The following is an 86,738-nucleotide window of genomic DNA, read 5'->3' on the forward strand; positions in this document are numbered from 1 at the left end:
TAATTTTCAAAGACCAATTTTACGCTACACTGTAGCGTTGTCACCATCTGGCGACTTATATATCTTATCATCATTTAAAACCTTTGTCAACACTTTTTTATTTTTAATATTTCTATCAATAATTTAAAAGTTATTATAAGTTTTAAGTGTTTTTCGTCCGTTCTTAAGGACAAGACATATCTTATCATAATTAATACCCTAAGTGCTGGTATAATGTTTCTTGTAGCTTAAATACCATTATAATATCTATAAATTTCTTTAAAATCCTCTTTATTTCAACTATTGATACACTTGGAAGTGTTTAGCTTGATATTTTTGTGTTTATATAAAAATAGAGACTAAAATAGATCTTATTCTATCTTAGTCTCTTGAATTTATAAGCTGTTATTCATTTTAAATATTATACTTTGTACTATATTTCATCTTCTAAATCTTTTACTTCTTCTTCAATATCATCTAGATCCTCTGCTAAATAATCCTCTGTAACATCTTCACCTTCAAATTCTTCACCATTATCTAGTTCTAATGCCACATCTGATTTATCTTCTAAATTATTTTTAGATTCTTCTAGTTCTATTTCTTCATCTTTTGCATCAGTATAATTAATCTTAGCTATAGCAACTATATTTACATCCTCACCAGTTTTCATTAGAGTAACTCCCATAGCATTTCTACTAGTTGTAGATATGTCACTTACATTAATTCTAATAATTATTCCATCACTGTTTATAAGCATCATTTCATCTAAGTCTCTAACTACTCTGGCTCCAACAAGTCTACCAGTTTTTTCAGTAACTTTATAAGTTTTAAGTCCCTTTCCACCTCTTCTTTGTAGAGTGTACTCAGAAATATCAGTTCTCTTTCCAAAACCTTTTTCACTAATTACTAATAGTTCTTCATTAGGTTTTGCAATAATCATAGAAACTGCAATATCATCTTCTCTTAAGGTAATGGCTTTAACGCCTGTTGCCGTCCTGCCCATTTCCCTAACATCTTTTTCGTTAAAGCGTATAGAATATCCACATTTAGTTACGAATACTATTTCACTATTTCCTGTAGTAATTCTTACACCAATAAGCTCGTCATTTTCCCTAAGGTTTATCGCATTTAATCCATTTTTTCTTATATGTTCATACTTATCAAGAGAAGTCTTTTTAACAACCCCCTCTTTAGTACCCATTACAAGATAATTATCTTTATCAAAGGTTCTTAAAGATATAACTGCTTGAATAGATTCTCCTGCTTCTAAAGGAAGTATATTAACTATATTAGTTCCCTTAGATGTTCTACTACCCTCTGGAATTTCATAAGCTTTAAGCTTATAAGATTTACCTCTATTAGTGAAGAATAGAATACTATTTAAAGTCGGAGTTATTAATACATGTTCAACAAAGTCATTTTCCTTTGCATTAATACCTTGTATTCCTCTTCCTCCTCTTTTTTGTGCATTATAAGTATCTGCTGGTAATCTCTTGATATATCCAGTGTGAGTTAATGTAATAACTACATCTTCCTCATCTATTAGGTCTTCATCTTCTAAGCTATTTAAGCTTTTCTCAATAACTGTTCTTCTTTCATCACCATACCTAGTTTTTACTTCTATTAATTCATCTTTGATGATTCCTAAAAGAATTTCCTCATTTTCAAGAATTGATCTTAGATACTTTATAGTCTCTAAAATATCTGCATATTCTTGCTCTATTTTATCTCTCTCTAAACCAGTTAATCTTTGAAGTCTCATTTCAAGGATTGCTTGAGATTGTCTTTCAGAAAGGTTGAACTTACTCATTAATCCTTCCTTAGCTTCTTGAGTTGTTTTTGAGCCTCTAATTAAAGCTATAACTTCATCGATATGATCTAGTGCTATTTTCAAACCTTCTAAGATATGAGCTCTTGCCTCTGCTTTATCTAATTCAAATATAGTCCTTCTTCTTACAACATCTTTCTGATGATTTAAGTAATGAACTAGCATTTGTTTTAAGTTTAAAACTTGAGGTTCATTATCCACTAATGCAAGCATAATAACACCAAAAGTATCCTGCATTTTTGTATGCTTATACAATCTATTTAGGGTTATATTTGCATTGGCATCTCTCTTAAGCTCTATGACAATTCTCATACCTTCTCTATCAGATTCATCTCTAAGGTCTGAGATTCCATCAATTTTCTTATCTTTAACTAATTCTGCAATGTGCTCTATTAGATTTGCCTTATTAACTTGATAAGGAATTTCAGAAACTATTATTCTGTTTCTTCCGTTATGTTCTTCAATTTCACACTTAGATCTTACAAGGATTTTTCCTCTCCCTGTTTCATAAGCACTTTTTATTCCTCCCCTACCTAGGATTATACCTGCTGTAGGAAAATCTGGTCCCTTTATTTTAGTCATTAAATCACTTACTGTTACATCACTGTTTTCTATAAGCATTATTACTCCATCTATAACTTCACCTAAGTTATGTGGAGGAATATTTGTTGCCATACCAACAGCTATTCCTGATGAACCATTAACTAAAAGGTTTGGAAATCTTGATGGTAGCACTAACGGCTCTTTTTCCTCTCCATCAAAGTTTGGCCCGAAATCTACAGTCTCTTTATTGATGTCACGAAGCATTTGAGTTGTGATTTTACTCATTTTTGCCTCTGTGTATCTCATAGCTGCTGCAGAGTCTCCATCAACAGAACCAAAGTTACCATGGCCATCTACTAGTGTATATCTTATAGAGAAATCCTGTGCCATTCTAACAAGAGCATCGTATACTGAACTATCACCATGTGGGTGATACTTACCTAAAACGTCTCCGACGATTCTGGCACATTTTCTATAGCTTTTTTCTGGTGTTATTCCAAGTTCATGCATGGAAAACAATATTCTTCTATGAACAGGTTTTAAACCATCTCTAACGTCTGGTAAAGCACGACCTACTATAACACTCATAGCATAGTCTATATAAGATTTTTTCATTTCATGTCTTATATCAACGGGTAATACCCTATGTTCATTATTCATGTACTACACCCTCACTTTATTTCCTAAAGGTTAAATATCTAAATTCACAACCTTTTTAGCATTTTCTTGTATAAATTCTCTACGGGGTTCAACTTTATCTCCCATTAGTATCGTAAATATCTCATCTGCAGCCATAGCATCTTCTACAGTAACTTGAAGCAATGTTCTAACCTCTGGATTCATTGTAGTATCCCAAAGCTGAGTTGCATTCATTTCTCCAAGACCTTTATATCTTTGAATATCAGTATTACTATCCTTACCACCTAGTTCAATAAGTAACTTATCTAATTCTGAGTCACTATAGGTATAATAGTCCTTTTTCGCCTTTGTTACTTTATATAACGGTGGCTGTGCAATAAACACATGACCTTGTTCTACTAGCTCCCTCATATAACGATAAAAGAAAGTTAGTAGTAGGGTCCTAATATGAGCTCCATCTACATCCGCGTCTGTCATTATAATAATTCTGTTATATCTTAGTTTTGATACATCAAATTCTTTACCTATTCCCGCTCCAAAAGCTGTAATCATAGACCTTATAGTCTCTGAATTTAAAATTTTATCCAGCCTTTGCTTTTCAATATTCATGATTTTTCCTCTTAAAGGAAGTATAGCTTGAAACTTTCTATCCCTTCCTTGCTTTGCAGAACCTCCCGCAGAGTCTCCCTCAACAATGTAAATTTCACATTCCTCTGGATCCTTTGATGAGCAATCTGCAAGTTTACCTGGAAGTGTAGTGCTTTCAAGAACTGACTTTCTTCTTGTAAGCTCACGAGCTTTCTTAGCAGCTTCTCTTGCTCTTGCTGCATTTAATCCCTTTTCAATAATACTTTTACCTACAGCTGGGTTTTCTTCCAAGAATGCGCTTACAGTGTCTGCAACTATAGTCTCTACTATACCCCTAACTTCACTATTTCCTAGTTTAGTCTTTGTCTGTCCTTCAAATTGTGGTTCCGTTAATTTTACTGAAATTACAGCTGTCAATCCTTCTCTAACATCTTCACCAGATAGATTCTTATCGCTTTCTTTTAAGAATCCAAACTTTTTAGCATAGTCATTTAGAACTCTAGTTAAAGCCGTTTTAAATCCAACTAGGTGAGTTCCACCTTCTACTGTGTCTATATTGTTTGCAAAGGAAAATAAATTTTCAATGTAAGTATCATTGTACTGTAGAGCAATTTCTACTGAAGTAGAATCTTTTATTCCTTCTACGTACACTGGTTCACTATGAACTTTTCCTTTGTTCCTGTTTAGGTACTCAACAAAAGATTTTATTCCACCCTCATAATGAAAGTTTTGTTTTTTATCATTTCGTTCATCACTTATATTGATTTTAATTCCCTTATTTAAAAAAGCAAGTTCTCTTAATCTTTGAGATAAAGTATCATAGTCATATTCTATTTCCTCAAAAATTTCTGGATCTGGTTTGAAATGTGTGGTTGTTCCATGTTCTTCAGTATCTCCAAGGCATTCAAAAGGAGAAATAGTTTTTCCCCTTGAAAAGGCCTGTTTCCAAATATGACCTTCCCTTTTAACAATAACCTCACATAAATCAGATAGTGCATTTACAACAGATGCACCTACTCCATGAAGTCCCCCAGATACCTTGTATCCTCCACCACCAAATTTTCCTCCAGCATGAAGAACTGTCATTATAACTTCGATAGTAGGAATATTCATTTTAGGATGTATTCCTACTGGCATTCCTCTTCCATTATCGCTTACTGTAATTGAGTTATCTTCATGTATTACAACATCTATTTGGTCACAGAACCCTTGTAAGGCTTCATCTATACTATTATCAACTATTTCATATACTAGGTGATGAAGTCCTCTTAGGCTGGTGCTACCAATATACATCCCTGGCCTTTTTCTTACCGCCTCAAGACCTTCAAGCACCTGTATCTGACTCTCATCATAAACTTCTTTATTACTCATTGCTATCCTCCTAACTTAAACTAAGGTACCTAAAATAACACCTGAAGTATTCAATAGATATTTTGCATTAACAAAATTAATTGTTCTGTAAGTAAATAATCCTATTTAGTAGTTGTACTACTAGTTAGTCCTGTTAACCTAGTTTAATGCCAAAATACTCTATAATCTTACTAGTTATTTTAAAGATACCTAAAGCTCACAATATGCAATATCTGTTCTTTTGCTTAAAGTAGTTGAAGAGATTGGTGAAAGATATATTTTACTCTTTTTATCAACCTCTGCTATTACGAAGGATTTAGGTTTATCCTTTGTGATTCTCTCCACAAACCCATCTTCTTCTGCCATTCTTAAAAACTGACTTGTATCTGGACTATACATAGTGGCTTCTATATCAAAAATTCCTATAACATCTTTAACAGGAACCACTACATTTTCACCTAAATGCAGAAACATTGTAACCCTCCTTAGTTTATCCTTCTTCTATGGTACCATTATTAACTTTAAATATCTTAAATACTTCACTCTTTAAATTTCCCTTAATATCATTAAAGCCCGTACAGGTAATTAAAGTCTGTACATTTTTAATTGAACTTAATATATATTCTTGCCTTTTTGTATCAAGTTCAGACAATACATCATCTAAAAGAAGAAGAGGATATTCACCAGTGAGCTCCTTAATAATATAAAGTGACGCAAACTTAATTGAAAGCACAGAGGTTCTTTGCTGTCCCTGAGAACCAAATATCTTTACATCCATTCCATTTATAAAAATAGATAAATCGTCTCTATGTGGACCCACAGAAGTAACTTTTCTTTCAATATCTCTTTTTCTATTATTAACTAATGAGCTATAAATTTCACCTTTAACATCTTCCACTAACTTTAAAGCTGTTATATATTTAAATTCTATACTCTCTTTATTTTGAGTAATCTCCTTATGTATGCCACTTCCATGGTGATTTAGCATTTTAATATAGCTTAATCGCTCTCTAACTATATAAGCACCTAACTCAGAAAGTTGAACATCATATATGTCTAGCATGTCTGGATTGCTATTATACCTTTTAAGTACCATATTTCTCTCATTAAGAACTTTTTTATACATAGATAAACTATAATAATACCTTGAATTTAACTTACAGAGCTCTATATCCAAAAATTTTCTTCTATGGGAAGGTGAATCTTTTATTATACTTAAATCCTCTGGGGAGAACATAACCACATTTAACACTCCAACTAGTTCTTGAAGCTTAGTTATTTTAATTGAATTTATATTAATCCCCTTTTTTCCCTCTTTGAAAATTTTAATTTGAATTTTTTTATCTAGTCTCTCTTTGGCTATATATGTTTTAATATACGCCTCTTCTTCATTCCATTTTATAAGCTCTTTATCTTTATTTGTTCTATGAGACTTTCCAATACTTGTGTAATAAAGTGCTTCTAAGATATTTGTTTTTCCTTGAGCATTATCTCCTACAAATACATTTGTTCCATTACAAAATTCAAGATTTAATTCTTTATAATTTCTAAAATTTATCAAATTCAAATATTTAACATACATAAAAACACCTATTAAAATTATATCATAATATATTAGTCAAGTGTGCAAATTTGTGGAAAATAACTATATTTAGCTACATGTACTATTTTACTACAACAAATTTAAGTTTCAAATTATTTATATTATATTCATTTAATTTCTTAAAAATCCTAAAGTACAATGAAATTTAAAAGAGGCTGTTACCTTGCAGCCCCTTTAATTCTTATTTTACTTTATAGGTTTCACCTTGAAATTCTATTTCATCACCTTTATATAACTTTTTTCCCCTTTGAGTCTCAGTGTTACCATTTACTTTAACATCACCATTTTGTATATAAAATTTAGCTTCCGATCCTAAAGTGGCAGCTCCTGTAAACTTCAAAAAAGAATCTAGTTTTATAAATTCAGTTTTTATTTCAACCTCTACCATGTAATCACATCCTAATTATTATTTAAAAGCCTTACTGGTAACAATAAATAAGTGCTATTATCTTCATTTTTATTTTTAACAACGCAAGGAGTTACGGGAGATGTAAGTTCCATTATAATCTCGTCTTCTTCCATAATTTTAAATACATCAATAAGGTATTTCGAGTTAAATGCAATTTTTATTCCCTCACCTTGCAAGTTTATACTTACCTCTTCTCTTGCTTTTCCCAATTGAGAATTAGAAGTAACAACCATTACATCATCTTCAATATCTAACTTTACAAGATTTGTGTTTCCATCCTTAGCCATTAGGGATGCTCTTTCAACACAGCTTAGTATATCTTCTCTTCTCACTGCTAATCTGAGTTTATACTCTTGAGGAATAATTGAGCTATATTTAATGAATTCTCCTTCTAAAAGTCTAGAAATAACTTTAGTATTCCCAAAGTTGAATAAGATTTGATTACTAGTAAAGGTAATTTGAACCTCATCATCACTATCATTTAGTATTTTAGAGATTTCATTTAAGGTTTTTCCTGGAATAACAGCCTCTCTATTGTTATCACAATCTATGCTTTCGCTTCTAAAAGCTACTCTATATCCATCAAGAGCAACTAAATTTAATCTCTTTTCTTTTATTTCAAACAAGACTCCTGTAAGTATCGGCCTAGTATCATCCTGAGAAATAGCAAAAATAGTTGATTTTATCATATTCTTTAGGTTTCTTTGAGATATTGATAACACTACATCCTCATCAACTACTGGTAAATTTGGATATTCATCTGCATTCATATGTATTAGTTGAACAGTAGATTTTTGGCAAATAATTTCAATATTATTATTTTCTATTGAAGTAACTTCTATTGGAGCATTAGGTAGTTTTCTAACTATTTCTCCAAAAAGTCTAGAATCTAGGACAATTTCTCCTTCTTCTATAATATTTGCCTCTATTTTCGTTTCAATACTCACATCTATATCTGAACCTATTAGTGTAAGTGTATTATTTTTTGCTGAAATGTAAATACCTTGAAGTATAGGCATTGTAGACTTTCCAGTAATTGATTTTTGTACAGTGGATATTGCATCTTGTAATAAACTCTTTTCAGTAATAAATTTCATAAAAAAGATCCTCCTTTATACACATGAAAAAATTCTTAAAGATAGACTAGATAATAATAAAAAAATAGTAGTAATAGTAGTAGGGGCTGTGGGTTTGTGGATAAGTGCCTCAACCCAATACAAACACACAAAATTAGTATAAAAATAATTGTGGATAAATTCCTATGCAAAATTTACATTTATCCACAATGCTAACAAGACATATATATTAACTTTTTTATTAACAGTGCTAATTTATAAATGTATCAACAGTTGTTAATTAAAGCATTTTTATTTTTGACTAATTTTTTTAGTAAGCTCTGCTACAGTAGCTTGAAGGCTGTCGTCCTTCTTTAGGCTTTGAGAGATTTTCTCATAAGCGTGGATTACTGTAGTGTGATCTCTTCCACCAAATTCTTCACCAATCTTAGGCAAAGAGGTATCTGTAAGCTTTCTTGATAAGTACATGGCAATTTGCCTTGGAAAAGCTACATTTCTAGTTCTTCTTGAAGATTTAAAGTCATCTATTTTTAGTCCATAATAAGATGAAACTATATCTTGAATTAGTTCTATTGTAATTTGTTTTGCGTTTTTATTGGAAATAATATCTTTAAGTGCTTCAGAGGCTAACTCTACACTTATTTCCTTATTAGTTAGTGAAGAATAAGCAACTATTCTTATTAATGCACCTTCTAATTCTCTAATATTAGACTTTATATGAGTTGCAATATAAACCATTACTTCATTTGGTACATTAAGATTTTCTACATCGGCTTTTTTCTTTAGTATTGCAATTCTAGTCTCAAAATCTGGTGCTTGTATATCAGCAATAAGTCCCCATTCAAATCTTGAACGCAGCCTGTCCTCTAATGTATGAATTTCTTTTGGGGGTCTGTCACTTGATAGAATTATTTGCTTACTTGCCTCATGTAAAGTATTAAAAGTATGGAAAAACTCCTCTTGAGTACGCTCTTTCCCAGCAATAAATTGAACATCATCTATTAATAGTACATCTACATTTCTGTACTTACTTCTAAACTCTTCATTTTTATCGTCTTTTATAGAGTTAATAAGCTCATTTGTAAATTTTTCTGAGGATACGTAAACAACTTTAGATTTTGGATTTATGTTCTGAATATAATGTCCTATGGCATGCATTAAGTGAGTCTTTCCAAGTCCAACTCCCCCATAAATAAATAAAGGATTATAGGCCTTGGCTGGAGATTCAGCAACGGCAAGGGATGCAGCATGAGCAAATCGATTGCTATTACCGATGACGAAGGAATCAAAAGTATACTTTGGATTTAGTGTAGCAGACATTTCATCATTAACTACTAATGTAGGTTTTGATTCATGTGGCTTTTTATTAGGCTCCAATTCAACAGCTTCTTCTGATAAAATGAAAAACTCAATATTGTAAGATTTATTGAATACTGCTTGTATAGAATTCTTTATTAAGTCTTTATATCTATTTTCAAGTATATCTTTTGTAAAGTTGTTAGGAACACCTAATTTTATAGTAGTATCACTTATTGCTACTGGCTCGATGCTTTTTATCCAAGTATTAAAACTTACTTCGGTAAGCTCGCCCTTAAGTGTATTTAAGGTTTTGTCCCATATTTCTCTTACCTGGGTGTTCATTTCACATCCTCCCGTTCTATGAAAAAAATTATTTAAATAAGTAGAAAAAAATATTAACATAAAACTAACAACAAATAAACAATAATATCAACAAATTTATGACACATTTAGAGTTGTTGACAAATGGCAAAAAAATTATTCACATGTTTATAATTTTATGGATAACTATAATTGCAAAAAGTTATTAACATATGTACTAATAATTATTACTAACATTATTAAGTTGCATAAAATCAAGGATTTTAGTCCATAATATCTTAATGAAAATGAGTAATATACAACAAAGAAACAAGTTATACACAGAATTATCAACAAGCTGTGCATAACTTTTTATAGTATAAGTTATTAACAGTTATGATTACATGATATCAAAACTTAAAAAGCTATTCAAGAAGTTATCCACAAAAAATCATATAACTTATATATTTTATCAACAAATTTATGTAAAAACTAACAATTATTTGTCACAACAGGTGTCTTGACATTAACAAACCTTGACTATATAATCTAATAGTAAAACGATAAAATAGTAATAACAAATTGCTATAAATATAGGAAAAAACAGAAGGGGGTGGAGCACATGTTTATGACATACCAACCTAAAAAGAAACAAAGAAAAAAAGAACATGGATTTAGAAAGAGAATGAGCACTAAGTCTGGAAGAAACGTTCTTAAAAGAAGAAGACTTAAAGGAAGAAAAAGATTGACAGCATAAGGGCCGCAGATGTGGCCTTTTTCTGCAACTTAAAAAGTTACCTTAAGAAAGTAGGACGCAACTTAAAATGAAAGAAGATAGATTAAGAAAAAATCCTGAATTTAGATTAGTATATAGACGAGGTAAGTCTTTTTCAAATGCTCTATTAGTACTATACATTTTTAGAAATAACAAGAATATAAATAGAGTAGGAATTTCCGTAAGTAAAAAAGTAGGTAAAAGTGTAGTAAGAAGCAGAGTGAAAAGGTTAATAAGTGAAAGTTTCAGATTAAATAAACAAGGATTGAGACAAGGATATGATCTAGTTTTTGTTGCAAGAACTGCTTCTAATAGTAAAGGTTATAAAGAAATAGAAAGTTCAGTAAGGGACTTATTGAGGAAATCAGGTCTTAATAATGTTGAAAAAAATATTACTAAAAGTAATTAAAATTTATAGAAAGTACATATCGCCACTGAAAGCACCTTGTTGCATTTATGTGCCTACTTGTTCTGAGTATGCAGTAGAAGCAATAGAAAAATATGGAGCTATAAAAGGTGGTTTTATGGCAATGAAAAGAATTTTAAGATGCCATCCATATCACAAGGGTGGTTATGACCCAGTAAAATAAAATATTAGGAGGGTTTTAATTTTGACAAATTTCTTATCTGGTATTTTCATACAATTTTTTAATGCCATTCATAAATTAATTGAAGGCATTATAGCAAATCCAGACATTTCCTTTGGTGTGACTATAATAGTGTTTACTATTATCATAAGAGTATTATTATTACCATTAAGTTTAAAACAAACTAAATCCACAGTAAAGATGAGTGCTATTCAGCCAGAAGTAAAGAAAATTCAAGAAAAATATAAGAAGGATCCTCAAAAAGCACAACAAGAGGTTATGAAAATTTATAAAGAAAATGATGTAAGTCCAATGGGTGGATGTCTACCTATGCTTATTCAATTTCCAATATTAATTGCCCTTTTTTATGTATTTCAACATATCGACTATCAAGGAGCAGGATTTTTATGGCTTACTGATTTAACAAAATCAGATCCGTTATATATATTACCAATACTTTCAGGGATAACTACCTATTTTTCTACAAGATCAATGCAGGGTAGTGCAGATGAGGCTGCTGCTAAGCAAGCTTCAACAATGAATATAGGTATGTCTATATTCTTCACATTTATGTCCTTTAAGTTTGCTGGAGCATTAGTACTTTATTGGGTTGTTAATAATGGAATTCAATTACTACAAAATTTATTGTTAAAAAAAGAATATAAAAAACCAGAAGTATTATAATTTATAGCCTATTTAAATAGTGGAAAGGCGGTGCCTAGGGTATGAAAACTATAGAAAGCATGGGGAAAACTACTGAAGATGCTATTAAAAATGCATTATCAGAGTTAAAGGTTACTGAAGATAAAGTTACTATTGAGATTTTAGAAGAAGGTAGCAAAGGATTTTTAAATATAATTGGTGTTAAACCAGCTAAAGTTAGAGTCACTGTTAAGAGAGATTATATTTCTGAAGCTCATAATTTTTTAAGAGAAGTTTTAAATTCTATGAAGATTAAGGCCGAAATAAAGGTCAAAGAAGAAAACAATGATATAAAAATTAACTTAGTTGGTCCTAATATGGGGATTTTAATAGGCTATAGAGGAGAAACACTAGATTCTCTTCAATATTTAGTAAGTTTGGTTGTAAATAAAGACCATAACATTGAATATAAGAGAGTAATTCTAGATACAGAGAATTATAGATTCAATAGACAAGAAACTTTAAAGAAACTTGCATCTAAAATGGCATATAAGGTTAGAGTTGGAGGAAAAACTTTAAAATTAGAGCCTATGAATCCATATGAAAGAAGAGTAATACATTCTACATTGCAGAATGACCCTTATGTTAAAACATATAGTGAGGGTGACGAACCTTATAGAAGAGTTGTTATTGAATTAAAGAAAGCCTAAAGGCTTTCTTTTTATTATGTTTGGATAATAAAAGTAATAAGTTAAGAAAATTTGGGTTAATTATGGGTTATTACCTATGAAAGAATGCAATAAATTAATGACATAGTTAAAAGGATAATTTATAATAAGTTTTGTATAAAGCAAACTAGCAATGAATATGCATATTGCTAGTTTAATTTATATTTTTATAAGGAACTTATAGGATATAAGTGGAAATAAGGGACAAAATATGAATAGCTAGTATTTAAGTGTGTAGTAGGTTTTAAATATAGATAAAATGAAAGATAAATAGTAGCTATGTAGTTCACTTAGATGTAAAAAATATAAGGATATATTTATATAAATATATAAATAAACAAAGATATAAAAATATCAATATATCTTTATAAGAATATATAGTGTTTATGCACATTATAGCCTATTGATAAGATGTCCGTATATGAAAATAAGGGAGTGATTAATGCTTAAATTAATTAGCATAATTATTTTAACTTAATCTTATGGACTTAAGCAATAAAGAGATATAACTACAGTATAGATATTTTCACAAATAGGAGTGATAACAATGAAGGATTTTGATACTATTGCGGCTATAGCAACTAGCTTAGGAGAAGGTGGCATTGCTATTATTAGGGTATCAGGAGATAAGGCATTATCAATTGTTTCAAAGATTTTTAGAGGAAAAAATAATAAAAGTATTGAACATATTAAAACTTATACAATGAGATATGGATATATTGTCGATGAAAACAATGAACATATCGATGAGGTTATAGTATCCTTTATGAAAGGTCCAAGAAGTTTTACAGCAGAGGATACAATTGAAATTAACTGCCATGGTGGAGTAGTAGCTACAAATAAGATTTTAGAACAAGTAATTAAAAATGGAGCTAGATTAGCAGAGCCAGGAGAATTTACTAAGAGAGCATTTTTAAATGGAAGAATAGATTTATCTCAAGCAGAGGCTGTTATTGATATTATCAGAGCTAAAACAGATCTTAGTATGAAATCAGCACTTATACAAAGTGAGGGTGGAGTATCCAAGGAAATTAGAAGGCTTAGGGAAACGTTACTTTCCACCATAGCTCATATTGAAGCTACTGTAGACTACCCAGAGGATGACTTAGAAGAAGTTACTGCAGAAATGGCTGCTAATCAATTATCAGAAATTAAGAGTGAAATAGAAGAGCTTATTCACACCTCAGAAGAAGGTAAGATACTAAGAGAAGGATTAAGTACAGTAATAGTTGGAAAGCCTAATGTAGGTAAATCTTCCTTATTAAATGCTCTAACAAAAGAGAATAGAGCTATAGTAACAGATGTTCCAGGTACTACAAGAGATGTAATCGAAGAATACATAAACATTTCTGGAGTTCCAATAAAAATAATTGATACTGCAGGTATTAGGGAAACAGAAGATGTAGTAGAAAAAATTGGGGTTGAAAAATCAAAAGAAAAAATAGATGAAGCTGATTTAATACTTCTAATATTAGATACTAGTAGGCAGTTAGATGAAGAAGATAAGGAAATAATGGGATATATTAAAGATAAAAAATATATAGTGTTATTAAATAAATCTGATTTGGATGGTAAAATAAATAAAGAAGAGTTAAGTGTTCTTAACCCTAAATATATGATTAATATTTCAGCTAAAACTGGAGAAGGAATTAAGGAAGTAAAAGCTGCAATTAAAGAATTATTTTTTAAAGGTGAAATAAACGCAAACAATATTATTATAACTAATACCCGTCATAAAGAAGCTTTATTTAGAGCTAATGAAAGTATAGCTAGTGCTATAGAGGTTTTAAATAATACTTTTGCCATAGACTTAGCTTCTATAGATATTAGAAATGCTTGGTCTTATTTGGGTGAAATAACTGGAGATTCTCTTGAGGAGAATATAATAGATAAAATATTTAAAGAATTTTGTTTAGGAAAGTAGGTGACTCTATGAAGTATTTTGCTGGAGATTACGATGTAGTTGTAATTGGAGCAGGTCATGCAGGATGTGAAGCTGCTCTGGCTACTGCTAGAATGAACTGTAAAACTCTAATGTGTACTTTAAATTTAGATAGTGTAGCGTTTATGCCATGTAACCCTAATATCGGGGGAACAGCTAAGGGCCATTTAGTTAGGGAAATAGATGCATTAGGTGGGGAGATGGGCATTAATATTGACCAAACTTACATTCAATCGAGAATGCTAAACACCTCAAAGGGACCAGCAGTACATTCTTTAAGAGCTCAAGCTGATAAAAAGAGGTATTCTGAAAGAATGAAGCATGTGATTGAAAAAGAGCCTAATTTATATTTAAAACAGCTTGAAGTTGTAAGCATAGATGTAGAAGACAATAAAGTTAAAGGTGTTCTCACTAGGCATGGAGCTTATTTTAATTGTAAGGCAGTAATTTTAACCAGTGGTACATATTTAAAGTCTCAGGTTATTATTGGAGAAATAACTTTAAATGAAGGACCTAGCGGATTATTTCCTGCAAATGAGCTTTCAAGTTCCTTAGAGGACTTAGGAATTTCTTTAAGAAGATTTAAAACAGGAACACCAGCTAGGATTAATAGAAGATCAGTGGATTTTTCAAAGATGGAGGAGCAAAGAGGTGATGAAAAAGTAGTACCTTTTTCCTTTATTAGTGAGAATATTGATAGACCTCAAGTATCATGTTATTTAACTTACACTAATGAAAATACTCATGAGGTTATAATGAAAAATATCCATCGATCTCCTTTATATAATGGTTCTATAAAAAGTACAGGACCAAGATATTGTCCTTCCATAGAGGATAAAGTAATGAGATTTAGGGATAAGGAAAGACATCAGTTATTTGTTGAGCCAGAAGGAGAGTATACTGAAGAATTATATCTTCAGGGAATGAGTAGTTCTCTTCCAGAAGATGTTCAAATTGAGATGCTTAAAACAATTCCTGGCCTTGAAAATGTAGAGATGATGAGAACAGCTTATGCTATAGAGTACGACTGTATTGATCCAACTCAATTAAAACTATCCTTAGAATTTAAACATATTGAAGGTTTCTTTTCAGCAGGTCAGGTAAATGGAAGTTCAGGATATGAAGAAGCTGCTGGACAAGGAATATTAGCTGGAATAAATGCGGCTCTTAAACTTCAGAATAAAGAACCTTTAATTTTAAGTAGATCTGATGCATATATTGGTGTTTTAGTTGATGATTTGGTTACTAAAGGCACTAATGAGCCTTATAGAATGATGACCTCCCGATCAGAGTATAGATTGCTTTTAAGACAGGATAATGCTGATTTAAGATTAACTGAGGTTGGATATGAGGTTGGACTTGTTACAGAGGAAAGATATAAGAGATTTATAGAGAAGAAGGAAGCAATAGATAAAGAACTTAGCAGAATAAAAGCTCTACAAATAACAAACAAAAAAGAAGTAAATGAATTTTTAGAAAGCAAGGGTTCTGTGGCACTAAGAAAACCAATAAGCCTATATGAACTTATTAAGCGTTCAGAGTTAGATTATTATAGTGTAGCAGATTTAGACCCAGAGAGAAGAGAACTTAATGATTCAGTAAAAGAGCAAGTTAATATAACATCAAAATACGAGGGTTATATAACAAAACAGCTTGAACAAATTAATCAATTTAAAAAGTATGAGGAAAAAATCATACCTGAAGACTTAGACTATAATCAGATTAAAGGTTTAAGAATAGAAGCAATCCAAAAACTACATAATATTAGACCAATTAGTATAGGGCAAGCATCTAGAATTTCAGGGGTTTCTCCTGCAGATATTTCGGTTCTTCTTATATACTTAGAGCAAAGAAATAGAATTATTAATGAGAATAATAAAGAGAAGAGTGAGTAGGCCGCTTTGGAGGTATTTATGAAGTATTATGATATTTTAAATGAAGCTAGTAATAATGAGGGATTAGAGCTTAATGAAGATAAATACAATAAGTTTATCAAATATAAAGAGCTTATTAAAGAATGGAACGAGAAAATTAATTTAACAGCTATTACAGAAGATGATGAAATAATTCAAAAACATTTTATTGACTCAATTAAGGTTTTTAAGTGTGAAGAGCTTAAGAATGCAAAGAAAATTATCGATATAGGAACTGGAGGGGGATTTCCGGGAATACCTATGAAGATAATTAATCCAGCTTCTAAAATTGTACTTTTGGATTCATTAAATAAAAGAATAAACTTCTTAAATGAAGTTATTAGAGAATTAGGTCTAGAAAATATAGATACCATACATGGCAGAGCAGAAGACTTTGCACAAGAAATAAAATATAGAGAAAAATTTGATGCGGCAGTTTCTCGTGCGGTAGCAAATTTAGCAGTACTTAGTGAATTCTGCTTACCTTATGTAAAGGTTGGAGGATATTTTGTGGCCTTGAAGGGTCCAGCTATAGATGAAGAGATGAAGGACGCGAAAAATGCTATAAAGTTACTAGGTGGAGAAGTAGAAAGAATTCTAAAAGTGGATATTGAAGGAAGTGACTTAAATCACAATTTAGTCGTAATTAAGAAGATTAAGGATACTCCTAAGAAATATCCGCGAAAAGCTGGAATGGTAACTAAAAATCCTCTAAAATAATGTAAAATAATATTTGTTAAATTATAAGAAAAAAGAAGGGATTTTGAAGTTTATATAGAATTGTAAATATAAGGAAATATACAGAGGGATGGTACATTATGGAAAAAAATGTTAATTTTATATCTACAGAGTTAATAGCTCCAAATACTTATCAACCTAGAAAAGTATTTAATGACAACACTATAGAGGAACTTGCTCAATCCATTAAGGTTTATGGTATAATTCAACCACTTACAGTTAGAAAACTTGATGAGAATAATTATGAGCTTGTAGCAGGAGAAAGGAGACTTAGAGCGGCAAAACTTGCTGGTTTATCTGAAGTTCCTGCAATAATTGTAGATATAAGTGATAAGGATTCAGCTGCCATTGCACTTTTAGAAAATTTACAAAGAGAAGATTTAAATTTTTATGAGGAAGCCTTAGCTTATTATAATTTAATTCAAGATCATTCTTATACTCAAGAGCAATTAGCTCAAACTATTGGAAAAAAGCAATCTACTATTGCTAATAAGTTAAGAATTTTAAAATTACAACCCGATATAACAAATACAATAATTGAAAATAAACTAACTGAGCGTCATGCAAGAGCATTATTAAAGTTACCTACAGTAGAACTACAAAAAGAGGTACTAGAAAAGGTAATTGAAAGGTCTTTAAATGTAAAAAACACTGAAGACTTAATTGAAAAAGAACTTTTAAAGCTAGCTAATGGAGAAGTGGCTGCAGATGGAAAAAAAAGAATAAAAGGAATTTTCAATGCAGCAATATATGTAAATACTGTAAAACAAGTGTTCGATAAATATGGAATTGATGCTAAATATAGATCAAAAGAATTAGAAGATAGTATTGAAGTTACTATTACAATTCAAAAAAAATAAGGAAAAGACATATGTTTCATGTGAAACATATGTCTTTTATTATCTTTTAAAATAAATTTTTGTAATATTATATAATAAGTACTTTAATAAATTTTATTAAAAAGATATAATAATTAATATAAACTATAATTATATTAATTTTAGTAGTAAAAGAGGGCATCCATTAACCCTTTTTATATTTTAGATACTAACTTAAGGATGAACAGTTTATACAATTCAAATTAATATAAACTATATATGAAAGTTGCAGTAGTAGTTTTATATAATAATATCTAAAGCAACTTATATTAAGTAGAATGTAAAAAGCTATATACTTAGCATAATACTAAGCATTCTATAAAAGTTTAAAATATGATTGGGGGTTAGGGTTGTGAAGGTAATATGCGTTTTTAATCAAAAAGGAGGAGTAGGTAAAACTACTACCAATATTAATTTATGTTCATATCTTGCTATGAATGGATATAGGGTTTTGGCTATTGACATTGACCCTCAAGGGAACACTACTAGTGGGTTAGGATTCGATAAAAGAACCTTAGATTCATCTATGTATGATGTGCTCACATCGGATACACCGCTAAAGGAAGTCATAAGAAAATGCGAGGTTGTAGAGAACTTTTATATAGCACCCTCAACCATGCAACTTGCAGCGGCAGAAGTAGAATTAATAAATACTAAAAACAGAGAAACAATTTTTAAAAGAAAGTTAGAAGAGCTTGGTGAGGAATATGATTATATATTTATAGATTGCCCTCCATCATTAGGTATACTAACTATTAATGCATTAACAGCGGCTCATTCTGTTCTTATACCAATTCAGTGTGAATTTTATGCACTTGAAGGAGTAAGTCAGTTAGTTAATACCGTACAGCTTATTAAGAAGTCTTTAAACAAATCCTTGGAAATTGAAGGAGTTGTAATGAGCATGTACGATGCAAGAACAAAGCTTTCTAATGAAGTGGTAAATGAAGTGAAAAAGTACTTTAAAGAAAAGGTATATGATACTACTATCCCTAGAAATATTAGGTTAGCAGAGTCTCCAAGTTTCGGGCTTCCAATAATGCTTTATGATGATAAGTGTAAAGGCGCTGAAGCTTTTGAGGAACTTGCAAATGAATTTTTGAAAAGACAAGGGGGAAAGTAATATGATGAAGAAGTCTGCTTTAGGCAAAGGATTAGCATCTTTAATACCTGAAGACAACCTTGATAATGAAAATAGTAATGCAGTGCTAAACATTTCAATTAACTCAATAAGACCAAATGAAAACCAGCCAAGAAAGTACTTTGATCCAGAAAAAATAATGGAGCTTGCGGAATCAATCAAGGAACACGGAATAATTCAGCCGATTGTTCTAAAGAAGGATGGAGATATATATACTATTATTGCAGGTGAGAGAAGATGGAGAGCTGCAAAGTCTATTGGGCTAAAGGAAGTTCCCGTTGTTATTATGGATTTATCTGACAAGCAAGTGCTGGAAGTTTCTCTTATTGAAAATATAATTAGGGAAGATTTAAATCCTATTGAAGAAGCATTAGCCTACAAAAAATTAATTAAGGACTTTGATTTAACTCAAGAGGAAATTAGTAAAAAGGTTTCGAAATCCCGAAGTGCTATAGCAAACTGTATGAGATTGCTAAATTTAGATAAGAGAGTTCAAGATTACTTAATTGATGGAGTAATATCTGAGGGACATGGCAGAGCTATACTTGGTGTGGAAGATAACAATACTCAGTATGAAATTGCTCAAAAAGTAATTGATGAAGATCTAAATGTTAGGCAAACTGAAAGATTAATAAAAGTTTATGGGAATAATAAAACGAAAAATGAAAAGAAAACCACATTAAATCCCTATCACAAAGATATTACAAGTAAATTAGAAGGATATTTTAACACTAAAGTTGTATTAAATGAAAAGAATAATAATAAAGGTAAAATTGAGATAGAATATTATTCTGAAGATGATTTGCAAAGAATATTAGAATTACTAAAGCTGTAATGTTTCACATGAAACAAAAGATAGGAAGGATGAGAAATAAATAATGGACAATATATTAACCTTTATTAATGAGTTTCAAATATACATAACAATTGCATTATGTGCATTGGTTTTTGTTTTAATTATAATAGTAATTATATGTTTAACAGCCTTAAATAAGGTAGAGCGAAAATATAAAAAGCTTATGAGGGGAACTAATAGCAAGAACTTAGAGGAATTATTAATTAACTATTTAGACAAAGTTGATGAAGTAAAGACTGTTTCAGATCAGGTAAAGGCTGTTTGTGATGAAACTGCAAGGGTAACAACAAATTGTATTCAAAAAGTTTCTATGATAAGATATAAGGCTTTTGAGGATATTGGAAGTGATTTAAGCTATTCTATAGCTTTGCTTGATGGAAACAACAATGGTGTTCTTATAACAAGTATTTATGGAAGAAATGAAAGCACCACTTATGCTAAGCCGGTAGATAAAGGAATTTCTAGATATGATTTGTCTGAAGAAGAGGAAAAAGTTTTACATCAGGCAATTAATACAAGGTAGAAATTGAATTATGAAATTATTTACTATTCATTTAAGTAAATTCATTGGTAAGTCATAATAAAGATATTATAAAATATTAATAAGAGTTTATAAGATAAAACTCCTATCAGTTTAAATGATAGGAGTTTTGCTTTAGAATTTTGCAGTATAAAGAGAGTAATTTCAATAGAATTAATAAAATACCTATTACTATATGCTAAATAAATAGTTGATTAGTTAGTATTATATAGACACTGCATGAAAAGTTAAAATATTTTTACTCTCAAACATTGCAAATACTGAACTTCATCAAGAACTATGTTATGGACTATCTATAGGTAGAAAAGTTTAAAGCTTATATAACTTTAAGTATAGAAAGCTCTTGAAATTAAGAGCAACTTAGATGTTTATAGTACATTCAGGTTAAAAGGAATTAAATGTTCCTTATGGTTATATTTTTGGAGAAGCCACTTGTTATAAGATAGATTAAAAGTTAAGATAGTTTCTCTATAGATTTATAAGGTAAAAGTGTGGTTTTTACTACTTAAAAGCCTTTAAGTAGCTAAAGCGAGTAATTTATGAGTTAAGTGTTGAATTTGGCTTTTTATAAATCAAAAGGAAGTATATAAGGGATTAAATAACTATATTTATGTTAATACTGAGTATTAAGGAGGTCATAAATATGAAAATTGCGGTTTCACGAGAATATAATAATATTGCAAATGAGTTATCTAAAAGAGGATATGATGTACATTTGGAAAGTGAAGAGTGTGGGAACTACGATGTTATTATCTGCGATTTAAAGAATGATGACTTAATTAAGTATAACTTTGGAAGTACATATAAAAAGGATGGTACTTTAATTATTGATAAAGGCAGTAAATCAACTAATGAAATAGAAAATATAATTAAGATGAGAGAGTATAATTTTAAAGATGTAAGTGTTCAAGAAGAAAATGCAATATATACATCACGAGAGCTATAGTGTTTCATGTGAAACATTTAAGAATTTTGTAGTATTTTAAAAAATAATATATTATTTATTGTTAAAAGAATTAATGTCATAGATTTAATATGAAAGCTTAATAATTAGTAATAGCCCTCTTCTAAAGTTAAACTTTAGAAGAGGGCTATTTTAAGTTTAAAAGTCATTCTATAAATATTTTTAAGGTATTATTGTTACCAGAAGTGAGATCTTTAATATATAAATTGTAATATTATTTCTACATCATAAAATAATTATAGGTAACTTATATTAAAGAAATGCAAAATACAATTAGATATATATAAAATAAATTTATTGTATTCTAAATATAAGATTTCTCTTCTAATTTAAGAAGAGAAAAAATATAGAAATATTGTCATTTCAGTGACTTACCTAAGCTATGGCAAAGTTACTACACTTGATATGTTGTTATTAAATAAACAATTGCATTGAAAAGTATCTTATTTAGAAAAATACATAGGTTTCATATAATAAATTTATAATTTTATAATATACACTGATATAATAGTTAAATAAATTTAGTTTTTATAAAACTAAGTAAAAGTAGAAGGCATAATAACCTAGCTTTCTAAGTTACTAACTAAATCAGTAACTACATCTTTAGATAAATGGACGGAAGATTTCTTTCCACCGATAGTTTTTAATATAGTATGATAAATTCCAGTTGATATAGCTTCAGCAAGCTTCATAACAACGTAAAGTCTAGTATTTTGAAGTACCATGAATTCTAGTGACCCAGATATGTTAACAATTCCAGTTATACTTAAGTCACCTACCTTAGGTAGATCCTTATTTAAAGCAGCGCCAGGACTTAATGGTTTTGATTCTATAACAACTTTTCCTACATTTTGCAGAGCACCTAGGGAAGCATCAATTGCAATTACAAAGGGATCTGTATGTTTTTTATAAATATTATCTATTATATCTATTATATTTTTAGCATGAACAGGATTTTCTAAATTTCCATAAATGTGAATTTTATCTCTTACTAAGAATTTCAATTTATCACCTACTAGGGGACCTAAACTATCACCAGTGGATCTATCAGTTCCTATACATAAGATTACTATGTCTTTATTTAATTTAATTATAGGTAGTAACTCTTTGGATAAAGCTTCTCTAATGTTATAAGCACAATCATGAGATAAAGAATCAAAAGTTAGTTTATTAATCATAAATGAACCCCTCCTATATGAAATTATTGACACAGAAGAGGGGTTGTATACTTTTTAATATAAAATTTTTAAAAACACTTAAATTAACTTAGATATAATTTAAAAGTTATAGAGTATTAATTATCTTGTTAATAGAAGAAAGAGCATACTCTACATCCTTTAAATCATTAAAGTAACCAAAACTAAAACGTAGAGCTCCATTTGGATAGGTACCGATGGCTTTATGAGCTAAAGGGGCACAGTGGAGGCCAGTTCTTGTAGTTATGCCATACTGTGAATCCAAATAAAATCCAAGTTCGCTATTATCAATTTTACTTGAGTTTATAGATATAGTAGAAGTCCTATGAGAGATTCCTTCAGAATTATAAATATCTTTATGGCCATAAACATGGATTGTAGGGATACTTAAAGCACCTTGTATAAACTGCTTAGTTAGGTAATCTTCATGTTCTTTTATTGTAGTTAGGCCTTCAGAATTAATAAACTTAATTCCTTCTAATAATCCTGCAATTGCAGGCCCATTCATTGTACCACTTTCAAACTTATCTGGTAAGAAATTTGGCTGAAATATATCTGAGGAAACACTTCCAGTACCACCTTCGATAAGTGAAGTACAAATCTCATTAAACTCATCACTTATTAAAAAACCACCTATACCCTGTGGCCCAAACATACTTTTATGACCAGTAAATGCAAGTGCACTACAATTAAGTTCATGGAAATCTAAATCTAGAACTCCAGCAGTTTGAGCACTATCGATAATTAAATGAATTCCTCTTTCTTTGCATATTTTTCCTATTTCTTTTAAAGGTTGTATAGTACCAGTAACATTAGAGCCATGAGATAGTATTACTAGTTTTGAGTTTGATTTAATTTTTTCCTTAAACTCATCGATGCTAATTTCGCCGAGATTATTAGAATTTAAAATATCTAGCTCAATAGTTCCAGAGTTAGCTAGGTTATGTAGAGTTCTTAAAGTACTATTATGATCCATAACGGAAGTAATAACGTGCCAGCCAGGCTTAACAGATCCCTTTATAAGCATATTTAAGGAATAAGTTATGTTAGGCGTGAAAATTAAGTTTTCAACTTTTTCAAAGTGAAAAAAGTTTGCTAAAGTATTTCTAGCTTCAAAAATTACTTTATTACCCTTAAGGGATGAACTAGAGGCTCCTCTACCAGGATTTGAACCTATATTTGTCATATAGTTCATCATAGCATTATATACAGAAGTTGGTTTAGGAAAGGTTGTAGCAGCATTATCTAAATATATTTGCATAAAAGTAAGTCCTCCTTATTATGTTTAATCAAGTTAATAGATTAAATAAATAGATATAAATTATCTATTTATAATCCAAATAGTTATTATTGAATACCTTTGATATAATTAAATAATACACTAATAGAAATAAAATATATATGTATTAGTATAAGTATTAAAAAATAAAATTTCGCTTTTTAAATTTAATACGTTAACAATTTAAAGTGGTGATTTAAGTAATTCAAAAGTATTAGTTTAACATAAGTTTTTTAGTTAATGGTTAGAGAATTTATCTGTTTTGTATATAAGTTATTTATAAAAGATTATAGTCTAATAAGGTTATAGCTTATATAGTTAGTTATGTGCAAAAATTACTAATATATATAATAGAATAATAACATAATATTAAGGTTAATAAAAATATTTAAAATTCATAAAAACAAAGGGGGAAGACGTTAAGTCGATATTATGAGTAATATAATAAATTGTAAGGGAATGAATTGTCCACTTCCAGTAGTAAATACAAAAAAATATTTTGATACTATAGAAAGTGGAGCTAGCACTACTATAGTAGATAACGAGGTAGCTAAAAATAATATAGTTAAGTTTGCAGAAAATAGTGGATTTAAATATGAGATTGAGGAAAAAGATGGACTTTATCACATAATAATAACAAAAGGTCAGATACAAGAAGAAGAAAAAGCTATAATTAATGAAAACTTAAGTAATGAAAAGTTTACAATTGTGATTGGTTCAGATAAATTAGGAAATGGTGATGATGACCTAGGAATAGCCCTTATGAAAAGTTATTTATTTGCTCTTTCAGAAGCAGATAAAATTCCAAGTAATTTAGTTTTACTAAATAGTGGGGTAAAGCTTGTTGTAGAAGGTTCTCTAGTGCTAGAAAGTCTTGAAAAATTACAAGAAAGAGGCGTAAAAATCGAGAGTTGCGGATTATGTCTTGATTTTTACAAGATTAAGGATACACTAAAAGTTGGTGAAGTTACAAACATGTATGCTATAATAGAGCTTATGAATAGTTCAAGGACAATAAAACTATAGATACATAGCAGGAGAGATGAGAATGAACAATTTTTATATTTTAACTTTTAATAATACTCATGAAGCAATGAAGGCGGAAAGCGCTTGTTTAAGTTCTCAAATTAAAGTTGTTATGATGCCAACACCTACTTATATAACAAAGAGCTGTGGAATAAGTCTTAGGATTGGTCAAAGTGATATCCAAGGTTTAAAAGAATTAGTAAATGATAACAAGCTAACCTATAAAGGTGCATTTCAGTTGAATGACAATGTACTTAAACAGATTGAGTTATAAAATATAAGTGATTAAAATAAGTAATATCTTTTGTAGGTATTACTTATTTTTATATATTTAAGTTATAATATTATAAATGTTATAACTTAGTTTTGATTGTTCATAGTGGAATAGCTATAAATATAGCTAGATAATTATAGTTTAATCACTGCAGCTTATATTAGAGTAAACATTTTAAAGTATAAGTCTTATAGTTAACTACAAACTGAATTTATAACTTATGATAATGCACTTTCCTTTAGGAAACTGATATAATATAATGGAATAAAATAATTTAGCAAAGACCAATTTCAGATATTTACTACATAATTAAGGCATCTGAAAATAAATAACAAGTCAAAGATGTGAAGGATATTTTGAGTTAGACACGGAAGCAGGTTCCTTAGATAGTGGAGCTATCTAAGGGTTCTGTTGACACAGTATAACACAAAATAGACGAGCATACTGACTTATTTATTTTTGAAGATGCCTAAAGCTACTATATAAAGTACTTAATTATGTAATTCATAAATAGAGGGGAGAATAATTAAATGAAAGAGTTTGACTTACATGATGTCGTTGAAACAAAGAAAACTCATCCCTGTGGAAGTAAGCAATGGGAAGTTATAAGAGTTGGAGCAGATGTTAAGATAAGGTGCTTAGGTTGTGATAGGATAGTTATGCTGCCTAGAAATAAGTTTGAAAATAGTATTAAAAAGATAATAAAAAAGAGTGAAGAAACTAAGGAAGTTAACTAGGCAAGCAGAGCAGTTTAGCTCTGCTTATTTTGTTATGAATAAGAGGAAATACCTGATTATTAAGGAAAATCAACTTTTTTTACAAAAAATTTCTAAAATATTTAATAAATTAGAAAAATAATGAAGATAAAGAGATTAATTATATTCCAATTATAGGATAATACAAATATAGAATTCAAATTATAATATATAATATATCTTAATTTATAAGTATATGTAATAATGTAAATATATAGTATAATAGAATATATCCATTTATTGTAAAAATGTTAACCAGTTGATTTTTCTAATATTGCATAAATATATAAAAATAACTAAAATAGATTTATAGCCTCTGAGAAAGGGTGGTTTAGGTGAGAAAAGAAGATTTTAATATTATGTCCAATGTTAAAGTGGTAGAAGGTTTAAAAGCTGAGCTTCTATGTGCTATAGGAGACATTTTTAAACTTTTAAGTAAGGGCAGCAATATAGCACATGATGCACTACTAGATTGCATATCCGGTGCAATAATAATGTTATATATATTAGCAGAAAAACTAGGATATTCCCATCTAGCCGTTGATGAAAGTATGAAACGTAAGTTGAAAATTGGTATGGTTGAAGATGATCCAATGGAAAGAGAGGGAAAAAGTTTAAGTAAGCTTTACAATCACATAAGAGAAAGAAGTTAAAGGAGGGAATTATGGAAAAATCAAAATATAATACAAATGCCATGGTAGAAGCAGCATTTATGGCAGTATTTATTATTGTTATTATAATTATAACAGGATATGTGCCAGTATTATCTTACTTTGGAACATTGATTTTGCCTATACCCATTGCTGTATTATTTTTAAGACAAAATTTTAAAATTACCATAAGTTGCATAGTAGTCAGCACTATAATCACAGCACTTATGTTTAATCCAATAGTATCAATAAGTTCAGCCATAAGTTATTCTTTAGTTGGGTTAACACTAGGGTACTGTATTAAAAATAAGAAAAGTTCCTATTTTACTATAATGCTATTAACTTTAGCTTGCATTTTAACAACTATTATAACTGCGTCACTATTTCTTATATTTGTAGAGAAGACCAGCTTAGTATCATCATTAAAAGAATCAATGGATATGATTATAGGTAGTTTTCAAGCTTCAGCAGAGGAAATAAAAGGTTATTATGCGAATATGGGAATTAGTAGTAAACAACTAGAACAGATGGATAAGAGTTTAGCACTAATAAATATAGAAAATATGTTAATTTTTTTACCTTCAAGTATTTTGGCTTATAGCTTTATATCAGCTTATGTAAATTATGTAGTTTCAATGATGATTTTAAAAAGGTTGAAATATGAGGTAAAGGAAGTTTTACATTTTAGTGAGTTTTATGTTTCTAACTTAATAGGAGCATTTTTAATAGGGCTTACTTGTATTGGTATAATACTAAGTGGAAAGAATGTTCATGGAGCACAATTTTTTTATAAGGCAGTTTTTGCAGTAATGGGAGTTGTTTTTCTTTTAAATGGAATTGCAGCAACAGTATATTATTTAAGAAGAAAGAGACTATTATCTAAGAGAGTTACTTTTTTATTAATATTCTTTTCTTTTATCTTAGGATTAGGATATGTATATTTTACCATTGGTTTTGCAGAAATGATATTAGACTTTAGAAGACTAGACCCTTATAGAATGAGAAAGGTGTAGTTTATGGATAATAAAGAATTGAAATATAGCTTTTTTAACCTAGGTAGCAGTAAAGTTTATATGATGTTAATTGCTATATTAATAGGAATAATTTTTTACTTTAAACATTTTATAGTTGGTATTATGGCTTTAGTTTTTTATATTGTCCTTGTAGTTTATAATGTAATAACTATAAAGAATAAGAAATCCGAATTAAAAAAGTTTATTGAATCAGTATCTTCTAAAATGGATATAGCAACAACAAGTACTTTTGTTAAATTACCTTTTCCTTTAATAATGGTTGGTAATAAAGGAAATATACTTTGGTATAATCCTAACTTATCTTCAAAGCTTGAGGGAGAGCAAATATTAGGAAAAAACATCAAGGAAGTAATAAAGGAATTTAATATAAAGCAGGTAATTGAAGGCAAAAAGGAAGTATATAATAATATCCAAATAAGAGATAGTTTTTATGATATATACATCAATATTATAGATATTGAAATTTCAAGTGATGAAAACGATAAGATAATATTATTATATTTTTATGATGTTACAGAAAAAGTAAAGCTATTAAAAAATATTAATGAAAATAAAGAAAGTATAATGCTCATTGAAGTGGACAATTTAGATGATGTTATAAAAAGTTCTACAGAGGGTACAGCTCCACAGTTAGTAGCAGATATTGAAAGAACTATAAACAGTTATGCTCAAAGCCTAGATGCAATGATTAGAAAATATGCATCTAACAAATATGTACTAACCACTAAAGATAAGCACATTGAGAAAGAAATGGAGAAAAAGTTTGAAATTTTAGACACCATTAGAGAGATTAATGTGGGAAATAAGTTAGCTGTAACATTAAGTATGGGTATTGGTCGTGGGGGAGAAACTCCTGCACAAAATCATGACTTTGCAGTAATTGCTAAAGACTTAGCTTTAGGCCGTGGAGGAGATCAGGTAGTAGTAAAAAGTTTTGAAAAATTGTCCTTCTATGGTGGCAAAACTAAGGAAGTAGAAAAGAGAACTAAGGTTAGAGCAAGAGTTATAGGTCATGTATTACTTGACCTTATAAATGAAAGTAGTAATATATTTATAATGGGACATAAAAATCCTGACATAGATTGTCTTGGTTCTGCTATTGGAATGTATAGCATAATTAAATCCTTAAATAAGGAATGTTATGTAGTTTTAGATGGTCCTAACAATGCAGTTAAGCAGATGCTGGATATACTTGATGAAGATGAGGATTATGTTGATACCTTTATTAATATTGAAAAAACTAAATTATATAAAAATGAAAAGAGTCTTCTAATATTAGTGGATGTTCATAATGAGGGGTATGTGCTTTCTATGGATGTGGTTAATTCCTTTGATAAGGTAGTAGTAATAGACCACCATAGAAAAGCTAAAGATTTTATTCAAGGAACTTTACTTAGCTATATAGAGCCTTATGCATCCTCTACAGCAGAGCTAGTAACTGAAATGATTCAATATATGGTAGAAAAGCCAAAACTAAGAAAAATTGAAGCTATTGGATTACTGGCTGGTATTTGCGTTGATACTAAGGATTTTTACTTTAAAACTGGTGTAAGAACTTTTGAAGCAGCAGCATTTTTAAGAAGACTTGGTGCAGATACCATAGATGTGAAAAGAATTTTCACAGATGATTTAAAAGTTTACTTAATGCGTGCTGAAATAATTAAGGCAGCACAGGTGAAAAATGGAATAGCAGTGGCAAAATGTCCTCCAAATATAGAAGATACTGTATTAACTGCCCAAGCAGCGGATGAATTGCTAAATATTACAGGTATCCAAGCATCCTTCGTTATTGTTAAAATGGAAGGAGACGCTTATATTAGCGGAAGATCACTTGGTGATATTAATGTGCAGGTAATACTAGAATCCTTAGGTGGGGGTGGGCATATGACCATGGCTGGTGCAAAGCTTAAATCTATGAGTTTAGATGAAGCTACAGACAGGTTAAATGATGCCATAGATAAATACTTAAGGGAAGGTGAAAAGTAATGAAAGTTATATTATTACAAGATGTTAAGGGAGTAGGAAAAAAAGGAGAGGTGATTAATGCTTCAGATGGATATGCAAGAAACTTTTTATTTCCTAAGAAATTAGCTCAAGAAGCCAATGATGTTAATATGCACATTTTAAATAAAAAGAATGAAGCAGATAGAAAGAAAAAGCTTGCTGAAATTGAAGCAGCTCAAAAATTAGCTGGAGAACTTAGGGATAAAATTGTTAAGCTTACGGCTAAAGCAGGAGAGAATGGAAGGCTATTTGGAGCCATAACAAGCAAGGATATTGCTCAGGAACTTAACAAACAACATAATGTAGATATCGATAAAAAGAAAATTGTAATGGACACTATAAAGACTATGGGAACTTTCGATGTAGAGGTTAAACTATATCCAGAAGTATCTACAAAAATAAAGGTTGTTGTTTCAGAGTAATAGTTGCTAATTTTAAGAGCCGAAGGGAGGAAATGCATTAGGGGGCTTACGGTGCCTTCTAATGCGACTTAATTTTGAGATTACAATCTATTAATGAATTTAATACCTTTGATTTTGATAAAACAATATCTGTAGACATGCAAGTAGAAGTAATGTTTGAACTTATGCATAAGGTACTAGACGAAGGAACAATAAAGGCTAGGGTGGTTAAGTATAAGCTACAAAAGTATATTAATAGCAAAGATATTTATAAAAAACTATATGCCTTAAACAAAATTGTTACTAATGGCAAAGGAATAGAAATAACTCCTAACAGTAGCAATGCATTAGAGGTTTTAGAAGCAACAAGTAAAGCTTTAAGTGATTTGGTAGCTAAAAGATATGTTCAAAACAAAATCGAAACTCAAGTAGAACAGTACTTAATTGAAAAGCAAGATAAGTATGTAGAGGAACTAAGATTAGGCATCCTTAAAAAACAAAAGGGACCAGAGAATGCAAAAACATTAAAAAAATATGCGGAGTTAGAAGTTTTAGATTCTAAAAAACTTACAAAAAACATCATGTCCATGCTAAGACCTGAAGGTTTTTCAGAAATTGTTGGACAAGATAGGGCTATAAAATCTTTAATTTCAAAAATGTCTTCTCCATACCCACAACATATTATTTTATATGGACCTCCTGGGGTAGGGAAAACTAGTGCAGCAAGACTTGCATTAGAAGAAGCTAGAAAGCTAAAATATACTCCTTATGATAAGGAAGCTAAGTTTGTGGAAGTGGATGGGACAACCTTAAGATGGGATCCAAGAGAAATCGCAAATCCACTTTTAGGCTCAGTGCATGACCCTATTTATCAAGGAAGTAAAAGAGATTTAGCTGAAACAGGAATACCAGAACCAAAGCCAGGTCTCGTTACAGAAGCCCATGGTGGAGTATTATTTATAGATGAAATTGGAGAGTTAGATTCAACACTTCAAAACAAGCTATTAAAGGTTTTAGAAGATAAGAGAGTAGAGTTTTCATCTTCTTACTATGATCCAGATGATGAGAATACTCCTCAATATATAAAGTTTTTATTTGATAAGGGAGCTCCAGCGGATTTTGTTCTTATAGGGGCAACCACTAGAGAACCTGGAGAAATAAATCCAGCCTTAAGATCAAGATGTACTGAAGTATATTTTGAGCCACTTTCAACTAAAGATATAGAAAATATTGTATTAAATGCTGCTAAAAAGTTAAACCTTAAGCTAGAGGATGGTATTGCTAAAGAAATAAGCAGATATACCATAGAAGGAAGAAAGGCAGTCAATTTATTAGCCGATGTATATGGATATGTTTTATATAATAAAGGCTATAATGAAGATAAGGATACTCTTATAACTTTTGAGGATTTAAATGAAGTTATCTCAATAAGTAGGATGAAGCCTTATGAAGAGACAAATAACAATAGTGAAAAAGAAGTTGGACAAATATATGGACTTGGGGTTGCAGGATTTTTAGGCTCTACTTTAGAGATAGAAGCCGTAGTGTTTGAAGCTAAGGAAAAGGGAGCAGGAACTGTAAGGTTTAATGAGACTGCTGGATCTATGGCAAAAGACTCTGTATTTAATGCAGCTTCAGTTATAAGAAAAATAACAAATAAGGATATTAAGGATTATGATATACATGTAAATATTGTAGGTGGTGGAAAAATTGATGGACCTTCAGCAGGAGCTGCCATAACGGTATGTATAATCAGTGCACTACTTAATAAACCTATAAGACAAGATATTGCAGTAACAGGGGAAGTATCTTTAAGAGGTAAGGTTAAACCAGTAGGAGGAATCTTCGAAAAAGTCTATGGTGCTAGAAGAAAAGGTATAAAAACCGTTGTTGTACCAAAAGACAATGAGAAGGAAGTTCCAGTTGGTCTTGAAGATATAGAAGTTCAGGTAGTATCAACTATCGAGGAATTATTAGATATAGTGTTTTAAAATATATTTTATAAATTTTAAACCCTGCTATAATTATATGGCAGGGTTATAATTTATAATTAATTAGATTTTAATACTTTAATGTAGAAATACTTTGCAATTTATTCATATTACTAGAAGGGAGATGATTACATGGAAGAAACTATTAGAAGTATGCCTCAAAATCTGGATGCAGAACAATCAGTGCTTGGGTCTATGCTTATAGATAAAACAGCTATTGCTCAAGCAGTAGAGGTGTTAAATGCAGAAGATTTTTATAGAGATACCCATAAGGTGATTTTTAGTGCTATAAGAGAGCTGTATCAAAAGGATACACCAGTAGATATGATAACCTTACTGGATTATTTACGGTCTACAGAGAAGCTGGAGGAAGCCGGAGGAATAACTTACATAACAGAAATAAGTAGTTCTGTACCAACTACAGCTAACATAAGTTCTTACATACAAATAGTGGAAGATAAATCTACCTTAAGAAAACTTATAAGAACTTCTACAGAAATAATAGAGCAGAGTTACAATAAACAAGATAATGTTGAAGCAGTAATGGATCTAGCAGAAAAAAAAATCTTTGGTCTTTCTCAAACGAAAAATTCAAGTGATTTCGAGCCAATGAATGTAGTGCTAGAAAGAGGATTTTTAGAGATTGAGAGAATGTTCAATAATAAAGGGGATACTACTGGAGTACCAAGTGGATTCAAGGATCTTGATGATAAAACTTCCGGTTTTCAAAGCGGAGACATGGTACTTATTGCAGCAAGACCTTCTATGGGGAAAACTACCTTTGTTCTTAACTTAGCTCAACATGCAGCACTTAGAGCAGGAAAAAAGATAGCTATCTTTTCTCTAGAGATGAGTAAAGAGCAGCTTGCCTATAAACTCTTGTGTGCAGAAGCTAATGTAGATATGTTAAGGCTTAGAACAGGTAATCTTGAAGATAAGGATTGGGAAAATATTGCAAGAGCTTCAGGTCCACTTGCAGCTGCTAAAATTTTCATAGATGATACTGCAGGTATTTCAGTAATGGAAATGCGTTCAAAGTGTAGAAGATTAAAGCTTGAACATGGTATAGATATGATAATTATTGATTATCTTCAGCTTATGAGTGGAAGTAACCCAGATAATAGACAACAAGAGGTTTCTGAAATATCAAGAAGTATTAAAGCTATAGCAAAGGAAATGAAGTGCCCAGTAATTGCACTATCACAGCTTTCACGTGCACCAGAGCAAAGGGCGGATCATAGACCAATGTTATCTGACTTAAGAGAGTCTGGATCTATTGAGCAGGATGCTGACTTAGTTATGTTTTTATATAGAGATGAGTACTATAATAAGGAAACAGAAGAAAAAAACGTGGCTGAGTGTATAATTGCAAAACAAAGAAACGGTCCAGTTGGAACAGTGAGGCTTGCATGGCTTGGTCAATACAGTAAGTTTGGAAATCTTGATGTGGTACATCAACAATAGATTTTTTGTATGGCTTGAAGTCATCTTAATATAGGAATTAAGTTTATTAGTAACTTTATTAATCTTAAATTAAAAGTAATATAAAGATGCAAATTAACATAAGGATATATATATAGTTTGATAAGTGAGGTGTTATCCTTATGTTATGTACTAAGTGTAACTTTATTAATGACAGTGGTGCACTTACATGTTCTAATTGTGGTCATAACCTTTTGGAGGAAGATGGACCTAATGAAATTAACTCCAGAGCTCAAGAGGTAAAAAAAGAGGAAAATAATACAGTAGATTCATCAGAAAAAGAAGATGTAAGTAATAAAAAATGGTCTGTAGTATTAATTTTATGTATCCTTTTAGGCTTAATTGGATTTCATAGGTTTTATGTAGGAAAAGGTGGCACTGCAATTCTAATGCTGTTAACCCTTGGTGGGTTTGGAATTTGGACTTTGGTCGATTTAGTGATTATATCCTTAAGTGAGTTTACAGACGAAGATGGAAGAAAAATAAAGAGAAGTAAAAATTCTATTGAAGAGGCAGCATAGAAAGATGTGATTTTTAGTCACATCTTTTTCTCGATTATTATTGTATATTTTTTTTGAATTTGATAATATTCATTTATGTGATTATGTTTAAAAATATTTTATAATATGATTCTTTAAATTTTGTACTATTAATAGAAAGGGTAATAAAATCTTATTTACTATTTATTGTACAAATGAATAAATATATTATAATTATAGGTATATGGTAATAATAGCACATAGACTCATTAAATCCAGGTTTGAGGAGAGATTACATGGTATATAAAAAAATAGTAGATTTCAATAAAAATGATAAGATAGAGGGGTATTTCTTAGTAAAGACTGTAGATTGTAAGGTAACAAATAATAGTAGTACAAATAAGTATTTAGACTTTAATCTTACAGATTCTACTGGAGAAATAAATGCAAAGCTTTGGGAGTGGAGCAGTGAACTTGAACAAATGTTTAAGGATAACATGGTAGTGAAGGTTAGAGGAGTGGCCAATGAATATAGAGGTAAACTGCAGTTAAAAATTGAAAAAATAAGAAATATAACCTCTGAGGATAAAATTAATATTGATGATTTCGTGCTGTCAGCACCCTATAAATCAGAAGATATGTTTGATACTATATTAGAGTTTATAGAGAAGATAGAAAATAAAGATATAAGAGGCATTGTAGAAAATATAATTTTACAATGTAGTAATAAGATGATGCATTATCCTGCAGCGAAATCCAACCACCATGCCATAAGGGGAGGACTTTTATATCATACAACTACTATGCTCAAAGCAGGGGAAAAACTTTTAGAAATTTATACTCATTTAAATAAAGATCTTTTATATGCTGGAATTATTCTACACGATATTGCAAAAATTTATGAAATGGACTCTAGTGAATTAGGTATAGTTTCTCAATATACTACAGAAGGGCAGCTTTTAGGACATATAATTCTTGGAATTAACCTAATAGATAGAGCTGGTAAAGAGTTAGAGGCAGATAATGAAGTTATAATGTTGCTTCAACATATGATTCTATCCCACCATTACGAACCTGAGTATGGAAGTCCTAAAAAGCCTATGATTCCCGAAGCTGAAATGCTTCATTATTTAGATATATTAGATGCTAGAATGTATGATATGCAAAAAGCCCTACATGATGTAGATGAAGGAGATTTCTCAGAGAAAATTTATAGCTTAGAAAATATAACATTATATAAGTCTAAGGTTAAATAAAGAACACCGTTTAAATTGCTTTTAAAGACAGTTTAAACGGTGTTTTCTGATTTAATAGATAAGCTATTAATAAGAAATTTATTGTGAATAATTCATATATAAAAAAATCACCTTTAGAATTGTCTACAAATTTAGCATAAATCTACGGAAGTAAGTAAAAAATTTAAATAATAACAGGAATTTTTTTACGAATTATTTAATTGTATTAAATATAAATATTCGTGTTTTCATTGACTAAAGTAAGTGAATTTTGATAATATAATTATGGGGTGATAATAATGAATAACTTATATGATATTATAATCGTTGGCGCAGGCGCTAGTGGAATATTTTCAGCTTATGAGCTTACAGTTTTAAATTCTAAGGCAAAGGTTTTGATGATTGAAAAAGGAAATAGCTTAGAAAAGAGAAGATGCCCTATTAATGGAAAGACTATAAAAAGCTGTATCCATTGCAAATATTGCAATATAATGAATGGATATGGAGGAGCAGGAAGTCTTTCAGATGGAAAATATAATATTACAAACAATTTCGGTGGAGATTTATATAAATATATTGGTAAGGAAGAAGCTTTAGATTTAATGTATTATGTAGATAAAGTTCTTTGTGACAATGGTGGAAGTGATGCAAAACTATATTCTACAGCTAATAGTATGTTAAAAACTAAGGCGCTTCAACATGATTTGCATTTATTAGATGCTAAGGTAAGACACCTTGGTACAGACAGAAATCTTAAGATATTAGGAAATATGTATAATCATTTAAAAGAAAAAATAGATATGATTTTCAATACAGAAGTTAAAGATATTTGTAAGGATGGAGAAGATTTCATAGTTGCTACTGATAATGGAGAGTATAAATGCAAAGACTTAATAGTAGCAAGCGGACGTTCAGGTTCTAAATGGATATCTAAGGTTTGTGAGAAATTAGGAATAGAAACTAGAAGTAATAGAGTTGATATTGGGGTTAGAGTTGAACTTCCAGCAGCAGTGTTTGAACACATAACTTCAGAGGTCTACGAGAGTAAAGTAGTTTATAGAACTAAGAAGTATGGAGATTTAGTTAGAACTTTCTGCATGAATCCTCATGGAGAGGTAGTAAATGAGAATACTAATGGAATAGTAACAGTAAATGGTCATAGCTATTCAAATCCAGAACTTCATACAGAAAATACAAACTTTGCACTGTTAGTTTCTAATAACTTTACTGAGCCTTTTAAAAACAGTAATGAATATGGAGAGTCTATCGCAAGACTTAGTAATATGCTGGGTGGAGGAGTATTAGTTCAAAGATTTGGCGATTTGGTTAAAGGAAGAAGAACTAATGAACATAGGCTTAGCAAGAGCTTTACAAATCCAACTTTAAAGGCTACACCAGGAGATTTGAGCTTAGTAATTCCTAAACGCCAATTAGATGCTATAATAGAGATGATTTATGCTCTAGATAATATTGCACCAGGTAGTGCTAATGAAGATACTCTTTTATATGGTGTTGAAGTTAAGTTCTACAACTCAAATGTGGAAGTAGATAATAATTTAGAGACAAAAATAAAGGGTTTATACGTTCTTGGTGATGGATCAGGAGTAACTCACTCTTTGTCACAAGCTTCAGCTAGTGGAGTGTATGTGGCTAGAATTTTAGGCAAAAAGTATAATTAGTTTTTACCATTAATTTGTTTAATAATATATGATTTAGTAAAAGAAAGAGAGGAATTTTTATGTCATCATACGTAGTATTAGGAGCTCAATGGGGAGATGAAGGAAAGGGGAAGATGACTGATTACTTAGCAGAAACTGCAGAAGTAATTGTTAGATTCCAAGGCGGAAATAATGCAGGTCACACTGTTGAAGTAGGAGATAAACAATATAAGCTTCATCTTATACCTTCAGGCATATTATATAAGGATAAGTTGAATATTATTGCTAATGGTGTAGTGGTAGATCCTGAAGCGCTTTTCAAGGAGGTTGATTACCTAGGAGCTTTAGGTGAAGATATTACTCCAGAAAGATTATTAATTAGTGATAGAGCACAAGTTATCATGCCATATCATAAGTTACTTGATGGACTAAAGGAAGAGGCAAGAGGTAAAAATGATATTGGCACAACTAGAAAAGGCATAGGTCCTTGCTATACAGATAAGGTTGAAAGATGTGGAATTAGAATTTGTGATCTAATAAAACCTGAGGTGCTTAAGGTAAAGCTCGAAGAATATTTAGAGATGAAAAATACACTAATAGCAAAGGTTTATGATGGAGAGCAACTTAATTTTAATGAAGTTTATGAAGCTTATGTTAAGTATGGAGAAAGAATAAAGCCATATGTTACAGATACTTCCGTTAGAATATATGATAGCATAAAAGCAGGAAAAAAAGTTTTATTTGAGGGAGCTCAAGGAACTCTTCTTGATATAGACTTTGGATCTTATCCTTATGTAACATCTTCTAATACTGTAGCTGGAGGAGTTTGTACTGGTGCAGGAATAGGACCTACTATGGTTGATGGTGCAGTAGGAATTGTTAAAGGATACACTACAAGAGTAGGTAAAGGACCATTCCCAACAGAGTTAAATGATGAAACAGGGGATTGGATTAGAGAAAAAGGTTTTGAGTATGGTACTACTACAGGAAGAAGTAGAAGATGTGGATGGCTTGACCTAGTAATACTTAAAACTGCAGCTAGAATTTCAGGGTTAACGAGCTTTGGTATAACTAAGATAGACACTTTAGCTGGTCTTGAAAAACTTAAAGTATGTGTTGGATATAAGTTAGAGGATAAAGTTATAGACTACTTCCCAGCAAGCTTAGAAGATTTAGCTAAATGTGAGCCTGTATATGAAGAGTTTGATGGATGGGATGAAAGCATTAAGGATGCAAGAGCCTATGAAGAACTACCTGAGAATGCAAAGGTTTATTTAAAGAGAATAGAAGAGTTTACAGGTGTTAATATTTCAATTATATCTGTGGGCCCAAGAAGAGATCAAACTATGATGGTAAATAAGTTATAATTAATTAAAACAAAAACCAATATAAAAAGGGCAACTGTTTAAGATAAAAAGTAATTTTTATAGCAGTAGCTCTTTTTGTGCTTAAGGTTTATTTCATAATTTTGTGAGGGAGTAATTTATTTATAATATTTAGGTACAAGTTAAAACTTATGCAGAAACTCTTGAATGAATTAGAGTAGTTTATATTTAAACTAAGCTATAAATAAATTTTATCTATAGAAAAATAAAATGAATCTTGTAACATAAGTTACACTAATTATTTCTCCTTAGTGCTATAATAAGTTCATAGAGAATATTAAAAATACATTATAAACATAATATAATTAAAATAATTTATGAGGTGATATATATGAAAATAGCAAAAACAATGACAATTGGTGAAATAGTTAGAACTTACCCACAATCTCCAGAAATATTAATGAGATTTGGAATGGGTTGCGTAGGTTGCCCATCAGCTCAAGCTGAGACTTTAGAAGAAGCAGCTATGGTTCATGGAATTAACTTAGAGGAACTTTTACAAGAATTAAACAAAGCAGTTGAATAGTTTAATATAAATAATAAAGGTAAGAAGGATACTTCTTACCTTTATTATTTTAGGCTAATCATTAAGCTATATATAGTTTATCACTAAATTTATATAAAAGTTTTAGCTCCAGATATGTAGTTAATTAACTGTAGGCTATAGAATTAATGGATACTTACTTTGAATTTAAAGCATTGTAAATGCTTTTTACTGCTAGATTAGCGCTACTCCAAGCCCATTGAAGATTAAAGCCGCCACAATCCCCATCCACATCTAATATTTCTCCGCCAAAGTAAAGTTTAGAAACTAATTTTGATTCAAGGGTAGTCTCACTTACCTCAGTGGTGTCGATGCCACCTAAGGTGACCTGAGCGTTGTCAAAGGAGTTAGTTCCACATACACTAAAGTCCCACTCTTTTAATAAATTATAAAGCTTATATCTTATATCATAGGTAACATTATAAGTAATTGAGTGAATATCTTCCACACCAGCTTCTTTAAGGATAATGGGGATGAGTTTTTTATTAATAATGCCCACTAAATTATCTGAAATGGAACGATGAGAGAACATAGCAAAATGACTTTCCAAAAAGTCTATCAAGCTATCCTTAGAATAATCCTTCATCATATCTACTTTGATAGTGACACTGTTTTTATTCAACACTCCTTTAGAAGCAAATCTACTAAGTTGAAGAATTGGAGGTCCAGAAATGCCGTAGTCAGTAAATAAAATTTCTCCAGTTTCTACTCTCTTTAAGGTTCCATTTAAAAATATTGATACAGAACCATCAAACTTTATTCCAGATATGGCTTTAAGTCTATTATATTGAAGCTTTAATTGTACAAGCCCAGGGGCAGTGGGAATAATATTGTGCCCTAAAGCTTTAGCTAGGTTATATCCAGAGCCATCAGAGCCGGTCTTAGAATAACTTTTCCCCCCAGTGCAAAGTAGGACATACTTACTAGTAAATACCTCTCCATTTTGGGAAACTATCTTAAAATTTTTATCTTTTTTAATTTCTTTAACCTTAGTATTAACATAAATGGGAATAGCCTTATCCTCAAGGTTCATTCTAAAAATATCTAATACAGAGGAAGCCTGCAAGGACATTGGGTACATTTTGCCCTCTTCTAAAGTAATTAGATAAAGACCTAAGGAATTAAAATAATTTATAGTATTCTCTAAAGGAAAAGCATTTAATGTATATTTAAAAAATAAATTATTGTCACTGTGATATCTTAAATAACTAAGGCCAGAATTGGTTATGTTACATCTTCCATTGCCAGTAGTGAGAATTTTTTTACCAATCCTATCAGATCCTTCAATTAAAGCAACGTTTATACCTAGGTTTTTAGCCATAATTGAAGCTGTAATACCACAAGCTCCACCACCAATAATAATTAAATCATAATTCAATATTAAATCTCCTTTCTTAATATCAAGCATAAGTATATATTTAAGAGTAATGTTTTTCAGCAGCTTTTTCAAGAAATCTTATATAATACTTCTCATATGTCCTAGTTTATATTATTTACAATTCAAATGATAGCTAGGATTATCTAAAAGAGTTTTCATAAAAATGGTATAAACTAGAGAAGAATTATTGATATATTTATCATTTATATTTGATAAAAGCAAGGTATAAAAATCCATAAAAACCCTAAAGGATATACTATAAGTATAGGCAATAAATAAATCAATAAACCTATAAAACCTTTCAGGGAAAAAATTACAAGGTTAAAAAATAAAAAAACTTTTAAAATGTTGTTGACATAAGGTGAAATTTTTTGTATTATAATACATGTCGGGTGAGCCGGAAGATAGCAAAATAATCCCGATAAGCAAAAGATAAATGACATATGGCTCCTTGGTCAAGCGGTCAAGACACCACCCTTTCACGGTGGTAACAGGGGTTCGATTCCCCTAGGAGTCACCATTTGCGGTCGCATAGCTCAGCTGGGAGAGCATCTGCCTTACAAGCAGAGGGTCACAGGTTCGATCCCTGTTGCGACCACCATATATGGCCCAGTGGCTCAGTTGGTTAGAGTGCCGGCCTGTCACGCCGGAGGTCGAGGGTTCGAGTCCCTTCTGGGTCGCCATACTTTGCTGGCATGGCTCAACGGTAGAGCAGCTGACTTGTAATCAGCAGGTTGTAGGTTCGATTCCTATTGCCAGCTCCAAAAACCTTGAATTATATTCAAGGTTTTTTTCGTTTTTTGATATATTTAATTATGAAACTAAATTATGAAAATTATAACTTAGAAAACATAGTTAAGACTTAGTTTATCATTATTACCACCTTGCCTACCTTAAGACTTGGGGAAATTGAGTAAAATAAGTGTTCACCTTTGAATCTAATAAAAAAAGACAAGGAAGCCCTTGTCTTTTATGCCATCTTCTTTTGTAATCTAATATCATTTCCATAAAACTTAAATAAGTCAAAATTCCCTATAAGTCTTGAAGTTATTCTTTCAGAGTACATGTTTGTAAGGCCATCTAGTGAATAATTAGTGGATACAAGCATCTTCTTTCCCCTTAACAACTTTCCATTTAATAAATTAAATAACTCAGTCTTAGAAAAATCTGAAGACATTTCAGTTCCTAAGTCATCAATAATTAATAAATCGCAATTTATAAGATGCTCTTCTAATTCTAAGTTGCCGTTAAATTTTATGTCCTTTAAACTCTTAATTAGCTCTTCTGAGGTTTTATACACTACGAAGTATCCCTTATCTAATAATTCTTTAGCAATACAATGAGATAAAAAGGTCTTCCCAGTTCCAGAATTGCCGTAGAAAAGAAGATTTTCATCAGTATCCTTAAAGTTTTTTATAAAGCTCCAAGTTTTACTTACGATTTGTTCGATGTTTTCTCTTGGGCTAAACCTTTCTGGGCCATTATTTGAGGTGGAATAGTAATCTAATTTAAAGTTATCAAAATTATTTTTTTGCAAAAGCTTTGATAAATCTGCATTATTATAATAAATTTTAACTAATTTTTGTTTATAGCAGGCACATTTCACTTTTCCTAAAAAGCCAGTATCCTTACATTTGGGACAGTTATAGTTTAACTCAAGGTAATCCATAGAATATCCGTGAGATACTAGAAGTTCAGATTTTTTTATCCTAAGAGTTGTTATATTTTCCTTCACTTCATTTAAGTATTCGTCTCTACTTTCTAAATTTCTAAGAGCATTCAAAGACATTTGAATACATAGTTTACCTATATTGTTTTCAATTTCAATCACTTCAGGAAGCTTAGCTTCAATTTCAGCTCTTCTTTTTCTTAGATTATCCTGCTCTTTAGTTCTAATATCTTCATAAATTTTCATTATTTCAAGGTGATGACTGTTAATCATTGTTATCCCATCCTAATAGTTTTCTTTCTAATTCATCAAAATCATAAGTACGCTGTTCATAGTTGTTGAAGTTGCCCTTGGAATTAGTGGAGTTATTTATAATAGGCTTATGAGTAAGTTTTTTTCTGTCTTTTTTCTCAATATCTTCTAAACTCTTGATATTATCTTTAAACCAGCTATTTAATATACCATCAATATATTTAAAATCTGCCCTGTTTAGTCTTTCAAAACATATATCGCAGGCTTTATAAATAATATTAATAGGAAACTTATAAACACTTAGCCATTTCTCAAGGATTTCTTCTTGAGGCTTCATTATATCAGCATTTTTGACTCCTAAGTATGTAAGTATCTTTCTTATATTAATCCACTTATCTTCATGTTTTTTTATGAAGCTTTGGGCACCTTCAATATCCTTTATTTTAGAATCATGCCATGCAATTGCTATTTTTTCTATGTATCTATAATCATTTTTTCCTTTAGATACACAATACTGAATCAATAATAAAATTAACTCAGGGGAAAAATTAAAATCCTTTTGCCAACCTAAGTAAAGGGTCATTTCCTTAGGGGATAGAGGACGGCCAATTAGTTTTTCTATATCTTGCAACATTCCTTTTACTGAAGAGTTATCTAGCTCTCTTAAAAGATTCAGGTTTTTCTCTCCATCTTCTTGAGTATTGCTTAGATTTAGAAATTCAATGTTGAAGTTTCCCATATTATCAATAGCAGACATTTTCACTATGCCCTCATCATGCCAATAATTCCAGGCATTTAACACATCTGTCTCTAAAAGAGAAAGAGTTGAAGCAATTAGACCGGAGTTTGCACCAAGTTCTCCACTTATGCAATACTTAAGCCCAAGGAGATAAACCTTGACGTATTCACCTCTAGCCTTTGCCATGTACCTATCTATGAACACATTACTTACAGGAGTATAATCTAAAGTTTTATTCTTAAACATAAAAGTGCTCATGGAATCTCTACCTTTCTCATTATAATGTTAATACTAAAATATTATAATGTTAAACATTATTAATATCAACAGGAAGTATTTTATAATAATTAAACACTTCCATTAGTATTTTATCCATCTAAAACAAAATAAAAAGCTTATGATATAACTTCTATTTTGTGGCTATAAGTATGAATTTGCCAATGAAGAAACAGGCTCTTTCATCAGTATAGAATACAAAATAAACTATCATACTGACTAGTTATTTTTAAAAAGATGACTTAATCATAGTATAACATATACTCAGAAAACAAGGGAAAAAAATTAAGAATATATGACTTATGTTTAAAATTACCTCATGAAGGGAATATTATCACTAGAGATATGGAGGTATAATATGGTAAACATTAAATCAATAAGTAAGGAAATATTTATAGTAATTGTAACTATAATCTTTATTACTCTTATGATTATGTCAAATAGTAACAAAATTTATACTGGAGCTGCAGATAATAAAGTGACAAGTAATGAAGTGGATGGACTCATTATGAAATCTGATGGAGTAGAAGTTGGAGTTGTAAATAATGAGGAGGTTGGAAATAAAGCCATAGAAATAGTGAAGGAAAGATATCTGGCTAAGGCAAAAATAAGTGAAATAAAAACTGTGATCATAAATAACAAGATAACTTATGAAAAGATAACTTGTGATGAAAATCAGTTAAATACCGCTGAAACTTTAAGTAATAAAATAGTAGAGTACAACAATAATAATAAAAAAAATATAGTATCTTTTACAATTGTGAAAGAAAGCAAGGCAGTACCAGTAATAAGTTCTGTACGAAATAAAATGGTTACTTTGAATAGTGCCTTACACACTCCAACAATAGGGTGGCTAACCTCTTCCTTTGGAGTGAGAGATGGTGTTATGCATAAGGGTATAGACTTAGCTGCAAATTTAGGAACACCTGTAGAAGCAGCTCTTGATGGTAAGGTTTCCTTTTCAGGAACACTTAAGGGTTATGGTAAAGTTGTAAAAGTAGATCATGGTAATGGAATGGAGACAATTTATGCTCACTGCAATAAACTTTATGTTAATAGTGGAGAAGAAGTAAAAAGAGGGGATCATATCGCAGACGTAGGCAGTACAGGAGATAGTACAGGACCACATCTACATTTCGAAGTAAAGATAAATGGAAACCCTGTGGATCCACTTAAATATGGAAGTAATAAACAATATTAATTATACATATTGTAACATAGGTTACGGATAAATTTTTAAATTTAGATTATCATATAACTATAAGAAAAATTACTAAGTAAAATTTTAAACCTTTATTAGAATGAATTTTATAAAATAATATGAGTGAAAAGGAGAATAGTTATATGAGCGCATTTTTAGCACCAATTCATAGTTGGTTATTTAATAAAATACTTATGTTCCAAGATATAGAAATAGATTTAAGAAATAAGTACCTTGAAGTTTATGGTGAAGAGGCAAGAGAAATAGTTGAAGAAACAAAGGAATTTGGAGAGCTTATCGACAGAACAAAATCTATCGATGAATTAATAGATTTAGGAAATATTCATGGGTGGCTTCAAAATAAGATTCAAAATGGAGAAAGCAGAGTAGCTATTATTTTGTCAAGATTTATTGATAAATATGGAGATGATGCACTAAAAATTGCAGAAGGCATATTTTACAATAATGGAGTTAAGCAAGGTGAAATAGCAAAGCACAAGGAAAGTCCTGAAAATGCTAAGGATATATTTTCAACTTTAAATAACTATATTCTTGAGGGTATGCCCTGTGACAGAGTGCAAAAACTAATCCAAGCAGATGAAGATGTAGTGAGATGGATAAACACTTCTTGTGTTCATAGAGGTAATTTTGATAGAGTAGGTGCAACTATAAACTTATTTTATAGCTTAAGATTTATATATTTAAAAGGATTTGTAAGTTCAGTAAATGAAGGATATAAATTCTATGAAACAAACAATGAAGATGACTATATATACAATATAGAAAGAGCATAATATAAGTTTAGGATAAAGTATTAATATTCTAAGAAGTAAAAGCTAACAAGGAACCAAATAAAATTTATAAAATAGTAATTTGGTTACCTATAAATATAAACCCTTACCCCTTGACCCCAAAAATAGACTATTAGTAAATACTGATAGTCTATTTTTTTCTGAAAAATTAAGATTTCAACCAAATTTATTGGTGGGAAATATATGAAAAGAGTTTACTGATATAGATCAGGGAAAATAGTTAATGCCAATAAAAGAGTAGTTAATTACAGAAATTCTTATGTAAAATTATTACAAAAAATTTCTGTACTAATAAAAACCATATTGACATATAGTTTTATTAGTTATATACTTTGATTATCAAAATATTTGATTGTCAAAGTAAAGGAGAAGATTAAAAATGTTATCACCTTCTTCAAATAAAAAAGTGTTAAATGAATTATTGGTAGAAACCTTTAATGATATCCTTCAAATAGAGCAAAATGCTCTAAAGGAAGGAGTTCTTAATGACTTATCAATAACAGAAATACATACAATAGAAGCTATTGGAATGTATGGATCAAGAACTATGAGTGAGGTTGCTCAAGACTTAAATATTACAGTAGGTACTTTAACCACTGCTATAAATAAACTTGTGAAAAAAGAATATGTTGAAAGACAAAGAGGCGAAGAAGATAGGAGAGCAGTAATGATTGCCCTCACTAGAAAAGGAAAACTTGCTTATAGAATTCATCAAAAGTTCCATCAAACAATGGTTGAGGAAACTATAAATGGATTAAGTAAGGAAGAAGAAGGGATTTTAATTAAATCCTTAGAAAAGCTAAATTTATTTTTTAAATCTAAGTATCACTTAGATGGCAAGTAAGGAGGCAGAGATGAGAAATATAGAAATTATAGGAACAGGCTCTTATACTCCAAAACATATGGTTACTAATGAAATGTTAGAAACTATAATGGATACTTCTAATGAGTGGATAGTATCCAGGACTGGAATAGAGAGCAGACACATCTCAACAGGAGAGGAAACTTCAGATCTTGCAACAAAAGCTGCTTTAGAAGCCTTAAAGGACAGCAATTTGCAGGCTGAAGAAATTGATCTTGTTATTGTAGCTACTTGCAGCCCTGACTCTTTAGTTCCCTCAGTAGCTTGTAAAGTTCAAAAAAATATTGGAGCACATAATGCTATGGCCTTTGATATTAATGCTGCTTGCAGTGGTTTTGTTTTTGGATTAGATATTGCTAGAGGTTTTATGGCTTCAGGCAGGTTTAAAACAGCATTAATTATTGGAGCTGAGGTTTTATCTAAGATAATAAATTGGGAAGATAGAAGTACTAGCATACTATTTGGAGATGGGGCAGGTGCAGCGGTTTTAAAGGAAAGCACTGTTGATGGACTATCTTATATTAATTGTAAAAGTGAAGGCGAGAAATGGGAAGCACTAACCTGTGGGTCAGTAGCCTTAGAAAATCCATTTATTATGGATGCAATACCTGTAAATAGTAAGGTAACTATGGAAGGAAAAGAAATTTATAAGTTTGCTGTAAAGGTTATGGAAAGTGAATTCAATAGAATTCTAAATGATGCAAATTTAAAGAAGGAAGATATTGACTTTATAGTTCCACACCAAGCTAACATTAGAATGATAGAAGCCTTTAGCAAGAAAATAGGCGTATCTTTAGAAAAGTTTATTATTAATTTAAATAGATTTGGAAACACCTCTGGGGCAAGTATACCAATTGCTTTAGATGAGGGTAATAAAAGTGGAGCCTTTAAAAAGGGTAATAAAATTGTAGTTATAGGATTTGGTGGTGGACTTACTTTTGGAAGTGCACTAATAACTTGGAATAAAGGCTTTTAAATAAAGTAACAGGTAAAAATATATAATTGATAAAAACAAAACTTAATCATATATAAACAAATTTGAGGAGGAATTTAAAATGGTATTAGAAAAAGTTAAAAAGGTTATAGCAGATCAGTTATCTATGGAAGTAGAGGAAGTAAAAATAGAATCAACTTTTACAGAAGATTTAGGAGTAGACTCTTTAGAAATATTTGAAATTGTTATGAGCTTAGAAGAGGAATTTAATATTGAAATTCCAAATGAGGATATTGAAAATATTAAAACAATAGGAGATATAGTAAATTACGTGAAGTCTAAGGTTGAAGAATAAGAATTAAACCTTAGCTTAGAAAGAGAAACCTCTAATTCTCTTTAAGTGGAGGTCAGTAGCATAATATTAATTTTGGAAGGAATTTATTATCCTTTCAAGGTTAATGAACAAAATTAACTTGTTCATTATTTAAGGTCAGATGGAAGTACTATCTGGCCTTAACCATAGGAGGTAAACATGATTAAATCAGATATATGCTCAATACTTGGAATAAAATATCCTGTTATTCAAGGCGGAATGGCTTGGATTGCAGATAGCAGTTTAGCTAGTGCAGTGTCTAATGCTGGAGGGCTTGGAATTATTGCAGCAGGTAATAATACTCCTGAAAATGTAAGGAAAGAAATTAAAAAAGCAAAACAACTTACAGATAAGCCTTTTGGTGTGAACATTATGCTACTAAGTGATAATGCAGATGAAGTAGCAAAGATAGTATGTGAAGAGGGTGTAAAGGTAGTTACCACTGGGGCTGGAAATCCTGGAAAATATATGGATATGTGGAAAAGTCATAATATTAAGGTAATTCCAGTGGTTGCCTCAGTTGCTTTAGCAAGAAGAATGGAAAGAAGCGGAGCAGATATTGTTATTGCTGAAGGAATGGAAGCTGGAGGTCATATTGGAGAATTAACTACTATGGCATTAGTTCCACAAATAGTGGATAGTGTAAATATTCCTGTAATTGCTGCTGGTGGTGTTGGAGACGGAAGAGGTATGGCAGCGGCATTTATGTTAGGAGCGCAAGGAGTTCAAGTTGGAACTAGATTTTTAATAGCAAGAGAATGTAATGTTCATGAAAACTATAAGAAAAAGGTTATTGACTCAAAAGATATAGATTCTGTGGTAACAGCAAGAAGCACAGGTCATCCTGTAAGAGTTCTTAGAAATAAGTTATCAAGAGAGTTTGTTAACCTAGAGAAACAAGCAGCATCTTTTGAAGAAATTGAAAAGTTAGGATCAGGGGCTTTAAGAAAAGCTGTTGTTGAAGGAGATATAGATAATGGTTCAGTTATGGCAGGTCAAATAGCTGGATTAATAAAAAAAGAAGAAAGTTGTGAAGAAATTTTAAAAGATTTAGTAGAAGGTGCTAAGGAAGTTTTAGAAAAGATTTCTTCAGTTAATTTTGGAGGATAATATGAGAAAAGTTGGATTTATATTCCCAGGACAAGGAGCTCAATATGTGGGCATGGGAAAGGAATTATATGATAATTTTTCTGAGGCGAAGGAAGTATTTAATAAGGCTGATAGAATTTTAGGAAGAAATATATCTGACCTATGTTTTCAAGGTCCAATGGAAGAGTTAACGAGTACAAATAATACACAGGTAGCAATTTTAACTACTTCTATAGCAGCTCTAGAAGTTTTGAAAAAACATGGGATAAAACCCATGATGGTAGCAGGACTAAGTCTTGGTGAGTATTCAGCTCTTGTTGCCAGTGGAGCACTTTCCCTTGAAGAGGCTTTAGTGTTGGTAGAAAAAAGAGGAAGCTTCATGAAGGAAGATAGTGATAGGTATAAGGGGGAAATGGCTGCAGTTTTAGGGGTTTCACAGGAAATTATTCAAGAAGTTTGCAATGAGTGCAAGGACTTAGGGGTAATTTCTATAGCTAACTATAACTGCCCAGGACAAATTGTAATTGCCGGGGAAATAGAACCTCTAAACAAAGCTATAGAGCTTTTAAATGAAAGAGGAGCTAAAAAGGTAATTAAACTCCCTGTTAGTGGCGCTTTTCATACTGAATTGCTAGAAAATGCTTCTAATAGATTAAGAGAAGAATTAAATAAGGTAAACTTTAATGAATTTAACATTAAGTTTATACCGAACCTAACTGGTGAGACTTTAGAAGAGATAGAAAATTTAAAAGATATACTGAAAAATCAAGTTAAAAGTTCAGTACAATGGGAAAAATCTATAAATACAATGATAAATGAAGGTGTTGATACCTTCATAGAAGTAGGACCAGGAAAAGCTTTAAGTGGATTTGTAAAGAAAGTAAATAGAGCCTTAAAGGTATATAATGTAGAAGATTTAGCTTCCTTAAGTAAAGTTTTAGAAGCTTTGCAATAAAAGTCCCAACAACTTTTATAGGATAGCTTTAGCTTTGACTCTCACTGAAATTAAGTATATACCATAGGACAAAGTGAGAGTCATATAATAAAGTTCATTAAAAAATTTCAAGTGCAGTTAAGTTCTAATGAAATCTTTAAGATTTAACTGCCTATAATTACATTAGGGGAGAGTAGAATATGTTAAAGGGAAAAAATGCAATTATAACAGGAGCAAGTAGAGGTATTGGTAGAGCAATAGCATTAGCCTTTGCCCAAAATGGAGCTAATGTAGTTATTAATTATAGAGGCAATGAAGAACTTGCAGATAATTTAGTTAAGGAAATAGAAGCCTATGGAGTTAGGGCTATAAAGGTCAAAGGTGATATTAGTAATTTTAAGGATGCAGAAAACTTAATTAATACTACTATAGAGGAGTTAAGTTCTGTAGATATTTTAGTTAATAATGCAGGAATAACGAAAGATGGACTGTTTATGAGAATGAAAGAGGAAGATTTTGACTCAGTTATAAACACAAATCTTAAAGGAACCTTTAATACATCAAAGGCAGTAATTTCTAAAATGATAAAAGCTAAAGGTGGAAGAATTATAAATATTTCTTCTGTTGTAGGGGTTATAGGAAATGCGGGTCAGGCAAATTATGCAGCTTCTAAAGCTGGAGTAATTGGATTTACGAAATCTCTTGCTAAGGAAGTTGGTTCAAGAGGAATAACAGTAAATGCCATTGCCCCTGGATTCATTGAAAGTGATATGACAGAGGTTTTAAGTGATAAGGTTAAAGAAGCAATGCTAAATGGCATACCTCTTAAGGCTTTTGGAAAAGGTGAGGATGTAGCAAATCTCGCTGTATTTTTAGCATCAAACATGGCAAGTTATATTACAGGTCAAGTTGTCCATGTTGATGGCGGAATGGTAATGTAGGATTAGGAGGAATTTAAATGGGAAAAAGAGTTGTAATTACAGGAATGGGAGCTGTAACTCCTATAGGTAATGATGTAAATAAGTTTTGGAGTGGAGTTAAAGAAGGGGTTTGTGGCATCGATTTTATTAAGACGATAAACACAGAAAACTTCAAGGTAAAGCTAGCAGCAGAAATAAAAGACTTTAATCCAGAAGTTGCAATAGATAAAAAAGAAATCAAGAGAATGGATAAATACACTCAATATGCAATGGTAGCTAGTGAAGAAGCTATAAAGGATGCAAAACTAGATGTTAATTCAGTAGATTCAGAAAGATTTGGTATAGTAGTAGGCTCAGGAATTGGTGGACTTTATACCTTAGAGAATGAGCATAGCAAGCTTCTTGCTAAAGGACCTAATAGAGTATCTCCTTTTATGGTACCAATGATGATTGCTAATATTGCTAGTGGTCATATTGGCATAAAATATAATGCAAAAGGACCTTGTTTATCAGTAGTAACTGCTTGTGCTACAGGTACTAACAGCATTGGAGAAGCTTTTGAAATGATTAAAGCAGATAGAGCAGATATAATGATTGCTGGGGGCTGCGAAGCACCAATTACTGAAACTGCAGTGGCAGGATTTACATCACTAACAGCTTTAAGCAGAAGTGAAGATCCTAAAAGAGCTTCTATTCCTTTTGACAAAGAAAGAAATGGATTTGTAATGGGTGAAGGAGCAGGAATACTAGTTATTGAAAGTTTAGAGCATGCTCAGAAGAGAAATGCAAAAATATATGGTGAAATTGTTGGATATGGAACTACTTGCGATGCTTACCATATAACTCAGCCAGCTAATGATGGTGAGGGAGCTAGAAAAGCTATGGAAATTGCTGTGAAAGAAGCAGAAATTGGCTTAGATCAGGTTTCATACATTAATGCTCATGGAACAAGCACTCCATATAATGATAAATTTGAAACTATAGCAATTAAAAATCTTTTTAAAGAAAAGGCTTATGACATTCCAGTAAGTTCTACAAAGTCAATGATAGGACACCTTTTAGGAGCAGCAGGAGCAGTGGAAGCTATTGTTTGTGTTAAGGCATTACAGGAAGGATTTATTCCTCCAACTATTGGATTTATAGAGAAGGATGAAGAATGTGATCTTGACTATGTACCTAACGTGGGAAGAAATGCGCAACTTAAATATGCTATGTCCAATTCTTTAGGATTTGGTGGACATAATGCTACATTATTATTTAAGAAGTGGGAGGAATAATCATGGATTATAAATCTATAGAGCAGCTTATAAAAGCACTAAGTGATTCTACAGTAAAAGAACTAGAAGTTGAAACTAGTGAAATTAAGATAAGAATGAGCAAGAATTCAACAAAGGTAGTTTTAAGTGAAACAACAGTAGATAAATCTAATTTGGTTGAGGAAAAAGAAAGTTCTGTTAGTGTAGATTGTAATCATATTATTAATAAGGAAGAAGTAAATACTTCATCAAATGAAAAAGAAGTTCCTAAAAAAGAGGTAGAAGATGAGAATTTATATATAGTTAAATCTCCAATGGTAGGAACTTTCTATATTTCTCCTAGCGAAAACTCAGAGCCTTATGTAAAAGTGGGAGATATAGTTGGAAAGGGAACTGTACTTTGCATAGTTGAAGCTATGAAGCTTATGAATGAAATAGAAAGTGAAGTAGAGGGAACTATAGTAGAAATTTTAGGTAAGAATGGTCAAATGATAGAGTATGGTGAGCCCCTATTCAAAATAAAGCTTTAGGAGATAAGTTATGAAAAATATTGCTTTAGATATAAAACAAATACAGGAAATTATTCCTCATAGATACCCTTTTTTATTCGTAGATTATATTGAATCCTTAGAAAGTGGTAAAAGTGCAGTAGGATATAAAAATGTAACCATGAATGAGTATTTCTTTCAAGGTCACTTTCCACAAGAACCAGTATTACCTGGAGTAATAATAGTAGAGGCACTAGCTCAAGTAGGAGCAGTTGCCCTTTTACATTCAGAAAAATTTAGAGGAAAGATAGCTTATTTCGGAGGCATTAAGGAAGCTAGATTTAGAAAGAAAGTAGTTCCAGGAGATACATTAAAGTTACAGGTTGAAATAATCAAGATGAAAGGGCCTGTAGGAATTGGAAAGGCATTAGCTACAGTAGATGGAGAAGTTGCTTGTGAGTGTGAACTTACCTTTGCTGTAGGGATGTAATTTTAATTTAGGATGGTAATAGTATGTTTAAGAAGATATTAATTGCAAATAGAGGAGAAATAGCGGTTAGAATAATTAGAGCTTGTAGAGAAATGGGAATACAAACTGTTGCAATTTATTCAGAAGCTGATAAAGATGCACTTCATACCCAATTAGCTGATGAAGCGGTTTGTGTAGGTCCTGCCCCATCAAGAGATAGTTATTTAAATGATAAAAATATATTAAGTGCTACAATTTTAAAAGGTGCTGAGGCTATACATCCCGGCTTTGGATTTCTATCAGAGAATCCCAAGTTTGCAAAGATGTGTGAAGAATGTAATATCAAATTCATTGGACCATCTTCAGATAATATTGAAAACATGGGAAATAAGTCTAAGGCTAAAGAAATAATGATAGAAGCTAAGGTACCAGTAGTACCTGGTTCAAAAGGAATTGTAAAAGATGAAAAAGAGGCCTTAAAAATTGCAAACTCCATAGGATATCCCATAATGATAAAAGCTTCTGCAGGTGGCGGAGGAAAAGGTATTAGAATTGTAAGAGATTCAAAGGATGTAATAAAGGAATTCAACACTGCAAAAACCGAAGCAAAAGCGTCCTTTAATGATGATTCTATGTATATAGAAAAATTTATTGAGAGGCCAAGGCACGTAGAAATTCAAATAATAGGAGATAGCTACGGGAATGTAGCATATCTTGGGGAAAGAGAATGTTCTGTGCAGAGAAAAAATCAAAAGGTACTAGAAGAGGCTCCCTCTGTAGTGCTAACTGAAGCTTTAAGAAAAGAAATGGGAGAAACTGCAGTCAGAGCAGCTAAGGCTATAGGGTACAAAAATGCAGGTACCATAGAATTTTTAGTTGATAAGAATTTAAACTTCTACTTTATGGAGATGAATACAAGGATACAAGTAGAACACCCTGTAACAGAAATGGTAACAGGAGTAGATTTGATTAAAGAACAAATTAAAGTAGCTTATGGTGAAGTTTTAAGTTTTACTCAAGAAGATATTGTTTTAAGAGGGCATGCAATTGAATGTAGAATTAATGCAGAAAACCCTTATAAGAACTTCATGCCATCCCCAGGAGAGATAAAAAGTTTATTAATTCCTGGAGGAAATGGAGTAAGACTAGACTCAGGAGTATACCAAGGATATAAAATACCTCCGGTGTACGATTCCATGGTTGGAAAGCTTATTGTTCATGGTAAAGATAGAAATGAAGCAATAAATAAGATGAAAAGAGCATTAAGTGAGTTTATTATAGAAGGAATTCACACTAATATTGATTTACATCTTGAGATTTTATCAAATGAAAAGTTTATTAGTGGAGACTTTGACACAAGTTTTATAAGTAGTGAACTAAAATTATAATGTATATACTTTAAAATATATAGTCATAATTAGGGATAGGTTATCATAAAAATTTTAAAGTGTAATATTATAAACTTATAAGATAAAAAATTAACAAGTAATGTTAGGAGAACTATGTAGATTTACTTAAAAATAGTTCTCTATATATAACCTAAGAGAGGTATTAATATGTTGGAACTTAAAAGGTTATTTAAGAAGAATGTATACATTGAAGTGAAAAATAATCCACAAGGTGAAGAAAATAAGCCCACAATTCCAGATGGATTGTGGGTAAAATGTGAAGGCTGTGGAAAGATTCTTTATAAAAATGATTTGGAAGAAAATCAAAAGGTATGTAATCTTTGTAACTATCATTTTAGATTAACAGCAAGAGAAAGAATTGAACAAATCATTGATAGTGGAACTTTTATAGAACTTAACAAAGAACTTATTAGCTCAAATCCACTAGATTTTAACGGGTATGAAGAAAAGTTAGAAAAACTGAAAAAGTCTACAGAGCTTGAGGAAGCTGTAGTTACAGGTTATGGTAAAATAAATAATAATAATACTGTAATAGCTGTGATGGATAGTAGATTTTTAATGGGAAGTATGGGTAGTGTAGTAGGTGAAAAAATCACTAGAGCAGTAGAATTTGCTACAGAAAAAGAGCTCCCAATAGTTATTTTTACATGCTCAGGAGGAGCTAGAATGCAAGAAGGAATATTTTCTTTAATGCAAATGGCAAAAACCTCAAGTGCTATATCAATTCATAATAAGAAAGGACTTCTTTATATTACTGTGATTACGGATCCAACTACAGGAGGAGTTACTGCAAGCTTTGCTATGTTAGGGGATATAATATTATCTGAGCCTAATGCATTAATTGGCTTTGCAGGTAGAAGAGTAATAGAACAAACTATTAAAGAGAGTCTTCCCGCTGATTTTCAAAAGGCAGAGTTCCTTCAAAAGAAGGGTTTTGTAGATAGAATAGTAAAGAGAAATGAACTTAAGGAAACCTTAGGAAAATTACTAAGGCTTCATAGAAGTTAATATAGCATTTGCTATAGGAGTGGTGAATATGGAAAACAACATAAAAATAAAGCTTACAGCTTGGGATAAGGTGAATATTGCAAGAGCAATTTCTAGACCAACCGCCCTAGATTATATAGAAAAAGTATTTGATAGTTTCATAGAATTAAAAGGTGACAGAAACTATGGAGATGACGCTGCCATAGTAGGTGGAATTGGAGAATTCAAAGGAATACCTGTAACAATTATTGGTATCCAAAAGGGAAATAATACAAAAGAGAATATTGCTAGGAACTTTGGAATGCCTAAAGCAGAAGGATACAGAAAAGCTTTAAGGCTAATGAAACAAGCAGAAAAGTTTAAAAGACCAGTGATCACTTTTATAGATACACCGGGTGCATTTTGTGGAGTTGAAGGAGAAGAAAGAGGTGTAGGGGAAGCTATTGCTAAAAACTTAATGGAGATGAGTATCTTAAGGTGTCCAATTATTTCTATAGTTATTGGTGAAGGTGGAAGCGGTGGAGCCTTAGCCCTTGCTGTGGCGGATGAAGTATGGATGCTGGAGCACTCTATTTATTCAATTCTTTCTCCAGAAGGGTTTGCAAGTATTCTTTATAAGGATGCCACTAAGGCAAGAGAAGCGGCAGAAAAGATGAAGATAACATCAAAGGATTTATTAAACTTTGAGATAATAGATAGAGTGATTAAAGAACCTTTAGGCGGGGCACAAGCAGATTTAGAAAAGGCTTCGAAGGCTATTAGTAAAAACTTACATGAATCCCTAATAAGGCTAAATAGTGAACCTATAGATTCCTTACTTACTAAACGCTATTATAAATTTAGAAAAATAGGAGAATTTATAGAGGATAAGATCTAACAATATGAACTTATTTATTATTTGATCCTAAGATAAAAAGAAAACTTTGTGGAATTAAAATTCTTCAAGGTTTTTTATTTTCTTTTGGGTTAATTTAGTGATGGGTAATGAGTAGGCGTAAAATATAAATATTTTCTGAAAAATAATTAATTATTACAAGTTAAATTTTACTTAATATGGAATTCATGATAAAATAAGAGAAAATAAAATTAAAAATAATCATATTTAAATATAAGATAATTATGTCGAGTTTGAGGAGATGAATTAATATGAATAAAAATATAGTTTTAGTGGTGGATTCAGCTTCCGCCTTACCATTAGAATTTATAGAACAAGAAAATATTATAGGAGCGCCTATAATATGTCACTTTAAAGGAAAAGATGTAGAAGATGATTTTGGAAAAACTTTAAATATAAAAGAGTTTTATGAGGGGTTAAGGGAAGGAGAAATGCCTACCACTTCTCAAATTAATGTGTTTAGATTTGAGGAAATTTTTAGGCCATTAGTAGAAGAAAATAAATCGGTTATTTATATAGGACTTTCTTCTGGACTTACAGGAACTGTTGATAGTGCAAGAAGGGCAGCACTTAATATAAAAGAAGAATTTCCACAAGCAGATATTAACGTTATTGACTCCCTATGTGCAAGTTTAGGTCTTGGTTTATTGTGTTATTTAGCTTACGAAAAAATCAAAAAAGGAAAATCAAAGGAAGAAATTATAAGTTTTGCTGAAAATACTAAGATGAAAGTTAATCACTATTTTACAGTTGACGATTTAAATCACTTGAAAAGAGGAGGAAGAATTTCCTCCTCTGCAGCAGCAGTAGGTACTTTATTAAATGTAAAGCCTGTACTTCATATGGATAAGCAAGGAAAACTTGCGCCATTGATGAAGGTAAGAGGTCGTAAGAAGGCAATTGCAACTCTAGCGGAAAAGTTTATTGAAAGAACAGATAAGAAGGAAATGCAAACTATTAGTATAGTACATGGAGATTGCCTAGAAGATGCACTTCATCTTGAACAGTTATGTAGGGAAAATGGCAATGTGGAAAAGTGCTTAATAAATTTTGAAGGACCAACGGTTGCAAGTCATACAGGAGCAGGGTTAGTGTCTTTATATTTTATTGCTAAGGAAAGAGAATAAAATATAAAAAAACAACAAAAAATGCTATCAAATATAATAAATATGCATATATAGTTAGTAAACTAATTATTTTTTAGGTTTTATAGGTAAGTTTTTATAAGTAATTATATTTAAGGTAGGAGGGGAATTATGAAAAGAAAAAAACTTTTAACGCGGATAAAAGATGCCATAATTACACCTCTACTTAATGATGAAATAATCAATAGGCAAATTACTGTATATAATCGAAGTGCAGCTAAGGCTTATGCAGAGGCCTATGCAGAATCCCCTAACATTAAGGAATATCCTCTTTTTAAGGAGGATGATTGCACCAATTTTATATCCCAAGTACTAAAAGCTGGGGGAATGATAATGAAGGGGCGGGATTATACAAATTTTAACCATTGGTTTTGCTATACAAAGGATGCAAAAAATTTGAACAAAATCTCCTTAACTTGGAGAAGTGCTAGGTACTTTAGAAAATACTGGGGAAATGAAAATGGAGTTGGAAGAAATGCAGCAAGAGAATACAGGGAATTAATTGTGCTAGATGCACTTATAAATTTTCAGGATTTATATGACTATTTAGAAATAGGTGATGTAATTCAGTATGGAGATCCTAAAAAAAACAACCTTCCTTATCATTCTCAAGTGATACATGCAAAAGAATATAATGTAGCTCTTAACAGATATGATTTATTTGTAGCTCAGCATACTGCAAATAGGAAAAATGTATCTTTATATGAATACTTAAAGTTGTTACAAAATAAAGCTAATAGATATATCTATATATATCACTTCTAAAATATAAGATGGGGTAAATACTCCATCTTATATTTTTGTTTTTTCCAATATTTTATACTATAATGAAAATGAAGAAATTTTTAATATTACCTAAAGCTATGAAGAATACTATATCACAAGTAATAATATGTAACAGAATCAGTATTGGAGGAATTAATATGGATAAGATAAATAGAAACGATATATGTTGGTGTGGAAGTGGCAAGAAATATAAAAAGTGTCATATGGAACAAGACGAGTTTATAACAAAATTAGAAGCTAAAGTGGGATACCAAATCCCAAGAGAAAGCATAAAAACAGAGGAGGATATAGAGGGAATAAGGAAAAGCTGCAAATTAACCCACGAGGTACTGGATATGGTGGGAGATCGAATTAAGGCTGGAATAACTACTGAGGACATTAATAAGTGGGTTCATGAGTATACTGTAGAGCATGGAGCATATCCAGCACCATTAGGATACCATGGTTTTCCTAAGAGCACCTGTGTATCAATAAATGAGGTGGTTTGTCATGGAATTCCTAGTGAGGATAGGGTTATAAAAGATGGAGACATTGTGAATGTAGATGTAACTTGTATCTTAAATGGGTACTATGGTGACGCTAATAGAACTTACATAATAGGAAATGCAACAAAAGAAGCAGAAAACCTAGTTAAAGTAGCTAAAGAATGTTTAGACTTAGGAATAAAACAAGTTAAACCATACAATACCTTAGGTGATGTTGGTTATGCTATTCAAACTCATGCTGAAAGTCATGGATATTCTGTAGTATATGATTACGGTGGACATGGAATTGGAAATGAGTTTCATGAAGAGCCTTTTGTACCACACCTAGGCAAAAAGGGTGAAGGAATGATATTACTTCCAAATATGATTTTCACTATAGAGCCAATGATTAATATGGGAAGACCTGAAACTACCGTGCTAGAAGATGATTGGACTGCAGTTACTGAAGACGGGTCTTTATCTGCTCAATGGGAGCATACTATAAGAGTAACAGAAGATGGGTATGAAATTCTCACATAGATAAAAGGTAAATAATAGAAAAAATGGTAATTTAATTTGTTTTTTTACAAAGCTGTGTTACAATATTCTTAAGGTATTATATGGGAAGGGTTGAGATAAAGTGGATATTATCAATAATAGATACAGAGTTGTAAATAATTTGAAACAAAATAGATTATGCTCAGTTTATGAAGCTATAGATATTCAAAAAGGCTTTAGCACTGTAAAACTTTATATTCTCAATTCTAAACATGTACCTAAGGAATTCATTGATTTTTGCACTGTAAATTTTGAAAGCTTAGGAAGTTTAAATAATCCATATATGATAGAGGTTCTTGAGTTTGGCATAGTAAAACAAATAGATAATAAAAAGTCTTATTATAGAACTTATTATTATACTACTGAATTTATAGAAGAAAGCGAGAAGCTACTAAATAGCACTCATATAATAAAAGATATAAACCTGCTATATTATTTTATTAATATATGTAAGGCTACAAATTACTTTTGGATATCAGGAGAGCCATACAATGAACTTAATATTGATAATATATATATTAAAAATAAAGATTTTAATATTAAGTTAAAGGATATTATAACCACAGAACTAGAGAAAAGCCAATTTAGTTCAGAAGTAGAACTAATCAACTTATTCAATGCACCAGAATATATAAGGGGTGAAAGCTTAAGTCTTTCAGCCCAAATATATTCTTTAGGTGTAATTCTTATAGTGTTAGCTTTAAAAAGTAAGGGATTATATAAGGATAATAGACAGATAATTGAGATTATTAGCAACTTTCAGAGTTGTAGTTGCAATGAATACAAAGAAGTATTTACAAAAAAGCTTTATACAATAATACTAAAAATGATAGATTTTCAACCAGAAAACAGATATAAAAATATAGAAGAAATTATATTTAGCATAAACAGTATTTATGGAACAAATTATAAGGTATATGATAAAAATGAATTAGAAAAATTAAATTTTGATATAAGAATTATTGGAAGAGAGGAAGAGATTTCTTCAATTTTATCCATTAAGGATTCTATATTTAAATATGATTCATCGAAAAAAGTTACTACAGTACATGGGGAAGTAGGTATTGGAAAGACAAGATTACTAAAACATATACAATATATACTATCCTTAAAAGAAGACTATGTATTGAGTTCTTTTGATAATGTGAAAATTAATAATCAGTATTCTAATAAACCTCTTGTGGATATATTAAAACAAATGGTTCCTTTGGCTAATAAGGAACTAATAAATAAGTATGCTCAAGAGTTGGTAAAGTTTTTACCAGAGATTGCAGATAAGAAAAATGTAGTAACTGTTAATCCATTAAAGGGAAATAAGGAGAAATATAAAATTATCAGCAAGATTGCTTCTTTTATAGGAGAGTTTTTTGCTGACAAGCAGGGCATTATTATAATAGATGATGTAGATAAAGCAGATGAATTTACCATAGACTTTTTCCTATATGTGATTAGTAAATATAATAAAGTTTCAAAAATTATGATTTTACTATCATATAGAGATGGTGAATGTTTAGAGAATAAAAAGTTTATAGAATTTTTGCAAAAGGTTAGGGACAATGTTAAACTTGAATTTTTACTTAAGCCCTTAAGCAGTGATCAAATAGGACTTATGTTGAAACAAGTTTTAAATACAGGAGAAATTTCAACTAAGTTTCCAGAAGATATATATAGTCATACTAAGGGAAATCCACTATTCATAGAAGAAACCATAAAAGATATATTTGCCAGAAAAATGATTTATATAAAGGAAGATCAGGGAAAATGGTATAGAGTAGATGATGACAACTTTTTTCTTCCTCAAAATATGTACGAAGCTTATAAGAATCAGGTGGACAAGCTAGATTTTGTATCTTGGGAAATCCTTTCTACTATTGCTATATTTGAGAACCCGGCTTCTATAGAAGTTATGAGGGAATTTATTAGTGAAGATGTTCAAAAAATCTCAGCCATAATTGATAATCTTATAATAAAGGGATTGTTATGCAGAAAAATTGAAGATAGAGGCTTTGTTTATGATTTCTATAATAGATTTTTAAAAGCTTATATTTATGAAACTATAGAGAAAGAAGAGAAAAAGAAAAAGCATAGACTAGCATCAGAAATACTAGGTAAGTATTATGAGGAAAATAATAATGGCTTTATTAGTGAACTTATTTATCATTTAGAAAAATCAGAACAACACAACAAGCTCTTATATTACTATATGGAAAATGCGGAAATAATGATAACTCTAAAAAATAGAGAAGAGGCTATAAGAAACCTTTCTAAAGCTGCAAGGTTGTTGGAGGAAGAGAACTTAATCTATGAAGGCCATTGTAGCACAAATAAGTTGAACTTATTATTAAAAATTGGAGATCTTTATTTAGAGGATGGTAATAGAAATGAAGCTTTAAAGTACTATGGTAAAGGAGAAAAAATTGCTGGAGAGTATAAACTTTTAAAACAACAAATAGATATAATTTTTAGAATTCTAGATATTATTATTTCTACCAGCAATAAAGATAGAGTTAACTCCTATATAGAAAAAGCGAGATATTTATTAGAGCACATTGATTATAAAGAGGGTCAGTTAAGCTATCTAAAGATTCTTTGTCAAAGATATTTTTCAGAGCAAAGTTATGATGATGTTTATAAAGCTTGTATGGAGGGAATATCCCTTTGCGATGAAGAACATTTAAATCATAAGGTGATATTTAATACTTTTCTATGTAACTTACTTATAGTTAATAGTGAAACTCATGAAGCACTAAAGAGCATCAAGCGCTGCTTACAGCAATGCTATGACACTAATTACACAAATGGGATAGTTAGATGCGTGAACAATTTAGGGGTAATTTATAGTGATTACCTCCAAGACAATCAACAGGCACTTACTTACTTCAAGCAAGTATATGAATTAAGTAGGGAAGACAATGATATCTATAATGAAATAATAGCTTTAAGCAATATAGGGTTTACTCACTATATGTTACAACAATATAATACTGCTTATAACTATTTTATTAAAGCTATTAATAAGGCCAAACAATATGATTATAGCAATATGATTTTTTATGATTATACCTACTTGGCAAGTATATATTATAAATTCGGTAACTATGGAGAGGCGTACAGATATTATACTCTTTGTAGTGAGCAATTAGAAAAATGGCCTAGCCAAGGGCAAGAAGTAGTACCATATTATCTTCTAGCTTTTAAGATAAACTTCTCATTTGGTGATAAGGAAAAGGCCAGTAGTTATATAGAAAAAGCAAGAAAAATCTATGAGTACTCAGACTCAATATTGAAATGGGAGTTAGAGGTATTATCTTTATTTAATGAGTTTTTAATTAAAGAAGATTATAGTCTGGATATTTCTCAGAGGGTAATAGATATTAGTAAAAATATTACAAATATCAATGAAAAGCTAAGTATTTTATATGAAAGTGCAATCATTCTAAATGATACTAATCATATAAAGGAAGCAAAAACTATCCATGAGTATATTGAGAAAGAAAACTTTAATAGTGATAGTAGCAGAATTATATGTAATAAAATATATATGGAAAGTACTCTTTACAACAAGCTAAATATTGAAGGCTTAACTAAAGCCATAGAGCTCTGTAAGAAGTATGAGCAAGCTCAAATACTATGGAGAATATATTCGGAAATAGGAAATTATTATTTTAATGATAAGGAGTATTCCTATGCTGCTACTTATTACTTTGAGGCTTGTGGATTAGCTTCTGACTTAGTACTTCAAGTGCCAAAAGAGTACAGAGTAAATTTTATCAATAACAATAATATGACTAAGCCCTTCTTGAGATTTATGGATATAGAAAATTACTTTGAGAGTGGAAAGTTATTCTCTAAAATAAATGCAAGTTCAATCTCCTTAACCAATGAAGGGGATATTGAAGTGTTATTTAATTACTTAAATAATAACAAAATTTTAAAGAATAAAAGTTTTATAAAGTCTTTAAAGAAATTGTGGTCCTTTTCTTCTGGAGAGGACATTCAGGGTATAGAAGGGTTAGTCAATAGACTAGGTTATAATAATATAAATAATATGGAGCTTATTGTTCAATATATTAGCCATACTACTTTAGCAGCAAAAGCTAGTATAATTATAGAAAAAGATAAAAAATTTGAAGTCTTAGTAAGTAGCAACAAAGATAATGAGTTACCAAAGGATTTAAGCATCATTCAAAGGTGCGGAGATTCCCTAAAACCTATTGTCAGTAAAGAGAATTTTCTAGAAGGGTTAAACTTGAAAAGCTGCAAGATCTCAAGCAGTAATACCAGAGCAACTATGTGCATTCCTATAATCATAGATTCTAAAGTTCAGGTGGTTAGTGAGCATAGAAGAAACTCTGATATATATCACTATAGTGATAGTGTGCTTGGATATGTTTATGTGGAATCAGAAAGAATTCTTAATAATATTAGTGAAGACTCTTTAGAAGAATGTATGAGGATTAGCAAGTTACTAGGTATTATAATAGATAAGCATAATATTAAGATTAGCTCCACCATTGATAAACTAACTGGAGCCTTTACAAGAAAGCACCTTGAGAAGTCTATTCAAAATCAAATAGAAAGATCTAGTGAGGTTAATTCCCAGTTTTCTTTAATTATGTTTGATTTAGATAAGTTTAAGGACGTTAACGATACTTTTGGACATAGGACAGGAGATAAGGTGTTGCAGAGGGTTTGTGAGGTAGTAATAAATAATATGAGGCAAACAGATCTAATTGGAAGATATGGTGGAGAAGAGTTTATTGTAATACTTCCTGGAACTGATATAGAAGGTGCAAAAGAAGCTGCAGAAAAAATTAGATTAAAAATTCATCAGGAAAGGATATTGGGTGATAAGAGAGATGTTACTATAAGTCTTGGAATATCAAACTATCCTTACCATACAGTGGTCTATGAAGAGTTAATTGAAAAAGCTGACCAAGCCCTTTATGCTGCAAAAAATAGTGGAAGAAATACTTTTAAGGTATGGAATGAAAGTTACTCTCTAAAAGGTAATACAACTAATAAGTTGAGTGGAATTTTGACAGGTAGTACTAATGGTGATTTTAGAAATGTTTCTACCTTAATAGAAGTTGTAGACTTAGTAAATGAAAGCAATTCTTTCGAGGATAAAATATATAAAATCTTGGGGAAGGTAAGTGAGATAGCAGAGGCTGAAAGTATAGGTTTATTTATGGTTCATGAGGGTAATATAGCTAAGACTTTTGTAAGAAAACAGTTTTCCCAAAATTGGGAAGCCTTAGAGAATTTTAATGAAAATATAATCTATAACGCTATAGCTTCAGGAGAAAATATTTGCTCTATAGATTGGGATAATATAAGTGAGTATGATTCCATAACAGTAATACCAGAGTGGAAATCTCTTATGGTAATTCCACTTAAAAAAGGTGATAAGGTGTTGGCAGTTTTATACTTATCTGTATCTTCAGAAGTGAAGGAATTTAATGGAGATGAGCTAAATTTTGTGAGCACGCTAGGGAAGATTATTACTACGATACTATAGTTAATATTTAAAGATTTTTTGAAAGTGTTTAATTTCATTTATGTAAAAATGGTTTTAAGCAACTCAAGTGAGATTTTGGTATGGTTTGATTTTAATTACCTAAAAATAGGACATTAAATGTCCTATTTTTTATAAGCTAATGAAGACTTTTATAGGCTTATTTGAAGGAATAGGTAAACTTGAATAGGGTTAACCTACTTAGGTAATATATAGATATATAATTTAATAAGATGCTAGTAGTTATAAAGTATACAAGGAGGAAAATTATGGAGTATAAAATAGGTGGTCTATATCATGGTTTTAATCTAAAACATATAGAGCATATCAATGAAATTAATTCAGTAGCTAGGGTATTTGAACATGAAAAAAGTGGTGCAAGGCTTTTACACTTAGAAAATGATGATGATAATAAAGTGTTCTCAATAGGGTTTAGAACACCGCCACAGGATAGCACAGGGGTAGCTCATATTATAGAACATAGTGTACTTTGTGGTTCAAGGAAGTTTCCTACAAAAGAGCCTTTTGTAGAACTTATAAAGGGTTCTCTTAATACCTTTTTAAATGCTATGACTTTTGGTGATAAAACTATTTATCCATTAGCAAGCAAGAATGAAAAGGACTTTTTCAATTTAATGGATGTGTACTTAGATGCAGTATTTTATCCTAACATATATAGCCAACCTGAAATATTAATGCAGGAAGGATGGCATTACGAATTAGAGAATAAAGAGGATGATTTAAAATATAAAGGTGTTGTATATAATGAAATGAAAGGCGCATTCTCATCACCAGAGGGCGTGCTAATGAGAAAAATTCAAGAAACTCTTTTTCCTGACAATACCTATGGATTTGAGTCTGGTGGAGATCCAGATTATATACCAGATTTAACTCAAGAAGAGTTTTTAGGATTCCATACAAAATATTATCATCCATCAAACAGTTATATCTTATTATATGGAGATTTGGATTTAAATAATGCATTAACCTTTATCAATGATAATTATTTACGCAATTTTGACCTAAAAACTATAGAGTCATCAATAGAAGTTCAAAAACCTTATAATGAAATGAAGGAATTTACTGAAGAGTATTCTATTTCTACTGAAGATAGTGATAAGGAAAAAACCTTCTTAGCGCTAAACTTTGTTACAGGAAAAGCTACTGATCCAGAAATACATTTGGCTTTAGAAATTATTGAGTACTTACTTCTTGAGACTCAAGGAGCTCCACTTAAAAAGGCTCTTTTGGATGCAGGTATAGGTAAGGATGTTTACGGAAGTTTTGACAATGGAATTCTTCAACCTTTATTTAGTGTTGTAGTAAAAAATAGTGAAGAAAGTAAAAAAGAAGAGTTTAAAAACATAGTTTTTGATACTTTAAGTAATTTAGTTCATAAGGGCATAGATAAAAAACTTATAGAAGCTTGTATTAATATTACTGAGTTTAAGCTAAGAGAAGCTGATTTACAAGGATTTCCAAAGGGGTTATTCTATTATATAACAGCTATGGATAGCTGGTTATATGATCAGTGTCCATTAATTCACTTGAAGTATGAGGATACTATAAAGAAAATGAAAACAGCCCTTACTTCAAACTATTTCGAGGACCTAATTAAAGAATATATTTTAAACAATAACCATTCTTCTTTGTTGGTGTTAAAACCTAAAAAAGGTCTAGCTGAGGAAAAAGAAAAAGCTCTTTCAGAGAAGCTTAAGAAGTATAAGGAAGGGTTAAGTGAAGAGAGTATAGAAGATATAATAAAGAAAACTAAATCTCTTATGGAGAGGCAAAATACTCCAGATTCAGAGGAAGTCCTAGAAACTATACCTATGCTATCTTTAGAAGATATAGATAAAAAGGTTGAGAATCTGGAAATCATAGAAACTATGAAAAATGGTGTTAAAGTTCTGCATCATGAAACTTTTACAAGTAAGATTGCATATATAAGCTTTATGTTTAAAACTGAGGGAATAAAACAAGAAGATATACCTTATATTAGCCTTTTATCAAATTTATTAGGAAAAGTAGATACAAAGGAGCGTAACTATATAGACCTTTCTAACGAAATATTAATTAATACAGGGGGAATATACTTTAAATCGGAAGTTTATGGTGATGATAAGGATGTACTTAAGTATCATCCATTCTTACAGGGGCACTGCAAAGCTGTGATAGATAAAGTTCCAAGAGCTTTAGAGTTAGTTGGGGAAATTATAAAAAGTACAGTGTTTGAAGATAAGAAAAGAATAAAAGAAATAGTTCAAATGTTAAAATCTAGAATAGAAGGAAGACTTATTGAAAGAGGACATATTGTAGCATCCTTGAGACTTGCGTCATATTTCTCACCTGCATCCTTATATCTAGAGCATACTGTTGGATATGACTACTATAAATTCTTAGAAGATATAGAAGAAAATTATGATGATAGAATTGATGGGGTTATTTCTAAACTTTACGAGGTTATGAAAACAGTGTTCAATAAGGATAACCTAATTGTTACTGTAACTGGTGAAGAGGAAGAGTACAATGTACTTAAAGATAACGTGGATATAATACTGTACTCTGTTAACAATAACAAAATTTCTAAGGAAGAATATACTTTCACAGAAATTCCTAAGAATGAAGGATTACTAACTCCTTCTAATGTTCAATATGTAGCTAAGGGCTATAATTTTAGAAGACTTGGCTATGAGTATAGTGGTAAACTGTTAGTATTAAAAACTATTATGAGTCTCGACTATCTTTGGAATAGAGTACGTGTTCAAGGTGGAGCTTATGGGGGATTTGCAAATCTAGTGAGAAGTGGTAACCTTGCCTTTGTGTCTTATAGAGATCCAAACCTAAAAGAAACACTAGAAGCCTATGATAAGGTTGTGAATTATATAGAAACTTTTGATACCACTGATAGAGAAATGACTAAGTATATCATAGGAACTATTAGTGAGCTCGATTCACCTCTTACACCTTCAATGAAGGGAGAAAAGGCTGTTAGCATGTATATAAGAGGAATTACTAAGGAAGATAGGTTAAGAGAAAGAGAAGAAGTGCTTCAAACTACAACAGAAGACATTAAATCTTTTGATCAGCTACTAAAGGATGTTATGAATAAAAATTTCTTTGCTGTTCTCGGAAATGATGCTAAAATTAAAGAAAACAAGAACATTTTTAACAGTTTACAAAGTGTGTTTAAATAAAAGTTCAAGCTCTAATCCCTAAGGATTAGAGCTTACCTTTATATGGGAGGAATAATATGAGATGTGAAATATTAGCAGTTGGTACTGAAATATTACTTGGGGATATTGTAAATACGAATGCTCAGTACATAGCAAAAAGATTAAGTGATATTGGAATTTTTGTTTATCACCAATCAGTGGTTGGTGACAATCCAGAAAGGCTAAAAGAGGCCTATGCTCTTGCATTTTCTAGGGCTGACTTAGTCATTACTACAGGAGGACTTGGACCTACTAAGGATGACTTAACTAAAGAAACTGCTTTTAAATACTTTGGAAAGACCAGTGTACTACATGAAGAGTCTTTTAAGTATATTGAGGATATTTTTAAAAGATCTAATAGAATTGTATCTGAAAGTAATAAAAAGCAGGCATTTTTTCCAAGTGATGCTATAGTTTTAAAAAATAATAATGGTACTGCCCCAGGATGCATAATTGAAGAAGGGGAAAAAATCCTTATAATGCTACCAGGACCACCAAGAGAAATGAAGCCTATGTTTGAAGAAAGTGTAATCCCATATTTAAAGAAGTATAGTAAGGATATACTGGTATCAAAGGTTTTAAGAGTCATTGGTATCGGTGAAAGCGCAGCAGCGGACATGCTAGGAGCCTTATTAGATAACGAGAATCCAACAGTGGCGCCTTACGCAAAAGAAGGGGAAGTAACTTTTAGAATAACAGCAAGGGCAGAGAACGAAGAAAAAGCTAAGGCAATAATTGGTCCTATGGAAGTGCGCATAAGAGAAATTCTAAGTGACAATGTATATGGAGAAGGAAATACCTCCTTAGAAGAAGTTTTAGGGGACTTATTATTGGAAAAGAAGCTAACTATAGCTACAGCAGAATCTTGCACAGGAGGAATGGTAGCAGCTAGATTGATAAATTATGGAGGAATATCAGCAGCTTTTCTTGAAGGTACAGTAACTTATAGTAATGATGCAAAAGTTTCTAGACTAGGAGTAAAAGAAGAAACTCTAGAAAACTTTGGGGCAGTTAGTCATGAAGTAGCCGAAGAAATGGCTGTAGGTATTTGCAGAACTTCTGGTGCCCATATTGGTTTAGCCACTACAGGAATAGCAGGGCCAGGTGGAGGAACGAAAGAAAAACCAGTTGGACTTGTTTATATAGGAATTTGCTATAAGGGTCAGGTAATTACAAGAGAGTTAAATTTAACTGGACATAGGCAAAAAATAAGAGAAAGAGCTACTATAAGTATTTTGGATATGTTAAGACGTGAACTACTTAATAACAAGTAAAACAATGGAAATAGCAAGGAAATTTTCCTTGCTATTTTAGCTTTTTAGGAAGTATATTATCTAAGTTTATATAGCCATTTCCTTGCTTATATTTTTTATCATTAATTAGGGTAGCACTGTGTTTTAAAAGACCGTAAATATCAGCTGCCTTATAATCCATATTATGCTCATAAAGTAGAGCACAGACCCCAGCGATGAAACCGCAGGCTAAAGAAGTACCACTGCAATCTTTATAAAGATTTTTTAAATGGGAAGGGTAAATTTTCAAACCATTACGTTCGGAGATGTAACTTGTATCACAACATAAACTAATAATATTTTCACTGGCAGCTATAAAATCAGGTTTTTGAAGGGATTTAGTTGAGCCACAGGAAGAATAAGAGGGAACCACATATTCTAGGGTGGTATCCATTCCCCCTACGGTGATTGCACTGGACAAAGTAGCAATACCTTTAATAGAATCCTCATCATTACCATTGTGGCCAGCAGGAACAATGGTAACTACATTTCTGTCTTTAAATTTTTCAAAAAGCTTATTATATAAATGAAGTATAAATTTAGACATATTAAAGGTTTCAAAAGGAAGGCATAAAACTTTTATGTTAAATTCTTCTATATCATTGTATAAGAATTCAAGAGCAAGTAAAGTAGTTGAGATATATGCTCTTCCTAGCTTATCAAAAGCCTTTATCATTACTATGTGGCTGTTAAGTGCGATTCCTTTATTCTTATCCTTAGACCCATAACCACTACCACAAATTTCACCAGCCATAAGAGTCCCGTGACCATTATCATCGTAAGGATAATTAAATCCATTAATTAAATCCATAAATTTCTTTATTTTATTTTTAGGATTTAACAGGTCAGGATGGGGGTAAACACCACTATCGATAAGCCCTACACCTACTCCATTGCCACTTAAGTTATAGTCGCCCTTCAATATAGTAGAACTACTTTGAAGAGAGATTCCGTTGGCTGATAAAAGATTTCTACTGCAAAGTTGTGCAAAGTCATCTAAAGCAACATACCGAATTTCAGGCAATTCAACTAATCGCTTAATGGAATTACCATTCATTATTGCAGTAATACACTTTACTGAGGGAATAGTAAAGATTACTTTGCCTCTAAGAGATTTAATTTTCTTTTCTATGTTTTCTCTAAGAGATTTGTACTCAATAATTATTCTATAGCTATTATATAAACTGCATGAAATTGCATGTTTTAGTGTAGGATCAAGTTTTCTACCAAAAAACAACATGAGAGCCTCCAAATACATTGTTACACTAGTATTATTATATGAAGAAGACTCTCAAATGTTAAACAATTATTTTAAATTATATATTTCCTTACACATATTGAAAAATGCTGAACCAATAGGAGATAAGGTTCTCTTAGAACTAACAATTAAATAAATGCTACGATTAAGAGAGATATCTTCTAGGGAAGTAGATTTTAGTAATCCACTATGGAAATACTCCTCACAAAGACCACGGCTCATAATGGAGATTCCCATGCCAAGCTTAACAAACTTTAATTGAGCATCTAGAGTATTAACTTCACAAAGCACCTTAATTTTATTTAAATCAACATTAGAATGAGCTAAAGATAATTCTAATGTTTGCCTAGTAGCGGATTCTTTCTCTCGAATTATAAAATTATATTTTAAAAGTTCATCAATAGTAACTTTATCGGGCAAGTTTAGTTTAGGGTTTGAAACTATAACTAACTCATCTTCCATAATTTTAAAGCTTTTAATTTTTGCATTTTCAATGCTTGTACCAACAAGGCCTATCTCACAGTTTAAATCAATAATGTCCTTTATTATTCCAACAGAACCTTGTTCTTTAACATTAAACTTTACGTTAGAATGAAGTTCGTTGAATTTATTGATAAGAGTGGGCAAAATGGAATTACAGGGAGTTGTACTAGCTGAAATATTTAATTTTCCTGAGATATTATTATTAAAGTTTGATAGCTCAGTTACTGCATGATTTCTAGTGTTTATTATGTCATTAGCATACTGAAGGAAAGACTCTCCAGCAGGGGTAAGGTTAACTTCCTTAGAAGTTCTATCAAAAAGTTGAATATTTAGGTCTCTTTCCAAGCTAGAAATATGAGAGCTTATCGTTGGTTGAGAGAGGTAAATAGCATTTGCTGCCTTAGAAAAACTTCTAAGTTTAGCAACACTTATAAAAGCCTCTAATTGCTTAAAATCCATACATGTCACTCCTAACACTAATTTAAAATTCATTATAATTATCTCTTTAAGTATTATAAATTTCAATAGGAAATATTTAAATTTATAATAAAAATATTTTTTATGTAATAATTTCTAGTAAAAGAAAGGAAGCAAGTTGAATTTTAAGTATAGAAGAACAGATACTAAAGACAGATATAATACAGACAACTTATAGTATGAATATCTTTAAGTTGTAGTTTTTCAAAAAATAAAAATGGAAAAGCATTAATTAGCTTTTCCACTTAAAAATAATAATTCCAAGTATCATTATAGCTACACCTAAAAATTGTCTAAAGCCACAACGTATACACTGTGCACCAAACCACCCAAAATGGTCAATTGCTGCTGCAGCAGTAAGTTGAGCAACTAAAATTATAGCTATTGCTAGGGTAGTCCCTAGAGCACCTATTCCACGCATAACTGTAAAAGTTATAACTGCACCGAGGACACCACCTAATAGGTATAACTTATTAGCATCTTTAATAGCCCTAAAGCTACCATCACCCATAGCAAAGGCTGCAACTAGTGAGGATATAAGAGCTATACCTTGGACAAACACACTAGTTTCCCAAAGTCCAATTTTTTGTCCTAATCTTGTGTTAAAAACTCCTTGAAGGCTCATGGCAGCACCTGCCACAATGGAGAAAATGATACCTAACATAAAATCACCATCCTCAAGGATAGTTTAACCAAGAAATATAACAAATATTTATTAATTAATAACCTTGATTTTGTCTTTCATGATTAATTTCATTTTTGCTTACATAAGCCTTTTCTATATCCTCTTCATTGAAGCCTAACATATTTCCTAGGTTTAGAAAATTGTTAAATAGGGTTATGTAGTTTTCTCTAGTTTTATTTCCTAGAAAATTAGAAATAAGGCAACTTAATTTTAGAAAGCTATCAGTGGCATCATCATGTGAACTTTCAGGAGCACTTAGCAAAATATCCTTAAAGTTACTGGAAATTCCTATGCTTAAAATAAAATGAAGGCAATCTACATATTCTTCTAAAATTACTTCCTTGGGAGAAGCAGTTTTTTTGCTCCAAAACTTAAAGCATCTTGTTTCGTTTGCAAGTTCACCAACCTCCACAAAAAGAGCTAGAACCTTTTTATTAATTAAGCATTGATTTTCAAGGTTATGTTCATTTTCAATTCTTTTATCTAAAACTTCCTGCATTGAAAAAAGTTTATTTAAATCCATTAGTTTTCCTCTCTTTTAACTTAAGTTTATTTCAAAGTTTAAGAAAGTACATAGGTATAAACTACCATATCACTCTCATCCATGGTTGGTTTCCATAATTCCAAGGTTTTAACTTTGATTTTTATATTATAACATAGGTTATGAGCTACGTTACAAGCAGTTTCATAATCAAAATCACTCCATTGATTTTTTGAAAAATACGAATTAGCCAGAGAAATATGAAGAATATAGTTATCTAAGTTTTCTCTAACCTTAAAGCCAGTTTCTTTCAATGTAGTGTTTAAGTTGTAGGATAATTTCTCTAGAGGACCACCTTTCAATAAATTTAAATTAACAGATTTGTGAGGAGGTTCAAAACAAACAACACCATTTGATTCTACTTCAAAGGGTTCATAGCTTTTAATAACCTCTTTAATCCATAAATCTAAGGCTTTCAAATCAGGATCCTCAATTGTTTCTACTGTAATGTGAAGCTTTGGAAGCTTTTCATCAGGGGTAAACAGCTTATATTTTGCACATAGTTCTCTTTGAATAATCTCTACTTCCTTATAAGAATCACAATCCAAATTTGCTACTAAGTAATAAATCATTGTATAGCCCCCAATATTTAAACTTAATAATCTTTTAGGGTATAAGTTTTTACAATGGAATCCTTTTTACTATTTAATGCTTTCCAAATTTCAATTCTATTTATTTTTGCAAACTTAAGGAAATCTTCTTTGCTCTTTGAACTATCAATAATCAAAGCATTATTTGAAGAAGCCTTTCTTATATTGTGATTTGCAGTAGATAACGGAATGTTAAAGGTATTTGAATTAAAATCTCTAACAGAAAAACCGTGTAAGTTTAAGGTGTCAAACATATTCCTCCAGATTCTATTTATATAACCCTTATCTTCTACTTTAAGGTTTACTGTGTTTAACTCATCACTAAGTATAAGATTGTTATCTATACCAACTTTAAACTTTTTATAAGGACTAATTATTTTAGTAATAACTTCATCTAGTTTCTCAAAATCTGCATTAGTCACTGACCCAAGAGGAATATATAAACATGGAGTGTTTTTAAACAACTTATATTTTCTGCTTACATTCTTTTGTATATTTACAATATCAGTGGAAGAGTTTTCATCCAATATTGCAACTAAATAATATTTCATATCTTTCCTCCAAAAATAACATAATATTAACGTATAATATATAGGGAGTCTAATTATAAACGTAAAAAATACATAACTTATCTGTCAAACCCTATAAAGTGGCATATCTATTGGCATATAGAGGGCCCCTATTAATTTGTTAATTATAAGATATTATAACATATTTAAATTCTATTGTAATAGGTTAGTAGAATTACATGGAAAAACTATAACCTTTTTTATTATTTACACTAAGTTGGCAAAAAAAACCTGACACATATTTTAAAATTATTGTTAAAATATCAGCAGTATATGATATAATAAAAAATGTATGACCTACAGATGTGAAAATTTTGTGAATTAAAGTCATATAAATTAGAAATTTGATATATAAATATTGAAAAAATCTTAAGGGAACCAAGGAAGACTTATGAATAAACAAAGTTTAAAAGTGGTTTACCTATAGTATAGATAAAAAAATAGTGAGGATGATACCTAAATGGAGAAACTGGTTATTAACGGTGGTAAATCTATATTTGGAAAAGTTAATATAAATGGAGCTAAGAATGCAGCTGTAGCTATATTGCCTGCAGCAATTATAGCGAGCAAGGGAGTTTCAACTATTGATAACATACCAAATATTGAAGATATAAATTGCATAGAGAAAATTTTAAAATACTTAGGATGTAAGGTGGAGAAGTCTTTAAACTCCATAACAATAGATAGTACAGAAATTACAACTACTAATGCTGATATTGAAGAAGTGAGAAAGATGAGAGCTTCTTACTATTTTCTAGGAGCATTACTTGCTAGATTTAAAGAAGCAAGAGTAGAATTGCCAGGGGGATGCCCTATTGGGGTAAGACCTATAGACCAACATATCAAAGGATTTGAGGCCCTAGGTGCAAAAGTTGTTATTGAACACGGAGCTGTAAATATAAAAGTAGAAGACGAGTTAATAGGGACTAGTATTTACTTTGACGTAGTGAGTGTAGGGGCTACAATTAACGTGATGCTAGCTGCTACCTTGGCTAAAGGTGTGACAGTTTTAGAAAATGCAGCAAAGGAACCTCATGTAGTGGATGTAGCTAACTTCTTAAATAGCATGGGAGCTAACATTAAAGGGGCAGGAACAGATATCATAAGAATTACAGGAGTAGAAGAACTTACAGGATGTAATTATTCTGCAATTCCAGACCAAATTGAAGCAGGTACTTTTATGATTGCTACTGCAGCTTGTGGTGGAGAAGTAATCATAAACAATGTAATTCCAAAACATCTTGAATCTATTTCAGCAAAATTAATTGAAATGGGAGCTGAAGTAATAGAGCATGATGATGCAATCACTGTAAAGTCTAATGGGAAGTTAAAAGGGGTAAATATAAAAACTTTGCCTTACCCTGGATTTCCAACAGATTTACAACAACCAATGAGTACACTTTCAACTATAGCAGGTGGAAGAAGTATAATTAACGAAAGCATTTATGAGAGTAGATTTAAGCATGTAGATGAACTAAAGAAAATGGGTGCTAACATAAAAGTTGAGGGAAGAATTGCAATAATTGATGGGGTAGAGCTTTTAACAGGGGCTCAAGTTAGAGCAACGGATTTAAGAGCTGGAGCTGCCATGGTTATAGCAGGGTTAATTGCAAAGGGAACTACTATTGTAGAAGGAATTGAACATATTGATAGGGGCTATCCAAATATTGAAAATAAATTCAAGGCTTTAGGTGCAGACATAAAGAGAATATATGAGTAAATCTTTGAATTCTTCTGTTAAAGTCAACTAGAAGGAGTATAATATGAAATTTTGTCCGTTATTTAGTGGTAGTAGTGGAAATAGTATATTTGTAGCTAGTGATAATACAAGAGTTTTAATAGATGTGGGAATGCCAGGGAAATCCATAGAAAATGAACTTTTAAACATTGAGGAAAACCCAAAAGAAATTGATGGAATTTTTGTTACCCATGAACACTCAGATCACATTAAAGGAATAGGAGTTCTATCAAGAAGGTATGATATACCTATATATGCTAATGAACTAACTTGGAAAGCAATGTTTGATAAAATTGGTAAGGTGAAAGAGCATAATGTTAAAATTATAGAAGGAAACTTTACAGAGATTAAAGACATTACTGTGGAAAGTTTTGAAACAGCTCATGATGCGGCAAGGCCATCAGGATATAAAATTCATTCTAAAAGGGGTAAAGCTTGCGTTGCTACAGATTTAGGGCATTTTTCCCATAGCGTGAAACAAGCATTGAAGGATGCTGATGTAGTGCTCTTAGAAAGCAATCATGATATAGAAATGCTAAAGTTCGGTCCTTACCCGTATCCACTAAAGAAGAGAATTTTAAGCGATATAGGACATCTTTCTAATGAGGCATGTGGAAGAGCTATTTTAGATATTTTAGGAATTAATTATAAGACTATTTACTTAGGACACTTAAGCAGAACAAATAATTATCCTGAACTTGCCTATGAAACAGTACTTAGTGTGCTAAGAGAAAATTCTGTGGAATTAGGAAAAGATATGACTTTAAATATGGCAAGTAGAGACAAACATAGCTTAGTAACACAGCTATAGAGTTGTAGAGGTTTAAAAATCTACACTAACTAGTTCATGTAGGCTTCCAAGATTAAAATTAAATGAGTAATTTCTAAAAGCCGTAGGGAAATCAGGGCATATTTAGATTTAAATTTAATTTGATTTCCTAGAAAATAATATAGTTAGGAGGAAGTTATGAGTAAGAAATTAGTAATAGCAGTAAGTATATTATTAGTAATTATTACAGCGGGAATTATTTTTAAGGTTACTGATGGGAAAAAAGATAAGGTAAGCATTGCAACGAAAGAAAAATTAGAAAATAGTAAATTTCCTTCAGAAAAAGATGGATTTATTCAAATTGACCTTTATTTTAATGATTCTAAAGATGAAAATAAGAGCCTTTTAAAAGAAGAAAGACTTCTTAATAAAGAGGAGCTTGTTGGTGAAATTATAATGCAACAGCTAATTAAAGGGCCAGCAGTGGTTAGTAGTTCTAAGCCAACACTTCCTAAAGAAACTAAGCTTTTAAGTTTTTCTATTAAAGAGGGAATTGCGCATGTAAATTTAAGCAACAACGTAGAACTTGCTATGACAGAGGGTCAGGAAAAGACTTTATTGTCATCCATAGCAAGCTCACTAACCCAATTGCCTTCTGTGGAAAAAATAATGATTACTGTAGAAAATAAGAACATAGAAACTTTAGGTGGAAATTATAATATTTCAAAACCTTTTACAAAAGATAATATTGAAACATTAAAAATTCAAAAATAAGTAATTGTTGAAAAAGGTGGGTATTTTTATTATAATTAACTAACAAAGATGTAATACATTGAATAAAAAGGAGATAAGAACATGGGTTTATATACAAACTGGACGGATTATGTTGTAGATTTTGTTAGAGAAAATGGTGAGCCAGCATTCTGGAAAGAGTATGCACAAGTTGAAACTAACATATATAGCAAAGTATTAGCTAACCATAGTGGTGAGTTAAAAGGTATACTAAGTGAATTATCAAAACAATTTGGTGTAACTGACATACAATTCATGGGATTCTTAGATGGAATAAATGAGAGTTTAGAAAATGATCTTGATCTTGAAAAAATCGAGGGAGATTCAGAAGTAGAACTTAAAATAAACTTTGAAAAGTTATATTTCAACATGTTAGACTCTAAAGCAGACTACCTTTATTCATTACCACAATGGGATGGAATATTCTCAGAAGAAAAGAGAAAAGAAATCCAAAGACAATGGAGAAGTTCAAAAACTGTTGTTAATGAAAACAAAGTTGGAAGAAATGAACCTTGTCCATGTGGAAGCGGAAAAAAATATAAGAAATGCTGTGGCAACTAATTAGTTTAGCACAATAATTTTAGAATTTAAGCATCTTTATGAGTTATAGAATAAATAACTTATAAGGGTGCTTGTTTTGCATTAAATTAGGTTTTCATTGGCAACATAGTGTTACAAGATGCTTAAAGTATGGAAAGCAGCACATTAAATAATACTATTACATATTTTGAAAAAGATATTTACATAAGGAGATATTATGAACATAACAGTGATTTCAGTGGGAAAATTAAAAGAAAAGTATTTAAAAGAAGCCATAGATGAATATGCTAAAAGACTTCAAAGATATTGCAAAATATCAATAATTGAACTTCAGGACGAAAAAACTCCTGACAATGCCTCAGAAAAGGAAGAATTACAAATCAAAAATAAAGAAGGGGAAGCAATACTAAAGGCCATTAAAGATAATAGCTTTGTAATAGCTCTAGACCTAAAAGGAAAAATGCTAACCTCAGAGGAATTTAGCTCCTACATAGAAGAATTAGGGGTAAGTGGGAAAAGTGACTTAGCATTTGTTATAGGTGGTTCCTTAGGGCTTGCCCAAGAGGTACTAAATAGAGCAAACTATAAGTTGTGCTTCTCCAAGATGACATTCCCACACCAATTATTTAGAGTAATGTTACTAGAGCAGATATATAGAGGTTTTAGGATAATGAAGGGTGAACCGTACCATAAGTAAATGAGGTTTTTAACTCCATAACAGTTATATCAATGAGTGTATTGGAGTGGCATATGGTACCTTATCACCATAAATGAAATAATTTGATTTTGGAATATAGCAGTTCATCAATACTTGTATTTGGGAGAATTTTTTATTTATTATAACCTTTTTACTTGGATTTTAAATTAAATATACTTATAAATAAAATGGCAGTGGTGGCGAAATACTGACTTACTTAAAATTATAATATGAAAGTGTAAGGGTAAAGGACGGTATATACAGATTACTTCGTTTCTATGCATACCTCAGAAGAGGATAGAAAATCGTGTCATAAGAAATACCTCTTTAGCAACAAGACTATCATAGTGCTATATGCACCGTAGACTCTCGGCTTTGCGACACCACCTTTTGATAAGTTTGACCTTGTCTCTACTTATTTTGAATATATTTCCCTTTTTATTACTTTGGTTTGGGATAATGCCATCTTACAAAGGATACCTGTTATAAACTTCTGCCGCTGCCATATCTGACATGGGTGTAGAAGAGGATAACCGTTTTTTCTAAAAATCACGTTCCGATAGAAAGCTCTTAATTGCCTGCGAAATAGTAGTCGTCCAAACAGGATAGCCAATAAAAACAATATCGTACGGATCTATGTTTTTTATCGTGCTTTTGAGTAGAGGAATATAAATGAGAAAACAGGTTTTTCACTTTATTTGTCAGATAAAATGAACTTTTCCGTTTGAATCTGGATTTTGTGCTAAAAGTCTAGCCCCTGCTTCTAAATTGCTTTTTTAGGAGTGATTCTTGTAAAAGATATTGACTGTATGAACCTCTCACTTGTGATTTCTTTTCGTCACTTATATATTGTAAAAAACATCTAAACAAAATTATCCATTCCTCATATCTCATTTCAGAAGTTCGATAATTTGTTATACCATGTCTTTTTCTCAATTCTTTTAATTGTCTGTAGGTAAAGATTTTTTTAGGAAAAGTCTTGTTATTCTTATAACAGTAGCAAATAAAATCGCGATATACCTCAAATTCTTCAATAGTCAATTCATCAACATTACGCTTTTGAATACGTAACAAAACAATATCCACATTTGGTCTTGGAGAAAAATCATTACGAGAAAATTGGTGCACAATCATCATATTAAATCTTGGCTTAAGCAAAAGAGATTTTAGTGTAGTCTTCATCGATCCACAATATTTCATTGCCGCCTGTTTTTGCAATATTAGATAACTGTCAATAGGTGGATTTTTTGCTTGCGTAATCTTATCGAGAACATCTGATGTAATAAAAAACGGTATATTAGAAAAAATCTTATAGTTTCCTTCTGGTAAAGGTAATTCCAAGAAGTTGCCAAAAATCAAAGTACATTGGGTTTCATTCTTAAACTGTTTTTTTAGATACAATATGTTTTTTTGATCCAATTCAACGGATATAACTTTACAGCCGAGGTTAAGTAATTCTTTTGTTATGATTCCTTTTCCTGCTCCAATGTCAAGCACTTCATCATTTGAGCGGATGCTTGATTGTTGGATTAATCTATCTATCAATCCACTACATGCTAGGTAATTCTGAGAATAATGGATAGGGAGTGAATGATTAATCTCTATATTGTTGTCAGCCACAATAACACCTCCATATAGAGCAAATGTCTAAAATTGCTTAGCTACAATACAACTTATTATATTTTTAGCATACCATTCAGAGTTAGAAATTGAATCCTCCTTCTTGTTTGGCAAAAAAAGAAGCGCCATAAGCTATCAAAAGCTTAGGCGCTTTAATATTATTCAGCCGGTTGTCGCGAATACACAATTTTCTGTATAGTTTTTTCTGCCAAAAAGTATTTCTGAGCTAATTCGAACACGGACAATCCATTTTTATATTCAAGTCTTATTTGGTTGTTACGCGAAGATACCAGTTGCTTAGTGTTCGTGTTGGTTCCCCATGATTTACGGCTATCTGCTTTTTTGGAATATAGACCTTAACACCGTCAACATATTCTTGGATTTGCTCGACAATTTCTTTTGGCAAAACGTCATATATATTAATATAGCTCATTTTGCATCTCCTAATCACTCTATGATATTTAGGATTAGCAAAGGCTATTTTTTAGTTGCTCACTTTTAGTGTGCAATAGCCCCTGCTATTGCACAGAAATAATTACTCCCATCGTAAAGCTACCCTCCTTTACTCAATTTAGCATAGGATGTTTTATATAATACGATTATCAAGTGAATGTACTACGGGAAGTACAAATACCAAAAATGATATTGCTATAATTCCTATGCCAAACTTTTTAATGCATTTTTTACACTTCATTTAGATATTAAATATAAAAAGCACAGGCGAGCTACCTGTGCTTTAAGTAAACGGAAGAAGATGACAAAAACCAAAGAAATTCCCTATTCTATAATAGCAAAATAAGTCATCATTGTTGATTTAGCCTATAATCATATTACATAATAAAATACTTCTCGCTAATTTAAGAATTTAAGTATATACTCCCTCATAAAAGCTTACACAAGCAATAAAGAAATGAAGCCATAAATTCATATTAATTAAGAAAATTTTATTTGTTTTTCATTAATTACCATTCTATCTTTAAAAACAAAAAGGATAGATTTGTCTCTATCCCTAAATGCATTAAATAAACTCCGCTAATAAGGGTTCTTAAAAATAGATAGACTAATCCCGATTACCCTACACATAGGTAGAGCCTTTAAGTACTATTTAATTAGTTACATAAAGTATATAATCGAGATGAAATCCACATTTTTAAGCAACCCTCCATTCATTAAAATCAAACATAGGGTATCATACAAATTAAAAATTTGCAATACCTTTTTATAAAACTGTAGAAGAAGGTAAGCCTAGAGTAATATCTTTTGGTTTTCAAAAGATATTGGTATTCTGGGACGTTATTTAATTGTAGGGGGGAATTTGTATTCAGAAACTTACAATAAATACGATAAATATGTAGAGGTGATAATGTGTATCCAATAGTTGTATTATTAAGTTTGGCTGGTGCAATTTATTTTAAGGTAAATAAGGACAAAATTAAAAATGAGATAGAAAGAAAGCAAAATGAAAAGGATAAAAGGAGTCTCTAATAGAGCTCTTTTTCATATAAATATAAAAGAATATAGAATTTAAAATATACATTTGAACTTAAAATAGAAACGCTCATTAAAAAGAAGTTTTTATATTGCCCAAAAGTCATAGGAGTTAGTTAACAAGGCAAGAAATGAAATAATTAATGAAATAAAGAGGATTAATAACTTTAAAAAGTTTAACCAAGATAATAACTGAATTAAGATTAAACTATCGGAGGTTTAAGAAAAACCTCCGATAGCACTGTTACGGAGAACCGTACCATAAGTATCATTGATGTGCCAACTGAGTGATGGACTAGATGTACTAATTTTAAATATGATATAGTATGATTTATAAAAAATATAATTGAATAAGAGGTATAAATTATGATAAAACCAATTATAAAAGATATATTGTTTTTAGGACAAAAATCAGAAGATGCAACTAAAAGTGATATAGTAGTGATTGATGATTTAATAGATACATTAAGAGCAAACCTTGAGAATTGTGTTGGATTGGCTGGTAATATGATTGGAGTAAAAAAGCGTATATTAGTATTTGCTGTAGGCAACCTTATTGTGCCTATGATAAACCCAGTTATATTAAATAAAGAAGGGATTTATGAAACTGAAGAGAGTTGTTTATCTTTAATTGGCTTTAGAAAAACAAAGAGATATAAAAAAATAGAAGTTGAATATCTTGATAGGAGTTTTAAAACGCAAAAACAAGAATTCACTGGATTTATAGCACAAATAATTCAACACGAAATGGATCATTTTCAAGGTATAATAATCTAATTGAATGATTAAAATATGAAGTAATTATTAGCCTAGAGGTCATTGAGAACTATGTGAGTTTCATAAGTGAGGTTTTCCTCTGATCATTAATTAATAATGATTAGGGCTACTGTTATTTAGAAACATAGTATATACTTGATTAGAACAGAAATAGGTATTTGAAAAAAGAAAGAGAGCGAAAAAATGGAAAAGTTTTTTAAAGCAATAGAGGAAAAGATAAGAAAGTCAGGGTATCCTGGAGAAGTCAGTGGCGAAGAAATCTACACTGAAATAAGTGATGAGGCTGAGGATCAAGAAGAAGGAAGTTACTTACTTATGAAGAAACAAAATGATGATATCATGTTTGAATACAGAGTGGATATTTTAGAGGACAATATTAATTTAGCAACCCTCACAATACATACATCAGAGAGAGAATACTTTATTGATTTTGATGCTGAATAGATAGAAGTATTATGTCTAATACCACCACCTTAGCTATAGTGAAGTAATTCACCAATAACCCAGGAGTATAAAACGTTCAAAACTGACTTAGCCATCCACTAGGGATTTGGAAATATTATTTGAAAACTATACCATATTTATGAAAAATATAAGCATGGGAATAAAATGGGAAAACATCATTTATAATAGGTGCGGTGAACCGTACCATAAGTGAATGCGATTTCTACAAATATCATAAAAGGTATAGAATTAAGTATAATTCTATACCTTTTACCATATTAATTATGGGAACTTTTATGAATTAAGTAATAAAGACTTAAGTTCATTAAAATTAGAAATTTCATAGGTCGGTTTTATGGATGCTTCATTTGAAATTTTATTAGGGTTGTACCAGCATGTATCTATCCCAAAGTTTATTCCACCTTGTATATCAGAAGTTAAGCTATCGCCTACCATTAATACTTTACTTTTATCAATATGATTTATATTTTTTAAAGCATGTTCAAAAATTTTAGGGTTTGGTTTTGAGATTAATATTTCTTCAGATATCACTATATCAGCAAAATATTTTGATATAATGGACTTTCTAATCCTTCCGTTCTGAACAAAGGTAAGACCATTAGTTACTATAGAAAGTTTATAAGACTTACTTAAATTTTTTATAAGATCTATACTACCATCATACAGAAATGATGCATTAGCTAAATGTGCCATATATGACGCTGCAAAGTTATTTTCATCAAAACTTATATTCAATTTATTTGATAGCCTTTTAAATCTTTCTACCTTTAGTTTTTCCTGTGTGATAAGTCCTTGTTCAAATTCTTTCCATATAACTGCATTTATTTCTTGGTAAGTTTTTAAATGGTTATTTTCATCATATTCCATATTAAATTCTAGTATAGTATTCTTAAAAGCCTCTCTTTCAGACTTTTTAAAATCGAATAAAGTATCATCTGCATCAAATAATATCACTTCATATTTCATAATATATCCTCCAGCCTTTTATATAAATAATTTAATTATTGAGAGATTTAATTTGATTTTGTTTATATTTTTCATTAGATTTGGCATTAAGTATAATACCTATTAAAAAAAGAATACAACCTATGACCTTCCCCATTGAAAAGATATTGAAGTACCAATAATCTATAATAGCACTTGTAAGCATTTGACCAATAAATCGAAGTATAACTGTATATACTGTTGGGACTTTATGAACTACAATATTGAACAAATAAGTTGTTAAAACTCCTATAGCTCCTCCTAAAAAATAAACTAAAGGAATGTTTGATATAGAAGAATAGCTATTTATAGAGTTAACCATAATAAAACATAAAGCAAGAGAAGAGATTGCAGCTGTTAGATAATTTATAAGAATGCTATTTATAATTCCTACTTTTATAGATAATTGTCCATTTAACATCATGCTTGTAACAATTAATACTCCTGTAAGGAATGAAAAAAATATATACATTGTAATCACATCCTTATAAGATAATTATACAAATTAAACCAACTATGATTATTGAAAAACTTAATACATTTTCTTTTCTTAGTTTGATAACTGGCATGCCAAACAAGCCGAAATGGTCTATTAAAGTAGATAATACAAGTTGTCCAAACAATCCCATACCTGCAGTAAGCGTTATACCTATTTTAGATGAACATATACTATTTAAGAATATCACTAAAACGCTTAGTATTCCTGGTATAAAAAGAAAAATAGGTATCTGATTAAATTTTGGAGGTTTGTTTTTTCTAATTATTGATATTAGTAAAATTAGTATAAATCCGAATATATGGTAAATTAATGTACTATTATATAATCCTATCTTTTTTGATAAAACACTATTTAAGAATATCATTATTGCAAGAAGAATACCGTTTAAAACAGCTAGGTTTCCATACATACTCAATTTAATTCACCCCTTTACAAGTCATCACTAATAAAATAATATATTTATAACGATTTGCACATGACATTGGTCATGTTAGGAGGGTTTATGAGAAAAGTTTTTGATGATATGCTTTTAAATAATTATATAAAAAAACATAATATTGATAAGATATTTGATAATGAAATATTAAAACAGAGTCAACTTTACTTCTACGAAAAGGAAGAATATATACTAGAAGCAGGAGAAGAACTTGAATATTATTACTTACTTGTGGAGGGTAAAATTAAAATTTATTATTCCTTTGAAAATGGAAAATCAATGCCTTTAAAATTTTATACAGCTTTTAATACCATAGGGGATTTAGAACTTTTAAAGGATATTCCTATACTTTGTAATGTTGATGCAATAGAAGATACTTATTTCATAGCAATACCTTCAGCAATGCTAAGAGAAAAATATTTTGATAACGTAAAGTTTTTACGCCATTTAGTAGATTCTTTGAGTGAAAAGCTTTATGGGACTATTAACAATAGCTCATATAATTTTATATACCCACTTACTAACAGACTGTCTAGTTATTTAATTGAACATTTAACAGATGAGGATTGTATAATTTTGAATTCATCATATTTAGATATTGCGCAGTTTTTAGGTACAACATATAGGCACTTAAACAGAACACTTAAAGAAATGGAAGCAAAATCAATTATAAAATGTGAGGATAAAAAAATATATGTATTAGATATAGATGAGCTTAGAGAATTGTCTAAAAATGTTTATATAAAACCACTATAGAGCATAATTTTATATAAATGTTTGCTTGTCAAACTTTATTTACAACTTATAAGATGAACCGTACAATAAATTGCAAAAGCAATCCTTTCAACAAATTATCAACTTCTAGATTTTTCAAGAAGTAAAGATATGAAATAAATTTGAACTTTATAAGGGATTGTTATATTATAATAGTAATATAATTTTAGGAGGAAAGTTATGAGAGCACTTAGTATTGTTAAACAAAACAACATACATCATCATTACTAGAGACTTGATCTGTAAAAAAGCAGATACAAGTCTATTAGCATTAGGCTTGTATCTCTAGGTAATGATAAATTAAGTGCAATCGTAATTTATTAAGCCATGTGGGATATATGCCTACATGGCTTTTGTTGTATTTAAAGATGTTTTAGAAGCCTAGTTCTCCCTTAGCTTTCAGGCGGGAGTCTTGTGCTAAAAATTAAACTTTGTTGTAATAAAGGTGATTTTGCTGAGTAAAATCTCCTTCCAAAGTTGCCCTACAAAATGAACTTGATTATTATTAAAAAATATTTATAGGAGTGATTAAAGTGAAAAATAATGTTATTAAACCAACTATATTACCAGGATTTATGGAGCTATTACCTAAGGAACAAGCAATATTTGATGATATAGTAAATAAAATAAAAAGTGTATATGAAGGAAATGGGTGCATGGCAATAGATACACCAATAATAGAAAAAGCAGAGGTTTTGCTTGCTAAGACAGGTGGGGAAACAGAAAAGCAAGTGTATAGTTTTCAAAAGGGTAAAAATAATTTAGCTTTAAGATTTGATTTGACAGTTCCTTTTGCTAGGTACGTAGCTCAGTATTATAATGAGTTAGTTTTTCCCTTTAAGAGATATCAAATAGGAAAGGTATATAGAGGGGAGAGAAACCAAAAGGGAAGATATAGGGAGTTTTATCAATGTGATATTGATGTTATTGGAAAAGGGAGTTTAAGTATAAATAATGATGCTTGGGTTATAAGTTTAGCCTCTAAGGCATTTAAGGAAATAGGGTTAAGTAATTATAGATTTCAAATAAGCAATAGAAAAATATTAAGGGGCATATTAAGTGAATTAAATATAGAAAGTACAGCTGAGGTAATGATATTAATTGATAAATATGAAAAAATAGAAAAACAAGTATTTATTAATGAACTTAATATTCTTATAGGTAATGAAAAAAGTGAGTATTTAAATAGGTTGTTAAGTATTAAAGGAACTAATGAAGAAGTGTTAGAAGAGTTATCAAAATTTAATATTAAAAACCAGTGTTTTATTGACGGCGTAGAAGAGCTAGGGAAAGTTAACTTTATGCTAGGAGTTCTAGGAGTAGAAAGTAGTGAATTTGAAATAAATCTAAGGATTATAAGAGGATTAGATTATTATACAGGAACGGTTTTCGAAACAGTATTGTTAGGGAATGAAAGCTATGGATCTATATGCTCTGGTGGAAGGTATGATAACTTAGCAGAGAATTATACAGAAAATATATTACCAGGAGTTGGAATTTCTATAGGAATAACTAGATTGTTTTTTGTGCTAAAGGAAATTGGTTTTATTGATAAATATGAGGTAAAGAATAAGTTGGATTATTTAATAATACCAATAGGAGAAACAATGGAATATTGTGGAGAAGTGCTAAAATACCTACAATTAAGGGGGTATGGGGCAGTAATATTCTTTGAAAATATGACTTTAAAGAAGACCATGAGTTATGCAAATAAGATAGGGGCTGAAAATGTTATATTAATTGGAGAAGAAGAAGTGGAAAAGGATAAAATTAAGATAAAGAATATGAAGCTTGGTAATGATATTAGTATAAGTTATAAGGAATTATAATGTGAAGAGAATCCTTAGGTCTACCTATTGATGAACCTATTAACAAAAAATATGCTTATTATTACTTCAACTGAAAATGAGTCTGTAAAATAAT

General features: G+C 30.6%; 80 protein-coding genes, 4 tRNA genes and 1 riboswitch. Of the genes, 60 read left to right on the plus strand and 24 right to left on the minus strand.

Annotated features, from left to right (window positions below):
- Window positions 1–412 precede the first annotated feature (412 nt).
- From gyrA to dnaA, 7 genes are all read right to left on the minus strand, one after another.
- A complete protein-coding gene (gene gyrA, locus B3040_RS02515; protein WP_291569867.1) occupies window positions 413–3,010 on the minus strand; it encodes a DNA gyrase subunit A in 2,598 nt (865 codons plus the stop codon).
- A gap of 30 nt (window positions 3,011–3,040) precedes the next feature.
- Window positions 3,041–4,948 (minus strand): DNA topoisomerase (ATP-hydrolyzing) subunit B, encoded by a 1,908-nt coding sequence (gene gyrB / locus B3040_RS02520; protein ID WP_291569869.1) that lies wholly within the window; start codon window positions 4,946–4,948, stop codon window positions 3,041–3,043.
- A 189-nt stretch (window positions 4,949–5,137) separates the two neighbouring features.
- Window positions 5,138–5,401: an extracellular matrix regulator RemB gene (remB, locus tag B3040_RS02525; protein ID WP_017415162.1), complete on the minus strand. Its 264-nt coding sequence runs from the start codon at window positions 5,399–5,401 to the stop codon at window positions 5,138–5,140.
- Window positions 5,402–5,417: 16 nt separating this feature from the next.
- Window positions 5,418–6,509, minus strand: coding sequence for a DNA replication/repair protein RecF (recF, locus tag B3040_RS02530; RefSeq protein WP_291569874.1), 1,092 nt, complete (start codon window positions 6,507–6,509; stop codon window positions 5,418–5,420).
- 202 nt (window positions 6,510–6,711) lie between these two features.
- Window positions 6,712–6,918, minus strand: coding sequence for a S4 domain-containing protein YaaA (yaaA, locus tag B3040_RS02535; protein WP_291569876.1), 207 nt, complete (start codon window positions 6,916–6,918; stop codon window positions 6,712–6,714).
- Window positions 6,919–6,929: 11 nt separating this feature from the next.
- Entirely contained in the window at window positions 6,930–8,036 is a 1,107-nt protein-coding gene (dnaN, locus tag B3040_RS02540; RefSeq protein WP_291569879.1) for a DNA polymerase III subunit beta, read from the minus strand.
- A 270-nt stretch (window positions 8,037–8,306) separates the two neighbouring features.
- On the minus strand, window positions 8,307–9,656 hold the full coding sequence (gene dnaA, locus B3040_RS02545) for a chromosomal replication initiator protein DnaA (protein ID WP_291569880.1): 1,350 nt from the start codon (window positions 9,654–9,656) through the stop codon (window positions 8,307–8,309).
- Window positions 9,657–10,236: 580 nt separating this feature from the next.
- Between dnaA and rpmH the strand changes: the two genes are divergently transcribed.
- The 13 genes from rpmH to B3040_RS02610 all read left to right on the plus strand — a co-directional run bounded on the left by rpmH (window position 10,237) and on the right by B3040_RS02610 (window position 21,301).
- Window positions 10,237–10,371 (plus strand): 50S ribosomal protein L34, encoded by a 135-nt coding sequence (gene rpmH, locus B3040_RS02550; RefSeq protein WP_017415157.1) that lies wholly within the window; start codon window positions 10,237–10,239, stop codon window positions 10,369–10,371.
- Window positions 10,372–10,438: 67 nt separating this feature from the next.
- On the plus strand, window positions 10,439–10,798 hold the full coding sequence (gene rnpA / locus B3040_RS02555) for a ribonuclease P protein component (RefSeq protein WP_291569882.1): 360 nt from the start codon (window positions 10,439–10,441) through the stop codon (window positions 10,796–10,798).
- Window positions 10,767–10,979, plus strand: a complete 213-nt coding sequence (gene yidD, locus B3040_RS02560) for a membrane protein insertion efficiency factor YidD (protein WP_017415155.1) — start codon at window positions 10,767–10,769, stop codon at window positions 10,977–10,979. The genes rnpA and yidD overlap by 32 nt, the downstream gene beginning before the upstream one ends.
- 21 nt (window positions 10,980–11,000) lie before the next feature.
- Window positions 11,001–11,660 (plus strand): membrane protein insertase YidC, encoded by a 660-nt coding sequence (gene yidC / locus B3040_RS02565; RefSeq protein WP_291569884.1) that lies wholly within the window; start codon window positions 11,001–11,003, stop codon window positions 11,658–11,660.
- 41 nt (window positions 11,661–11,701) lie between these two features.
- Entirely contained in the window at window positions 11,702–12,328 is a 627-nt protein-coding gene (gene jag / locus B3040_RS02570) for an RNA-binding cell elongation regulator Jag/EloR (protein ID WP_291569886.1), read from the plus strand.
- Between the two features lie 565 nt (window positions 12,329–12,893).
- On the plus strand, window positions 12,894–14,270 hold the full coding sequence (gene mnmE / locus B3040_RS02575) for a tRNA uridine-5-carboxymethylaminomethyl(34) synthesis GTPase MnmE (RefSeq protein ID WP_291569889.1): 1,377 nt from the start codon (window positions 12,894–12,896) through the stop codon (window positions 14,268–14,270).
- Between the two features lie 8 nt (window positions 14,271–14,278).
- Complete coding sequence (gene mnmG / locus B3040_RS02580; RefSeq protein ID WP_291569892.1) at window positions 14,279–16,183, plus strand: tRNA uridine-5-carboxymethylaminomethyl(34) synthesis enzyme MnmG; 1,905 nt, start codon at window positions 14,279–14,281, stop codon at window positions 16,181–16,183.
- Window positions 16,184–16,201: 18 nt separating this feature from the next.
- Window positions 16,202–16,921, plus strand: a complete 720-nt coding sequence (rsmG, locus tag B3040_RS02585) for a 16S rRNA (guanine(527)-N(7))-methyltransferase RsmG (protein WP_291569894.1) — start codon at window positions 16,202–16,204, stop codon at window positions 16,919–16,921.
- A 98-nt stretch (window positions 16,922–17,019) separates the two neighbouring features.
- Window positions 17,020–17,799: a nucleoid occlusion protein gene (gene noc / locus B3040_RS02590; protein ID WP_017415149.1), complete on the plus strand. Its 780-nt coding sequence runs from the start codon at window positions 17,020–17,022 to the stop codon at window positions 17,797–17,799.
- 370 nt (window positions 17,800–18,169) lie between these two features.
- Entirely contained in the window at window positions 18,170–18,940 is a 771-nt protein-coding gene (locus tag B3040_RS02595; RefSeq protein WP_291569898.1) for a ParA family protein, read from the plus strand.
- A 1-nt stretch (window position 18,941) separates the two neighbouring features.
- Window positions 18,942–19,793 (plus strand): ParB/RepB/Spo0J family partition protein, encoded by an 852-nt coding sequence (locus B3040_RS02600; protein WP_291569900.1) that lies wholly within the window; start codon window positions 18,942–18,944, stop codon window positions 19,791–19,793.
- A gap of 43 nt (window positions 19,794–19,836) precedes the next feature.
- Window positions 19,837–20,337: a DUF4446 family protein gene (locus B3040_RS02605; protein WP_291569902.1), complete on the plus strand. Its 501-nt coding sequence runs from the start codon at window positions 19,837–19,839 to the stop codon at window positions 20,335–20,337.
- Between the two features lie 661 nt (window positions 20,338–20,998).
- Entirely contained in the window at window positions 20,999–21,301 is a 303-nt protein-coding gene (locus B3040_RS02610; RefSeq protein WP_291569904.1) for a YkuS family protein, read from the plus strand.
- Window positions 21,302–21,882: 581 nt separating this feature from the next.
- Here the strand turns inward: B3040_RS02610 and yyaC are convergent.
- Both yyaC and B3040_RS02620 read right to left on the minus strand, forming a co-directional pair.
- Window positions 21,883–22,497, minus strand: coding sequence for a spore protease YyaC (gene yyaC, locus B3040_RS02615; protein ID WP_291569906.1), 615 nt, complete (start codon window positions 22,495–22,497; stop codon window positions 21,883–21,885).
- A 106-nt stretch (window positions 22,498–22,603) separates the two neighbouring features.
- Window positions 22,604–23,776, minus strand: a complete 1,173-nt coding sequence (locus B3040_RS02620) for an aminotransferase class V-fold PLP-dependent enzyme (protein WP_291569908.1) — start codon at window positions 23,774–23,776, stop codon at window positions 22,604–22,606.
- Window positions 23,777–24,226: 450 nt separating this feature from the next.
- Between B3040_RS02620 and yedF the strand changes: the two genes are divergently transcribed.
- The 14 genes from yedF to B3040_RS02690 all read left to right on the plus strand — a co-directional run bounded on the left by yedF (window position 24,227) and on the right by B3040_RS02690 (window position 38,694).
- Entirely contained in the window at window positions 24,227–24,820 is a 594-nt protein-coding gene (gene yedF / locus B3040_RS02625; RefSeq protein WP_291569910.1) for a sulfurtransferase-like selenium metabolism protein YedF, read from the plus strand.
- A 22-nt stretch (window positions 24,821–24,842) separates the two neighbouring features.
- Window positions 24,843–25,094: a DUF3343 domain-containing protein gene (locus tag B3040_RS02630; protein ID WP_291569911.1), complete on the plus strand. Its 252-nt coding sequence runs from the start codon at window positions 24,843–24,845 to the stop codon at window positions 25,092–25,094.
- A 530-nt stretch (window positions 25,095–25,624) separates the two neighbouring features.
- Window positions 25,625–25,831: a DUF951 domain-containing protein gene (locus B3040_RS02635; protein ID WP_291569913.1), complete on the plus strand. Its 207-nt coding sequence runs from the start codon at window positions 25,625–25,627 to the stop codon at window positions 25,829–25,831.
- 353 nt (window positions 25,832–26,184) lie between these two features.
- A complete protein-coding gene (locus B3040_RS02640; protein WP_017415139.1) occupies window positions 26,185–26,502 on the plus strand; it encodes a MazG-like family protein in 318 nt (105 codons plus the stop codon).
- 11 nt (window positions 26,503–26,513) lie between these two features.
- Window positions 26,514–27,512, plus strand: coding sequence for a YybS family protein (locus B3040_RS02645; RefSeq protein WP_291569915.1), 999 nt, complete (start codon window positions 26,514–26,516; stop codon window positions 27,510–27,512).
- A gap of 3 nt (window positions 27,513–27,515) precedes the next feature.
- Entirely contained in the window at window positions 27,516–29,519 is a 2,004-nt protein-coding gene (locus B3040_RS02650; protein WP_291569917.1) for a DHH family phosphoesterase, read from the plus strand.
- Window positions 29,519–29,959, plus strand: coding sequence for a 50S ribosomal protein L9 (gene rplI, locus B3040_RS02655; protein ID WP_017415136.1), 441 nt, complete (start codon window positions 29,519–29,521; stop codon window positions 29,957–29,959). Before B3040_RS02650 ends, rplI begins: the two co-directional genes overlap by 1 nt.
- Window positions 29,960–30,096: 137 nt before the next feature.
- Window positions 30,097–31,929 (plus strand): Lon family ATP-dependent protease, encoded by a 1,833-nt coding sequence (gene lonC, locus B3040_RS02660; protein ID WP_291570012.1) that lies wholly within the window; start codon window positions 30,097–30,099, stop codon window positions 31,927–31,929.
- 132 nt (window positions 31,930–32,061) lie between these two features.
- Window positions 32,062–33,393 carry a replicative DNA helicase gene (locus B3040_RS02665; protein ID WP_291569920.1) on the plus strand — a complete coding sequence of 444 codons (1,332 nt, stop codon included), beginning with the start codon at window positions 32,062–32,064 and terminating at the stop codon, window positions 33,391–33,393.
- A gap of 140 nt (window positions 33,394–33,533) precedes the next feature.
- Window positions 33,534–33,932, plus strand: a complete 399-nt coding sequence (locus B3040_RS02670; RefSeq protein ID WP_291569923.1) for a TM2 domain-containing protein — start codon at window positions 33,534–33,536, stop codon at window positions 33,930–33,932.
- Between the two features lie 254 nt (window positions 33,933–34,186).
- On the plus strand, window positions 34,187–35,146 hold the full coding sequence (locus tag B3040_RS02675) for a 3'-5' exoribonuclease YhaM family protein (protein ID WP_291569925.1): 960 nt from the start codon (window positions 34,187–34,189) through the stop codon (window positions 35,144–35,146).
- A gap of 278 nt (window positions 35,147–35,424) precedes the next feature.
- Window positions 35,425–36,804: an NAD(P)/FAD-dependent oxidoreductase gene (locus B3040_RS02680; RefSeq protein ID WP_291569927.1), complete on the plus strand. Its 1,380-nt coding sequence runs from the start codon at window positions 35,425–35,427 to the stop codon at window positions 36,802–36,804.
- Window positions 36,805–36,863: 59 nt separating this feature from the next.
- Window positions 36,864–38,150 (plus strand): adenylosuccinate synthase, encoded by a 1,287-nt coding sequence (locus tag B3040_RS02685; RefSeq protein WP_291569929.1) that lies wholly within the window; start codon window positions 36,864–36,866, stop codon window positions 38,148–38,150.
- A 349-nt stretch (window positions 38,151–38,499) separates the two neighbouring features.
- Window positions 38,500–38,694 (plus strand): DUF1858 domain-containing protein, encoded by a 195-nt coding sequence (locus tag B3040_RS02690; RefSeq protein ID WP_017415129.1) that lies wholly within the window; start codon window positions 38,500–38,502, stop codon window positions 38,692–38,694.
- Window positions 38,695–38,848: 154 nt separating this feature from the next.
- On the opposite strand, the gene B3040_RS02695 is transcribed toward B3040_RS02690, so the two are convergent.
- A complete protein-coding gene (locus B3040_RS02695; RefSeq protein ID WP_291569932.1) occupies window positions 38,849–40,090 on the minus strand; it encodes an NAD(P)/FAD-dependent oxidoreductase in 1,242 nt (413 codons plus the stop codon).
- A gap of 445 nt (window positions 40,091–40,535) precedes the next feature.
- Between B3040_RS02695 and B3040_RS02700 the strand changes: the two genes are divergently transcribed.
- From B3040_RS02700 to B3040_RS02715, 4 genes are all read left to right on the plus strand, one after another.
- Window positions 40,536–40,610, plus strand: a tRNA-Glu gene (locus tag B3040_RS02700).
- Between the two features lie 5 nt (window positions 40,611–40,615).
- Window positions 40,616–40,691, plus strand: a tRNA-Val gene (locus B3040_RS02705).
- Window positions 40,692–40,696: 5 nt separating this feature from the next.
- Window positions 40,697–40,773, plus strand: a tRNA-Asp gene (locus B3040_RS02710).
- A 6-nt stretch (window positions 40,774–40,779) separates the two neighbouring features.
- A tRNA-Thr gene (locus B3040_RS02715) sits at window positions 40,780–40,854 on the plus strand.
- 206 nt (window positions 40,855–41,060) lie between these two features.
- On the opposite strand, the gene B3040_RS02720 is transcribed toward B3040_RS02715, so the two are convergent.
- Together B3040_RS02720 and B3040_RS02725 are read right to left on the minus strand one after the other, a co-directional pair.
- On the minus strand, window positions 41,061–42,032 hold the full coding sequence (locus B3040_RS02720; protein WP_291569933.1) for an ATP-binding protein: 972 nt from the start codon (window positions 42,030–42,032) through the stop codon (window positions 41,061–41,063).
- A complete protein-coding gene (locus B3040_RS02725) occupies window positions 42,025–43,008 on the minus strand; it encodes a DnaD domain protein (RefSeq protein ID WP_291569935.1) in 984 nt (327 codons plus the stop codon). Before B3040_RS02725 ends, B3040_RS02720 begins: the two co-directional genes overlap by 8 nt.
- A gap of 376 nt (window positions 43,009–43,384) precedes the next feature.
- On the opposite strand from B3040_RS02725, the gene B3040_RS02730 reads away from it, so the two are divergent.
- From B3040_RS02730 to B3040_RS02825, 20 genes are all read left to right on the plus strand, one after another.
- Entirely contained in the window at window positions 43,385–44,227 is an 843-nt protein-coding gene (locus tag B3040_RS02730) for a M23 family metallopeptidase (RefSeq protein ID WP_291569937.1), read from the plus strand.
- Window positions 44,228–44,370: 143 nt separating this feature from the next.
- Window positions 44,371–45,021 carry a hypothetical protein gene (locus B3040_RS02735; protein WP_291569939.1) on the plus strand — a complete coding sequence of 217 codons (651 nt, stop codon included), beginning with the start codon at window positions 44,371–44,373 and terminating at the stop codon, window positions 45,019–45,021.
- Window positions 45,022–45,418: 397 nt separating this feature from the next.
- Window positions 45,419–45,883 carry a MarR family winged helix-turn-helix transcriptional regulator gene (locus B3040_RS02740; protein ID WP_291569941.1) on the plus strand — a complete coding sequence of 155 codons (465 nt, stop codon included), beginning with the start codon at window positions 45,419–45,421 and terminating at the stop codon, window positions 45,881–45,883.
- A 10-nt stretch (window positions 45,884–45,893) separates the two neighbouring features.
- Window positions 45,894–46,877, plus strand: a complete 984-nt coding sequence (locus B3040_RS02745) for a beta-ketoacyl-ACP synthase III (RefSeq protein WP_291569943.1) — start codon at window positions 45,894–45,896, stop codon at window positions 46,875–46,877.
- A 79-nt stretch (window positions 46,878–46,956) separates the two neighbouring features.
- Complete coding sequence (acpP, locus tag B3040_RS02750; RefSeq protein WP_291569945.1) at window positions 46,957–47,190, plus strand: acyl carrier protein; 234 nt, start codon at window positions 46,957–46,959, stop codon at window positions 47,188–47,190.
- A 177-nt stretch (window positions 47,191–47,367) separates the two neighbouring features.
- On the plus strand, window positions 47,368–48,318 hold the full coding sequence (fabK, locus tag B3040_RS02755) for an enoyl-[acyl-carrier-protein] reductase FabK (RefSeq protein ID WP_291569947.1): 951 nt from the start codon (window positions 47,368–47,370) through the stop codon (window positions 48,316–48,318).
- Window position 48,319: 1 nt separating this feature from the next.
- Entirely contained in the window at window positions 48,320–49,252 is a 933-nt protein-coding gene (fabD, locus tag B3040_RS02760) for an ACP S-malonyltransferase (RefSeq protein WP_291569949.1), read from the plus strand.
- A gap of 179 nt (window positions 49,253–49,431) precedes the next feature.
- Window positions 49,432–50,172 carry a 3-oxoacyl-[acyl-carrier-protein] reductase gene (gene fabG / locus B3040_RS02765; RefSeq protein WP_291569951.1) on the plus strand — a complete coding sequence of 247 codons (741 nt, stop codon included), beginning with the start codon at window positions 49,432–49,434 and terminating at the stop codon, window positions 50,170–50,172.
- Between the two features lie 17 nt (window positions 50,173–50,189).
- Window positions 50,190–51,428, plus strand: coding sequence for a beta-ketoacyl-ACP synthase II (gene fabF / locus B3040_RS02770; RefSeq protein WP_291569953.1), 1,239 nt, complete (start codon window positions 50,190–50,192; stop codon window positions 51,426–51,428).
- A gap of 2 nt (window positions 51,429–51,430) precedes the next feature.
- Window positions 51,431–51,937 carry an acetyl-CoA carboxylase biotin carboxyl carrier protein gene (gene accB, locus B3040_RS02775; RefSeq protein WP_291569955.1) on the plus strand — a complete coding sequence of 169 codons (507 nt, stop codon included), beginning with the start codon at window positions 51,431–51,433 and terminating at the stop codon, window positions 51,935–51,937.
- A 10-nt stretch (window positions 51,938–51,947) separates the two neighbouring features.
- Complete coding sequence (gene fabZ, locus B3040_RS02780; protein WP_017415114.1) at window positions 51,948–52,385, plus strand: 3-hydroxyacyl-ACP dehydratase FabZ; 438 nt, start codon at window positions 51,948–51,950, stop codon at window positions 52,383–52,385.
- A 23-nt stretch (window positions 52,386–52,408) separates the two neighbouring features.
- Window positions 52,409–53,752, plus strand: a complete 1,344-nt coding sequence (locus B3040_RS02785; RefSeq protein ID WP_291569958.1) for an acetyl-CoA carboxylase biotin carboxylase subunit — start codon at window positions 52,409–52,411, stop codon at window positions 53,750–53,752.
- Window positions 53,753–53,920: 168 nt separating this feature from the next.
- On the plus strand, window positions 53,921–54,781 hold the full coding sequence (accD, locus tag B3040_RS02790; RefSeq protein WP_291569960.1) for an acetyl-CoA carboxylase, carboxyltransferase subunit beta: 861 nt from the start codon (window positions 53,921–53,923) through the stop codon (window positions 54,779–54,781).
- Between the two features lie 28 nt (window positions 54,782–54,809).
- Window positions 54,810–55,637, plus strand: coding sequence for an acetyl-CoA carboxylase carboxyltransferase subunit alpha (locus B3040_RS02795; protein ID WP_291569962.1), 828 nt, complete (start codon window positions 54,810–54,812; stop codon window positions 55,635–55,637).
- Between the two features lie 269 nt (window positions 55,638–55,906).
- Window positions 55,907–56,782 carry a DegV family protein gene (locus B3040_RS02800; RefSeq protein WP_291569963.1) on the plus strand — a complete coding sequence of 292 codons (876 nt, stop codon included), beginning with the start codon at window positions 55,907–55,909 and terminating at the stop codon, window positions 56,780–56,782.
- A 129-nt stretch (window positions 56,783–56,911) separates the two neighbouring features.
- Window positions 56,912–57,565: an amidase domain-containing protein gene (locus B3040_RS02805; protein ID WP_291569965.1), complete on the plus strand. Its 654-nt coding sequence runs from the start codon at window positions 56,912–56,914 to the stop codon at window positions 57,563–57,565.
- A 158-nt stretch (window positions 57,566–57,723) separates the two neighbouring features.
- The gene (gene map / locus B3040_RS02810) at window positions 57,724–58,590 is read left to right on the plus strand and encodes a type I methionyl aminopeptidase (RefSeq protein WP_291569967.1); all 867 of its coding nucleotides are present in this window, start codon (window positions 57,724–57,726) and stop codon (window positions 58,588–58,590) included.
- A gap of 100 nt (window positions 58,591–58,690) precedes the next feature.
- A complete protein-coding gene (locus B3040_RS02815; RefSeq protein WP_291569969.1) occupies window positions 58,691–64,129 on the plus strand; it encodes a diguanylate cyclase in 5,439 nt (1,812 codons plus the stop codon).
- A gap of 266 nt (window positions 64,130–64,395) precedes the next feature.
- Complete coding sequence (locus tag B3040_RS02820) at window positions 64,396–67,323, plus strand: insulinase family protein (protein ID WP_291569971.1); 2,928 nt, start codon at window positions 64,396–64,398, stop codon at window positions 67,321–67,323.
- Window positions 67,324–67,379: 56 nt separating this feature from the next.
- A complete protein-coding gene (locus tag B3040_RS02825) occupies window positions 67,380–68,615 on the plus strand; it encodes a competence/damage-inducible protein A (RefSeq protein ID WP_291569973.1) in 1,236 nt (411 codons plus the stop codon).
- A 31-nt stretch (window positions 68,616–68,646) separates the two neighbouring features.
- Here B3040_RS02825 and B3040_RS02830 read toward each other — a convergent pair whose 3' ends face one another.
- The 6 genes from B3040_RS02830 to B3040_RS02855 form a co-directional block, all read right to left on the minus strand.
- Window positions 68,647–69,873, minus strand: a complete 1,227-nt coding sequence (locus B3040_RS02830; RefSeq protein WP_291569975.1) for a S8 family serine peptidase — start codon at window positions 69,871–69,873, stop codon at window positions 68,647–68,649.
- Window positions 69,874–69,939: 66 nt separating this feature from the next.
- Window positions 69,940–70,833 carry a selenium metabolism-associated LysR family transcriptional regulator gene (locus tag B3040_RS02835; RefSeq protein ID WP_291569977.1) on the minus strand — a complete coding sequence of 298 codons (894 nt, stop codon included), beginning with the start codon at window positions 70,831–70,833 and terminating at the stop codon, window positions 69,940–69,942.
- Window positions 70,834–71,083: 250 nt separating this feature from the next.
- On the minus strand, window positions 71,084–71,515 hold the full coding sequence (locus B3040_RS02840) for a DMT family transporter (RefSeq protein ID WP_291569979.1): 432 nt from the start codon (window positions 71,513–71,515) through the stop codon (window positions 71,084–71,086).
- A gap of 55 nt (window positions 71,516–71,570) precedes the next feature.
- Window positions 71,571–72,059, minus strand: coding sequence for a dUTP diphosphatase (locus B3040_RS02845; protein WP_291569982.1), 489 nt, complete (start codon window positions 72,057–72,059; stop codon window positions 71,571–71,573).
- A gap of 38 nt (window positions 72,060–72,097) precedes the next feature.
- Window positions 72,098–72,649 carry a 2'-5' RNA ligase family protein gene (locus B3040_RS02850; protein WP_291569983.1) on the minus strand — a complete coding sequence of 184 codons (552 nt, stop codon included), beginning with the start codon at window positions 72,647–72,649 and terminating at the stop codon, window positions 72,098–72,100.
- Window positions 72,650–72,672: 23 nt separating this feature from the next.
- On the minus strand, window positions 72,673–73,218 hold the full coding sequence (locus B3040_RS02855) for a hypothetical protein (protein ID WP_291569985.1): 546 nt from the start codon (window positions 73,216–73,218) through the stop codon (window positions 72,673–72,675).
- Between the two features lie 478 nt (window positions 73,219–73,696).
- Between B3040_RS02855 and B3040_RS02860 the strand changes: the two genes are divergently transcribed.
- The 5 genes from B3040_RS02860 (at window position 73,697) to rlmH (ending at window position 77,772) form a co-directional block, all read left to right on the plus strand.
- Window positions 73,697–74,956, plus strand: a complete 1,260-nt coding sequence (locus B3040_RS02860) for a UDP-N-acetylglucosamine 1-carboxyvinyltransferase (RefSeq protein ID WP_291569988.1) — start codon at window positions 73,697–73,699, stop codon at window positions 74,954–74,956.
- A 43-nt stretch (window positions 74,957–74,999) separates the two neighbouring features.
- Complete coding sequence (locus B3040_RS02865; protein ID WP_291569990.1) at window positions 75,000–75,785, plus strand: MBL fold metallo-hydrolase; 786 nt, start codon at window positions 75,000–75,002, stop codon at window positions 75,783–75,785.
- A gap of 156 nt (window positions 75,786–75,941) precedes the next feature.
- The gene (locus tag B3040_RS02870; protein WP_291569992.1) at window positions 75,942–76,517 is read left to right on the plus strand and encodes a GerMN domain-containing protein; all 576 of its coding nucleotides are present in this window, start codon (window positions 75,942–75,944) and stop codon (window positions 76,515–76,517) included.
- Window positions 76,518–76,598: 81 nt separating this feature from the next.
- Window positions 76,599–77,096 (plus strand): SEC-C metal-binding domain-containing protein, encoded by a 498-nt coding sequence (locus B3040_RS02875; protein WP_291569994.1) that lies wholly within the window; start codon window positions 76,599–76,601, stop codon window positions 77,094–77,096.
- 196 nt (window positions 77,097–77,292) lie between these two features.
- A complete protein-coding gene (gene rlmH, locus B3040_RS02880; RefSeq protein ID WP_291569996.1) occupies window positions 77,293–77,772 on the plus strand; it encodes a 23S rRNA (pseudouridine(1915)-N(3))-methyltransferase RlmH in 480 nt (159 codons plus the stop codon).
- Window positions 77,773–78,098: 326 nt separating this feature from the next.
- Window positions 78,099–78,186: riboswitch (cyclic di-GMP riboswitch) on the minus strand.
- A gap of 128 nt (window positions 78,187–78,314) precedes the next feature.
- On the opposite strand, the gene B3040_RS19520 is transcribed toward rlmH, so the two are convergent.
- The 3 genes from B3040_RS19520 to B3040_RS19475 form a co-directional block, all read right to left on the minus strand.
- A complete protein-coding gene (locus B3040_RS19520) occupies window positions 78,315–78,446 on the minus strand; it encodes a flavodoxin (RefSeq protein WP_414632514.1) in 132 nt (43 codons plus the stop codon).
- Window positions 78,447–78,522: 76 nt separating this feature from the next.
- The gene (locus B3040_RS02885) at window positions 78,523–79,392 is read right to left on the minus strand and encodes a ribosomal RNA small subunit methyltransferase A (protein WP_291569998.1); all 870 of its coding nucleotides are present in this window, start codon (window positions 79,390–79,392) and stop codon (window positions 78,523–78,525) included.
- A gap of 265 nt (window positions 79,393–79,657) precedes the next feature.
- Entirely contained in the window at window positions 79,658–79,825 is a 168-nt protein-coding gene (locus B3040_RS19475; protein WP_349679158.1) for a hypothetical protein, read from the minus strand.
- Between the two features lie 1,421 nt (window positions 79,826–81,246).
- On the opposite strand from B3040_RS19475, the gene B3040_RS02895 reads away from it, so the two are divergent.
- Window positions 81,247–81,657 (plus strand): peptide deformylase, encoded by a 411-nt coding sequence (locus tag B3040_RS02895; protein ID WP_291570000.1) that lies wholly within the window; start codon window positions 81,247–81,249, stop codon window positions 81,655–81,657.
- Between the two features lie 183 nt (window positions 81,658–81,840).
- Window positions 81,841–82,101 carry a hypothetical protein gene (locus B3040_RS02900; protein ID WP_291570002.1) on the plus strand — a complete coding sequence of 87 codons (261 nt, stop codon included), beginning with the start codon at window positions 81,841–81,843 and terminating at the stop codon, window positions 82,099–82,101.
- Window positions 82,102–82,395: 294 nt separating this feature from the next.
- Here B3040_RS02900 and B3040_RS02905 read toward each other — a convergent pair whose 3' ends face one another.
- Genes B3040_RS02905 through B3040_RS02915 form a run of 3 tightly spaced genes read right to left on the minus strand, consistent with a single transcriptional unit; the run spans window position 82,396 to window position 84,014 of the window.
- Window positions 82,396–83,088, minus strand: a complete 693-nt coding sequence (locus tag B3040_RS02905; RefSeq protein ID WP_291570004.1) for a YjjG family noncanonical pyrimidine nucleotidase — start codon at window positions 83,086–83,088, stop codon at window positions 82,396–82,398.
- 31 nt (window positions 83,089–83,119) lie between these two features.
- On the minus strand, window positions 83,120–83,578 hold the full coding sequence (locus B3040_RS02910; protein WP_291570006.1) for a DMT family transporter: 459 nt from the start codon (window positions 83,576–83,578) through the stop codon (window positions 83,120–83,122).
- 13 nt (window positions 83,579–83,591) lie between these two features.
- Window positions 83,592–84,014, minus strand: coding sequence for a DMT family transporter (locus tag B3040_RS02915; protein ID WP_291570014.1), 423 nt, complete (start codon window positions 84,012–84,014; stop codon window positions 83,592–83,594).
- Window positions 84,015–84,107: 93 nt separating this feature from the next.
- Between B3040_RS02915 and B3040_RS02920 the strand changes: the two genes are divergently transcribed.
- Both B3040_RS02920 and hisS read left to right on the plus strand, forming a co-directional pair.
- Window positions 84,108–84,797, plus strand: a complete 690-nt coding sequence (locus B3040_RS02920; protein ID WP_291570008.1) for a Crp/Fnr family transcriptional regulator — start codon at window positions 84,108–84,110, stop codon at window positions 84,795–84,797.
- Window positions 84,798–85,348: 551 nt separating this feature from the next.
- Window positions 85,349–86,644: a histidine--tRNA ligase gene (gene hisS, locus B3040_RS02925; RefSeq protein ID WP_291570010.1), complete on the plus strand. Its 1,296-nt coding sequence runs from the start codon at window positions 85,349–85,351 to the stop codon at window positions 86,642–86,644.
- The last annotated feature ends 94 nt before the right edge of the window (window positions 86,645–86,738 follow it).

This window comes from Clostridium sp. UBA4548, assembly GCF_002387895.1.
Lineage (GTDB): Bacteria > Bacillota > Clostridia > Clostridiales > Clostridiaceae > Clostridium_J.

Excerpts from the sequence above, each read along its gene's own strand:
- gyrA (WP_291569867.1), bottom strand. The coding sequence starts at position 3,010 with ATGAATAATGAACATAGGGTATTACCCGTTGATATAAGACATGAAATG.
- gyrB (WP_291569869.1), bottom strand. The coding sequence starts at position 4,948 with ATGAGTAATAAAGAAGTTTATGATGAGAGTCAGATACAGGTGCTTGAA.
- remB (WP_017415162.1), bottom strand. The coding sequence starts at position 5,401 with ATGTTTCTGCATTTAGGTGAAAATGTAGTGGTTCCTGTTAAAGATGTT.
- recF (WP_291569874.1), bottom strand. The coding sequence starts at position 6,509 with ATGTATGTTAAATATTTGAATTTGATAAATTTTAGAAATTATAAAGAA.
- yaaA (WP_291569876.1), bottom strand. The coding sequence starts at position 6,918 with ATGGTAGAGGTTGAAATAAAAACTGAATTTATAAAACTAGATTCTTTT.
- dnaN (WP_291569879.1), bottom strand. The coding sequence starts at position 8,036 with ATGAAATTTATTACTGAAAAGAGTTTATTACAAGATGCAATATCCACT.
- dnaA (WP_291569880.1), bottom strand. The coding sequence starts at position 9,656 with ATGAACACCCAGGTAAGAGAAATATGGGACAAAACCTTAAATACACTT.
- rpmH (WP_017415157.1), top strand. The coding sequence starts at position 10,237 with ATGTTTATGACATACCAACCTAAAAAGAAACAAAGAAAAAAAGAACAT.
- rnpA (WP_291569882.1), top strand. The coding sequence starts at position 10,439 with ATGAAAGAAGATAGATTAAGAAAAAATCCTGAATTTAGATTAGTATAT.
- yidD (WP_017415155.1), top strand. The coding sequence starts at position 10,767 with ATGTTGAAAAAAATATTACTAAAAGTAATTAAAATTTATAGAAAGTAC.
- jag (WP_291569886.1), top strand. The coding sequence starts at position 11,702 with ATGAAAACTATAGAAAGCATGGGGAAAACTACTGAAGATGCTATTAAA.
- mnmE (WP_291569889.1), top strand. The coding sequence starts at position 12,894 with ATGAAGGATTTTGATACTATTGCGGCTATAGCAACTAGCTTAGGAGAA.
- mnmG (WP_291569892.1), top strand. The coding sequence starts at position 14,279 with ATGAAGTATTTTGCTGGAGATTACGATGTAGTTGTAATTGGAGCAGGT.
- rsmG (WP_291569894.1), top strand. The coding sequence starts at position 16,202 with ATGAAGTATTATGATATTTTAAATGAAGCTAGTAATAATGAGGGATTA.
- noc (WP_017415149.1), top strand. The coding sequence starts at position 17,020 with ATGGAAAAAAATGTTAATTTTATATCTACAGAGTTAATAGCTCCAAAT.
- B3040_RS02600 (WP_291569900.1), top strand. The coding sequence starts at position 18,942 with ATGATGAAGAAGTCTGCTTTAGGCAAAGGATTAGCATCTTTAATACCT.
- B3040_RS02605 (WP_291569902.1), top strand. The coding sequence starts at position 19,837 with ATGGACAATATATTAACCTTTATTAATGAGTTTCAAATATACATAACA.
- B3040_RS02610 (WP_291569904.1), top strand. The coding sequence starts at position 20,999 with ATGAAAATTGCGGTTTCACGAGAATATAATAATATTGCAAATGAGTTA.
- yyaC (WP_291569906.1), bottom strand. The coding sequence starts at position 22,497 with ATGATTAATAAACTAACTTTTGATTCTTTATCTCATGATTGTGCTTAT.
- B3040_RS02620 (WP_291569908.1), bottom strand. The coding sequence starts at position 23,776 with ATGCAAATATATTTAGATAATGCTGCTACAACCTTTCCTAAACCAACT.
- yedF (WP_291569910.1), top strand. The coding sequence starts at position 24,227 with ATGAGTAATATAATAAATTGTAAGGGAATGAATTGTCCACTTCCAGTA.
- B3040_RS02630 (WP_291569911.1), top strand. The coding sequence starts at position 24,843 with ATGAACAATTTTTATATTTTAACTTTTAATAATACTCATGAAGCAATG.
- B3040_RS02635 (WP_291569913.1), top strand. The coding sequence starts at position 25,625 with ATGAAAGAGTTTGACTTACATGATGTCGTTGAAACAAAGAAAACTCAT.
- B3040_RS02645 (WP_291569915.1), top strand. The coding sequence starts at position 26,514 with ATGGAAAAATCAAAATATAATACAAATGCCATGGTAGAAGCAGCATTT.
- B3040_RS02650 (WP_291569917.1), top strand. The coding sequence starts at position 27,516 with ATGGATAATAAAGAATTGAAATATAGCTTTTTTAACCTAGGTAGCAGT.
- rplI (WP_017415136.1), top strand. The coding sequence starts at position 29,519 with ATGAAAGTTATATTATTACAAGATGTTAAGGGAGTAGGAAAAAAAGGA.
- lonC (WP_291570012.1), top strand. The coding sequence starts at position 30,097 with ATGCAAGTAGAAGTAATGTTTGAACTTATGCATAAGGTACTAGACGAA.
- B3040_RS02665 (WP_291569920.1), top strand. The coding sequence starts at position 32,062 with ATGGAAGAAACTATTAGAAGTATGCCTCAAAATCTGGATGCAGAACAA.
- B3040_RS02670 (WP_291569923.1), top strand. The coding sequence starts at position 33,534 with ATGTTATGTACTAAGTGTAACTTTATTAATGACAGTGGTGCACTTACA.
- B3040_RS02675 (WP_291569925.1), top strand. The coding sequence starts at position 34,187 with ATGGTATATAAAAAAATAGTAGATTTCAATAAAAATGATAAGATAGAG.
- B3040_RS02680 (WP_291569927.1), top strand. The coding sequence starts at position 35,425 with ATGAATAACTTATATGATATTATAATCGTTGGCGCAGGCGCTAGTGGA.
- B3040_RS02685 (WP_291569929.1), top strand. The coding sequence starts at position 36,864 with ATGTCATCATACGTAGTATTAGGAGCTCAATGGGGAGATGAAGGAAAG.
- B3040_RS02690 (WP_017415129.1), top strand. The coding sequence starts at position 38,500 with ATGAAAATAGCAAAAACAATGACAATTGGTGAAATAGTTAGAACTTAC.
- B3040_RS02720 (WP_291569933.1), bottom strand. The coding sequence starts at position 42,032 with ATGATTAACAGTCATCACCTTGAAATAATGAAAATTTATGAAGATATT.
- B3040_RS02725 (WP_291569935.1), bottom strand. The coding sequence starts at position 43,008 with ATGAGCACTTTTATGTTTAAGAATAAAACTTTAGATTATACTCCTGTA.
- B3040_RS02730 (WP_291569937.1), top strand. The coding sequence starts at position 43,385 with ATGGTAAACATTAAATCAATAAGTAAGGAAATATTTATAGTAATTGTA.
- B3040_RS02735 (WP_291569939.1), top strand. The coding sequence starts at position 44,371 with ATGAGCGCATTTTTAGCACCAATTCATAGTTGGTTATTTAATAAAATA.
- B3040_RS02740 (WP_291569941.1), top strand. The coding sequence starts at position 45,419 with ATGTTATCACCTTCTTCAAATAAAAAAGTGTTAAATGAATTATTGGTA.
- B3040_RS02745 (WP_291569943.1), top strand. The coding sequence starts at position 45,894 with ATGAGAAATATAGAAATTATAGGAACAGGCTCTTATACTCCAAAACAT.
- acpP (WP_291569945.1), top strand. The coding sequence starts at position 46,957 with ATGGTATTAGAAAAAGTTAAAAAGGTTATAGCAGATCAGTTATCTATG.
- fabK (WP_291569947.1), top strand. The coding sequence starts at position 47,368 with ATGATTAAATCAGATATATGCTCAATACTTGGAATAAAATATCCTGTT.
- fabD (WP_291569949.1), top strand. The coding sequence starts at position 48,320 with ATGAGAAAAGTTGGATTTATATTCCCAGGACAAGGAGCTCAATATGTG.
- fabG (WP_291569951.1), top strand. The coding sequence starts at position 49,432 with ATGTTAAAGGGAAAAAATGCAATTATAACAGGAGCAAGTAGAGGTATT.
- fabF (WP_291569953.1), top strand. The coding sequence starts at position 50,190 with ATGGGAAAAAGAGTTGTAATTACAGGAATGGGAGCTGTAACTCCTATA.
- accB (WP_291569955.1), top strand. The coding sequence starts at position 51,431 with ATGGATTATAAATCTATAGAGCAGCTTATAAAAGCACTAAGTGATTCT.
- fabZ (WP_017415114.1), top strand. The coding sequence starts at position 51,948 with ATGAAAAATATTGCTTTAGATATAAAACAAATACAGGAAATTATTCCT.
- B3040_RS02785 (WP_291569958.1), top strand. The coding sequence starts at position 52,409 with ATGTTTAAGAAGATATTAATTGCAAATAGAGGAGAAATAGCGGTTAGA.
- accD (WP_291569960.1), top strand. The coding sequence starts at position 53,921 with ATGTTGGAACTTAAAAGGTTATTTAAGAAGAATGTATACATTGAAGTG.
- B3040_RS02795 (WP_291569962.1), top strand. The coding sequence starts at position 54,810 with ATGGAAAACAACATAAAAATAAAGCTTACAGCTTGGGATAAGGTGAAT.
- B3040_RS02800 (WP_291569963.1), top strand. The coding sequence starts at position 55,907 with ATGAATAAAAATATAGTTTTAGTGGTGGATTCAGCTTCCGCCTTACCA.
- B3040_RS02805 (WP_291569965.1), top strand. The coding sequence starts at position 56,912 with ATGAAAAGAAAAAAACTTTTAACGCGGATAAAAGATGCCATAATTACA.
- map (WP_291569967.1), top strand. The coding sequence starts at position 57,724 with ATGGATAAGATAAATAGAAACGATATATGTTGGTGTGGAAGTGGCAAG.
- B3040_RS02820 (WP_291569971.1), top strand. The coding sequence starts at position 64,396 with ATGGAGTATAAAATAGGTGGTCTATATCATGGTTTTAATCTAAAACAT.
- B3040_RS02825 (WP_291569973.1), top strand. The coding sequence starts at position 67,380 with ATGAGATGTGAAATATTAGCAGTTGGTACTGAAATATTACTTGGGGAT.
- B3040_RS02830 (WP_291569975.1), bottom strand. The coding sequence starts at position 69,873 with ATGTTGTTTTTTGGTAGAAAACTTGATCCTACACTAAAACATGCAATT.
- B3040_RS02835 (WP_291569977.1), bottom strand. The coding sequence starts at position 70,833 with ATGGATTTTAAGCAATTAGAGGCTTTTATAAGTGTTGCTAAACTTAGA.
- B3040_RS02840 (WP_291569979.1), bottom strand. The coding sequence starts at position 71,515 with ATGTTAGGTATCATTTTCTCCATTGTGGCAGGTGCTGCCATGAGCCTT.
- B3040_RS02845 (WP_291569982.1), bottom strand. The coding sequence starts at position 72,059 with ATGGATTTAAATAAACTTTTTTCAATGCAGGAAGTTTTAGATAAAAGA.
- B3040_RS02850 (WP_291569983.1), bottom strand. The coding sequence starts at position 72,649 with ATGATTTATTACTTAGTAGCAAATTTGGATTGTGATTCTTATAAGGAA.
- B3040_RS02855 (WP_291569985.1), bottom strand. The coding sequence starts at position 73,218 with ATGAAATATTATTTAGTTGCAATATTGGATGAAAACTCTTCCACTGAT.
- B3040_RS02860 (WP_291569988.1), top strand. The coding sequence starts at position 73,697 with ATGGAGAAACTGGTTATTAACGGTGGTAAATCTATATTTGGAAAAGTT.
- B3040_RS02865 (WP_291569990.1), top strand. The coding sequence starts at position 75,000 with ATGAAATTTTGTCCGTTATTTAGTGGTAGTAGTGGAAATAGTATATTT.
- B3040_RS02870 (WP_291569992.1), top strand. The coding sequence starts at position 75,942 with ATGAGTAAGAAATTAGTAATAGCAGTAAGTATATTATTAGTAATTATT.
- B3040_RS02875 (WP_291569994.1), top strand. The coding sequence starts at position 76,599 with ATGGGTTTATATACAAACTGGACGGATTATGTTGTAGATTTTGTTAGA.
- rlmH (WP_291569996.1), top strand. The coding sequence starts at position 77,293 with ATGAACATAACAGTGATTTCAGTGGGAAAATTAAAAGAAAAGTATTTA.
- B3040_RS19475 (WP_349679158.1), bottom strand. The coding sequence starts at position 79,825 with ATGAGCTATATTAATATATATGACGTTTTGCCAAAAGAAATTGTCGAG.
- B3040_RS02895 (WP_291570000.1), top strand. The coding sequence starts at position 81,247 with ATGATAAAACCAATTATAAAAGATATATTGTTTTTAGGACAAAAATCA.
- B3040_RS02900 (WP_291570002.1), top strand. The coding sequence starts at position 81,841 with ATGGAAAAGTTTTTTAAAGCAATAGAGGAAAAGATAAGAAAGTCAGGG.
- B3040_RS02905 (WP_291570004.1), bottom strand. The coding sequence starts at position 83,088 with ATGAAATATGAAGTGATATTATTTGATGCAGATGATACTTTATTCGAT.
- B3040_RS02910 (WP_291570006.1), bottom strand. The coding sequence starts at position 83,578 with ATGTATATATTTTTTTCATTCCTTACAGGAGTATTAATTGTTACAAGC.
- B3040_RS02915 (WP_291570014.1), bottom strand. The coding sequence starts at position 84,014 with ATGTATGGAAACCTAGCTGTTTTAAACGGTATTCTTCTTGCAATAATG.
- B3040_RS02920 (WP_291570008.1), top strand. The coding sequence starts at position 84,108 with ATGAGAAAAGTTTTTGATGATATGCTTTTAAATAATTATATAAAAAAA.